Annotated in this window: 90 protein-coding genes, 15 tRNA genes, 12 rRNA genes, 1 other RNA gene and 1 other annotated feature (1 of these 119 running past the window's edge); of the genes, 113 read left to right on the plus strand and 5 right to left on the minus strand. The window is 42.6% G+C overall.

Going from position 1 to position 115,343, the window contains the following annotated elements; translation table 11 throughout:
- The 10 genes from dnaA (at position 1) to rrf (AC0VYH_RS00050) (ending at position 14,500) form a co-directional block, all read left to right on the plus strand.
- A complete protein-coding gene (gene dnaA / locus AC0VYH_RS00005; RefSeq protein WP_475373167.1) occupies positions 1-1,353 on the plus strand; it encodes a chromosomal replication initiator protein DnaA in 1,353 nt (450 codons plus the stop codon).
- A gap of 196 nt (positions 1,354-1,549) precedes the next feature.
- A complete protein-coding gene (gene dnaN, locus AC0VYH_RS00010) occupies positions 1,550-2,692 on the plus strand; it encodes a DNA polymerase III subunit beta (RefSeq protein ID WP_194218139.1) in 1,143 nt (380 codons plus the stop codon).
- A 196-nt stretch (positions 2,693-2,888) separates the two neighbouring features.
- The gene (yaaA, locus tag AC0VYH_RS00015; protein WP_194218138.1) at positions 2,889-3,101 is read left to right on the plus strand and encodes a S4 domain-containing protein YaaA; all 213 of its coding nucleotides are present in this window, start codon (positions 2,889-2,891) and stop codon (positions 3,099-3,101) included.
- 14 nt (positions 3,102-3,115) lie between these two features.
- Positions 3,116-4,234 (plus strand): DNA replication/repair protein RecF, encoded by a 1,119-nt coding sequence (gene recF / locus AC0VYH_RS00020; protein WP_194218137.1) that lies wholly within the window; start codon positions 3,116-3,118, stop codon positions 4,232-4,234.
- Positions 4,235-4,243: 9 nt separating this feature from the next.
- Entirely contained in the window at positions 4,244-4,522 is a 279-nt protein-coding gene (remB, locus tag AC0VYH_RS00025; RefSeq protein WP_194218136.1) for an extracellular matrix regulator RemB, read from the plus strand.
- 69 nt (positions 4,523-4,591) lie between these two features.
- The gene (gene gyrB, locus AC0VYH_RS00030; protein ID WP_194218135.1) at positions 4,592-6,520 is read left to right on the plus strand and encodes a DNA topoisomerase (ATP-hydrolyzing) subunit B; all 1,929 of its coding nucleotides are present in this window, start codon (positions 4,592-4,594) and stop codon (positions 6,518-6,520) included.
- Positions 6,521-6,628: 108 nt separating this feature from the next.
- Positions 6,629-9,190 carry a DNA gyrase subunit A gene (gene gyrA, locus AC0VYH_RS00035; protein ID WP_475366269.1) on the plus strand — a complete coding sequence of 854 codons (2,562 nt, stop codon included), beginning with the start codon at positions 6,629-6,631 and terminating at the stop codon, positions 9,188-9,190.
- 303 nt (positions 9,191-9,493) lie between these two features.
- Positions 9,494-11,045 (plus strand): 16S ribosomal RNA (locus AC0VYH_RS00040).
- A gap of 237 nt (positions 11,046-11,282) precedes the next feature.
- Positions 11,283-14,213: ribosomal RNA gene (locus tag AC0VYH_RS00045) — 23S ribosomal RNA — on the plus strand.
- Between the two features lie 170 nt (positions 14,214-14,383).
- Positions 14,384-14,500: ribosomal RNA gene (rrf, locus tag AC0VYH_RS00050) — 5S ribosomal RNA — on the plus strand.
- Together the 16S, 23S and 5S rRNA genes form the textbook arrangement of a ribosomal RNA operon.
- Before the next feature lie 476 nt (positions 14,501-14,976).
- Here rrf (AC0VYH_RS00050) and AC0VYH_RS00055 read toward each other — a convergent pair.
- Positions 14,977-15,942 carry a YaaC family protein gene (locus AC0VYH_RS00055; protein ID WP_475373168.1) on the minus strand — a complete coding sequence of 322 codons (966 nt, stop codon included), beginning with the start codon at positions 15,940-15,942 and terminating at the stop codon, positions 14,977-14,979.
- Between the two features lie 116 nt (positions 15,943-16,058).
- Between AC0VYH_RS00055 and guaB the strand changes: the two genes are divergently transcribed.
- The 6 genes from guaB to AC0VYH_RS00085 all read left to right on the plus strand — a co-directional run bounded on the left by guaB (position 16,059) and on the right by AC0VYH_RS00085 (position 22,698).
- On the plus strand, positions 16,059-17,516 hold the full coding sequence (gene guaB / locus AC0VYH_RS00060) for an IMP dehydrogenase (RefSeq protein ID WP_194222560.1): 1,458 nt from the start codon (positions 16,059-16,061) through the stop codon (positions 17,514-17,516).
- A 175-nt stretch (positions 17,517-17,691) separates the two neighbouring features.
- Positions 17,692-19,008, plus strand: coding sequence for a D-alanyl-D-alanine carboxypeptidase family protein (locus tag AC0VYH_RS00065; protein WP_475373769.1), 1,317 nt, complete (start codon positions 17,692-17,694; stop codon positions 19,006-19,008).
- A gap of 187 nt (positions 19,009-19,195) precedes the next feature.
- Positions 19,196-20,083: a pyridoxal 5'-phosphate synthase lyase subunit PdxS gene (gene pdxS, locus AC0VYH_RS00070; RefSeq protein ID WP_098445637.1), complete on the plus strand. Its 888-nt coding sequence runs from the start codon at positions 19,196-19,198 to the stop codon at positions 20,081-20,083.
- Between the two features lie 72 nt (positions 20,084-20,155).
- Entirely contained in the window at positions 20,156-20,749 is a 594-nt protein-coding gene (gene pdxT, locus AC0VYH_RS00075; RefSeq protein ID WP_283153224.1) for a pyridoxal 5'-phosphate synthase glutaminase subunit PdxT, read from the plus strand.
- 66 nt (positions 20,750-20,815) lie between these two features.
- Positions 20,816-21,020, plus strand: a binding site (T-box leader).
- 97 nt (positions 21,021-21,117) lie between these two features.
- Positions 21,118-22,392 (plus strand): serine--tRNA ligase, encoded by a 1,275-nt coding sequence (serS, locus tag AC0VYH_RS00080; RefSeq protein WP_194222562.1) that lies wholly within the window; start codon positions 21,118-21,120, stop codon positions 22,390-22,392.
- Between the two features lie 213 nt (positions 22,393-22,605).
- Positions 22,606-22,698, plus strand: a tRNA-Ser gene (locus AC0VYH_RS00085).
- Between the two features lie 135 nt (positions 22,699-22,833).
- Here AC0VYH_RS00085 and AC0VYH_RS00090 read toward each other — a convergent pair.
- Together AC0VYH_RS00090 and AC0VYH_RS00095 are read right to left on the minus strand one after the other, a co-directional pair.
- Positions 22,834-23,502 carry a deoxynucleoside kinase gene (locus AC0VYH_RS00090; RefSeq protein ID WP_194222563.1) on the minus strand — a complete coding sequence of 223 codons (669 nt, stop codon included), beginning with the start codon at positions 23,500-23,502 and terminating at the stop codon, positions 22,834-22,836.
- The gene (locus AC0VYH_RS00095) at positions 23,499-24,140 is read right to left on the minus strand and encodes a deoxynucleoside kinase (protein ID WP_194222564.1); all 642 of its coding nucleotides are present in this window, start codon (positions 24,138-24,140) and stop codon (positions 23,499-23,501) included. The genes AC0VYH_RS00090 and AC0VYH_RS00095 overlap by 4 nt, the downstream gene beginning before the upstream one ends.
- 182 nt (positions 24,141-24,322) lie before the next feature.
- Between AC0VYH_RS00095 and AC0VYH_RS00100 the strand changes: the two genes are divergently transcribed.
- From AC0VYH_RS00100 to AC0VYH_RS00135, 8 genes are all read left to right on the plus strand, one after another.
- The gene (locus tag AC0VYH_RS00100; protein ID WP_194222565.1) at positions 24,323-25,519 is read left to right on the plus strand and encodes a cation:proton antiporter; all 1,197 of its coding nucleotides are present in this window, start codon (positions 24,323-24,325) and stop codon (positions 25,517-25,519) included.
- A 215-nt stretch (positions 25,520-25,734) separates the two neighbouring features.
- Positions 25,735-26,841, plus strand: coding sequence for a 4-hydroxyphenylpyruvate dioxygenase (gene hppD, locus AC0VYH_RS00105; protein ID WP_242057460.1), 1,107 nt, complete (start codon positions 25,735-25,737; stop codon positions 26,839-26,841).
- A gap of 42 nt (positions 26,842-26,883) precedes the next feature.
- Positions 26,884-27,513, plus strand: a complete 630-nt coding sequence (locus tag AC0VYH_RS00110) for a flavin reductase family protein (protein ID WP_475373169.1) — start codon at positions 26,884-26,886, stop codon at positions 27,511-27,513.
- A 5-nt stretch (positions 27,514-27,518) separates the two neighbouring features.
- On the plus strand, positions 27,519-28,448 hold the full coding sequence (locus AC0VYH_RS00115) for a fumarylacetoacetate hydrolase family protein (protein WP_475373170.1): 930 nt from the start codon (positions 27,519-27,521) through the stop codon (positions 28,446-28,448).
- Positions 28,411-29,568 (plus strand): homogentisate 1,2-dioxygenase, encoded by a 1,158-nt coding sequence (locus tag AC0VYH_RS00120; RefSeq protein WP_475373171.1) that lies wholly within the window; start codon positions 28,411-28,413, stop codon positions 29,566-29,568. Before AC0VYH_RS00115 ends, AC0VYH_RS00120 begins: the two co-directional genes overlap by 38 nt.
- A 106-nt stretch (positions 29,569-29,674) precedes the next feature.
- Positions 29,675-29,750 (plus strand) — tRNA-Arg (locus tag AC0VYH_RS00125).
- 185 nt (positions 29,751-29,935) lie between these two features.
- Positions 29,936-31,198, plus strand: coding sequence for a hypothetical protein (locus AC0VYH_RS00130; protein ID WP_475373172.1), 1,263 nt, complete (start codon positions 29,936-29,938; stop codon positions 31,196-31,198).
- A gap of 82 nt (positions 31,199-31,280) precedes the next feature.
- Entirely contained in the window at positions 31,281-32,267 is a 987-nt protein-coding gene (locus AC0VYH_RS00135) for a hypothetical protein (protein ID WP_194222571.1), read from the plus strand.
- 35 nt (positions 32,268-32,302) lie between these two features.
- Here AC0VYH_RS00135 and AC0VYH_RS00140 read toward each other — a convergent pair whose 3' ends face one another.
- Positions 32,303-32,926: a cysteine hydrolase family protein gene (locus tag AC0VYH_RS00140; RefSeq protein WP_475368275.1), complete on the minus strand. Its 624-nt coding sequence runs from the start codon at positions 32,924-32,926 to the stop codon at positions 32,303-32,305.
- Between the two features lie 100 nt (positions 32,927-33,026).
- On the opposite strand from AC0VYH_RS00140, the gene tadA reads away from it, so the two are divergent.
- From tadA to rsmI, 21 genes are all read left to right on the plus strand, one after another.
- Positions 33,027-33,533, plus strand: a complete 507-nt coding sequence (gene tadA, locus AC0VYH_RS00145; RefSeq protein WP_194222625.1) for a tRNA adenosine(34) deaminase TadA — start codon at positions 33,027-33,029, stop codon at positions 33,531-33,533.
- Positions 33,534-33,566: 33 nt separating this feature from the next.
- A tRNA-Ser gene (locus tag AC0VYH_RS00150) sits at positions 33,567-33,659 on the plus strand.
- 99 nt (positions 33,660-33,758) lie between these two features.
- Positions 33,759-34,025, plus strand: an RNA gene (ffs, locus tag AC0VYH_RS00155) — signal recognition particle sRNA large type.
- Positions 34,026-34,165: 140 nt separating this feature from the next.
- Entirely contained in the window at positions 34,166-35,863 is a 1,698-nt protein-coding gene (dnaX, locus tag AC0VYH_RS00160; protein ID WP_194222573.1) for a DNA polymerase III subunit gamma/tau, read from the plus strand.
- A gap of 43 nt (positions 35,864-35,906) precedes the next feature.
- Positions 35,907-36,227 carry a YbaB/EbfC family nucleoid-associated protein gene (locus tag AC0VYH_RS00165; RefSeq protein WP_370314437.1) on the plus strand — a complete coding sequence of 107 codons (321 nt, stop codon included), beginning with the start codon at positions 35,907-35,909 and terminating at the stop codon, positions 36,225-36,227.
- Between the two features lie 11 nt (positions 36,228-36,238).
- Positions 36,239-36,835, plus strand: a complete 597-nt coding sequence (recR, locus tag AC0VYH_RS00170; protein WP_194222575.1) for a recombination mediator RecR — start codon at positions 36,239-36,241, stop codon at positions 36,833-36,835.
- 17 nt (positions 36,836-36,852) lie between these two features.
- Positions 36,853-37,068 carry a YaaL family protein gene (locus AC0VYH_RS00175; protein WP_194222576.1) on the plus strand — a complete coding sequence of 72 codons (216 nt, stop codon included), beginning with the start codon at positions 36,853-36,855 and terminating at the stop codon, positions 37,066-37,068.
- Between the two features lie 70 nt (positions 37,069-37,138).
- Entirely contained in the window at positions 37,139-37,405 is a 267-nt protein-coding gene (locus AC0VYH_RS00180) for a pro-sigmaK processing inhibitor BofA family protein (RefSeq protein ID WP_194222577.1), read from the plus strand.
- Between the two features lie 300 nt (positions 37,406-37,705).
- Positions 37,706-39,257: ribosomal RNA gene (locus tag AC0VYH_RS00185) — 16S ribosomal RNA — on the plus strand.
- Between the two features lie 237 nt (positions 39,258-39,494).
- Positions 39,495-42,424 (plus strand): 23S ribosomal RNA (locus AC0VYH_RS00190).
- Between the two features lie 51 nt (positions 42,425-42,475).
- Positions 42,476-42,592 (plus strand): 5S ribosomal RNA (rrf, locus tag AC0VYH_RS00195).
- 648 nt (positions 42,593-43,240) lie between these two features.
- A complete protein-coding gene (locus AC0VYH_RS00200; RefSeq protein ID WP_194222578.1) occupies positions 43,241-43,438 on the plus strand; it encodes a sigma factor G inhibitor Gin in 198 nt (65 codons plus the stop codon).
- Positions 43,439-43,606: 168 nt separating this feature from the next.
- The gene (locus tag AC0VYH_RS00205) at positions 43,607-45,046 is read left to right on the plus strand and encodes an aminotransferase class I/II-fold pyridoxal phosphate-dependent enzyme (protein WP_475373173.1); all 1,440 of its coding nucleotides are present in this window, start codon (positions 43,607-43,609) and stop codon (positions 45,044-45,046) included.
- Positions 45,047-45,050: 4 nt separating this feature from the next.
- Positions 45,051-45,689, plus strand: coding sequence for a dTMP kinase (gene tmk, locus AC0VYH_RS00210; RefSeq protein WP_226616834.1), 639 nt, complete (start codon positions 45,051-45,053; stop codon positions 45,687-45,689).
- Positions 45,690-45,727: 38 nt separating this feature from the next.
- The gene (locus AC0VYH_RS00215) at positions 45,728-46,057 is read left to right on the plus strand and encodes a cyclic-di-AMP receptor (RefSeq protein ID WP_048313368.1); all 330 of its coding nucleotides are present in this window, start codon (positions 45,728-45,730) and stop codon (positions 46,055-46,057) included.
- Between the two features lie 26 nt (positions 46,058-46,083).
- Entirely contained in the window at positions 46,084-47,070 is a 987-nt protein-coding gene (holB, locus tag AC0VYH_RS00220) for a DNA polymerase III subunit delta' (protein ID WP_194222581.1), read from the plus strand.
- Positions 47,071-47,074: 4 nt separating this feature from the next.
- Positions 47,075-47,902, plus strand: a complete 828-nt coding sequence (locus AC0VYH_RS00225; protein ID WP_194222582.1) for a PSP1 domain-containing protein — start codon at positions 47,075-47,077, stop codon at positions 47,900-47,902.
- 16 nt (positions 47,903-47,918) lie between these two features.
- A complete protein-coding gene (yabA, locus tag AC0VYH_RS00230; RefSeq protein ID WP_098445898.1) occupies positions 47,919-48,263 on the plus strand; it encodes a DNA replication initiation control protein YabA in 345 nt (114 codons plus the stop codon).
- Between the two features lie 89 nt (positions 48,264-48,352).
- Positions 48,353-49,090: a tRNA1(Val) (adenine(37)-N6)-methyltransferase gene (locus tag AC0VYH_RS00235; RefSeq protein ID WP_194222583.1), complete on the plus strand. Its 738-nt coding sequence runs from the start codon at positions 48,353-48,355 to the stop codon at positions 49,088-49,090.
- Positions 49,077-49,379: a GIY-YIG nuclease family protein gene (locus tag AC0VYH_RS00240; RefSeq protein ID WP_194222584.1), complete on the plus strand. Its 303-nt coding sequence runs from the start codon at positions 49,077-49,079 to the stop codon at positions 49,377-49,379. The genes AC0VYH_RS00235 and AC0VYH_RS00240 overlap by 14 nt, the downstream gene beginning before the upstream one ends.
- On the plus strand, positions 49,339-50,208 hold the full coding sequence (gene rsmI, locus AC0VYH_RS00245; RefSeq protein ID WP_194222585.1) for a 16S rRNA (cytidine(1402)-2'-O)-methyltransferase: 870 nt from the start codon (positions 49,339-49,341) through the stop codon (positions 50,206-50,208). Before AC0VYH_RS00240 ends, rsmI begins: the two co-directional genes overlap by 41 nt.
- Positions 50,209-50,259: 51 nt before the next feature.
- Here the strand turns inward: rsmI and AC0VYH_RS00250 are convergent, their stop codons facing one another.
- Entirely contained in the window at positions 50,260-50,538 is a 279-nt protein-coding gene (locus tag AC0VYH_RS00250; RefSeq protein ID WP_136948810.1) for an AbrB/MazE/SpoVT family DNA-binding domain-containing protein, read from the minus strand.
- Positions 50,539-51,074: 536 nt separating this feature from the next.
- Here AC0VYH_RS00250 and metG point away from each other — a divergent pair.
- From metG to AC0VYH_RS00590, 68 genes are all read left to right on the plus strand, one after another.
- Positions 51,075-53,015: a methionine--tRNA ligase gene (gene metG, locus AC0VYH_RS00255; RefSeq protein ID WP_194222586.1), complete on the plus strand. Its 1,941-nt coding sequence runs from the start codon at positions 51,075-51,077 to the stop codon at positions 53,013-53,015.
- 279 nt (positions 53,016-53,294) lie between these two features.
- On the plus strand, positions 53,295-54,065 hold the full coding sequence (locus AC0VYH_RS00260; RefSeq protein WP_303536035.1) for a TatD family hydrolase: 771 nt from the start codon (positions 53,295-53,297) through the stop codon (positions 54,063-54,065).
- 160 nt (positions 54,066-54,225) lie between these two features.
- The gene (locus AC0VYH_RS00265; protein WP_283153214.1) at positions 54,226-55,512 is read left to right on the plus strand and encodes a G5 and 3D domain-containing protein; all 1,287 of its coding nucleotides are present in this window, start codon (positions 54,226-54,228) and stop codon (positions 55,510-55,512) included.
- Between the two features lie 155 nt (positions 55,513-55,667).
- Entirely contained in the window at positions 55,668-56,225 is a 558-nt protein-coding gene (gene rnmV / locus AC0VYH_RS00270; protein WP_226616842.1) for a ribonuclease M5, read from the plus strand.
- The gene (gene rsmA, locus AC0VYH_RS00275) at positions 56,222-57,115 is read left to right on the plus strand and encodes a 16S rRNA (adenine(1518)-N(6)/adenine(1519)-N(6))-dimethyltransferase RsmA (RefSeq protein ID WP_283153212.1); all 894 of its coding nucleotides are present in this window, start codon (positions 56,222-56,224) and stop codon (positions 57,113-57,115) included. The genes rnmV and rsmA overlap by 4 nt, the downstream gene beginning before the upstream one ends.
- Before the next feature lie 203 nt (positions 57,116-57,318).
- Positions 57,319-58,197 (plus strand): sporulation peptidase YabG, encoded by an 879-nt coding sequence (gene yabG, locus AC0VYH_RS00280; protein ID WP_475373174.1) that lies wholly within the window; start codon positions 57,319-57,321, stop codon positions 58,195-58,197.
- A gap of 291 nt (positions 58,198-58,488) precedes the next feature.
- The gene (veg, locus tag AC0VYH_RS00285) at positions 58,489-58,746 is read left to right on the plus strand and encodes a biofilm formation stimulator Veg (protein ID WP_098445908.1); all 258 of its coding nucleotides are present in this window, start codon (positions 58,489-58,491) and stop codon (positions 58,744-58,746) included.
- Between the two features lie 140 nt (positions 58,747-58,886).
- Positions 58,887-59,069: a small, acid-soluble spore protein, alpha/beta type gene (locus AC0VYH_RS00290; RefSeq protein WP_194222591.1), complete on the plus strand. Its 183-nt coding sequence runs from the start codon at positions 58,887-58,889 to the stop codon at positions 59,067-59,069.
- Positions 59,070-59,243: 174 nt separating this feature from the next.
- On the plus strand, positions 59,244-60,113 hold the full coding sequence (gene ispE, locus AC0VYH_RS00295) for a 4-(cytidine 5'-diphospho)-2-C-methyl-D-erythritol kinase (RefSeq protein ID WP_194222592.1): 870 nt from the start codon (positions 59,244-59,246) through the stop codon (positions 60,111-60,113).
- Between the two features lie 61 nt (positions 60,114-60,174).
- Positions 60,175-61,029 carry a pur operon repressor gene (gene purR / locus AC0VYH_RS00300; RefSeq protein WP_194222593.1) on the plus strand — a complete coding sequence of 285 codons (855 nt, stop codon included), beginning with the start codon at positions 60,175-60,177 and terminating at the stop codon, positions 61,027-61,029.
- On the plus strand, positions 61,026-61,400 hold the full coding sequence (locus AC0VYH_RS00305) for a RidA family protein (protein ID WP_194222594.1): 375 nt from the start codon (positions 61,026-61,028) through the stop codon (positions 61,398-61,400). Before purR ends, AC0VYH_RS00305 begins: the two co-directional genes overlap by 4 nt.
- Positions 61,401-61,658: 258 nt before the next feature.
- Complete coding sequence (spoVG, locus tag AC0VYH_RS00310; protein ID WP_098445913.1) at positions 61,659-61,949, plus strand: septation regulator SpoVG; 291 nt, start codon at positions 61,659-61,661, stop codon at positions 61,947-61,949.
- A 190-nt stretch (positions 61,950-62,139) separates the two neighbouring features.
- The gene (gene glmU, locus AC0VYH_RS00315; RefSeq protein ID WP_475373175.1) at positions 62,140-63,507 is read left to right on the plus strand and encodes a bifunctional UDP-N-acetylglucosamine diphosphorylase/glucosamine-1-phosphate N-acetyltransferase GlmU; all 1,368 of its coding nucleotides are present in this window, start codon (positions 62,140-62,142) and stop codon (positions 63,505-63,507) included.
- A gap of 114 nt (positions 63,508-63,621) precedes the next feature.
- Entirely contained in the window at positions 63,622-64,572 is a 951-nt protein-coding gene (locus AC0VYH_RS00320; protein ID WP_194222596.1) for a ribose-phosphate diphosphokinase, read from the plus strand.
- A 76-nt stretch (positions 64,573-64,648) separates the two neighbouring features.
- Entirely contained in the window at positions 64,649-65,299 is a 651-nt protein-coding gene (locus AC0VYH_RS00325) for a 50S ribosomal protein L25/general stress protein Ctc (RefSeq protein WP_194222597.1), read from the plus strand.
- 121 nt (positions 65,300-65,420) lie between these two features.
- Positions 65,421-65,978, plus strand: a complete 558-nt coding sequence (gene pth, locus AC0VYH_RS00330) for an aminoacyl-tRNA hydrolase (RefSeq protein WP_430243493.1) — start codon at positions 65,421-65,423, stop codon at positions 65,976-65,978.
- Between the two features lie 57 nt (positions 65,979-66,035).
- Positions 66,036-66,266, plus strand: coding sequence for an anti-sigma-F factor Fin family protein (locus tag AC0VYH_RS00335; protein ID WP_283153210.1), 231 nt, complete (start codon positions 66,036-66,038; stop codon positions 66,264-66,266).
- Between the two features lie 232 nt (positions 66,267-66,498).
- Positions 66,499-70,032, plus strand: coding sequence for a transcription-repair coupling factor (mfd, locus tag AC0VYH_RS00340; protein WP_475373176.1), 3,534 nt, complete (start codon positions 66,499-66,501; stop codon positions 70,030-70,032).
- A gap of 151 nt (positions 70,033-70,183) precedes the next feature.
- On the plus strand, positions 70,184-70,714 hold the full coding sequence (spoVT, locus tag AC0VYH_RS00345; RefSeq protein ID WP_194222601.1) for a stage V sporulation protein T: 531 nt from the start codon (positions 70,184-70,186) through the stop codon (positions 70,712-70,714).
- Positions 70,715-70,838: 124 nt separating this feature from the next.
- Positions 70,839-72,431, plus strand: coding sequence for a putative polysaccharide biosynthesis protein (locus tag AC0VYH_RS00350; protein WP_475373177.1), 1,593 nt, complete (start codon positions 70,839-70,841; stop codon positions 72,429-72,431).
- Between the two features lie 3 nt (positions 72,432-72,434).
- Positions 72,435-73,889: a bifunctional methyltransferase/pyrophosphohydrolase YabN gene (gene yabN, locus AC0VYH_RS00355; RefSeq protein WP_475373178.1), complete on the plus strand. Its 1,455-nt coding sequence runs from the start codon at positions 72,435-72,437 to the stop codon at positions 73,887-73,889.
- Between the two features lie 18 nt (positions 73,890-73,907).
- A complete protein-coding gene (locus AC0VYH_RS00360) occupies positions 73,908-74,168 on the plus strand; it encodes an RNA-binding S4 domain-containing protein (RefSeq protein WP_194222604.1) in 261 nt (86 codons plus the stop codon).
- Positions 74,169-74,329: 161 nt separating this feature from the next.
- On the plus strand, positions 74,330-74,638 hold the full coding sequence (gene yabP, locus AC0VYH_RS00365; RefSeq protein ID WP_194222605.1) for a sporulation protein YabP: 309 nt from the start codon (positions 74,330-74,332) through the stop codon (positions 74,636-74,638).
- Positions 74,635-75,225, plus strand: coding sequence for a spore cortex biosynthesis protein YabQ (yabQ, locus tag AC0VYH_RS00370; protein ID WP_430243485.1), 591 nt, complete (start codon positions 74,635-74,637; stop codon positions 75,223-75,225). Before yabP ends, yabQ begins: the two co-directional genes overlap by 4 nt.
- A gap of 12 nt (positions 75,226-75,237) precedes the next feature.
- Positions 75,238-75,621 carry an FtsB family cell division protein gene (locus AC0VYH_RS00375; protein WP_226616861.1) on the plus strand — a complete coding sequence of 128 codons (384 nt, stop codon included), beginning with the start codon at positions 75,238-75,240 and terminating at the stop codon, positions 75,619-75,621.
- A 74-nt stretch (positions 75,622-75,695) separates the two neighbouring features.
- Complete coding sequence (locus AC0VYH_RS00380) at positions 75,696-76,181, plus strand: S1 domain-containing RNA-binding protein (protein WP_194222608.1); 486 nt, start codon at positions 75,696-75,698, stop codon at positions 76,179-76,181.
- Positions 76,182-76,453: 272 nt separating this feature from the next.
- Positions 76,454-76,530 (plus strand) — tRNA-Met (locus AC0VYH_RS00385).
- Positions 76,531-76,542: 12 nt separating this feature from the next.
- Positions 76,543-76,617: transfer RNA gene (locus tag AC0VYH_RS00390), tRNA-Glu, on the plus strand.
- 491 nt (positions 76,618-77,108) lie between these two features.
- Positions 77,109-79,568, plus strand: a complete 2,460-nt coding sequence (gene spoIIE / locus AC0VYH_RS00395; protein WP_430243483.1) for a stage II sporulation protein E — start codon at positions 77,109-77,111, stop codon at positions 79,566-79,568.
- 60 nt (positions 79,569-79,628) lie between these two features.
- Complete coding sequence (locus AC0VYH_RS00400) at positions 79,629-80,360, plus strand: vWA domain-containing protein (protein WP_404684336.1); 732 nt, start codon at positions 79,629-79,631, stop codon at positions 80,358-80,360.
- Entirely contained in the window at positions 80,329-81,306 is a 978-nt protein-coding gene (locus AC0VYH_RS00405; protein WP_430243479.1) for a serine/threonine protein kinase, read from the plus strand. The genes AC0VYH_RS00400 and AC0VYH_RS00405 overlap by 32 nt, the downstream gene beginning before the upstream one ends.
- Positions 81,307-81,408: 102 nt before the next feature.
- A complete protein-coding gene (tilS, locus tag AC0VYH_RS00410) occupies positions 81,409-82,794 on the plus strand; it encodes a tRNA lysidine(34) synthetase TilS (RefSeq protein WP_475366281.1) in 1,386 nt (461 codons plus the stop codon).
- 21 nt (positions 82,795-82,815) lie between these two features.
- Positions 82,816-83,355, plus strand: coding sequence for a hypoxanthine phosphoribosyltransferase (hpt, locus tag AC0VYH_RS00415; RefSeq protein WP_098445932.1), 540 nt, complete (start codon positions 82,816-82,818; stop codon positions 83,353-83,355).
- A gap of 70 nt (positions 83,356-83,425) precedes the next feature.
- Positions 83,426-85,360 carry an ATP-dependent zinc metalloprotease FtsH gene (gene ftsH / locus AC0VYH_RS00420; RefSeq protein WP_475373179.1) on the plus strand — a complete coding sequence of 645 codons (1,935 nt, stop codon included), beginning with the start codon at positions 83,426-83,428 and terminating at the stop codon, positions 85,358-85,360.
- 183 nt (positions 85,361-85,543) lie between these two features.
- On the plus strand, positions 85,544-86,329 hold the full coding sequence (locus tag AC0VYH_RS00425) for a type III pantothenate kinase (RefSeq protein WP_194222614.1): 786 nt from the start codon (positions 85,544-85,546) through the stop codon (positions 86,327-86,329).
- Between the two features lie 270 nt (positions 86,330-86,599).
- The gene (gene hslO, locus AC0VYH_RS00430; RefSeq protein WP_283153206.1) at positions 86,600-87,481 is read left to right on the plus strand and encodes an Hsp33 family molecular chaperone HslO; all 882 of its coding nucleotides are present in this window, start codon (positions 86,600-86,602) and stop codon (positions 87,479-87,481) included.
- 87 nt (positions 87,482-87,568) lie between these two features.
- Positions 87,569-88,495: a cysteine synthase A gene (cysK, locus tag AC0VYH_RS00435; RefSeq protein WP_475373180.1), complete on the plus strand. Its 927-nt coding sequence runs from the start codon at positions 87,569-87,571 to the stop codon at positions 88,493-88,495.
- 315 nt (positions 88,496-88,810) lie between these two features.
- The gene (gene pabB, locus AC0VYH_RS00440) at positions 88,811-90,205 is read left to right on the plus strand and encodes an aminodeoxychorismate synthase, component I (protein ID WP_475373770.1); all 1,395 of its coding nucleotides are present in this window, start codon (positions 88,811-88,813) and stop codon (positions 90,203-90,205) included.
- 18 nt (positions 90,206-90,223) lie between these two features.
- Positions 90,224-90,808 (plus strand): aminodeoxychorismate/anthranilate synthase component II, encoded by a 585-nt coding sequence (gene pabA / locus AC0VYH_RS00445; protein WP_194222618.1) that lies wholly within the window; start codon positions 90,224-90,226, stop codon positions 90,806-90,808.
- Positions 90,799-91,653, plus strand: a complete 855-nt coding sequence (gene pabC, locus AC0VYH_RS00450; RefSeq protein ID WP_194222619.1) for an aminodeoxychorismate lyase — start codon at positions 90,799-90,801, stop codon at positions 91,651-91,653. Before pabA ends, pabC begins: the two co-directional genes overlap by 10 nt.
- A gap of 69 nt (positions 91,654-91,722) precedes the next feature.
- The gene (gene folP / locus AC0VYH_RS00455) at positions 91,723-92,544 is read left to right on the plus strand and encodes a dihydropteroate synthase (RefSeq protein ID WP_475373771.1); all 822 of its coding nucleotides are present in this window, start codon (positions 91,723-91,725) and stop codon (positions 92,542-92,544) included.
- Between the two features lie 20 nt (positions 92,545-92,564).
- On the plus strand, positions 92,565-92,930 hold the full coding sequence (gene folB / locus AC0VYH_RS00460; protein WP_194222620.1) for a dihydroneopterin aldolase: 366 nt from the start codon (positions 92,565-92,567) through the stop codon (positions 92,928-92,930).
- Positions 92,923-93,447, plus strand: coding sequence for a 2-amino-4-hydroxy-6-hydroxymethyldihydropteridine diphosphokinase (folK, locus tag AC0VYH_RS00465; RefSeq protein ID WP_194222621.1), 525 nt, complete (start codon positions 92,923-92,925; stop codon positions 93,445-93,447). The genes folB and folK overlap by 8 nt, the downstream gene beginning before the upstream one ends.
- A complete protein-coding gene (locus AC0VYH_RS00470) occupies positions 93,399-93,611 on the plus strand; it encodes a helix-turn-helix domain-containing protein (protein ID WP_283153205.1) in 213 nt (70 codons plus the stop codon). The genes folK and AC0VYH_RS00470 overlap by 49 nt, the downstream gene beginning before the upstream one ends.
- 459 nt (positions 93,612-94,070) lie before the next feature.
- Positions 94,071-95,564 carry a lysine--tRNA ligase gene (lysS, locus tag AC0VYH_RS00475; RefSeq protein ID WP_475373181.1) on the plus strand — a complete coding sequence of 498 codons (1,494 nt, stop codon included), beginning with the start codon at positions 94,071-94,073 and terminating at the stop codon, positions 95,562-95,564.
- Positions 95,565-95,879: 315 nt separating this feature from the next.
- A 16S ribosomal RNA gene (locus AC0VYH_RS00480) occupies positions 95,880-97,431 on the plus strand.
- Between the two features lie 110 nt (positions 97,432-97,541).
- Positions 97,542-97,618, plus strand: a tRNA-Ile gene (locus AC0VYH_RS00485).
- A gap of 56 nt (positions 97,619-97,674) precedes the next feature.
- A tRNA-Ala gene (locus AC0VYH_RS00490) sits at positions 97,675-97,750 on the plus strand.
- A gap of 221 nt (positions 97,751-97,971) precedes the next feature.
- A 23S ribosomal RNA gene (locus AC0VYH_RS00495) occupies positions 97,972-100,901 on the plus strand.
- Between the two features lie 115 nt (positions 100,902-101,016).
- Positions 101,017-101,133, plus strand: a 5S ribosomal RNA gene (gene rrf, locus AC0VYH_RS00500).
- Positions 101,134-101,142: 9 nt separating this feature from the next.
- A tRNA-Val gene (locus AC0VYH_RS00505) sits at positions 101,143-101,218 on the plus strand.
- A gap of 33 nt (positions 101,219-101,251) precedes the next feature.
- Positions 101,252-101,327: transfer RNA gene (locus tag AC0VYH_RS00510), tRNA-Thr, on the plus strand.
- Between the two features lie 17 nt (positions 101,328-101,344).
- Positions 101,345-101,420 (plus strand) — tRNA-Lys (locus AC0VYH_RS00515).
- A gap of 7 nt (positions 101,421-101,427) precedes the next feature.
- A tRNA-Leu gene (locus AC0VYH_RS00520) sits at positions 101,428-101,512 on the plus strand.
- A gap of 5 nt (positions 101,513-101,517) precedes the next feature.
- Positions 101,518-101,592 (plus strand) — tRNA-Gly (locus tag AC0VYH_RS00525).
- Positions 101,593-101,610: 18 nt separating this feature from the next.
- A tRNA-Arg gene (locus AC0VYH_RS00530) sits at positions 101,611-101,687 on the plus strand.
- A gap of 26 nt (positions 101,688-101,713) precedes the next feature.
- A tRNA-Pro gene (locus AC0VYH_RS00535) sits at positions 101,714-101,790 on the plus strand.
- Positions 101,791-101,801: 11 nt separating this feature from the next.
- Positions 101,802-101,877: transfer RNA gene (locus tag AC0VYH_RS00540), tRNA-Ala, on the plus strand.
- Positions 101,878-102,045: 168 nt separating this feature from the next.
- Positions 102,046-103,597, plus strand: a 16S ribosomal RNA gene (locus AC0VYH_RS00545).
- A gap of 237 nt (positions 103,598-103,834) precedes the next feature.
- A 23S ribosomal RNA gene (locus AC0VYH_RS00550) occupies positions 103,835-106,764 on the plus strand.
- A gap of 115 nt (positions 106,765-106,879) precedes the next feature.
- Positions 106,880-106,996, plus strand: a 5S ribosomal RNA gene (rrf, locus tag AC0VYH_RS00555).
- A gap of 842 nt (positions 106,997-107,838) precedes the next feature.
- Entirely contained in the window at positions 107,839-108,300 is a 462-nt protein-coding gene (locus AC0VYH_RS00560; protein ID WP_194220266.1) for a CtsR family transcriptional regulator, read from the plus strand.
- 38 nt (positions 108,301-108,338) lie between these two features.
- A complete protein-coding gene (locus tag AC0VYH_RS00565; protein ID WP_194220267.1) occupies positions 108,339-108,875 on the plus strand; it encodes a UvrB/UvrC motif-containing protein in 537 nt (178 codons plus the stop codon).
- A gap of 41 nt (positions 108,876-108,916) precedes the next feature.
- Complete coding sequence (locus AC0VYH_RS00570) at positions 108,917-109,972, plus strand: protein arginine kinase (protein WP_404684313.1); 1,056 nt, start codon at positions 108,917-108,919, stop codon at positions 109,970-109,972.
- Positions 109,969-112,410 (plus strand): ATP-dependent protease ATP-binding subunit ClpC, encoded by a 2,442-nt coding sequence (clpC, locus tag AC0VYH_RS00575; protein WP_206759457.1) that lies wholly within the window; start codon positions 109,969-109,971, stop codon positions 112,408-112,410. The genes AC0VYH_RS00570 and clpC overlap by 4 nt, the downstream gene beginning before the upstream one ends.
- 277 nt (positions 112,411-112,687) lie before the next feature.
- Positions 112,688-114,061, plus strand: a complete 1,374-nt coding sequence (radA, locus tag AC0VYH_RS00580) for a DNA repair protein RadA (protein ID WP_194220270.1) — start codon at positions 112,688-112,690, stop codon at positions 114,059-114,061.
- A 3-nt stretch (positions 114,062-114,064) separates the two neighbouring features.
- Positions 114,065-115,126: a DNA integrity scanning diadenylate cyclase DisA gene (gene disA, locus AC0VYH_RS00585; RefSeq protein ID WP_194220271.1), complete on the plus strand. Its 1,062-nt coding sequence runs from the start codon at positions 114,065-114,067 to the stop codon at positions 115,124-115,126.
- A gap of 160 nt (positions 115,127-115,286) precedes the next feature.
- Positions 115,287-115,343: the 5' portion of a PIN/TRAM domain-containing protein gene (locus AC0VYH_RS00590; protein WP_194220272.1), read on the plus strand. It continues 1,041 nt past the right edge of the window; only the first 57 of its 1,098 coding nucleotides appear in the window; its start codon is at positions 115,287-115,289; the stop codon falls past the right edge of the window.

A 115,343-nucleotide genomic window follows, 5' to 3' on the forward strand; every position in this document is an offset into this window, starting at 1 on the left:
TTGGATAACATCACGGATCTCTGGCAACAGGCATTATCCGAAATCGAAAAAAAATTAAGTAAGCCGAGTTTCGAAACTTGGTTAAAGTCCACTTCTGCTAACAGAATGGACGGCGACACCATTATTATTACTGCCCCCAACGAGTTCGCTAGAGACTGGCTCGAATCTAGATACTCAAGTTTAATAACGGAAACGTTACTTGAGTTAACAGGCAGTGAACTCAAAGCAAAGTTCATTATTCCCCAGAATCAGTCCGATACTGATTTGGATCTTGAACAGTCTATGAAGAAAAAACCAAAAGCAAATCCCGCTCAGGAAGAACATCCGCAGAGCGTGCTTAATTCCAAATATACGTTTGATACTTTCGTTATTGGATCCGGGAACCGTTTTGCTCATGCAGCTTCCCTAGCAGTGGCTGAAGCGCCAGCCAAAGCTTATAATCCCTTATTTATTTACGGGGGGGTTGGCCTAGGAAAAACACACTTGATGCATGCAATTGGTCACTATGTCATTGAGCATAATCCGAATGCAAAAGTGGTGTATTTATCATCCGAGAAGTTTACTAATGAGTTTATTAACTCCATTCGCGATAATAAGACCGTTAATTTTCGCAATAAATATCGAAATGTAGACGTGCTATTGATTGATGATATTCAATTTCTAGCTGGTAAAGAACAAACCCAAGAGGAATTCTTCCACACATTTAATGCGCTTCATGAAGAAAGTAAGCAAATTGTGATTTCAAGTGATCGACCACCTAAGGAAATACCAACGCTAGAGGACAGGCTACGATCACGTTTCGAATGGGGATTAATTACTGATATTACGCCTCCTGATCTTGAAACAAGGATTGCGATTCTTAGAAAGAAAGCGAAAGCTGAAGGCCTAGATATCCCAAATGAAGTGATGCTCTATATCGCTAACCAGATTGATACGAACATACGTGAACTAGAAGGTGCTCTTATTCGAGTGGTGGCCTATTCTTCACTAATTAATCAAGACATGAATGCGGACTTAGCAGCTGAAGCTCTAAAAAATATTATTCCATCATCTAAACCTAGAGTCATCACCATCCATGATATTCAAAATGTTATAGGTGATCACTTCTCAGTAAAACTAGAAGACTTTGCGGCTAAAAAGAGAACGAAATCAGTCGCTTTCCCACGTCAAATTGCGATGTATCTATCAAGAGAACTGACCGATTTTTCTCTTCCGAAGATTGGGGAAGAATTTGGAGGCCGTGATCACACAACTGTGATCCACGCTCATGAGAAGATTTCAAAACTAGTGGATTCTGATCAAGCATTTCAGAAGAAACTGCAAGATATAGTAGAGCAGCTGAAAAATGGTTAGTCACCTTTTTTGTGGATATTAGTTGATAGAGTGTGTACAATTATCCAGAGTTACTAACACACTATCCACAGGTGGATAACTTACGTGATATAGGTTCACTAACACTTATCCACACATTCACAGCCCCTACTAGTAAGACTACGACTTTTTTAAGTAATAAATATATAATCAGGGTCATTTATTTAGGAGGTAAATTATGCGTTTCAAAATCGAGAGAGATTATCTAGTATCAAGCGTATCTGATGTCATGAAAGCAGTATCTTCAAGAACAACGATACCGATACTGACTGGTATTAAAATCGTGGCAAGTGATGAAGGTGTAACATTAACAGGCTCTGACTCAGATATTTCAATCGAGTGTTTCATTCCCGCAGAGGAAAATGATAAACAAATTGTTGAAATCTCTCAGATGGGAAGTATTGTTCTTCAAGCACGTTTCTTCTCTGATATCGTTAAAAAACTACCAGGTGATCAAGTAGAAATTGAAGTTCACGATAGCTTAACAACGAGAATCCGTTCTGGATCTTCAGAGTTTAACCTTAACGGTCTAGATCCTGAAGAATATCCACGTCTACCAGAAGTAGAATCCAAAGAAGGATTTCAAATTCAAGCAGATCTCCTAAAAAACATTATTAGACAGACGGTATTTGCTGTTTCTACTTCAGAAACTAGACCGGTGTTGACAGGTGTAAACTGGAAGCTTGAGAATAGCGAATTAAACTGTACTGCGACAGATAGTCACCGACTTGCTCTCAGGACAGTGCAGGTTGAACCTAATGGTAATGACCTTTCATTCTCAAATGTCGTTATCCCAGGAAAGAGTTTAAGTGAACTTTCTAAAATTATTGATGATAACGAAGAACTTGTAGATATTACGGTTACAGAGAATCAAATTCTATTTAAATCAAATCACATTCTCTTTTTCTCAAGACTTCTTGACGGAAACTATCCTGATACAAGTCGACTTATACCTAACGAAAGTAAAACAAACGTAACGGTATCAGCAAAAGAACTATTACAAGCAATTGATCGAGCTTCAGTTCTTGCACGAGAAGGAAGGAATAACGTAGTCAAGCTCGCAAGCATAGAGGAATCAACGTTAGAAATTTCCTCAAACTCTCCTGAAATCGGTAAAGTTATTGAACAGGTACAATCTCAATTCTTTGATGGAGAAGAGCTTAAGATTTCTTTTAGTGCTAAATACATGATGGATGCGTTGAGATCGATGGATTCCAATGAAGTGAATATTAGCTTTACTGGTGCGATGCGTCCATTCTTAATCAAGCCTATTGAAGGAGCTGCTATTATGCAGTTAATTCTACCGGTACGAACTTATTAATTTTAGTTAAAATTCATGCAAAAATATTGAGCTGCTGAGAAGAATTCTTCCAGCGGCTTTCTCTTTTTTCTTGCCATTGTGAAATTTCCACTCTATAAGTCATGCGTTTTAGTTAAAAAAGAGTTATAATAAACTATTGTCATCCTTCAAACTCGTCATCGTTGAATGGAGTAGAAGGAAAATGAGGTGAACGAAGATGAATGAAATCAAATTAATTAAAGAATACATCACTCTTGGCCAACTTCTTCAAGAAGCTGGAGTGATTAATACAGGCGGAATGGCAAAGTGGTTTCTGTCAGAGTACGAGGTCTATGTAAACGGAGAATTAGATGACCGACGTGGCAGAAAACTCTACAATCAGGATAAAGTGATGATTCCTGGAGTCGGGGAGTTTGTTGTATCTAGCTGAATGGGGGTTTCCCGTTGCATCTAAACACATTGAAAGTAACGAATTATCGAAATTACACGAAGCAAGAACTGCAGTTTGAAAATAACGTGAACGTTTTTCTCGGTGAAAATGCTCAGGGGAAAACAAACATCATGGAAGCTATCTATGTACTAGCTATGGCGAGATCCCATCGTACACCAAGAGATAAAGAATTAATCAATTGGGACGAGGAATATGCTAAAATAGAAGGTAGAATAGAAAAACGAAATGGTCCCCTCTCCCTCCAACTGGTTATTTCCCAAAAAGGTAAGAAAGCCAAACTAAATCAATTGGAACAGCAGAAACTGAGCAACTACATTGGTGCACTGAATGTTGTCATGTTTGCACCAGAGGATCTCAATCTGGTTAAAGGCAATCCTGGCGTTCGCAGAAGATTCATCGATATTGAAATTGGCCAGGTACAACCAGTCTATCTCTATTATCTTGGTCGATATCTGAAGCTTCTTCAGCAGCGTAACAGCTTGTTAAAGACCTTGCGATATCAAAAAAATCCCGATTATGTAATGTTGGATATCCTGACCGAACAATTAATTGAAGCTGCTGCGAATATTTATATACGTCGAGTTCGATTTGTTCAACTCCTTCAACAATGGGCTGAACCAATTCATTATGGAATTAGTAGAGGGCTAGAAAAACTTGAAATTCACTATAATCCAACTGTAGAGGTATCAGAACCAACCGATTTGTCGAAAATAGTAGATGGATATAAGCAAAAGTTTGATAAAATTAAAGAGAGAGAAGTTGAGCGTGGTGTTACGCTAGCGGGCCCCCATAGAGATGATTTGTCGTTTTTTGTAAATGGAAAAGACGTTCAAACTTATGGATCTCAAGGGCAACAGCGTACCACGGCTTTATCACTAAAACTTGCTGAAATTGAATTGATTCATAGTGAAGTAGGCGAATATCCTTTACTTCTGCTCGATGATGTTCTGTCGGAGTTAGATGATTACAGGCAGTCTCATCTTTTAAATACAATTCAGGGGAAGGTCCAGACGTTTGTCACAACGACTAGCGTCGAAGGCATCCATCATGAAACGCTTGAGAAAGCGACGACTTTTCAAGTCCAAGATGGACTAATCGAAAAGGTGAAATGAGGTGAAGTGGTGTTTATACACTTAGGAGAGGACGTAGTTGTTCAATCGAGAGATGTTGTTGGCATCTTTGATTGGCAAGTTATGGAGGAAGCGGAGATTACGAATGAATTCTTGCACCGCCATCAAAAAGATAAGCTAGTAGAAGATATTGGTGGTGATTTAACGAAATCAATCGTTATCACAACTGATACGGTCTATCTGTCCCCTTTATCTTCACTTACACTAAAAAGACGTGCTTACACAGTATCGGATAGTGTAGAAGTAACATCGAATGGAGAATCATCTTAAAACCAGGTTGGCTGTCAATCAGCAAGCTTAATTGAGTCTATCTTTGATAGAGAAATGTAGGTGAACAATATGACATTAGAGCAACAGTCTAATAAAGAAAGTTATGATGAAAGTCAGATTCAGGTCCTTGAGGGACTTGAGGCTGTTCGAAAACGCCCAGGGATGTACATTGGTTCCACAAGTAGCAGAGGACTCCACCATCTTGTTTGGGAAATTGTTGATAACAGTATCGATGAAGCTCTTGCAGGGTACTGTTCGCAAATTACAGTTAGTATTGAGAAAGACAATAGCATTAAAGTAGAGGATAACGGACGAGGCATTCCGGTCGGTATTCAAGAGAAAATGGGCCGCCCTGCAGTCGAAGTTATTATGACTGTGCTGCATGCCGGTGGTAAGTTTGGCGGCGGTGGATATAAAGTGTCCGGTGGACTGCACGGTGTAGGGGCATCAGTTGTAAATGCTTTGTCGTCTAAACTTGAAATTACGGTAGAACGTGAAGGCAAAGTTTATTACCAAAGCTATACACGCGGTGTACCTGATGAAGATCTTAAGGTTATTGGTGATAGTGATGTAACGGGGACAACTATTCACTTCATCCCTGATACCGAAATTTTTACGGAAACAATAGAATATGAATTTGATATTCTTGCTCACCGTCTAAGAGAACTTGCTTTTCTAAATCGCGGAATTAAAATTGTTGCGCAAGACAAGCGTCCTGAAGAAACAAAGCGTAATGAATATCATTACGAGGGTGGTATTAAATCATACGTTGAACATTTAAATCGTTCACGTGAAGCGCTCCACGAAGAACCAATCTTTGTAGAAGGTGAACGTGAAGGGATTTCTGTCGAGATCGCTGTTCAATACAATGATGGTTTTGCGAGTAATATCTACTCATTTGCCAATAACATCAATACGCATGAGGGTGGGAGTCATGAATACGGTTTTAAAACAGCCCTTACTCGCGTTATTAATGACTATGCACGAAAAAATAGTTTATTCCGTGAAACGGACCCTAACTTAACAGGGGATGATGTACGAGAAGGATTAACTGCAATCATTTCAATTAAACACCCTGATCCTCAATTCGAAGGTCAGACGAAAACAAAGCTTGGAAATGCAGAAGCTCGTACAATTACCGAGTCTATTTTTGGAGAAAAGTTCTCTACATTCCTTTTTGAAAATCCCCTCGTTGCTAAGCAAATAGTTGAGAAAGGTCTTATGGCCTCACGCGCTCGTGCTGCAGCAAAGAAAGCACGAGAGTTAACAAGAAGGAAAGGTGCTCTTGAAGTGAGCGCTCTCCCAGGTAAATTAGCTGATTGCTCATCTAAAGATGCTTCTATTTCTGAACTCTATATTGTTGAGGGTGACTCAGCGGGTGGATCAGCTAAACAGGGACGTGATCGTCATTTCCAAGCAATATTGCCTCTAAAAGGTAAAATTCTGAACGTCGAGAAAGCACGTTTAGATAAAATACTATCAAATAACGAAATTAGAGCGATTATCACAGCACTTGGAACAGGTATAGGTGAAGATTTTGATTTATCAAAAGCTCGCTACCACAAATTAATTATCATGACTGATGCGGATGTTGATGGAGCCCACATTCGAACGCTTCTATTAACATTTTTCTATCGCTATATGCGTCCGTTGATTGAAAATGGCTATGTTTACATTGCCCAGCCGCCACTTTATAAGATTACACAAGGAAAAAAAGTTACTTACGCTTATAATGACCGCGAGCATGATATTATTTTGAACGAGATTCCGAAAGCTCCTAAGCCCGGTATTCAGCGATACAAAGGTCTAGGTGAAATGAACCCAACTCAGCTTTGGGAAACAACGATGGATCCTGAGTCGCGTACAGTACTGCAAGTTGAACTACAAGATGCGATCGAAGCGGATGAAGTCTTTGATATGTTAATGGGAGATCGTGTTGAACCGAGACGGAACTTTATTCAAGACAACGCCCATTATGTAAAGAATCTAGATGTTTAAGAAATAAACTGAAGGGGGGAATCCCCCCTTTTCTGCTGTTCAAGGGTTAATAAGGCAATACAGCTAAATGTTATGAGATGAACAAGAGTATAATTGGAGGTTTTCCGTATGTCTGATATGGAAAGATCGAGAGTTAAGGAAATAAATATTAGTCAGGAAATGCGCACCTCCTTCATGGATTATGCGATGAGCGTTATTGTAAGTCGAGCTCTTCCTGATGTACGAGATGGTTTAAAACCAGTGCATCGCCGTATTTTGTATGCCATGAATGACCTGGGTATGACTTCTGATAAAGCTTACAAGAAGTCTGCGCGTATTGTTGGAGAAGTAATTGGTAAGTACCATCCACACGGTGATTCAGCTGTATATGACACAATGGTGCGCATGGCTCAGGACTTTAGCTATCGTAATATGTTAATAGATGGCCATGGTAACTTTGGTTCTATTGACGGAGATTCAGCAGCTGCAATGCGTTACACTGAGGCGAGAATGTCTAAAATCGCTATGGAAATGGTGCGAGACATTAACAAAGACACAATAGACTACCAGGACAACTATGATGGCTCTGAACAAGAACCAATTGTTCTCCCTGCAAGGTTTCCTAACTTACTAGTAAACGGAGCTTCAGGTATCGCTGTAGGAATGGCTACGAATATACCACCGCATAACCTTGGGGAAGTCATTGAAGGGATTTTGGAACTTAGTAAGAATCCAGAGATTTCGATACCTGAATTAATGGAGTTTATTCCAGGACCAGATTTCCCGACTGCAGCTGAGATTCTTGGACGTGAGGGTATTCGCAAAGCTTATATGACTGGTAGAGGATCAATTATCCAGCGGGCAAAAGCTGAAATCGAAGAATTTAGCAATGGTAAAAAGACGATCATTGTATCTGAACTTCCTTATCAGGTTAATAAAGCACGTCTTGTCGAAAAAATCGCAGAGCTTGTTCGCGATAAAAAGATAGAGGGTATCACAGATCTTCGCGATGAATCTGACCGCACGGGAATGCGTGTTGTCATTGAGGTACGTAAAGATGCAAATGCGAATGTTCTCCTAAATAACTTATATAAACAAACTGCACTTCAAACTAGCTTTGGGATTAACACGCTTGCTCTAGTAGATGGACAACCCAAAGTATTAACGCTAAAAGAATGTCTTGAGCATTATCTAGAGCATCAAAAGGTTGTTATTAGAAGAAGAACGCAGTTTGAGCTAAACAAAGCGGAAGCAAGAGCACATATATTAGAAGGTTTGCGAATTGCACTTGATCATTTAGATGAAGTGATTAAATTAATTCGAGCTTCTGAAACAACAGATATTGCTAGAGAAGGCCTTATGACAAAGTTCTCGCTTAGCTATGATCAGTCTCAGGCGATCCTTGATATGCGACTTCAGCGTTTAACTGGTCTAGAACGTGATAAAATTGAATCAGAATATCAAGAATTAATGAAGCGTATCGCTGAACTAAAAGCGATCCTTGCTGATGAAGAGAAAGTTCTTGAAATCATTCGCGAAGAGCTAGCAGAAGTAAAAGAAAGATTCGCGGACAAACGTCGTACCGAAATAACGGTTGGCTTTGATATGATCGAGGATGAAGATTTAATTCCTAAACAAAATATTGTTATTACCCTCACACATAAGGGGTATATCAAGCGTCTGCCAATCGATACGTATCGTAGTCAAAAGCGCGGTGGTCGTGGAATTCAGGGGATGGGTACAAATGATGGTGACTTTGTTGAACACCTATTCACTACTCTGACGCATAATACGATTCTTTTCTTTACGAATAAAGGGAAGGTCTACAGACTTAAAGGGTATGAAGTACCTGAGCTTAGTCGAACAGCGAAAGGGATTCCAATTATTAATCTCCTTCAAATAGAAAAAGATGAATATATCACTGCAATTATTCCTATAGAAGAGTTTGTTGATGATTGGTTCGTTTTCTTTGCGACGAAGCAGGGTGTTGTTAAACGCTCTCCATTATCTGCCTTTGCGAATATTCGAAAGGGTGGGCTCATTGCCATCAACTTTAAAGAAGACGATGAGCTAATGGGCGTTCGTCTAACGAATGGATCGAAAGAGCTTATTATGGGAACGAAACAAGGAATGGCGATTCGCTTTCATGAAGAAGACGTTAGATCTATGGGTCGAACAGCTACTGGTGTTAAGGGGATCACCCTTCAGGAGAACGATCAAGTTGTCGGTATAGGCATTCTAGATGAAAACCAGGATGTACTTATTGTGACTGATAAAGGATTCGGTAAACGAACACCTGTTGAAGAGTATCGCGTGCAAACAAGAGGCGGTAAAGGTATCAAGACGTGTAACCTTACTGAACGTAATGGTGTGTTAACAGCTCTCAAGACTGTCACGCTTGATGAAGAATGTATGATTATTACTGAGAGTGGCGTCATTATTCGTATTGATGTACAGGATATTTCTCAAACCGGAAGAAACACGCAAGGTGTGAGATTGATCCGTATCTCTGAAGGTGACTCTGTCGCAACGGTTGCGAAGGTAGAGATCAATGAAGAGGGTATCGAAGGTGAGGACATCGAAGATACAGAACCTACTATTGAAGTAAGTGCGGAAGAAATCATTGATGTTGATGCTGAAGAGATCATCGAGAATGATGATAACGACGATTCAAAGCCTGAAGAAGAGTAACAAGTTAGAAGAAGAGGAGAAATCCTCTTCTTTTTTTATTTTTCTATTGCAATACTGATAAGCAGATGATAAGATGTAATTCCGTCGCTTTGACGGGGTCTCCAAAACCTTCTAAAATTGGTTTTAAAAAACTTATAAAAAAGTGTTGACGAGATAACGCATTACATGATATATTATTTAAGTCGCCGATAAACAACGGCGAAAACGAAAGAAACAAATCGATCTTTGAAAACTGAACGAAACGCCATGTAAGTAGTTGTTTCTACGGAAACAAAACATTGTTTTAAAGCTAGATTAAGCTTTCTATCGGAGAGTTTGATCCTGGCTCAGGACGAACGCTGGCGGCGTGCCTAATACATGCAAGTCGAGCGAAGAGATGGGAGCTTGCTCCCTGATCTTAGCGGCGGACGGGTGAGTAACACGTGGGCAACCTGCCCTGCAGACTGGGATAACTCCGGGAAACCGGAGCTAATACCGGGTAATACATCGCACCGCATGGTGCAATGTTGAAAGTTGGCTTTCGAGCTAACACTGCAGGATGGGCCCGCGGCGCATTAGCTAGTTGGTAAGGTAATGGCTTACCAAGGCGACGATGCGTAGCCGACCTGAGAGGGTGATCGGCCACACTGGGACTGAGACACGGCCCAGACTCCTACGGGAGGCAGCAGTAGGGAATCTTCCGCAATGGACGAAAGTCTGACGGAGCAACGCCGCGTGAGTGACGAAGGCCTTCGGGTCGTAAAGCTCTGTTGTTAGGGAAGAACAAGTACCGTTCGAATAGGGCGGTACCTTGACGGTACCTAACCAGAAAGCCACGGCTAACTACGTGCCAGCAGCCGCGGTAATACGTAGGTGGCAAGCGTTGTCCGGAATTATTGGGCGTAAAGCGCGCGCAGGCGGTCTTTTAAGTCTGATGTGAAAGCCCACGGCTCAACCGTGGAGGGTCATTGGAAACTGGAGGACTTGAGTGCAGAAGAGGAGAGTGGAATTCCACGTGTAGCGGTGAAATGCGTAGATATGTGGAGGAACACCAGTGGCGAAGGCGGCTCTCTGGTCTGTAACTGACGCTGAGGCGCGAAAGCGTGGGGAGCAAACAGGATTAGATACCCTGGTAGTCCACGCCGTAAACGATGAGTGCTAGGTGTTGGGGGGTTCCACCCTCAGTGCTGAAGTTAACACATTAAGCACTCCGCCTGGGGAGTACGACCGCAAGGTTGAAACTCAAAGGAATTGACGGGGGCCCGCACAAGCAGTGGAGCATGTGGTTTAATTCGAAGCAACGCGAAGAACCTTACCAGGTCTTGACATCCTCTGACAATCCTGGAGACAGGACGTTCCCCTTCGGGGGACAGAGTGACAGGTGGTGCATGGTTGTCGTCAGCTCGTGTCGTGAGATGTTGGGTTAAGTCCCGCAACGAGCGCAACCCTTGATCTTAGTTGCCAGCATTTAGTTGGGCACTCTAAGGTGACTGCCGGTGACAAACCGGAGGAAGGTGGGGATGACGTCAAATCATCATGCCCCTTATGACCTGGGCTACACACGTGCTACAATGGACGGTACAAAGGGCAGCAACACCGCGAGGTGAAGCGAATCCCATAAAGCCGTTCTCAGTTCGGATTGCAGGCTGCAACTCGCCTGCATGAAGCCGGAATTGCTAGTAATCGCGGATCAGCATGCCGCGGTGAATACGTTCCCGGGCCTTGTACACACCGCCCGTCACACCACGAGAGTTTGTAACACCCGAAGTCGGTGGGGTAACCTTTATGGAGCCAGCCGCCGAAGGTGGGACAAATGATTGGGGTGAAGTCGTAACAAGGTAGCCGTATCGGAAGGTGCGGCTGGATCACCTCCTTTCTATGGAGAATTACGAAGGTAACTTACGTTACCAACCTTACATGAGCGTTTCGTTTAGTTTTGAAAGAATGATTTATTCTTTCAAACCAGGTGAAGTGATGAAGCTTAGGCGGATTTAAGTAGTAGCCTTGTTCCTTGAAAACTAGATAGCACAAACAACGACATCCAATAATTATTTTTTATGCAATAACTTAGTAATAACTGATGCGTTATGGCAGCAATGCCTAACAAATCGAAGGTTAAGCTACTAAGGGCGCACGGTGGATGCCTTGGCACTAGAAGCCTAAGAAGGACGGGACGAACACCGATATGCTTCGGGGAGCTGTAAGTACGCTTTGATCCGGAGATTTCCGAATGGGGGAACCCACCATCTTTAATAGGATGGTATCCATTTCTGAATACATAGGGAATGGAAGGCAGACCCGGGGAACTGAAACATCTCATTACCCGGAGGAAGAGAAAGCAAACGCGATTTCCTGAGTAGCGGCGAGCGAAACGGAATCAGCCCAAACCAGAGGGCTTGCCCTCTGGGGTTGTAGGACGTCTCTTTGGAGTTACAAAGGCACGGATAGACGAAGCGACCTGGAAAGGTCCATCAGAGAAGGTAACAATCCTGTAGTCAAAATCCGATGCCCTCCGAGACGGATCCTGAGTACGGCGGGACACGTGAAACCCCGTCGGAATCCGGGAGGACCATCTCCCAAGGCTAAATACTCTCTAGTGACCGATAGTGAACCAGTACCGTGAGGGAAAGGTGAAAAGCACCCCGGAAGGGGAGTGAAAAAGAACCTGAAACCGTGTGCCTACAACTAGTTGGAGCCCGTTAATGGGTGACAGCGTGCCTTTTGTAGAATGAACCGGCGAGTTACGATCCCGTGCAAGGTTAAGCTGAGAAGGCGGAGCCGCAGCGAAAGCGAGTCTGAATAGGGCGAAATAGTACGTGGTCGTAGACCCGAAACCAGGTGATCTACCCATGTCCAGGGTGAAGTTCAGGTAACACTGAATGGAGGCCCGAACCCACGCATGTTGAAAAATGCGGGGATGAGGTGTGGGTAGCGGTGAAATGCCAATCGAACCTGGAGATAGCTGGTTCTCTCCGAAATAGCTTTAGGGCTAGCCTCGCGGCAAGAATCTTGGAGGTAGAGCACTGATTGGACTAGGGGTCCTTACCGGATTACCGAATCCAGTCAAACTCCGAATGCCAACGATTTATCCGCGGGAGTCAGACTGCGAGTGATAAGATCCGTAGTCGAGAGGGAAACAGCCCAGACCACCAGCTAAGGTCCCAAAGTATACGTTAAGTGGAAAAGGATGTGGCGTTGCTTAGACAACCAGGATGTTGGCTTAGAAGCAGCCATCATTTAAAGAGTGCGTAATAGCTCACTGGTCGAGTGACGCTGCGCCGAAAATGTACCGGGGCTAAAACGTATCACCGAAGCTGTGGATTGTCTTACGACAATGGTAGGAGAGCGTTCTAAGGGCTGTGAAGTCAGACCGAAAGGACTGGTGGAGCGCTTAGAAGTGAGAATGCCGGTATGAGTAGCGAAAGACAAGTGAGAATCTTGTCCGTCGAAAGCCCAAGGTTTCCTGAGGAAGGCTCGTCCGCTCAGGGTTAGTCGGGACCTAAGCCGAGGCCGAAAGGCGTAGGCGATGGATAACAGGTTGATATTCCTGTACCACCTCCTTTCCGTTTGAACGACGGGGGGACGCAGAAAGATAGGGAGAGCGCGCTGCTGGAAATGCGCGTCCAAGCGATTAGGCTGGTGAATAGGCAAATCCGTTCACCATGAAGGCTGAGTCGTGATGGCGAGGGAAATTTAGTACCGAAGTCCTTGATTCTACGCTGCCAAGAAAAGCCTCTAGTGAGGAAAAAGGTGCCCGTACCGCAAACCGACACAGGTAGGCGAGGAGAGAATCCTAAGACGATCGGGAGAACTCTCGTTAAGGAACTCGGCAAAATGACCCCGTAACTTCGGGAGAAGGGGTGCTTCCTCGGGTTTATAGCCCAGGGGAGCCGCAGTGAAAAGATCCAAGCGACTGTTTAGCAAAAACACAGGTCTCTGCAAAGCCGTAAGGCGAAGTATAGGGGCTGACACCTGCCCGGTGCTGGAAGGTTAAGAGGAGGGGTTATCCCTTACGGGAGAAGCTCTGAATCGAAGCCCCAGTAAACGGCGGCCGTAACTATAACGGTCCTAAGGTAGCGAAATTCCTTGTCGGGTAAGTTCCGACCCGCACGAAAGGTGCAACGACTTGGATACTGTCTCAACGAGAGACCCGGTGAAATTATAGTACCTGTGAAGATGCAGGTTACCCGCGACAGGACGGAAAGACCCCATGGAGCTTTACTGTAGCCTGATATTGGATTTTGGTACAGCTTGTACAGGATAGGTAGGAGCCATAGAAGTCGGACCGCCAGGTTCGATGGAGGCGTCGGTGGGATACTACCCTGGCTGTACTGACATTCTAACCCAGCACCGTGATCCGGTGCGGAGACAGTGTCAGGTGGGCAGTTTGACTGGGGCGGTCGCCTCCTAAAGTGTAACGGAGGCGCCCAAAGGTTCCCTCAGAATGGTTGGAAATCATTCGCAGAGTGTAAAGGCACAAGGGAGCTTGACTGCGAGACCTACAAGTCGAGCAGGGACGAAAGTCGGGCTTAGTGATCCGGTGGTTCCGCATGGAAGGGCCATCGCTCAACGGATAAAAGCTACCCTGGGGATAACAGGCTTATCTCCCCCAAGAGTCCACATCGACGGGGAGGTTTGGCACCTCGATGTCGGCTCATCGCATCCTGGGGCTGAAGTAGGTCCCAAGGGTTGGGCTGTTCGCCCATTAAAGCGGTACGCGAGCTGGGTTCAGAACGTCGTGAGACAGTTCGGTCCCTATCCGTCGCGGGCGCAGGAAATTTGAGAGGAGCTGTCCTTAGTACGAGAGGACCGGGATGGACACACCGCTGGTGTACCAGTTGTTCCGCCAGGAGCATAGCTGGGTAGCTACGTGTGGAAGGGATAAGTGCTGAAAGCATCTAAGCATGAAGCCCACCTCGAGATGAGATTTCCCACAGCATGAAGCTGGTAAGATCCCTTAGAGATGATGAGGTAGATAGGTTCGGGGTGGAAGCGTGGCAACACGTGGAGCTGACGAATACTAATCGATCGAGGGCTTAACCTAAACGAAAAGCGAAGTAAGCCGTTTAAATCCGACAAGCGTTGGAGGCTTTTGAGTCAGACGCGCTTTATGCGTCAGAATCAAAAGGTGAAACGATCGAGGATTTGGCTTACGTAGCTGGACATATTGGAAAGTTGTGCGTGCTATCTAGTTTTCAGGGAACACCTGAATCGTCTAGTGATGATGGCGAAGAGGTCACACCCGTTCCCATGCCGAACACGGAAGTTAAGCTCTTCAGCGCCGATGGTAGTTGGAGGATCTCCTCCTGCAAGAGTAGGACGTCGCTGGGCACAAGATGAAAGGCGAGAGACCTGAGGGTTTCTCGCCTTTTTTTGTATCTATAAAGTGAAGAAAACTCGCAAGAGAAAAAAGCTTCATGTGAGACAATCAAAACTTCTTCGAAAGCTTCGTAGGGGTGGGAGAAGCAAGAAATTCGAGGAAGCAAGCTATGTCAGACCGGAGTGGATATTCGAGAGATCCATGAGGATCTGGCATCGCGCAGCTGACGAAGAAGTTCGCCGCTTATCGCGCCCCGTATGAGAACACGGAAGTTAAGCTCGAGCGCCGATGGTAGTTGGGGGATCTCCCCCTGCAAGAGTAGGACGTCGCTGGGCAACTAAGAGAAGCGAGAGACCTGAGGGTTTCTCGCTTTTTTGTATGGTTTTTTCGGTGTGTATTACCTAGCTGAATACCTAGGTCCACCACGTTCGTCGAATAAATACGAACTACCTGTTTCAACTCCCTTTACTTTACCAACGTACTGCGATCAACTTTTACTTCTCTTATTTAAAAACTCATATAGTAAATGCGGTATTTTTTCAGAAGTTACTTCAAGAAATTGTAGAATAAAAGGTAGATCTAATGACTCCTGAGTATGAAAAAGATCTCCCCACCATTCTGTCTCGTATCGGCAAATCATACTGAGGTTATATAAAATTAGATAGTGAGCCATTACCTCAGCAATAGGATTGTACTGACTACGTTCTGCCGGGAGGTAAAGAGTATTCCTATCATATAGGAAGGGGCGTCTCTGTAAACCTGCGACGGGGTCTTCCTTGAACTGCAAAGTAATGAAATCACGATTATGAGTAAGAACTTTTATTGAAGTATCCCCATGCTGCTGAAGGTAGGATTCAAAACGTTCTGCAGTCATATTTAACGTATCAAGAATACTTGCCTGAATAGTGAAAGAAGTGGAGGTAAGAGAAATCATTTTATAGCTCGTTACTTTACGAGTCAGCTTCTCAAATAATGGGCAAACTTCGGGTATAAGGGTAAGAAGATCTTCCATTTTATATTTCTCCCCTTCTACCTGTTTCACATGAAACATTTTCCTTGAAAAGTATTCAAAGAGTCCATTTTTTTGACCTTTTACTTCATCTTGCAAAAAAGCATAATGGCGTTTTTTTCTTTTTCGAGATGTAACGCCGTGTGCAAGAACATGTGTGTCACCTGGATAATTTGGATCAATTGTAATAAGACAAGCTTTTAATAGTTGAATCATCCCATAAAAAAGAAGGATTGGTTTTAGCTGTGCATCAGCAGTTGAAGCATGCCGATAATAGCGTTCGCTATATTCGATAAAATACATAAATCGATAACAGGAATCGTAGCTTTTACGTTCGGCATCCGGAAGTTCGATGTTAGAATAACATTCCTTTAAATATTGCTGAACATATGAGGCTGAGTGATATGCAAAGTTGTTTGAATGATAATGTCCAGAATATCCCATAGGAGCCCTCCATGTTTGATTATTCAAACTTATTCTATCTTTCTTGACAGTAGTTTAACCAATTGATAAGCTACTAATAAAATTTCGGACAATTCGATTAGAGGAGGATGAAAGGGATGTGGGAAACAAAATTCGCTAAAGAAGGGTTAACCTTCGATGATGTCTTATTAACACCAGCTTTTTCCGATGTACTACCAAGAGAAGTATCGGTGAAAACTCAATTAACGAAAGATCTTGAATTAAATGTACCGATTATTAGTGCTGGTATGGATACAGTAACTGAAGCGCCTATGGCTATTTCGATGGCAAGACAGGGTGGATTAGGTATTATTCATAAAAGCATGTCGATGGAGGAACAAGCTGAACACGTTGATCGTGTTAAACGATCTGAAAGTGGTGTTATTACTGATCCTTTCTTTCTCACACCAGAACATCAGGTATTCGATGCTGAACATCTGATGGGCAAGTATCGTATTTCCGGTGTTCCGATTGTTAATGAGGAACGCAAGCTCGTTGGTATCCTTACTAATCGTGACCTTCGTTTTATTGAAGACTACTCTATACAAATTAAAGACGTTATGACAAAAGAAAATCTTGTAACAGCTCCTGTAGGTACAACATTAAAAGAGGCTGAGCGAGTTCTTCAAAAGCATCGCATTGAAAAGCTTCCATTGGTTGATGATGATGGAACACTTAAAGGTCTTATAACAATTAAAGATATTGAGAAAGTTATTCAGTTTCCTCAGTCTGCTAAAGACAGCAGAGGCCGTCTTCTAGTTGGCGCTGCTGTAGGGAATACAACAGATGCTCTGAAGCGAGTTGAAAAACTAGTGGAGGCTGGTGTTGACGTTATTGTATTAGATTCTGCTCACGGCCATACAGAAGGCATTATGACAAAGGTGAGTGAAATCAAAAGCGCCTATCCTGATCTTCCAATTATCGCAGGTAATGTCGCAACTGCTGAGGGGACTAAAGCGTTAATTGAAGCCGGAGCCGACGTTGTGAAGGTAGGAATTGGGCCTGGTTCAATTTGTACGACTCGCGTTATTGCTGGTGTTGGTGTACCTCAAATCACAGCGGTGTATGAATGTGCAACAGAAGCACGCAAACATGGTATTAGTATTATTGCTGATGGTGGCATTAAGTTCTCTGGAGATATCGTAAAGGCTCTCGCTGCAGGTGGACACGCAGTGATGCTTGGTAGTATCCTTGCAGGTGTGGATGAAAGTCCAGGCGAACGTGAAATCTATCAGGGTCGTCAGTTTAAGGTATACCGTGGAATGGGCTCGATTGGAGCAATGGAAAAGGGAAGTAAAGATCGTTATTTCCAGGAAAATATGTCTAAACTCGTTCCTGAAGGAATTGAAGGACGTGTTCCTTACAAAGGACCACTAACTGATACAATTCATCAGTTAATCGGGGGCTTACGTTCTGGAATGGGTTACTGTGGGACAAGAACACTTAACTCACTTCGTGAAGATAGCCAGTTCGTTCGAATTACGGGTGCAGGCCTTCGCGAAAGTCATCCACACGATGTTCAGGTTACGAAAGAAGCACCAAATTACTCTGTTTAAATAGTGCTTTAGACTGAAGTTATAACAGGTGTGTGACAAAAATAGCTTAATACGTTCGAAAAGTAGATAGGGGGACTTTCCTCTATCTATTTTTTTAATTTTAGGTGTGATAGAATAGCGGTTATGTGAGACTTATTTGGAGGTGTAGGGGTTGAGAAACCTTGGTTTGAAAGCCATGATCGTAACCATGGCGATGGTATTATTACTAGCAGGAACATTTGGTGGAGGCAATACTGCAGAAGCTGCAGAGGCGCCCGACATCAAAGCAGAAGCATCAATCTTAATTGATGCAAATTCAGGAAAGATTTTATATCAGAAAAATCCTGAATTAACGCTCTCACCTGCAAGTATGACAAAGATGATGTCGGAATATTTAGTACTTGAAGCAATTAATAAAAACGAAATAAGTTGGGATGAAAAAGTTACAGTAAGTGATACGATCCAAAAGCTATCACAGAATCGTTCTCTTTCAAACGTACCACTTCGAGTGGGTGAACAGTATACAGTTAAGGAATTATATGAAGCAATGGCCATTTATTCTGCAAATGCTGCCACAATGGCGCTGGCTGAGCACGTTGCTGGAACAGAAGCGAAGTTTGTCGAAATGATGAATGCAAAAGCAAAAGAAATGGGTATGAAGGAATACAAGTTTGTTAATAGTTCAGGGCTGAACAACAAAGACCTACTTGGTAATCATCCTGCTGGAGACCCTGATGAAGAGAACATGATGTCCGCTCGTTCAACTGGACTTCTTGCTTATAACCTTCTTAAAGATTTTCCTGAAGTAATAGAAACCACTAGTACTCCAGAAAAGAAATTCCGCGAAGGTACAGATGATGAAATTACAATGAAGAACTGGAACTGGCTTCTTCCTTCACTTGTATATGCTAATAAATATAAAGTAGAAGGCATAGATGGTCTCAAGACCGGCTCTACAGACCTTGCTGGATTTGCTTTTACAGGAACAGCTAAACAAGGTGATATGCGATTAATTTCTGTTGTTATGAAAACTGATTCGTATGAAGCTCGTTTTGAAGAAACAGCTAAGCTTCTGAACTATGGATTTGATCAATTCCAGTCCCAAACAATCGTTACTAAAGGTGATAAAGCTGATGGTAATTCCATGGTTAAAGTTGTCAAAGGTAAGGAGAAAGAAGTTGGGGTCGCTGCAGGAGAATCTTTCAATGCAGTAACAGTGACGAATACGAAAGAACCATTTAAACTAAGCTATGAATACGATCAATCTCTTCTAACAGAAGATGGAGAACTAACTGCACCAATTAAAGAAGGCGATCAAGTTGGAAAAGTCGTCTTAAAATCAACCGGTGAAGACTTCGGTTACATAACAGGTGACAAGGGTTCTTCAGTACCTCTTGTAGCAACTGAATCTGTTGAAAAAGCAGGTTGGTTTACACTTACTATGCGAGCGATTGGTGGCTTCTTCTCTGGTGTATGGACTAGCGTAGCAGATGCTGTGAAAGGTCTGTTTTAATTAATAATATCAAGTATACTTGGAAAAAATACTCTTCGATGCGTTCATCGAGGAGTATTTTTCTAAATCTTTTATGAAATCACTGCACATGTGATAGGACAAGTCATGAAAAAATGTTACAATAAAAGCGTTTGATAGATGTCGTGTAACAAAGACGTTTCTAAGTATAGATATGGGAGGAATATAGATGAATCAACAAACAGGTACAGATCGTGTAAAACGTGGTATGGCTGAAATGCAAAAGGGCGGCGTGATTATGGACGTTGTCAATGCAGAGCAAGCTAAGATTGCAGAAGAAGCTGGTGCAGTAGCAGTAATGGCACTAGAACGAGTGCCATCTGATATTCGTGCAGCAGGCGGCGTAGCGCGTATGGCTGACCCTACAATCGTAGAGGACGTTGTGAATGCCGTATCGATTCCAGTAATGGCAAAATGCCGTATTGGTCATATTGTAGAAGCACGCGTTCTTGAATCAATGGGCGTTGACTACATTGATGAAAGTGAAGTTCTTACTCCAGTTGACGAAGAATTCCACCTTGATAAGCGCAAGTACACTGTTCCGTTTGTATGTGGAGCGCGTAACCTTGGTGAAGCACTGCGCCGCGTAGGTGAAGGTGCTGCAATGCTTCGTACGAAAGGTGAACCAGGAACAGGAAACGTTGTTGAAGCTGTACGTCATCAGCGTCTTATTCAATCCCAAATTCGTAAAATTTCAAGCATGTCTGAAGACGAACTGATGACTGAAGCGAAAAACCTTCAGGCGCCATTTGAGCTTCTTCTTCAAATTAAAGAGCTTGGACGTCTTCCGGTTGTTAACTTTGCTGCTGGTGGCATCGCAACTCCTGCAGATGCAGCACTAATGATGGAGCTTGGTTCTGACGGCGTCTTCGTTGGATCTGGAATTTTCAAATCGGATAATCCTGAGAAATTTGCTAAAGCTATTGTGGAAGCAACAACTCACTATCAGGATTATGAATTGATCGCGAATATTTCTAAGAACCTTGGTATCGCAATGCCAGGTATTGAAATTTCTTCACTTAAGCCATCAGACCGTATGCAAGAGCGCGGCTGGTAAAACATTGATCCCCCACCTGTGCAACATAAGGTGGGGTTCTTACTTAGATAAAGAGAAGGAGTCGAGAGAAGTATGGTGAGAGTTGGGGTCCTTGGACTGCAAGGTGCAATCCGAGAACACGTGAAAGCACTTGAAACAAAAGAAGCAGAAATCATTGTTGTGAAACGAGTAGAGCAACTCAAGGATTTAGATGGCCTTGTACTACCTGGTGGAGAGAGTACGACAATGCGTCGATTAATTGATCAATATGGATTTTTAGAGCCACTTAAAGCTTTTGCAGCTGAGAAGCCTATTTTCGGTACATGTGCTGGGCTAATTCTGCTTTCAAAGCATATTGAAGGAGTAGACGGATCGCATATTGGTGTTATGGATGTAAAAGCAAAAAGAAATGCATTCGGACGTCAGCGCGAAAGCTTTGAAGCGCCATTACCTGTTAAAGGATTAGAAGATGACTTTATCGGTGTCTTCATTCGAGCTCCGTATATCGAAGAAGTTGGAGAAGATGTTGAAGTGCTTGCTACGTTTAATGAAAAAATCGTAGCTGCACGTCATGGACGTTTTCTTGCGTGTGCCTTCCATCCAGAACTAACAGATGATGATCGCATGCATCAGATGTTTATTGATATGGTTTTGGAGTTTAAGAAAGAAGGACTTGCAACAGAGTAATTTTTCGTGTAAATTATTACGTACCAAGAAGAAGAGAATTCTTTTTCTGCATAAGACGAATGATAAACGAAAACGTTGACGGGAATTAGTAATAGATGTTCAATGCCAAGAGAGTCGATGTGTGGTGCGAATCGATCATTGAACCCTGTGAATCCATCCCTGAGTAGAATGCTGAATGAAGTAGGCTTTCTCGGAGCAGACCGTTATTCTGTTAAGAGGCAGACAATCGTCTGCAATCAGGGTGGCAACGCGGGTAGCTCTCGTCCCTTTATAGGGGACGGGGGCTTTTTTGTATTTAAATACACGTCTCTACACCACTATCCCTTCCGTTAACTCGTTTATTGTTCATTAAAAAAGGAGGAAAAAGCATGATCGATTTAAAGTATTTGCGTAAGAATTTTGAAGAAGTAAAAGTAAAGCTATCTAAGCGTGGGGAAGATCTAGTAGGTCTTGATCGTTTTGAAGAGCTTGACCAGCGAAGAAGAGACCTTATCGCTGAAACAGAACAGTTAAAAGGACAGCGGAATGAAGCTTCTAAAAACGTGGCAGCATTTAAACGTGAGAAGAAAGATGCTGATCACCTTATTAAAGAAATGCGTGAAGTTGGCGATAAGATTAAAACAATGGATGAAGAGCTTCGCAATGTTGAGACCGAGCTTGAGCAAATTCTTCTTCAAATTCCAAACATTCCGCATGACAGTGTACCTGTTGGTGAGACGGAAGACGATAATATCGAAATCCGTACGTGGGGAGAGAAAAATGATTTTGCTTTTGAAGCGAAGCCACACTGGGATATCGCAACTGATCTAAATATTATTAACTTTGAACGTGCTGCAAAAGTAACGGGTAGTCGCTTCGCATTCTATAAAGGTGTTGGAGCTCGTCTTGAACGTTCATTGATTAACTTTATGATGGACTTACATGAATCAGAGCATGGCTATGAAGAGATTCTGCCTCCTTACCTTGTGAACCGTGAGAGCATGACTGGGACTGGTCAGTTACCTAAATTTGAAGAAGATGCGTTCAAAATTAGGGAAGAAGACTATTTCTTAATTCCGACAGCGGAAGTTCCTGTTACAAATTTTCATCGTGATGAAATTATGGACGGAGAAGATCTTCCACTTGCTTACACCGCATATAGTGCTTGCTTCCGTTCTGAAGCTGGTTCTGCTGGTCGTGATACACGTGGGCTGATTCGTCAGCATCAGTTTAACAAAGTAGAGCTTGTTCGCTTCGTTAAGCCTGAAGATTCTTATGATGAACTTGAAAAGCTGACTGGCCACGCAGAGAAAGTCCTACAGCTGTTGAACCTGCCTTACCGCGTGATGAGCATGTGTACAGGTGATCTTGGATTTACAGCAGCAAAGAAATACGATATTGAAGTTTGGATTCCAAGCTATGGCACATATCGTGAAATTTCTTCTTGCAGTAACTTTGAAGACTTCCAGGCACGTCGCGCAGGTATTCGCTTCCGTCGAGAAAAGAATGGTAAGCCAGAATTCCTTCATACGTTAAACGGATCTGGTCTTGCAATCGGAAGAACAGTTGCTGCAATCTTAGAGAACTATCAACAAGAAGATGGCTCTGTAATTGTTCCTGAAGTTCTGCGTCCATACATGGGTGGTCGTGAAATCATTAAATAGAAAATGATAAAGAGCAGAGGCATCTCTGCTCTTTATTTTTAGGATATAATCGTGTATAGTAAGGGGTGTTGATTTTCGGCGCGGTTTAACTGAAATGATCAACATAAGTAAGTAATTCAAATTCTTTTAAAAAAGTTTTGAGATATCGTTGACATTATTATAAGACGATGATATTATATTACTTGTCGCAGTTAGTTAATAACTTCTTCACACGGAGGAATACCCAAGTCTGGCTGAAGGGATCGGTCTTGAAAACCGACAGGGGCTTAGTCGCCCGCGGGGGTTCGAATCCCTCTTCCTCCTCCATTTACTAATTAATAACCAACGCGCATATAATTTGGAGATTATATTTCGACCGCTGTCATCGCCGACAGCGGTTTTTTCTATGTACTCATATTTTACGATAAGAAAAAAGCTATCCAACGGATAGCTTTTTTTAGATTATCTACTTAAAGAAGGGATTTGTTGAAATTTCTGTTCAATACGCTTTAAGATAAGTTCAACAGAGGATGGGTCGTTAACTAGATCATACTCATTGATATTTAAGCGGAGAATTGGACAGGCATTGAAACTGTCAATCCAATTTGTATAGCGCTCATACATTTCTTCCCAATAAGCAGTTGGCGTTTGCTGCTCCATCGGACGGCCACGCTCTTTAATGCGATCAACGACATCATCAAATGATCCTTCAAGATAGATCATTAAATCAGGATGGGGGAAGAAAGGCGTCATCACCATAGACTGAAACAGATTCGTGTAAGTATCATAGTCAACAGCTGACATTGTTCCTTTTTCATAATGCATTTTTGCAAAGATGCCTGTATCTTCATAAATGGAACGATCCTGAACAAATCCTCCACCATATTCAAACATTCTCTTCTGTTCTTTAAAGCGCTCAGCAAGGAAATAAATTTGCAAGTGAAAGCTCCAACGTGAGAAGTCATTATAGAATTTCTCTAAATATGGATTGTTATCTACTTTTTCAAGAGAAGTCCTAAATTGTAAGGCGTTAGCAAGTGAGCTCGTAATGGTAGACTTCCCGACGCCTACCGTACCAGCGATTGTAATGACGGCATCCTGTGGGATGTTGTATTTTTCTCTGAGATTCATTTAACAGGGTCTCCTTCTTTCAATGTTTTTTCGAGGGATTGGAAGATGGTGTGTAAATCATCTTGATTGGACACAAAATCCATCTCATCACCATTGAAACGGAGCACGGGAATATCAGGATGATGTGCTTCAAATTCTTGCATAAACCGTTCATAGTCAGATGAAAGACGCTCAAGGTAAGCGGGATCGATGCTTTTTTCAATCTGTCTTCCACGTTGTGAAATACGGTTAAGCAGCGTTTCAAGGCTAGCATTTAAATAGATAATGACGTTCGGTTCGGGCATTCCTTCGGTTAGAATGTCATAAATCTTCATATATTTAGAAAAGTGCTTGTCACTAAGTGTCTGTTGGGCAAATATCTTATTCTTAAAGATGTGGTAATCGGAAATAACGGGAAGCTGTTTTGATAAATGATGCTTCTCCATTTCCTCTAACTGTTTGTATCGATGGCTGAGAAAAAACATCTCGGTTTGGAAGCTCCACTCTTCAATGTTGTCGTAAAACTTACCGAGAAAGGGATTCTCTTCTACGATTTCTTGAAAAAGTTCAAATTGATAATGAGCAGCAATTGCTCGAGATAGGGAGGTCTTTCCAACTCCGATGGGGCCTTCGACGGCAATAAATGGGGTCTGGTTCATACGTATCCTCCTCCGTCGTTTCCTATAGCAGACCTTGCTTATCTTTGAATAGACAAAGATTATTGTAGCATACACCACGAACTGTTGACAGGGTTAAAGGAAGCAAGTTAGAGGTAAATAAAGCCTGCCTGTTTGAAGCCTAAATGGAGTAGGGAATGACACTAATACAAAGGAGTGAAATCATGGATTCTAATCAGATCTTAATTTTACTGTTCATCGGTTATTTAGTTTATACGATTGATAAAAAGCAAAAAAACTTCCCCGCACCACTGGTCTTATTAGGTTTAGGAATAGGACTTTCTTTTCTTCCGTTCTTCAGCTCCGTACATATAACGAAAGACATTATCTTTGAATGGTTTCTACCTGCTCTTCTTTTTATTTCTGCGTATCAGTTTCCGTTTGCTCATCTAAAAAAGCACGCGGGTATTATTGCCGCATTAAGCACGCTGGGATTACTATTGAGTGCTCTCCTCCTCGGTAGTTTATTATTTATTATGAGCGGGCCGTTCCTTTCATTATCATTTGTTGGGGCTTTATTAATTGCTTCTATTCTTACACCTACTGATCCCGTCTCAGTGGTCTCGATTTTAAAGCAGGCTTCAAAAGATCCAAAGATAGCAGATGTGGTCGAAGGTGAATCGATGGTGAACGATGGAACGAGTATCGTTCTTTTTACAGTGTTCGCTGGCATGTATCTTGGTGATGAGAGCTTTTCTATTAGCTCGTTTATTTATGACTTTGCTCTTGTGTCAATTGGAGGAATTGCAATCGGAGCGATATTTAGTTGGATTGTCTGTCGAGCCATTTCTTTTACACACCAGCGACAATATCAGGTGATGCTAAGTATCGTGCTCGCTTATGGAAGTTTTTATGTAGCAGAAAATCTTGGTGTGTCAGGAGTTCTCTCCGTAGTTGCAGCTGGAATCATGCTTTCATATGAACTTGATGGCTTTATTAAAGAATCACACTATAGAGAATACCTTAACAGCTTCTGGGAAGTTGTTGAGCCAAGTATTCTCGCATTGATTTTTTTATTAATAGGGATTGAATCAACAAACTATCTTGATTTTAACTACTGGGTATTTGCAGGATTGATCTTTCTCGCATCTGTAGTTGTTCGTTTCCTTGTGCTTGCAGGTATTATTAAATCATTTACAGCCTGGCGTAATGAATTTAATTGGAAAGACATTTCGCTTGTTACCTGGTCCGGCATACGGGGAACGATGTCGGTTGCACTTCTTCTAAGTTTGGAATCTGAGTATGGTTCAGGAGATAGTACGCTTATCTCTCTCACGTTTGGGGCTGTGTTGCTATCTCTTGTTTTTCAAAGCGTGACGATCTATCCGATGTCTAGTTATTTTGAGAAAAAAGCGAAATGAGCTGTGGTGTAAGCGAATTCTGCGATATTTTAGTTTTCCCGCGAAAACTGCATTTATTTCCACGATATAGAGAAGGCGCCGTTTCTAAACGCTCGTCTTCGCTTTTCATTTACTGCGTTATGGCTTTAGCATATGTTCTTGAAATGTCTGGAAAAAAACTATACGTTTAAGCTGAGTGACAAACTATATTTGGAGGGATGATTGTGCAGGAGCAAATGATGAATCAAAATCAACAGGAAACGGCTGATTTTTTCCCGGTGCGTGATGTGGATTATTTGGAGATTTATGTTGGAAATGCGAAACAGGCTAGTCACTATTTTTGTAAGGCGTTTGGATTTACGCCGGTAGCTTATTCAGGGCTTGAAACAGGGGATCGTGAAAAAGTATCTTATGTGCTGCAGCAAAATAACATTCGTCTTGTTTTATCAGGTGCACTGTCGAATGATCATCCAATTGCGGAGTTTGTCAAATTGCACGGAGATGGCGTGAAGGATATCGCTCTTACTGTAGAGAATATTGATAACGCTTACAAAGAAGCTGCTGAGCGAGGAGCGATTGAATTAAGTCCACCGAAAGAATATAAAGATGAGCATGGCGTAGTGAAGATGGCGGTTATTGGTACTTATGGTGATACCATTCATACATTAGTTGAACGAAAAAACTACTCCGGGCTTTTTCTTCCTGGGTTTAAGAAGTTTGAAGGGAAAATCCCTTCAAAGGAAACGGGGTTACTTGGTATCGACCACTGCGTTGGGAACGTGGAATCAATGGAAGAGTGGGTTTCTTACTATGAGAATGTGATGGGCTTTAAGCAAATGATTCATTTCGATGATGAAGACATTAGCACAGAGTACTCTGCGTTAATGTCGAAAGTGATGCACAATGGGGGACGCATTAAATTCCCGATCAATGAGCCTGCAAATGGGAAACGTAAATCACAAATTCAAGAATACCTGGATTATTACAATGGTCCTGGTGTGCAGCATATTGCTGTTCTAACGAATGATATTGTTGATACAGTTGCAAAACTTCGTGAGGGTGGAGTTGAGTTTCTTGAAACACCAGATGATTATTATGATGCGCTTACTGAGCGAGTAGGTGAGATTGATGAAGAGATAAGCAAACTACGCGAGTTAAAAATTTTAGTGGACCGTGATGACGAAGGGTACTTACTTCAAATTTTCACAAAACCTGTTGTCGATCGACCAACGTTATTTATTGAAGTTATTCAGCGTAAGGGTGCGAAAGGATTTGGAGAAGGAAACTTTAAAGCGTTGTTCCAAGCGATTGAACGAGAGCAGGAACGAAGAGGCAACTTATAGAAGATTATCTTCAATCTGCTTTAAGAAGGAGTTGCCTTTTTCATGAAAGTTCAACCGAATACTTTGGGATGGAAAGATGCCTATAAATTATTGATTGGATCTATTCTACCTCGGCCGATCGCATTTGTATCCAGTATAGATGAGAGCGGTGAGACGAATCTTGCTCCTTTTAGCTTTTTTACAGGGATATGTGCGGATCCTATGATGGTTTGCTTTTCTCCGATGCGAAAGGCTGGTGCAGGGGATAAGAAGGATACACTCTTAAACATTGAAGAATCAAAGGAATTTGTAATCAATATCGTTGGTGAGAAAATTGCTGAACAAATGAATGAGTGTGCTACGCCTTTTCCAAAAGGGACGGATGAATTTCTTGAGACGGGACTTACGAAAGTGGAGAGTGAGCTAATTCGTCCTCCTAGAGTGAAGGAGAGTGACGTTCAGCTCGAATGTGTTCTTGATCAAATCGTTGAGTTTGGTGATCATGAAGGCTCAGGTAGTCTCGTTATCGGAAAAGTTGTGTTGGTTCACGTGCGTGATGAGTTATATAAAGATGGCAAGATAGATACGGAGATGCTCCAACCAGTTGGGCGTTTAGCGGGTCAGGAGTATACGAGATCTATAACAGATACATTTACATTGAGACGAAAAACATCTCCTGATGGAAAGAGCTGAGGCCGTTGAAGTTCGTTACTTTCGAATTAGAGGGTAGAAGACAAGCTGGTATTTATAAAGATTCGCGTATTATCGGATTACATGAGGCTTCTAATGGTGTTATTCCAGAAGATCTCATGAGTATCATTGTCGACTACCCGCGTTATCAACCGCTTATTGAAGCATGTATAAATGGTGATTATGAACTCGAAAACGTTACTCTATATGCACCTCTTCCGCGTCCACTTAGCATCCGAGATTTTTATGCCTTTGAAGAACACGTGGTCACTGCACGAGGGAAAAGAGGGCTTGGTGTTGTGCCAGAATGGTATGAGCTTCCGGTCTTCTATTTTTCAAATCATCTTGCGGTCAAAGGACCAGGGGATGTGATTCTACGACCTCAAGCATGTGAAAAGCTAGACTATGAATTAGAAATTGCATGCGTCATTGGAAAAGAAGGGCGCAACATAAAAGCAAATCAGGCGAAAGACTACATTTTCGGTTTTATGATTATGAATGACTGGAGTGCGCGTGATCTTCAAGCACAAGAAATGAAAGTCGGCCTAGGTCCAGCGAAAGGAAAGGATTTTGCTACTTCCTTCGGTCCCTTTCTAGTAACGATTGATGAGCTTCCTATGGAACATGGGAAGCTTGATTTACAAATGGAGGCATTCGTAAATGGCGAGCGTTATTCCTTGGGAAATGCGAAAGATATGTACTATTCCTTTGGTGAGATCATTGAACAGGCCTCCCGCAATGTTACCTTATATCCTGGAGAAGTACTCGGTTCAGGCACGGTGGGAAGCGGGTGTATTCTTGAACAGACAGATCGTATCTTTCTACAGTCCGGCGATAAAGTTGATTTAGCTATTACGAACCTTGGCACGCTTTCAAATGTCGTGGGGGAGGAGGAAGAGTATGGTTTACTATCGAAAAATGGGAGAGGTTCCTTCTAAACGACATACAACGTTTAAAAAAGAAGATGGTTCCTTATACAGGGAACAAGTGATGGGAACGAAAGGATTTTCGGGTGTTCAATCGATCTTGTATCATCACCATTTTCCAACAGCGGTGACAGATGCGACCTTTCTAAAGAATATAGCACCAGAGTATGAGACAGAAAGCGCCCTTCGCCATCGTCATTTCCGAACAGCACAGTGCGACAAAAAAGGTGATGCGGTTGTCGATCGATGTTATTTCCTAGGGAATGAAGATGTGATTCTCGGGATCGTGAATCCTACGAAGACAATGGATTACTTTTATCGTAATGGGGATGGCGATGAACTTTTCTTTATTCATCACGGTTCAGGGAAAATCGAGACGATGTTTGGGGAAGTCTCTTATAGAGCTGGCGACTATATTGTCATGCCAATTGGAACCATTTACCGCGTTATTCCAAAAGGGGAGGATAATCGCTGGTTGGTTTTAGAAGCAAACAGTGCCATTACGACTCCGAGGAGATATCGAAACGAATATGGGCAGCTGATGGAACACAGTCCATTCTGTGAACGAGATTTCAACGGGCCAGATCGTCTTCTATCTTTTGATAAAAAAGGATCGTTTGAAGTAGTAACGAAAACACGTGGGGGGTTGCACCGCCATATGTTCGATCATCATCCGCTTGATGTTGTCGGCTGGGATGGCTACCTTTATCCATGGAAGTTTAATATCAACGATTTTGAGCCGATTACAGGGCGAGTGCATCAGCCGCCACCAGTGCATCAAACCTTTGAAGGTCATAATTTTGTCGTCTGCTCATTTGTGCCAAGGCTCTATGACTATCATCCAGACGCCATTCCAGCACCTTATTTTCATAGCAACGTTGATAGTGATGAAGTGCTTTACTACGTTGAGGGGAATTTCATGAGCCGGAAAGGTATTGAGGAAGCGTCGATTACCCTTCATCCTTCAGGTATCCCACACGGTCCGCATCCAGGAAAAATTGAGGCAAGCATCGGCAAAAAAGAAACGCTTGAGCTTGCTGTAATGATCGATACATTCCGACCACTTAAGGTCATTGAACACGTTCAGCAATATGAAGATGAGAATTATATGAAAAGCTGGGTCACAGAATAACGAATTGGGGAAATGAACGGCAGTCGCGTGATCACTTGATCACGCGATGATTATGTTGCACGATGCTTTTGCTTTTATGTATTTTCATGTATAATGTTATTCATTCGGCCCCGTAGCTCAGGGGATAGAGCAACGGTTTCCTAAACCGCAGGTCGGAGGTTCGATTCCTCTCGGGGCCACCATTTAAATCCTTATGAGATAAGGGTTTTTTATTTTGTCCTTTTCACCCTCAGTTTTCTACGATTATCCATCTCACCCTTTTTTTTACTTTAACACTATCATTTATAAAGCCAACTTCATAAAAGGAAACACCAATCCATTTAGCTAAAGAGTAACGAACGATTCACTGGAAATGAGTGAGCTGATGATGGGGAAGCGTAAATGGTTTATGCTCATTGTTCTTTTAGGAGCAGCTTTTATCACGTTTACATTTATCGGAAAGGAAAAGAAGATTTCCGATGACGTTTTAACTGTGGAAAAGGCTGATGATATCGTCCCTTACTTTAAAAGCATCACTCCTGGACTTGAACTAGCAATAAAGTCAGGAGATTATCAAGCATATGAAGGTCCTTCACTACCAAAAGATTTTAAAATAAACGTGGATAGCTTCTGGTACTCTCGACACAATGTCTTTGTTTTCTATCATGTTGATGTGTCGGATAGTAAGTTTGTCATAACAAGAGATAGAGAAGATCTCCCTAAAATTGATCAACTTGTGATGGAAGATGGTTCGGGTAAAGCATCTGTATTGGAACTCGTTGAAACAGGTGAAGGTGTACTGTTTGAAGATGACTATTATATGAAGGGAACGTTTCAAGCTGTTACTCATTCTGAGACAAACGAGCCTCTTCAAAAATGGAATGGAGCACTAAAAGCAATTGTAAGTGGAAAGCGATCTGCTACCGTTGAAGTGCCTGTGTCTTATGAGTACGAAAAGGAAGAAAAGATCACAAGACAAATAAATGAAACAAAGAAATTTGTAGAAACAATTGTAACTGTTTCTCAATGGGAGAAGACGCCCTCTGATAGTCGTCTCATACTAAATATCAATTCTCCTCTTTCAAAAATCGTTGAAATGGATTTGAAGATCTCAACCAATGAAAAAGAGATAGCGCCGCTAATAGTAGAAGAGATCAGCGGTCAATACTCAGTATCTTTTCCAAGTGGAACCGAGCTACCCGAAGCCATCCAATTCTATGGGCTGATTGGCGCATCTTTAAAGGAAATCATTTTCGAAGTTGATCCGAATCAATATGAAATTTATAAGCAGATTAAAGAATCGACTTACACGCATCGAGTAGATGAACCTATCACTACGATGTATGGTGCTGAAATTGTTAAGGAGACTCTCTATTATGATGATCATGGAGTTACATTTCACTTACTATTGAATCAAATTGCTACGGAAGGTCTTTCCTTAAATTTGTTGTATAAAGATCAGATCTTGATAGAAGCCGTCAATGAGAGGAATGAGAAACGTCACTTGAGATTACTTGGGGATGAAGAAGATCGATTGACGTTTAAGATTAACCGTGGGTTTTATGAGCGGTCTGAAATAATTCAGGTTAAATTAACGAATCTCCCCGTGTATGTGCCAACAAACTGGTTAATCAAACCTCGGAATGAGTAATGCTCATTGTTAAAAAATGCAAGCTAAAGCAACGTAAAGGTGATATGATAGAAATAGTATGGAGAGTTGGGAGGCTTTCAAGTTGGACGATTGGAAAGGGACTTTGGCAGAACTATTTCGTGCTGTTGGCATCAATCTTAAATCAGAGCTTTCTCCCGTGGTTGATGGTATACAATCTGTTTTCTCAGATAATCCGTGGGGACAGCTTTTCTTATTATTGCTTATCCTTCTCATCATTGCTCAAGGTATGAGCGCGATTGCTCGGCAATATGATCGTGCCTTCAGGCAAACGATTGAGCGGAAGATGGAGACGAATTCACATCTACATAATTTTTTTAAAGGTTTTTTGCATCATAAGCGTTCAGAAGGATGGATGAGAGACGCAGCCTGGCAACAAAAAGAGCTTCAGCGCTTTGATTTATATGAATTGGAATGGCTGAAAGCGGAACTTGCTACAGCAGAAAAAGACTTTCGCGATTATCGACCACAGACTTTTTTAGCTGGCATCCTTTTTTCGGTAAGCATTCTTTTTCTAATCTGGTATTATGATTGGACGATTTTCGAAAAAGAAGTTCTGACCATTTTGTTACCAGTTCTCCTTGTTATATGGTGTATGGGTCTCGTGTTTTATAAGGTTGGTATTAAGAAACGCTTCTATCAGTCTTTGAATACTAGCGTCCAACTGGCGATTTCGACAAAAAAGGTCCAGGATGTGATGATGTACATCGATTCTGATTTAAAGCGATATAAAACAGAGCGTGTGACAACTGACGGGGGATATTATGAAGTTGTTCGCTGCATGACCTGTCTTTACCATTCAAAATATCTTGAAGAAGTTCGCTTCCAGATCAATGATACGACCCTTGCCTTTGCGGCTAAAGAACGTGTGATTGAAGTTACAGTAAATAGCGGATTCGGCAATTCGTTTTTAATCGATCGTCTTGAGTTTAGAGACGGCTACTGTCAGAGTCTTCGTAAAGGTAGCAAGCTTTTCGATGATAAATTAATGGTTACGTATTTAAATGCTGCTTTCGAACAAAGACCGGCTTATTTCCAAACAAGCTCATAACAAATGACCCCTCTTCTATGGAAGAGGGGATTTTGTTATCCTTCATAAGCTGTTGTTGTATTTCGCTGATTCGCTTTTTCAATAAGGTCGTCTATATCCAATTCAGTTGAAGCTTGTGTACTGGCTTTTAAGTTTCCTTCCATTAAGCGGAGGGCATAGTCATTATCCTCCTTAACGTTAGAGGCACAGCAATCAGATGGTATATAAAGATCGTATTCCCTCATATAAGCATCATTCGCAGTAAAGAGTACACAAATGTTTCCTGCAAAACCAGTTAGAATAAGTGTATTGACGTTCAAGAATTTGAGTAACGTTGAGAGTGGGGTTGAGAAAAAGCCAGAATGCTTCGGTTTCACAACAGTATAATCATCGTCTTCTGGCTCAAGGCGATCCACAAGATGTTGACCATTTGCTTCGGCTGCATAGTTGATGACCTTTTTGAAGTCAGATTGCCATAAGCCGTAATTATCATTAACATAGATAACAGGCATCCCTTTTGCTTTCGCTTCTTTTTTTAAAGATTGTATATTGTCTGCTGTTTTCTCTGTGTATCTAGCAAGAAGTTCAGCATCTTCGAAATCCATTGTATTGATCACATCAATTAATAAAAGAGCGGCAGAAGTAGTTTGATGGCTATGTTCAATGTGTTTCTTACTCATATGAACTCCTCTCCTTTAAATGAATTGGAATAATGTGTAGTTTACCCAAACGATTAATAGATAAAACGACTGTAAAGGATGGAAATGAATGCAGGACCAAATTGAAAAAGATGAGCAGTTTATGCGACTTGCTATGACGGAAGCACAGAAAGCTTCAATCATAGGTGAAGTACCCATAGGCGCAGTCATTGTAAAAGATAATGAAGTGATTGCCTCTGCATATAACCTTAGAGAAACGGAACAACGATCTGTAGCACATGCAGAGTTGCTTGCGATTGATGAAGCATGTCGTAAAGTGGGGTCTTGGCGCTTAACTGACTGCACGTTATACGTAACCCTTGAGCCTTGCGCTATGTGTAGTGGAGCGATTGTTCTTTCTAGAGTAGAGCGTGTGGTCTTTGGTGCCTACGATCCAAAGGGTGGATGTGCTGGGACATTAATGAATTTATTGGAGGATCCACGTTTTAATCATCAAGCAGCTGTAACGCCAGGTGTTTGTGAAGAGGAATGTGGAACCATGTTATCAGCTTTTTTTCGTGACTTAAGACGAAAACGAAAAGAAGAAAAGCAGCGATCGTCAATCATTGAAAATCAGAAAGAGACGTGATATAGTTTTTTTGTCAAAGAGACAACGTTAGATGGAGGCGTACCCAAGTCTGGCTGAAGGGGGCTGACTCGAAATCAGTTAGGACGTTCACGCGTCGCGGGGGTTCAAATCCTCTCGCCTCCGCCAGTTACATTTATCGGTGTAGTAGACCTGTTGCTAAATTGGTCGAAATACGATATACTTTATCTTGCACCATTCGAGTGCACAACAATGTTATCAAATTTGCCGTGCTAGGTGGGGAATTAGCGGTGCCCTGTACTCGCAATCCGCTACAGCGAGACTGAATCCCTTCCCGAGGTTTAGCTACTGCGGGGTCTGCCCTGAATAAGTGGTGTTGACATTCGGGTCCTGCGCAACAGAGTCCTATGAACCCTGTCAGGTCCGGAAGGAAGCAGCAGTAAGTAGGTACCCTCTGTGTGCCGCGGGAGTGCCCGGATCGAGCTAACTGTTCAGGTAACGCCTGTGGTTGCTTTATCAAAGGAAGGTGCACGGTTTACTTAATTTAAATGCTCAAACTCACTCTTTTAATAGGGTGAGTTTTTTAGTATCGTTTTATCTGATTGTCTTTTGAATTAGAAGCGGTGAAACGGTATAATAGAAATGTATGAAGAGGTTAGGAGGAGAGTAGGCGAATGAGTTATCAAGCGCTATACCGCGTTTGGCGACCGCAAACGTTTGAAGATGTGGTTGGTCAAGGGCATGTAACAAGAACAATTCAAAACGCACTCATGCAGCAAAAAATCTCTCACGCCTATTTGTTTACAGGACCTCGAGGAACGGGAAAAACGAGTGCTGCGAAAATTATTGCGAAGGCCATTAACTGCGAGAAGGCACCTGTTGCTGAACCATGTAATGAATGTTCAGCATGTCTCGGGATTACGGATGGTTCGATTTCAGATGTTATCGAAATTGATGCTGCCTCTAACACAGGTGTTGATGACATCCGTGATATTCGCGATAAAGTAAAGTATGCGCCGAGTTCTGTTTCTTATAAGGTGTATATCATAGATGAGGTTCACATGCTTTCAACTGGAGCGTTCAATGCCCTTCTGAAAACGTTAGAAGAGCCACCAAAGCATGTAGTATTTATTCTTGCGACCACTGAGCCGCATAAAATCCCATTAACCATCATTTCCAGGTGTCAGCGTTTTGATATGAGAAGAATTACGGCGCAGGACATCGTTGGACGGTTACAAACAATTATTAAAGCGCAGGATATAGAGGTTGAAGAAGATGCGCTTTATCAAGTTGCTCGAGCAGCAGATGGTGGGATGCGAGATGCGTTAAGTATTCTTGATCAGGCAATCTCATATAGTGAGGCTGAAGTTGTATTAGATGATGTGCTTGCAGTAACAGGAAGCGTGTCCCAAAAAATGATCTCGAAAATTGCGATGGCTTTCTACAATAAAGATGTGGCAGAAGCTTTGAACGCAGTAGAAGAATTAATGGATCACGGGAAGGATGCTGCTCGTTTTCTAGAAGACTTAATTTATTACTACCGAGATTTACTGCTATATCAAACCGCGCCTCAGCTTGAAGAAGTAGTTGAACGGGTAAAAATCGACGAAACGTTTCAGCACTTGGGAGATCGTTCTCGGAAAGAATGGATTTATACTGTTATTGAGACATTGAATCGATCGCAGCAAGAAATGAAGTGGACGAACCATCCACGAATCTTTCTGGAATTAGCGCTTGTTCAAATCTGCCAGGAAGAGACGAGTAGTCAGCCTATACAAGGTGGAGAAGACCAAAATGAACTACTTGATCGTATTCAAAAGCTAGAAAATGAGTTGAAAACGCTCAAGGAACAAGGCGTTACGGTTAAGCAACAAGAAGAAGGTTCTGAACCAAAACAGAAGAAACAATTTAAACCTTCCAGACAGAAATCCGGCGTATCTCATGGTAGAATAAAAGAGATGCTGAAGAAAGCTACTAAGCAAGATTTAATGAAAGTAAAAAGCGTGTGGGGAGAAGTGATGGAGAACGTTCGTCAGGAAAAAGTCTCAGCACATGCCTGGTTGAAAGATAGTGAGCCGGTGGCCGCTACAGACAACACCTTTCTTTTATCTTTTCAGTATGACATGCATTGCCAGATGGCAATGAAGGACAACATTCGTGGAACGCTTGAACAAGTATTAGCACGAACGCTTGGTAAACAGTTAGAAATGGTTGCAATTGTGGAACAAGAATGGAAGGAAATTCGCACAGAATTCTTGAAAACAAGAGATGAACCAGAACCTGATCAAAAAGGGGCTGAACCGGCGGAAGATCCATTGATCGCTGAAGCAAGACGTCTTGTCGGCGATGATTTATTAGATATTCAAACATAAAAATGAACAATAACTAAGGAGGAATTTTTTTATGAAACGTGGCATGGGTGGCGGAGGAAACATGAATAACATGATGAAACAAATGCAAAAAATGCAAAAGGATATGGCGAAAGCTCAAGAAGAACTAAAGGATAAAATCGTTGAAGGTACAGCTGGCGGCGGTATGGTTCTAGTTAAAGCGAATGGTCATAAAGAAATCCTTGAAGTAATTGTAAAAGAAGAGGTCGTAGATCCAGATGATATCGACATGCTACAAGACCTTGTGCTTGCTGCAACGAATGATGCACTACGTAATGTAGATGAATTGGTAAACAAAGACATGGGCAAATTTACACAGGGTCTTAATATGCCAGGAATGTTTTAGGGGGTACGCAGGTGCATTATCCTGAACCAATATCAAAACTGATCGACAGTTTTATGAAATTGCCGGGAATCGGACCAAAAACGGCGGTCCGCCTGGCTTTTTTCGTTCTTGAAATGAATGATGATGATGTCCTTGATTTCGGAAAAGCGTTAGTTAATGCAAAGCGTCAGTTAACTTATTGTTCTGTGTGTAATCACATTACAGACACCGATCCTTGTCGTATTTGTTCAGATAGCCATCGCGATGAGACGATTATCTGTGTCGTTCAAGATGCTAAAGATGTTATTGCTATCGAAAAAATGAAAGACTACACAGGTTTATACCATGTTCTTCATGGTGCTATTTCTCCTGTTGAAGGTATTGGGCCTGAAGATATCAAGGTACCAGAGTTATTGAAACGTCTGCAGGATGATAAGGTAACAGAAATTATACTAGCGACGGACCCGACGATTGAAGGAGAAGCAACAGCGATGTATATTGCTCGCCTGGTTAAGCCTACAGGTATTCGTATTACTCGTATTGCTCATGGTCTCCCTGTTGGGGGCGATCTTGAGTATGCTGATGAAGTCACCCTTTCGAAAGCAATGGAAGGACGTCGTGAATTGTAGCATCAGGAGGGAAGCAAATGTTCTTCAAACGTAAAGGCTATTTGCGGAAAGACGCTGATGAGCGTTTGATTCAGACGCTATACGAATTAAAAGATGTATGGAACAATCAAAAAGAAATCGTAGAGCGCAGTGTTGAGCCTTCTGGAGCCGTTCTTGCGAAGCTTAAAGTGGATGAAGCAAAATACTTCTTTCTATTAAAAGAAGCAAAACGAAGAAAGATAAGAATGGGATAAACCTCCCGTTCTTTTTTATTTGGACAGACATATGCTTTAGTAATTCTGAAAAAAAGAGCGGAGGCCTACTATGGATCCTAAACTTATTATTGGCTTATTTGTCTTCAGTATTGTTTTGCTTCTTTTTGTGGGGGCACCACTGAAGCCGATGCGTTGGATTGGGCAGGGGTTAATCAAGTTAGCAATCGGTGCATTACTTCTATTCTTTCTCAATACATTCGGCACTCCATTTGACCTCCATGTTCCTATTAATCCCGGGACAGCAGTGATCACCGGTTTTCTAGGCGTTCCTGGCCTTATAGCTTTGGCTGCAATTGAACTGATTTTGATAGGTTGAATGAAAAGGACTCATGTAACTAAAAGAGTCCTTTTTTGTTTTTCTGAAATAACTTTTGAAAAAGGGGTTGCGTAACAGAGTTAACCCTGATATAGTTATATAAGTCGCCGCAACAACGCGGTTGACGCCAAAAAGAATTTCAAAAAAGTTATTGACGCTGACGGAGTTAATATGGTATATTAATAAAGTCGCTGAAAACGACATTGAAAGAAACAAATTGATCTTTGAAAACTGAACGAAACGCCATGTAAGTAGTTGTTTCTACGGAAACAAAATGTTTTAAAAGCTAGATTAAGCTTTCTATCGGAGAGTTTGATCCTGGCTCAGGACGAACGCTGGCGGCGTGCCTAATACATGCAAGTCGAGCGAAGAGATGGGAGCTTGCTCCCTGATCTTAGCGGCGGACGGGTGAGTAACACGTGGGCAACCTGCCCTGCAGACTGGGATAACTCCGGGAAACCGGAGCTAATACCGGGTAATACATCGCGCCGCATGGTGCAATGTTGAAAGTTGGCTTTCGAGCTAACACTGCAGGATGGGCCCGCGGCGCATTAGCTAGTTGGTAAGGTAATGGCTTACCAAGGCGACGATGCGTAGCCGACCTGAGAGGGTGATCGGCCACACTGGGACTGAGACACGGCCCAGACTCCTACGGGAGGCAGCAGTAGGGAATCTTCCGCAATGGACGAAAGTCTGACGGAGCAACGCCGCGTGAGTGACGAAGGCCTTCGGGTCGTAAAGCTCTGTTGTTAGGGAAGAACAAGTACCGTTCGAATAGGGCGGTACCTTGACGGTACCTAACCAGAAAGCCACGGCTAACTACGTGCCAGCAGCCGCGGTAATACGTAGGTGGCAAGCGTTGTCCGGAATTATTGGGCGTAAAGCGCGCGCAGGCGGTCTTTTAAGTCTGATGTGAAAGCCCACGGCTCAACCGTGGAGGGTCATTGGAAACTGGAGGACTTGAGTGCAGAAGAGGAGAGTGGAATTCCACGTGTAGCGGTGAAATGCGTAGATATGTGGAGGAACACCAGTGGCGAAGGCGGCTCTCTGGTCTGTAACTGACGCTGAGGCGCGAAAGCGTGGGGAGCAAACAGGATTAGATACCCTGGTAGTCCACGCCGTAAACGATGAGTGCTAGGTGTTGGGGGGTTCCACCCTCAGTGCTGAAGTTAACACATTAAGCACTCCGCCTGGGGAGTACGACCGCAAGGTTGAAACTCAAAGGAATTGACGGGGGCCCGCACAAGCAGTGGAGCATGTGGTTTAATTCGAAGCAACGCGAAGAACCTTACCAGGTCTTGACATCCTCTGACAATCCTGGAGACAGGACGTTCCCCTTCGGGGGACAGAGTGACAGGTGGTGCATGGTTGTCGTCAGCTCGTGTCGTGAGATGTTGGGTTAAGTCCCGCAACGAGCGCAACCCTTGATCTTAGTTGCCAGCATTTAGTTGGGCACTCTAAGGTGACTGCCGGTGACAAACCGGAGGAAGGTGGGGATGACGTCAAATCATCATGCCCCTTATGACCTGGGCTACACACGTGCTACAATGGACGGTACAAAGGGCAGCAACACCGCGAGGTGAAGCGAATCCCATAAAGCCGTTCTCAGTTCGGATTGCAGGCTGCAACTCGCCTGCATGAAGCCGGAATTGCTAGTAATCGCGGATCAGCATGCCGCGGTGAATACGTTCCCGGGCCTTGTACACACCGCCCGTCACACCACGAGAGTTTGTAACACCCGAAGTCGGTGGGGTAACCTTTATGGAGCCAGCCGCCGAAGGTGGGACAAATGATTGGGGTGAAGTCGTAACAAGGTAGCCGTATCGGAAGGTGCGGCTGGATCACCTCCTTTCTATGGAGAATTACGAAGGTAACTTACGTTACCAACCTTACATGAGCGTTTCGTTTAGTTTTGAAAGAATGATTTATTCTTTCAAAACAGGTGAAGTGATGAAGCTTAGGCGGATTCAAGTAGTAGCCTTGTTCCTTGAAAACTAGATAGCACAAACAACGACATCCAATAATTATTTTTTATGCAATAACTTAGTAATAACTGATGCGTTATGGCAGTAATGCCTAACAAATCGAAGGTTAAGCTACTAAGGGCGCACGGTGGATGCCTTGGCACTAGAAGCCTAAGAAGGACGGGACGAACACCGATATGCTTCGGGGAGCTGTAAGTACGCTTTGATCCGGAGATTTCCGAATGGGGGAACCCACCATCTTTAATAGGATGGTATCCATTTCTGAATACATAGGGAATGGAAGGCAGACCCGGGGAACTGAAACATCTCATTACCCGGAGGAAGAGAAAGCAAACGCGATTTCCTGAGTAGCGGCGAGCGAAACGGAATCAGCCCAAACCAGAGGGCTTGCCCTCTGGGGTTGTAGGACGTCTCTTTGGAGTTACAAAGGCACGGATAGACGAAGCGACCTGGAAAGGTCCATCAGAGAAGGTAACAATCCTGTAGTCAAAATCCGATGCCCTCCGAGACGGATCCTGAGTACGGCGGGACACGTGAAACCCCGTCGGAATCCGGGAGGACCATCTCCCAAGGCTAAATACTCTCTAGTGACCGATAGTGAACCAGTACCGTGAGGGAAAGGTGAAAAGCACCCCGGAAGGGGAGTGAAAAAGAACCTGAAACCGTGTGCCTACAACTAGTTGGAGCCCGTTAATGGGTGACAGCGTGCCTTTTGTAGAATGAACCGGCGAGTTACGATCCCGTGCAAGGTTAAGCTGAGAAGGCGGAGCCGCAGCGAAAGCGAGTCTGAATAGGGCGAAATAGTACGTGGTCGTAGACCCGAAACCAGGTGATCTACCCATGTCCAGGGTGAAGTTCAGGTAACACTGAATGGAGGCCCGAACCCACGCATGTTGAAAAATGCGGGGATGAGGTGTGGGTAGCGGTGAAATGCCAATCGAACCTGGAGATAGCTGGTTCTCTCCGAAATAGCTTTAGGGCTAGCCTCGCGGCAAGAATCTTGGAGGTAGAGCACTGATTGGACTAGGGGTCCTTACCGGATTACCGAATCCAGTCAAACTCCGAATGCCAACGATTTATCCGCGGGAGTCAGACTGCGAGTGATAAGATCCGTAGTCGAGAGGGAAACAGCCCAGACCACCAGCTAAGGTCCCAAAGTATACGTTAAGTGGAAAAGGATGTGGCGTTGCTTAGACAACCAGGATGTTGGCTTAGAAGCAGCCATCATTTAAAGAGTGCGTAATAGCTCACTGGTCGAGTGACGCTGCGCCGAAAATGTACCGGGGCTAAACGTATCACCGAAGCTGTGGATTGTCTTACGACAATGGTAGGAGAGCGTTCTAAGGGCTGTGAAGTCAGACCGAAAGGACTGGTGGAGCGCTTAGAAGTGAGAATGCCGGTATGAGTAGCGAAAGACAAGTGAGAATCTTGTCCGTCGAAAGCCCAAGGTTTCCTGAGGAAGGCTCGTCCGCTCAGGGTTAGTCGGGACCTAAGCCGAGGCCGAAAGGCGTAGGCGATGGATAACAGGTTGATATTCCTGTACCACCTCCTTTCCGTTTGAACGACGGGGGGACGCAGAAAGATAGGGAGAGCGCGCTGCTGGAAATGCGCGTCCAAGCGATTAGGCTGGTGAATAGGCAAATCCGTTCACCGTGAAGGCTGAGTCGTGATGGCGAGGGAAATTTAGTACCGAAGTCCTTGATTCTACGCTGCCAAGAAAAGCCTCTAGTGAGGAAAAAGGTGCCCGTACCGCAAACCGACACAGGTAGGCGAGGAGAGAATCCTAAGACGATCGGGAGAACTCTCGTTAAGGAACTCGGCAAAATGACCCCGTAACTTCGGGAGAAGGGGTGCTTCCTCGGGTTTATAGCCCAGGGGAGCCGCAGTGAAAAGATCCAAGCGACTGTTTAGCAAAAACACAGGTCTCTGCAAAGCCGTAAGGCGAAGTATAGGGGCTGACACCTGCCCGGTGCTGGAAGGTTAAGAGGAGGGGTTATCCCTTACGGGAGAAGCTCTGAATCGAAGCCCCAGTAAACGGCGGCCGTAACTATAACGGTCCTAAGGTAGCGAAATTCCTTGTCGGGTAAGTTCCGACCCGCACGAAAGGTGCAACGACTTGGATACTGTCTCAACGAGAGACCCGGTGAAATTATAGTACCTGTGAAGATGCAGGTTACCCGCGACAGGACGGAAAGACCCCATGGAGCTTTACTGTAGCCTGATATTGGATTTTGGTACAGCTTGTACAGGATAGGTAGGAGCCATAGAAGTCGGACCGCCAGGTTCGATGGAGGCGTCGGTGGGATACTACCCTGGCTGTACTGACATTCTAACCCAGCACCGTGATCCGGTGCGGAGACAGTGTCAGGTGGGCAGTTTGACTGGGGCGGTCGCCTCCTAAAGTGTAACGGAGGCGCCCAAAGGTTCCCTCAGAATGGTTGGAAATCATTCGCAGAGTGTAAAGGCACAAGGGAGCTTGACTGCGAGACCTACAAGTCGAGCAGGGACGAAAGTCGGGCTTAGTGATCCGGTGGTTCCGCATGGAAGGGCCATCGCTCAACGGATAAAAGCTACCCTGGGGATAACAGGCTTATCTCCCCCAAGAGTCCACATCGACGGGGAGGTTTGGCACCTCGATGTCGGCTCATCGCATCCTGGGGCTGAAGTAGGTCCCAAGGGTTGGGCTGTTCGCCCATTAAAGCGGTACGCGAGCTGGGTTCAGAACGTCGTGAGACAGTTCGGTCCCTATCCGTCGCGGGCGCAGGAAATTTGAGAGGAGCTGTCCTTAGTACGAGAGGACCGGGATGGACACACCGCTGGTGTACCAGTTGTTCCGCCAGGAGCATAGCTGGGTAGCTACGTGTGGAAGGGATAAGTGCTGAAAGCATCTAAGCATGAAGCCCCCCTCGAGATGAGATTTCCCACAGCATTAAGCTGGTAAGATCCCTTAGAGATGATGAGGTAGATAGGTTCGGGGTGGAAGCGTGGCAACACGTGGAGCTGACGAATACTAATCGATCGAGGGCTTAACCGAAAATATTGGAAGTTGTGCGTGCTATCTAGTTTTCAGGGAACACCTGAATCGTCTAGTGATGATGGCGAAGAGGTCACACCCGTTCCCATGCCGAACACGGAAGTTAAGCTCTTCAGCGCCGATGGTAGTTGGGGGATCTCCCCCTGCAAGAGTAGGACGTCGCTGGGCAACTAGGAGAAGCGAGAGACCTGAGGGTTTCTCGCTTTTTTGTATTCAAAAAATGTTGAAAGCTCGTAAGAGAAAAAAGCTGCAGGAAAGACAATCAAAAACTTCTTCGAAAGCTTCGTAGGGGTGGGAGAAGCAAGAAATTCGAGGAAGCAAGTGATGTCAGACCGGAGTGGATATTCGAGAGATCCATGAGGATCTGGCATCGCGCAGCTGGCGAAGTTCGCCGCTTATCGCGCCCCGTATGAGAACACGGAAGTTAAGCTCGAGCGCCGATGGTAGTTGGGGGATCTCCCCCTGCAAGAGTAGGACGTCGCTGGGCAACTAAGAGAAGCGAGAGACCTGAGGGTTTCTCGCTTTTTTGTATGGTTTTTTACGTTTGCGGAATTATCATGGGAGGGAAAGCGCGGAAAAAAATCCGATTTTCGCGGAAACATCTGAAATATAGCGGAATTAAATTCGTATCTTCTTATATCTTCTTATTCTACAAGGATAATATACCAATGAAATTTTCTTTCTTTTTTAAAATCACTGACACGGGATAAGTTACAGCCACATATCCATAGAAAGAAGAAAAAAATAGGCTGAAATGAAGTGAATCGGTATAGATCCACTATAATTGGGCAAAGCTTTTACCATGGAGGTGGGAAGATGGAGAAGACAATCAGGCATAGCTTAAGTGAGTGCTGTCTTGTTTGCGAAGAACACAGTTTAAAAGGTATTCATATTTGCGACCGATTTATTTGTTATGAGTGTGAGCGAAAGGTAATTCAAACAGATACCAGTCATGAAAACTATCAATTTTATCTTGAAAAACTACGAAAACTACGACTTAGTCGATTAGCATAAGCAGATAGCTGTTTTATAGGCTATCTGCTTTTTTACGTACGAATGTGAAGCGGCAGTAAGTAGGAAGAGACGATACAGATTTGCTTGCGCCTTTACTTCTCCGAAAGTCTAGATAATGATAGAATACTAGTATAAGCAATGAATCTTCGATAGATAGAAGTTGGTTTTATGAATAAAGCAGATCAAGCACCTTTATATGAAGCATTAACTATGTGGAAGGATCAGAATCCCCTCTCATTTCATGTACCAGGTCATAAAAACGGTACGGTTTTTTCAACTTATAGAAGTGCAGATAACTCATTTAAAGAAATATTGAATATAGATGCCACAGAACTTTCTGGACTAGATGATCTTCATCATGCAGACGGTCCAATTAAGAAGGCAGAGCAGCTTACTGCTGATCTTTATGGAAGTATTGAAAGCCGCTTTTTGGTAGGGGGATCTTCAGCTGGTAACCTTGCGATGATCATGGCATTATGTTCTGAAGGGGACATTGTTCTTGTTCAGAAGAACTGTCACAAATCAGTACTAAATGGACTTCGCTTATCGAAAGCACATCCTATTTTTCTTAATCCATCCATTGATGAGGAAAGTCAGGTTTCAACAGGTGTGTCAGTCGATCTCATCCATCGAGCGATCACAAAATATAAGAATATTAAAGCAATCGTACTGACAAACCCAAATTATTACGGAATGACGAAAGATCTAAAACCGATCATTTCTTATGCTCATCAGAAAGGAATTCCGGTTCTTGTTGATGAAGCACATGGTGCACATTTTGTAAAAGAAAGGTTTTTTCCTGAAAGTGCTTTGAAACAAGGAGCAGATGTTGTTGTTCAATCAGCACATAAAACACTCCCTGCCATGACGATGGGCTCATACTTACATATAGGTGATCCGAAATATAGGAATGCAATAAACGATTATTTACAAGTCTTTCAATCAAGCAGCCCTTCATACCCGATCATGGCTTCGCTCGATTTAGCAAGACACTATATTTCTTCACTTCCTGATAAACAACTTGGTCAAATTTTAGAAGAGATTCTTCAGTTTAAGCACCGGCTGAATAAGATTCCTGGTATAAACGTTATTGGAGATGTAAGTCATGCTTATAAGCAGATTGATCCAATAAAAATAACGGTCCAGTTATCTGGCACCTCAGGATATGATTTGGCAAAAAAGCTTGAGAATGAAGGTATATTTGTTGAGCTTAGTGACCCATTAAACATTTTGCTCATTTGTCCCATAGCATTTAATGGTGAGGCTTATGAGCGAACGTTACAGGCATTTGAAAGGATTGCAGTTCATAGGGATGAAGCCACATTTAGAATATCTATGAATCAGTTGAATCATGAAGAGATAACATTTCCTGCTTATTCTTTTGCGAAGTTGGAAACGATGAATACCAATACAGTTAGTATTAGAAACGCTGTTGGTTTAATTGCAGCGAAAGCCATTATCCCCTATCCCCCAGGAATTCCTATCGTTCTGCCAGGGGAGCGCATAACTTTAGGTAAGATCCAACTAGTAGAAACAGTGTTGAATGGCGGAGGACACATACAGGGGATGAATGGTGATATGATTGAGATTGCAATAGAAGAGGAGTAGGGCATTGAAAGGATTATTTATAACATTTGAAGGACCGGATGGCGCAGGTAAGTCAACACAGGTTCAAAAACTAGCCGATTATTTAAACGAAGAAGGCATTCGTTTTATTCATACAAGAGAGCCAGGTGGTACAGCTATAAGCGATCAAATTAGATCTTTGATCCTTAATCCAGAACATGAAGAGATGGTGGATGAGACGGAAGTACTTCTTTATGCTTCATCCCGAGCTCAGCATGTGAGAGAAAAGATTCTTCCAGCATTAAATGAAGGATATCTTGTACTATGTGATCGCTTTGTTGATGCATCAGTTGCTTATCAGGGGGTTGGCCTTGGACTAGATGTAGAAACGATAAAGGTCATCAATGAATTTGCAACAGGAGGGCTAACACCTGATCGAAGCTATATGATTGATCTTCCTGTTTCTGTTGGTAAAGAAAGAATGGCAGCAAGAAATCAACTTGATCGTATTGAACAAAAAGGAACAGCTTATCATGAAAAGGTGAGAGAAGCTTTTCTGGAATTATATAAAAATAATAATGAACGGATTCATTTGATCGATGGTGAAAATGCTGTCGATGAGATTTTTTCGTCAATAAAAAAGGATTTTACAGTGTTGTGGGATAACTATTGTAGTAATAACTAATTGACGGGTGCATGCTTGCCGCCCGGGGAGGGATACACATGAAACTAGTAATGGCTGTCGTTCAGGATAAGGATAGCAATCGGTTATCCAATGCCCTGGTCGATCATAATTTCCAGGCGACAAAGCTTGCGACTACAGGTGGATTTTTACGTGCAGGAAATACGACATTTCTAGTAGGTACGGAAGATCATCGTGTACAAAAGCTTCTTGATATTATTAAAGACAATTGTCAGAGTAGAGAACAGATGGTGGCACCGGTCTCTCCGATGGGAGGAAATGCAGATTCTTATGTACCGTATCCTGTTGAAGTGTCAGTTGGAGGAGCAACGGTATTTGTTCTTCCAGTAGAGGCCTTCCATCATTTTTAATATGCACGGTAGGATGAGTGATAGCAATGACAGATTGGAATGAATTAAAAGACCGGCAACCCACGGTTGTTAGAATGGTCATAAATAGTTTCAAGAAAGAACGTCTTTCTCATGCGTATTTATTTGACGGTGGGGCAGGAACAGGCAAAAAAGATATTGCGGTTCATATGGCGAAAACGTATTTTTGTCAGGAAAGAACAGGAATCGATCCGTGTCAAAACTGCAGAGACTGTAAAAGGATTGATTCTGGAAATCATCCCGATCTTCATCTCCTAGAACCTGATGGACAATCGATTAAAATCGATCAAATTCGTAAGCTTCAGAAGGAATTCTCTTATCTTGGGGTAGAATCTCGAAAGAAAGTTTATATATTGAATCATTCAGATCGAATGACAACTCAAGCTGCTAATAGTTTACTTAAATTTCTTGAAGAGCCAGGACAAATGACGATGGCTATTCTCTTAACAGAGCAAAAGCAGCATATTCTATCCACGATTTATTCGAGGTGCCAGGTTATTACATTTCAACCCCTTTCAACAAATGGGGTGGAACAAGCCTTAGTGAATGACGGAGTAACACCACACCTTGCTAAATTAGCTGCTCAATTAACGAATGATCAGCGTGCAGCAAAGGAGTTGGCGCTTGATGAGTGGTTTGCACAGGCTAGAGCGATAGTGATACAATTGACTGAAGAGTTGAAGGAAAGACCTCATCAGGTTTTCCTAACGATCCATGACAAATGGCTAGCTCATTTTAAGGATAAAACGCAGCAGGATATGGGACTTAATCTTATGCTTTTTTGGTATAAGGATATAATGAAAATACAACTGCAGGATAATCGGATTGTCTATGCAGATCAGAAGGATAAGCTCGAACGTTATGCCCTTCAATTCGGAAGAAAGAAGATAAGTCAGCATATGATGGCGATACTTGATGCCAAAAGACGTCTGAGTGCAAACACAAACCCGCAGTTTGTGATGGAACAGCTAGTACTCAGGTTACGGGAGGGATAAGTTTGTGTATGAAGTAGTTGGCGTTCGCTTTAAGAAAGCGGGGAAGATCTATTACTTTGATCCGAGTAGCCTCCAGGTGTCCAACAAAGAATTTGTTATCGTGGAGACTGCAAGAGGGGTTGAATTTGGCAAAGTCGTATTAGCAAACAAGCAAGTTGATGAAGAGGATGTTGTACTTCCTCTTAAGAAAGTAATTCGCATAGCTGATGAAAAAGATCGCCTTGCGGTAGAAGATAATAAACACGCAGCTGAAGAAGCTTTTGAAGTGTGTGTTTCTAAAATTGAAGAGTACAAGCTTGATATGAAGCTTGTTGATGTTGAATATACATTTGATCGGAATAAGATCATCTTTTACTTTACAGCAGATGGAAGAGTAGATTTCCGCGAACTTGTGAAAGGGCTCGCATCCATCTTTAGAACAAGAATTGAACTTCGTCAGATTGGTGTAAGAGATGAAGCGAAGATGCTTGGTGGAATTGGACCATGTGGCCGAATGCTTTGTTGCTCAACATGGCTTGGCGATTTTGAACCTGTTTCGATTAAGATGGCTAAAGATCAAAATCTATCTTTAAATCCTGCTAAAATTTCTGGACTTTGCGGCAGGTTAATGTGCTGCTTGAAATATGAGAACGATGCATACGAATCCGGCAAAAAAGAGCTTCCAGACGTTGGGAAGACGATTCAAACCGGACAAGGTAAAGGAAAAGTTGTTGGGTTGAATATATTGGAACGTCTTGTTCAGGTCGAATTATTTGAACTCAACCGCGTGACAGAATATACGCTTGATGAATTGATACAAGACGGCGCAGTATCTACGCAAGCCACAGATTGATTGAGGTGGAACGGAAGTGGAGAAAAAAGAAGTTTTTTCACGTGTAAGCTCAATGGAAGAACAGATTGGTGACTTATACAAACAATTAGGCGAACTAAAAGAACATCTTGCAGGACTGCTGGAAGAAAATCACCATCTCGAAATTGAGAATCACCACTTGCGAGAGCGGTTAGAACAAACTTCCGAGCCGAAGAGTCATTCATCTGGCAAAAAGAAGCGCGGTAAACCAGAAGTTGGAGAAGGATATGATAATCTTGCGAGATTATATCAAGAAGGTTTTCATATTTGTAATCTCCATTACGGTAGCATCCGGACAGAGGGAGATTGTCTTTTTTGCTTGTCGTTCTTAAATAAAAAGTAGTGATTTGGTCTTTCCACATCTGGAAAGACCTTTTTTACAATTATATAACTTGTTCACTAAAGAATTAAAATAGATAGGAGAAAAGCATCATGCATTTATATGATGATGAACGGATTGACTACATCATTGAAAATGAATTAAGAATTATTCAAAGCCCAACGGTATTTTCTTTTTCTCTAGATGCCGTTCTACTTGCGCGATTTGCCTGGGTGCCGATAAAACGTGGTAAAATAATTGATCTTTGTACAGGTAATGGCATTATTCCACTTCTATTATCGAGAAGAAGTCAGGTTCCGATTGATGCGGTCGAAATTCAAGATCGGCTATATGACATGGGGACGAGAAGTGTGGATTTAAATGACCTTAATGATCAGCTTACCCTACATCATGGGGATATTCGGGACCTACCTGCTGGGTTATTAAAGGAATCTTATGATGCAGTAACATGCAACCCACCCTATTTTCAAAGTAAGCGAAATGAACAGCGTAATCTAAATGAACACCTTACCATCGCCCGACATGAAGTTATGTGTACTCTCGAAGATGTTATTCAATCTTGCAGTCGTTTAGCGAAACAGGGTGGGAAGGTATCACTGGTTCATCGTCCTGAGAGGTTACTTGATATTGTGACGCTAATGAGAAAATACCGTGTTGAACCTAAGAGAATGCAGCTCGTTTATCCGAAAGCTGGTAAAGAAGCAAATACGCTATTAATAGAAGGAATTAAAGATGGGAAGCCTGATTTAAAAGTGTTGCCGCCGTTCATCGTTTATCAGAAAGATAATACGTATAGTGACGAGATGAGAAATGTTTATGAAGAACTATAGTCATTTTGTCTATATGCTCGAATGTCGAGATGGTAGTTATTATACAGGCTATACGACGGACTTATCTCATCGATTAGCTCAACATGAATGTGGAAAAGGTGCAAAATATACGAGGGGGAGAGGTCCACTACGCCTCGTTTATCAAGCGGAATATGAGACAAAAAGTGAAGCAATGCAAGAAGAATATCGGATCAAACAACTATCTCGTATTCAAAAAGAAAAGATAATAAAAGAAAAGAGGCAAGTTCATGTGGAGTCAGAAGAGTTACAAAGAGAGCGAGACAGGTAAACTTTATCTCGTACCTACCCCTATCGGAAACCTGAATGATATGACTTTCCGCGCTATTCAGACGTTAAAAGACGTAGATCTTATTGCTGCAGAAGATACAAGACAATCAAAAAAGCTAACGAATCATTTTGAGATTGAGACACGGTTGATTAGCTATCATGAACATAACAAGGAATCGAGTGGATATAAACTTCTGGAGCGATTAAGGGAAGGACAAAGTATTGCCCTTATTAGCGATGCTGGAATGCCCGCTATTTCAGATCCTGGTTATGAAATTGTGTCAGCATGTGTGGCAGAGGAAATCCCTGTTATTCCCTTACCAGGTGCGAATGCAGCAATTACTGCTCTTGTGGCATCAGGTTTGCCAACACAGCATTTCTATTATTATGGTTTTTTATCTAGACAAAAGAAAGAGCGGAAAATTGAATTACAACAGCTAAAAACAATTCCTTCACCAGTTCTATTCTATGAGGCTCCTCATCGCTTAAAAGAAATGATGAAAGCGGTTCTTGAAGTTCTGGGAAACAGAGAAATTATTATAGCAAGAGAATTAACAAAGAAATATGAAGAGTTTATTAGGGGATCAGTTGAAGAGGTGCTTCGCTGGTTTGAAGAAAATGAAATCCGTGGTGAATTTTGTGTGATCGTCGAAGGTGGCATAGCCGAAGAAGTGAATGAAGAGCTTTGGTGGGAAGATTTCACCTTACGAGATCATGTAGAACACTATATTAATGACGGAATGAAAAGTAAGGATGCGATCAAACAAGTGTCGATTGATCGCGAGCTACCAAAAAGAGAAGTGTATCAGGCCTATCATGTAGAATCTTAGAGTACAAAAAAAGCTCCTGCCTTTATTGGCAGGAGCTTTTCTATACGTTCATTATTTAGCAAGAGCTTTTTGGATTTCTTCCAATACTTGCTCCGCACCTTCGCGACTAAGGATTAGTTTGCCGTTACCGATGGCAAGATTGTCATCGGATACTTCACCAGTTACCTGGCAAGTCATGTTAGGCTTATACTTTTTTAGGATGATGCGCTCATCGTCAACGTAGATTTCAAGAGCGTCCTTTTCTGCAATACCAAGTGTACGGCGTAGTTCGATCGGAATAACAACACGGCCAAGCTCGTCAACTTTACGTACAATACCAGTAGATTTCATGTTTTATACTCCCCTATTCCCAATTTTTTATTAATTACGTCAGGATTCGACAAATTTCTCTATTTATGTTCTATATAATACCAGTGTTTCCCATAAGCGTCAATCCTTTTAATCGGGTAAATATTTCCTATAATAGGTTTGTTACGGGATTCGAAGTACTATATTATTACCAAAACCTGACTTCCTTAAATAAATGATTCGACAATTTTCTTGTAAATCCTTCGACATTAATTGTAAATTTGTGTAGGTTACGCGATTTAAGCTCCGCTTCCTTGCATTTCTTCCTTAAATTAGTTATATTTTGATGAAGAAGAATTGTACTTGAATGAACAAAATGACGTTACACAGCGATACGCAAACGCGGGCTGTAGTTGAGAGTTGCTAACGTTCTCGTCCTACATGGGGCGGGAGCTTTTTATCCAGTAGCCCCCACCTCTAAACGTGAGTCAATTTTGCGTTAAGGTGGGGGATTCACTGTTCTAAAGAACGAATTAAGCTTTTCACTTTATCACTGTTTTAATCAAGGAGGAAGCAACATGGGTGACAAGACGTTTTATATTACGACACCGATCTATTATCCTAGTGGAAAGCTCCACATAGGTCATGCCTACACAACTGTAGCAGGAGATGCTATGGCACGTTACAAGCGTTTAAGAGGTTTTGATGTTCAGTATTTAACAGGAACGGATGAACATGGGCAAAAGATCCAAAAGAAAGCACACGAGCAGGGGGTTACTCCTCAGAAGTATGTTGATGACATCGTTGCTGGCATTAAAGATTTGTGGGATAAGTTAGACATTAGTTACGATGATTTTATCCGTACAACCGAAAAGCGTCACGAGGAAATTGTCGAAACGATTTTTCAAAAGATGTATGAGAAGGGTGATATCTACCTTGACCAATATGAAGGTTGGTATTGCACACAATGTGAGTCCTTCTTTACTGAACGCCAGTTAGTCGATGGGAAATGTCCCGACTGTGGACGTGAGGTGGAGAAAGTAAAGGAAGAGTCCTACTTCTTTAAAATGGGCAAGTATTCCGATCGTCTATTGAAATTTTATGAAGACAATCCTGAGTTTATCCAGCCGGAATCTCGAAAAAATGAAATGATCAATAACTTTATCAAGCCTGGTCTTGAGGATCTTGCGGTATCAAGAACTTCTTTTGACTGGGGTGTTAAAGTTCCAGGAGATCCGAAACATGTCATTTATGTTTGGATCGATGCATTGTCCAATTACATCACCTCCCTTGGGTATGGCACTGAAAATGATGAGCTTTATAATAAGTTCTGGCCAGCGGATGTGCATCTTGTTGGGAAAGAAATCGTTCGTTTCCATACGATTTACTGGCCAATTATGCTGATGTCACTAGACCTGCCGTTACCAAAGAAAGTTTTTGCTCATGGTTGGTTGTTAATGAAAGATGGAAAAATGTCTAAATCCAAAGGTAATGTGGTTGACCCAGTTACCTTAATTGATCGCTATGGACTTGATGCTTTACGTTATTATTTATTGCGTGAAGTACCGTTCGGTTCAGATGGCGTCTTTACACCTGAGAGCTTTGTGGAGCGAATCAATCATGATTTGGCGAACGATCTCGGCAACCTGTTAAATCGAACAGTAGCGATGATCGCTAAGTACTTCGACGGTGAAGTACCTCTGTATGAAGGATCGGTCACAGATTTTGATGATACTCTTGTAGAGATGGTAGATTCAACAATTTCCAAAGTAGAGACCTCTCTTGAAAACATGGAGTTTTCAGTTGCCCTTGCTTCGATTTGGCAGCTCATTAGTCGAACGAACAAGTACATTGATGAAACAGAACCATGGATTCTTGCTAAAGAAGAAACTCATAAAGACAAGCTTGGTGCTGTAATGGTTCACCTCGCTGAATCATTGAGACAAGTGGGTATTCTATTGCAGCCTTTCCTTACGCAAACGCCTAAAAAGATCTGGTCACAGCTAGGTATTGAAGAAGGCGAGAAAACAAGCTGGGAATCATTAGGATTCAAAAAAGGATTCGGTGGTACAACGGTTCAAAAAGATGCTCCGCTTTTCCCAAGACTTGACCGTGAAGAAGAGGTTGCATATATAGTTGAACAAATGGGTGGCAATGTCGTTAAGGAAGCACCGCCAATTGAAAAACCAGATTTAGATGAAATTTCAATTGATGACTTTACAAAAGTTGATTTAAGAGTCGCCCAAGTACTTGAAGTAGAGCCGGTGAAAAAAGCCAATAAGTTATTGAAATTAAAATTAGATCTTGGTTATGAAACGAGACAAGTTGTTTCAGGAATTGCAAAACATTATAAACCAGAGGAACTCATCGGCAAAAAAGTTGTTTGTGTTTCCAATCTTAAGCCAGTAAAGCTTAGAGGAGAATTATCTGAAGGTATGATTCTAGCAGGTGAGCATGACGGCGAGCTGAAATTGTCGACTATTGCTGAAAGCTTGCCAAATGGAACACAAATCAAATAATGACTCATGACTCGGTCTTAAAATAGACCGGGTCTTTTTTACTTTCTAATTCACAATAAATCCCTGCCATTTACTTTGCTATTTGTGACTAAACTTCCATTTTGAGTTGCAAGATAAGTATATAAAAAAGAACCAAAACACCTTAATATACAGAATATTCTAACTTATTTTGTGAGCATTGTAAACAAAATGTAATTAAAATGAAACTGTTTAGACTTAGAAAATAACTAGGACATTTGGTACACTAGCATCGTACTAGAGCGGAGAAGGAGTTTTGACATGTTATTCGACACACACACGCATTTGAATGTTGAACAATTTTCCGAAGATCAAAAAGAAGTAATTGAGCGTGCCCAGGCAGCGGGAGTAAGCAAGATGGTTGTTGTTGGTTTTGATCGTGAAACGATAACACATGCTATGGAACTTGTTGAACAGTATGATTTTCTTTATGCAGCCGTAGGTTGGCATCCTGTTGATGCGATTGATATGAAAGAAGAGGACCTTGAGTGGATTGAAGAACTTGCTGGTCATCCAAAAGTAGTAGCAATCGGTGAAATGGGACTTGATTATCATTGGGACAAATCACCTCATGACATACAAAAAGATGTTTTTCGTAAGCAAATTCAACTTGCGAAAAAAGTGAAATTACCGATCATCATACATAATCGTGAAGCGACGCGAGATGTCATTGATGTATTGAAAGAAGAAAATGCAGCTGAGGTAGGTGGCATCATGCACTGTTTCGCTGGAACTGTAGAAGAGGCTAATGAGTGCCTTGATATGAATTTCTACATTTCTCTAGGTGGACCAGTAACGTTTAAGAACGCTAAACTACCAAAAGAAGTAGCGAAAGAAATACCAATTGATCGTTTGCTAATTGAAACGGACTGTCCTTTTCTAGCACCACACCCAAACCGCGGGAAGCGAAATGAACCTTCATATGTGAAGCTCATCGCTGAACAAATTGCGGATTTGAAAGAAATGGATTATGAAGAATTAGCAAGAAGAACATCCGAAAATGCTATGACATTATTCGGTATTAGTCGCTAATAAAAAAGACCGTTGTCGTTGAAAAGAAATGATAGGATGCTTTTAAAAATAACTTCTCCCATCATACAAGATCAAAGTAGATGCCTTTTCTACTAAACTAGCAATTGGGGATAAGTAAGAAGCTTTTCTTTTTGAAACACAGTCGGTTCAGGGGGTAACTATGACAATGAAATCGAACATGGAAAACTTTTTTGCTCGCGTTAAGGGTGGAAAGAACGTATTCATGATTTGTTTAAGTGTAATTGTACTAGGTTTAGTCTCCGGCTTTATCGTGTTTGAAACTACAAAAGCTTCGGTCACGCTTGTCCTTGATGGGGAAGAGAAGCCGGTAGATACACATGCAGATACAGTTGCGGAGTTATTAAAGGATGAAGAATTGAATCCTGGTTCTCATGATTATTTAAGTCACGATTTATCAGCCAAGGTTGAGGCTGGAGATGTGATTGAATGGAAACCGGCTTTTCAAGTAACGCTATCGATTAATGGGGATAACCAACAAGTTTGGTCCACCAAAGATACAGTGAAAGGGTTTCTTGAAGATCAAAACATGGAGCTCGGTAAGCATGATCAAATGTCTGTATCACTCGATGATGAATTGAAAGAAAATATGACGATTGCCGTTGATGAAGCTTTCAAAGTTGCGGTAAACGACGGTGGGAAACAAAAAGAGATTTGGACAACTTCGACTACGGTCGCTGGCTTTTTAGAACAGCAGAATATACAACTTGGAGAACTTGATCGCGTAGAACCCAAAAAAGATGAGGACGTTACAGCGAACTCGGAAATCAACGTGATTCGAGTGGAAAAGGTCACCGATGTAGTGGAAGAGACGATTGACTATGCAACGATTAAGAAGAATGATAGTTCAATTCAAAAAGGTAAAGAAACAGTCCTAGAAGACGGACAAGAAGGCAAGCGGGAGAAACATTACGAAGTTGTTTTAGAAAATGGTAAAGAGGTTTCCCGTGAGCTTAAGAAAACCGATGTAGTGAAGGAAAGCAGTGACAAAATCGTTGCTGTTGGTACCCAGGTTATTACACAAACAGCTGTGAAAACTAGCAGTGCCCCTTCAACTCAATCTAAATCAACAAAGACAGCTAGTAAGCCTGCTACAAAAACTTCAAAATCACCATCTAAACCTGAAAGTAAGTCGTCAGGGAAGGTAATGAACGTATCGACGACAGCTTATACGGCAAATTGTGCTGGCTGTTCAGGTATCACATCTACGGGCTTTAACTTAAAATCTAATCCTGATGCGAAAATCATTGCGGTTGATCCTAGTGTGATTCCCCTCGGCTCAAAAGTTCACGTAGAAGGATATGGAACGGCTATTGCGGCTGATACGGGTGGTGCGATTAAAGGTAACAAGATTGATGTGTTTTTCTCTTCGAAGTCTGCAGCTTACGCATGGGGAAACAAGACTGTTCAAATTACAATTCTCGATTAGTGATCGAGATATGGTATGCTAATAACACAGAGTGGGGAAAGTCTCTCTCTGTGTTTTTTGTATGATAAAGAAAAGATTTATGAGAGAAACTATAAAAATTCACGTGTAGTTATAATAACAGGGTAGAATCGGTTATGTATTATGGAGGAAACAGAGTGAAAGTAAAAGAAATCATTATCGTAGAAGGCAAAAACGATACATTGGCTGTGAAACGAGCGCTTGATGCGGATACGCTAGAAACGAATGGATCTGAGATTAGCGAAGAGACGCTTAGACGTATTGAGCTTGCTTGGAAGAGACGAGGCGTAATTGTTTTTACAGATCCAGATTATCCTGGTACAAGAATTCGTCAAATCATTAGTGACCGACTGCCTTCTTGTAAACACGCCTTTCTAAATAAAAAACGTGCCATCTCATCTAATGGAAAGAAAGTTGGAATTGAACATGCCTCTATTCAGGATATTCAAGAAGCCATTCTTTCAGTAAGAGAAGAGATAGAAGCTCCAGATGTTTTGATTGAATGGGAGGATCTTATCGCTGCTGGTCTGGTTGTAGGCGATCGTTCTAAGGAGAGAAGAAAAGCTTTAGGAGATCGGTTGCAAATGGGCTATATGAATGGAAAGCAGCTTTTCAAACGGCTACAAATGTTTCAAATTTCAAGAGAAGAGTTTAGTCAGGCTTTGGAAGAAGTGTTACAGGAGGAAGAGAAATGAATAAAGAAATATCAACCCCTTTTAGAACAAAAGAAATTTTATCTAAACATGGTTTTACTTTTAAGAAAAGTCTTGGACAGAACTTTTTAATTGATTCGAATGTCCTAACAAAAATTGTAGACCAGGCTAAGTTATCACCGAATTCTGGCGCTATCGAGATTGGGCCTGGTATTGGAGCCTTAACAGAGAAACTAGCAAAACAAGCTAAAAAGGTCGTGGCATTTGAGATTGATCAGCGTCTACTCCCTATTCTAGAAGACACTCTTTCTCCTTATCCACACGTTCATATACGTCATAGTGATGTGTTAGAAGCGGATGTTCGTCAAGTGATTGAAGAAGAGTTTGAAGAGGGTCAGGATTTGATGGTAGTAGCGAATCTTCCTTACTATGTGACGACGCCTATTCTCATGAAGTTATTGGAAGAAAAATTACCAGTACGTGGGATCGTTGTCATGATTCAAAAAGAAGTAGCAGAGCGTATTGCTGCAAAGCCTGGTTCTAAGGAATACGGCTCATTATCACTTGCAGTGCAATACCATGCAGTGGCTAAAACGGCTCTCACAGTACCAAAAACCGTTTTTGTACCAAAGCCCAATGTAGATTCATCCGTTCTTCACTTGGAGCTGCGTCAGGAGCCTCCTGTCGATCTTTTGAATGAAGCCTATTTCTTTGAAGTGATTCGAGCAAGCTTCGGTCAACGTAGAAAGACCTTATTGAACAATTTGCAAAATAATCTTTTAAGTAAAGAGCAAAAGCCAATGATTGAGGAAGTATTACAAGAGACAGGGATTGATGGAACACGTCGGGGCGAAACGCTCTCAATGGAAGAATTCGCGGCGTTGAGTAATGCTTTTTATAGCAGAAAAAATGAAACTAAAAAAACACCTTGATGGTGGTGCACCCCGAGAGTTAGAGTTAAAAACTAACTTCCGGGGTGTTTTTTAGTTTTCATGATTCGAACATCTTCCTAATAATCAGTGAAGGTAAACCAAGTTCTCATTTCTATATAAATCATCTTTTCTTAAAGTTCTCATATAGTAGGTAAAGGAGATGCTGTTTAGTCTTTCAGGTCAAGCGGTGTGGAGGGAAGATAATGACGATGAAAGAAGGAGATATCGTTGCCAGGCGTTCATATGGCTGTGACTTAATCTTTCGAGTAACAAGGATGAATGAGTCAAGTAGGTCAGCGGAGCTCGTGGGCGAGGATATGAGGCTAATCGCAGATGCCCCGTTTGACGACCTGGTGGTAATTGACTCCAATGAACACAAAATGAGACGGGAGCAGTCCAAAGAGAAAGAAGACTATTCCTTTCGTTTGTTTCGACAAGACTATCAACTGTTGCGAATGAAGCGAGAATATTCGGCAACTAGTCATTTTAAGAAAGAAACAAGTTTTTTTGAACTCCCGGGGAAAATTCTTCATATTGACGGGGATCCACTATACCTTAGTAAATGCTTGGAAATGTATAAGCGTCTTGGCGTCCCGGTTTATGGGCTATATATGAAGGAAAGCGAAATACCGGAGAATATTATCAAATTAGTTAACAATGTTAGACCAGATATTTTGGTTATCACAGGGCATGATGCGTATACAAAACATAAAGGCGAGAAAAAGGATCTTCAATCGTACCGAAATTCACGGTACTTTGTTCGAGCTGTAAAAGAAGTGAGAAGTGTTTTCCCGAATCTTGATCACCTTGTTATTTTTGCTGGAGCGTGTCAGTCTCATTTTGAGTCACTCATTCGTGCAGGGGCTAATTTTGCAAGCTCTCCAGCTCGAATTAACATTCACATGCTTGATCCAGTTTTTATCGTATCCAAAATTGCACTCACATCTTTTACTGATCACGTTAATGTTTGGGACGCTCTTAGAAACACGTTGACTGGTGAAGATGGACTTGGTGGAGTAGAAACAAGAGGAATTCTACGCACAGGTATGCCTATGAAGGACCAGGAGGATTATTCAGAGTGAGCGAACGGGTGGAATACATATCCATCCGTTCGCTTTTTTATGTCAGTTTTAATAAAAAAATATCCTCGTTGAAAGGGGCTAGAATAGAGAAATGTTCTTTTGCGAAACCTGAGATAACCAGCATATTTCAATGAGTATACATATTTTTCGACAAATTAAGAAACAATAAAAATACACATCATCAGTAAATAACAATTGACATTGTTTTTGCTTCGTTGTTATAATTTAAGTTTTATTTGACAAGATGATGCAAAAGATGTTATAATTTGTCTAAGTGAGGTGGAGGTTCCGATGGCAAAAACGATTATTGAGATCAAACAAACGTTACAATCTCAGGTTGGCAAACGGTTGACCTTAAAGGCAAACGGAGGTCGCAGAAAGACAATTCAACGTTCAGGCATCCTTGAAGAAACCTACCCGGCAGTGTTCATTGTTAAGCTGGATCAGGACACGAACGCATTTGAGCGTGTGTCATACAGCTACACAGATATTCTAACAGATACAGTACAAATTACATTTAATGAAGAACAAGCGGCAGTAAGCGGTTAAGGCAAATGGTCTAACTGCTTTTTTGCTTTATTTGGGAATAAATATTTTTTCTCCTTCTTTTGGTTACATATTGGCAGTATAGCGATGGCTTTCGATCCTCACACTAAGAGTGTTACAGGATAGAAAGGAGCTTGATTCGCATGGCAAGACGTAAAGGGATTATGTCTGATCAATTGAAAGAAGAAATTGCGAAAGAGCTTGGTTTTTATGATACGGTTCAGAAAGAAGGTTGGGGAGGAATAAAAGCTCGCGATGCAGGTAACATCGTGAAGCGTGCTATTCAACTAGCTGAGGAGCAACTTGCAAACCAACCTAAACACTGAACCCTGTGACGATTGAACTCTGACTAATAGTCAGGGTTCTTTTTTTGTTGCAGAGAAGTTAAACTCTTCCGTGGTTGCATCCTATTCCGTTTCTTTCTTTTAGGCTTGTTGTGTTACAATAATTCACAGTAAGTTAAAATGTCGAACGGTAGGACGAAAATGTAGGTGAACGAGATGAAAAGAAAACTGAGTGTGAAAGCACCGGCGAAAATAAATTTAGCACTCGATGTGCTTCATAAACGACCTGATGGCTTTCATGAAGTAGAAATGGTTATGACGAATGTCGATCTTGCAGATCGACTTGAGTTAACGGAATTGAGACGAAATGAAATCGTTATTGAATCAACAAGCGGTTTTGTTCCAGACGATCAAAGGAATTTAGCTTTTCAAGCTGCAGCATTATTAAAGAAAAAGTTCAACATTCGGCAGGGTTTATCGATCAAGATTGATAAGCAAATTCCAGTTGCTGCTGGTCTTGCTGGAGGAAGCAGTGATGCTGCCGCGGCATTACGAGGACTTAATGAGCTTTGGCAATTAGGTTTAACTTATGATGAGCTTGCTAATATTGGTTCTGAGATAGGGTCAGACGTTGCGTTTTGTGTATATGGTGGCACTGCCCTTGCAAAAGGACGTGGAGAAATTATTCAGCCAATGGATGCACCACCTCCTTGTTGGGTGATTCTTGCTAAGCCTTCTATTGGGGTATCGACAGCAGATGTATATCGACGCCTTAGAACAGCAGAGATGAACCATCCAGACGTAAGAGGAATGATGCAAGCAATAGAGGAAAAAAATTATGAAGCGATATGTCAGCGCCTTGGTAATGTTCTCGAGGATGTTACATTGAAACTTCATCCTGAAGTACGTCAAATTAAAGAAAAGATGGAAAGCCTCGGAGCAGACGGTGTGCTAATGAGTGGCAGTGGGCCAACCGTCTTTGGTCTTACGCGACATGAATCGCGCATGCAACGAATTTATAACGGTTTAAGAGGTTTCTGTGGTCAAGTTTATGCGGTACGTCTATTAGGTGAGAAGAACCCTTGAATAAATCCGTACATTAGTGATATATTATGATTAATTATTCGGATTTTTTGGAGGTTCTTCTATGAAGATGAAACGAAGTTCTCGGCTAGTGGATATGACAAGGTATTTATTAGAGCATCCACACCGGTTAGTTTCACTAACTTATTTCTCAGAGCGATACGGGGCGGCTAAATCATCTATAAGTGAGGATTTGGTCATCATTAAAGAGAATTTTGAACAACAGGGTGTTGGATCGTTATTAACCGTTCCAGGTGCAGCTGGAGGCGTAAGATACATGCCCCTTATTAGTGAAGAAGAAGCAGATCGTGTGGTTGGCGAACTATGCGATTTTCTAGAAAGTCCTGATCGTCTTCTTCCGGGTGGTTATTTGTATTTAACAGATATCCTCGGTAATCCGGAAATTATGAATCAGGTTGGCCGCTTATTTGCGTCTGTTTTCGCTGATCGTAAAATTGATTGTGTGATGACTGTTGCTACGAAAGGAATCCCCCTTGCGTATGCTGCTGCAAGTCATCTTAACGTTCCGGTTGTCATTGTTAGACGCGATAGCAAGGTCACTGAAGGCTCAACAGTAAGTATTAACTATGTATCAGGATCGTCAAAACGAATTCAAACAATGGCGCTTGCTCGTCGAAGTTTGAAACCAGGAGCGAACGTTTTGATTGTAGATGATTTCATGAAGGCTGGTGGAACAATTCAAGGAATGGTTAATTTGCTTGAAGAATTTCAAGCAGACGTTGCTGGAATTGGAGTGCTTGTTGAGGCTGAGGGTGAAGGCGAAGAACGACTAGTTGAAGAGTACGTATCTATGATGAACCTTGGTGGAGTCGATATGAAAGAGCGATCGATTCAGGTTGCGCCAGGGAATTACAAGAAATTTCTTACGCCATTAACAGAAGGAGTGGAGAACGAATGAAGACAGTCTATACGAAATCAGCACCAGAAGCGATTGGCCCCTATTCACAAGGAATGATCGTGAACAACATCTTTTATAGCTCTGGCCAAATTCCGCTTAAAGCAGATGGAACGCTCATTGATGGAGCGATAGAAGACCAGACTCATCAAGTATTTCAAAATGTGAAAGCTGTTCTAGAAGCTGCCGGATCTTCACTCGAGAATGTCGTAAAAACTACAGTTTATATTAAAGACATGAACCAGTTTAGCGCGATCAATGAAATCTATGGTGAATATTTCAATGCACATAAACCCGCAAGATCTTGTGTTGAAGTTGCGCGTCTTCCAAAAGATGCCCTTATCGAAATAGAAGTAATTGCCCTAGTAGGCTAATCAATTGAACCCACTCATCCGCTGAGTGGTTTTTTTATTTATGAAACTTTTTTCTGACTTATTTAAGTTTTTGGAGTGAATGTCACTAGGGTGATTAATTTAGCTTGTTTCAGTCGATTTTTTATTCTGGAATAGAATCTTAGGATGAAAGCAACTAAATTTTTATAACATTTTTTATATTTAGAAGAAGGAATTAATAACTAGAAGTTGAATAGTGCATATATGCTCTAATTAATGGAAAAAGGTGGTGCACTCAAGTTGGAAATTACAGATGTTCGCCTACGTCGTGTGAATACGGAAGGACGCATGCGCGCAATCGCTTCCATCACAATGGATCATGAATTCGTCGTTCATGATATTCGCGTCATTGATGGGAATAACGGCATGTTTGTAGCGATGCCAAGCAAAAGAACTCCAGATGGAGAGTTTCGCGATATCGCTCATCCAATTTCCTCGAATACAAGGGAAAAGATTCAAACAGCTGTGTTAGCTGAATATCACCGTGTTGGTGAAATGGAAGCTGCTTATGAGGAAGCTGGAGCTTCCTAATCGTAAAAGTCTGGTCAACTGACCGGGCTTTTTTATTTGACCAGAAATTTCGCTTCATTTAGAAAAAAGTCATAGACCTTTCTTTTCCAACTTTTTATATGCTGAGGATTTAGGGAACTTCCTTGAAAATGAGGGGTTTTTGAGATATAGTCAAAGTGGAAAAATAGGATACAATGGAGGAACCATATACATGAATAGATTTGCAGTTGTGCTAGCAGCAGGTCAGGGAACACGGATGAAATCAAAGCTTTATAAAGTGCTTCACCCCGTTTGTGGGAAGCCTATGGTAGAGCATGTTGTTGATCAACTTGATGAACTTAAGCTCCAAAACATTGTAACTGTCGTCGGTCACGGCGCTGAAAAGGTTCGTGACCAGCTTGGTAGTCGAGTGAATTATGTCCTCCAGGAAGAACAGCTTGGTACAGCGCATGCTGTGATGAAGACTCAAGACACCCTATCCGATAAGGATGGCGTCACCCTTGTCGTATGTGGAGATACCCCTTTAATTACGAAAGAAACAATGGATGCACTATTGACTTATCATGAAGATCAGGGTGCAAAAGCCACGATTCTAACAGCAGATGCGGATAATCCATTTGGATACGGTCGAATTATCCGTGATGAGAATGGAAGTGTTCAACGAATTGTAGAACAGAAAGACGCAAGTGAAGCTGAGCAGAAAGTAACGGAAATTAACACAGGTACATACTGTTTTGATAACAAAACCCTTTTTGAGACGCTTCAGCTCGTTAAGAATGAAAATGCTCAGGGAGAGTATTATCTTCCAGATGTTGTTGAAATTCTTCAAAAGCAAGGTGAGATCGTAAGCGCCTATCAAACAGCAGATTTTGATGAAACAATGGGCGTAAATGATCGAGTCGCGCTTTCAAAAGCTGAAATTGCGATGAAAAAACGAATTAATGAGAAACATATGCGTAATGGCGTTACGTTAATTGATCCCAATCAAACATATATTTCTTCAGAAGCAGTGATTGGTCAAGATACTGTTATCTATCCAGGAACCACTATAACTGGCAAAACCACTATTGGTAATGAAGCTAAGATCGGCCCTAACTCTGAAATTAAGGATAGTAAAGTTGGAGATAAGAGCGTTGTGAAACAATCGGTTATTCATGATAGTGAAGTGGGAAATGCTGTCAATATTGGTCCTTTCGCACACGTTCGTCCAGCTTCACAAATTGGGAACGAAGTGAAGATTGGAAACTTCGTTGAAGTAAAGAAGTCTGTTATGGGTGATGGTAGCAAAGCTTCCCATTTAAGTTATGTTGGCGACGCTGAAATTGGTAAAGATGTGAATCTTGGGTGTGGTTCAATTACAGTAAATTATGATGGTAAGAAAAAGTACCTAACAAAAGTTGAAGATGGCGCGTTCATTGGATGTAATGTGAATTTGATTGCCCCTGTAACGGTAGGTAAAGGTGCAACTGTTGCTGCTGGATCGACGATCACAGATGATGTTCCTGAACAGGCGCTATCAATTGCTCGTTCTCGTCAGACGAATAAAGAAGACTACGCAACGAAAAAGAAGGATAGTTAATTTTAAGAAGATAAGAAAGCTTGAACTCTTGGTGTCTTACTACAATGCATAATCGTTTTGAAGTGATTAAGACGCTCGCGCTTTTCTTACTAATTAATGGAGGGGTACCGGCCAATGGCTAATTATTTAGATCCAAACTTGAAAGTGTTTAGTTTAAACTCGAATCCTGATCTTGCAGAAGAGATCGTAGAACATATTGGTGTTCCGATGGGGAAATGTTCTGTTGTTCGCTTTAGCGATGGGGAAATCCAGATTAACATTGAAGAGAGTATTCGTGGGTGTGACGTTTACGTTATCCAATCAACTTGTGCTCCAGTAAACGAAAACATTATGGAGCTTCTTATCATGATTGATGCGCTAAAGAGAGCCTCAGCTAAAACAATTAATATTGTACTCCCTTATTATGGATATGCACGTCAGGATCGTAAAGCAAGGTCTCGTGAACCCATTACGGCGAAGTTAGTTGCAAACTTACTTGAAGTTGCTGGAGTAACTCGACTCATTACACTCGATCTTCATGCTTCTCAGATTCAAGGATTCTTTGACATTCCTGTTGATCAATTAATGGGGGTTCCGACTCTCGCTAAACACTTTGAAGAAAAGAACCTTGAAGATATTGTTGTCGTATCTCCAGACCATGGCGGTGTAACTCGTGCTCGCAAGCTTGCTGAGCGACTGAAGGCACCAATTGCTATTATTGATAAGCGTCGTCCACGTCCAAACGTAGCAGAGGTCATGAATATTGTAGGTAATATTGAAGGGAAAACGGCAATCATTATTGACGACATTATTGATACGGCCGGTACAATTACCTTAGCAGCCAATGCATTGATCGAAAATGGAGCGACTGAAGTCTTTGCATGCTGTACGCACCCTGTTTTATCAGGACCAGCTATTGAACGCATCGATCAATCTAAAATTAAGGAACTTGCTATCACAAATACGATTCCGCTTCCGCATGATAAGCAAATCGATAAAATCACACAACTATCTGTTGCACCTCTTCTTGGTGAAGCAATCATCCGTGTTCATGAGCAACTTTCTGTAAGTAAATTATTTGATTAAATAATTTATGTTTATTGCCTCGTGATTATGGGTATCCATATAGAAGAGTAAAACCTAATCAGGAAGGTGATTTCAAATGGCAGCAACATTAAAAGCATTAGATCGTAATACGAAAAAAAGAAGTGAACTTAGAACATTACGCGAAACAGAAGAAGGACTTCCGGCTGTTCTTTACGGTAAAGACCGCAAAAGCGCACCGGTACAGGTTGACGCTTTAGAGTTCATTAAAGTATATCGTCAGGTCGGAAAAAACGGCGTTATTGAATTGAACTTTGAAGGACAGGGCACTTACCCAGTCATGGTTTACGACATGCAAGTTGACCCAATCAAGAATCAAGTTCTTCACGTAGACTTCTATTCAGTTGACCTTAACAAGGAAGTTGAAGCGGAGGTTCCAGTTCATTTGACTGGCGAAGCTGCAGGTAGCAAAGAGGGTGGCGTTGTTCAGCAAATGCTTCACGAGATTCTCGTAAAAGCGAAGCCGAACGATTTCCCTGATAGCATCGACGTTAGTATTGCTGAACTTAACATTGGAGACGCTATTCAAGCGGGAGATCTTCCAAAAGGAGATAAATACGAAATTCTTCTAGACGCTGAAGAGCCAATCGCTTCGATTGTTCCTCCGACGGAAGAACCTGCTGAAGACGAAGAAGAAGCTGATGAAGTGGCTGAAGAGCCACCAGCAGATCAAGAAAAAACTGATGATGAAACAACGAAAACCGAATAAACTTCGAAGACGTAACCGAACGGGTTACGTCTTTTTTTCAAGATAATGAGCTAACAGGTGAATAAGTGCTCGCATTTTTGATAGGATAGAATAAAAGTAATGAAAGGTAGGGCGTCAGCTGTTGAAATTAATTGTAGGCCTCGGTAATCCGGGGAAGAAATTTGATAATACAAGACATAATGTAGGATTCATGGCTATTGATCAGCTATCGAAAGACTTAGGCATATCTTTAGATCAAAAGAAGTTTCAAGGGATCTATGGGAAAGGTATAGTAAACGGAGAAGTAGTGTACCTCTTAAAACCGCAAACATATATGAACTTGTCAGGTGAATCGGTACGTCCTTTGATGGAATACTTTAATATTGAAGTGAATGATATGCTAGTCATTTACGATGATTTGGACCTTCCTACTGGTAAAGTGAGAATTCGTCAAAAAGGTAGCGCCGGTGGTCACAATGGGATGAAGTCGATTATCACGCACATTCATACTCAAGATTTTAAGAGAGTGCGGATAGGAATAGATCGATCTGCCAGACAGTCCGTTATTGACTACGTTTTAAAGCCATTCTCTAAAGAAGAGGCAGAGCCAATTCAGCTTGCCATTGAACAGACGGTCAAAGCTTGTGAAGCATGGACAACGACGTCGTTCCCAGAAGTAATGAATCAATATAACACATGAATATCCTTCTATTCTCCCGTCCATACTAGTAAAAGTTAGGAACAGGGAGGATCTGTTATGGATATTCATTACGTATGTCGTCACTGTAGAGCTGAGATTGGAAGATTGTCACAGATGAATCACACAGCTGATGAACTCGGATTTCAGCAGCTCACTGAAGAGGAGCGGCAAGCAATGGTTCATTACCACCACGATGGTACAATTGAAGTGAAAGCCATTTGTGAAGATTGTCATGAAGCTATGGAGCGTACGCCTTCTTTTCATGAGCTTGATACATTTATTCAGTAAGAAGCTTTGGGAGTTCGTCCAAAGCATTTTTGCGTTAACAGAATGATTATAAAGAATAGTCTGTGTTATAGAATATAAATTTAAGAGAAGTCTAGCTTCAGTGACAGGTCCCTTGGGCTGCTTCGCCTTTTTCAAAACAATCAAGATTTGTTTTGGCTAATTGGTGGAAGCGTTTCTTGGGACTACATGTGCGCTTGCGCTTTTCAGAGTGAGAGGGGAGAATAACCTACCGATGTTAGGCTTAAGAGAATATTTTAGTAAGGGCGATGAATTCCAGTCCGTTTTTACCGGGGTGAAAGAGGGTCTTAAAGAACAACTTGTTGCAGGGCTAGCTGGTTCTGCTCGGATGTTCCTAATGGCTTCTCTCTATCATGAAACAAAGCGCCCCCAGCTGATTATTACCCATAATTTATATCAAGCACAAAAGCTGTATGAAGACATGTGTGAGCTTGTTTCACCAGACGAAGTGTACTTATACCCAGTTAATGAACTCATTTCTTCGGAAATCGCGATTGCTAGCCCGGAATTAAGAGGGCAGCGAATGGAAGCTTTAAATTATTGGATGAAAAATAACAATGGTATTGTGATTGCCCCGATCTCGGGAGTAAGAAGATATTTACCACCGAAGAGTATCTGGGAAAGAAGCCAGATTTCGTTTACATTAGGCGACGATATTCCTTTGGATGAAACACTCGCTACTTTTGTAGCGATGGGTTATGAACGAGTACCAATGGTATCTTCACCGGGGGAGTTCAGTGTGCGTGGTGGTATCATAGATATTTATCCATTGACTGAAAATAGCCCAATACGAATTGAGTTATTTGATACTGAAGTTGATTCGATTCGATTTTTTGACATCGAGTCTCAGCGCTCTGCTAATAAAACAGAACGAATTACGATAGGACCAGCAGACGAAGTTGTTTTATTCCCTGAGCACTATGAAAAAGGGGCAGAACGTCTTCAACAAGAACTTCAGACTTCTTTAAAGAAAGTGAAGGATCAGAAAGTAAAAGAAGCAATGCATGAAAACATTACTTACGAAATTGATCAATTAAAAAGCCAGCAAAATTTTCAGGGTGTTATCAAATACATGGACTTCTATTACGATCAGCCTGCGAGTTTGCTAGACTATTTACCCGATGATGGTCTGGTCGTTTTTGATGAAGTGAGTCGCATTCAGGAAATGTCATCTGATCTGGATAAGGAAGAAGCAGAATGGCAAACAGCTCTTCTCAATCAAGGAGAGATTGTCTCGTCTGTTTCCCTATCGAGATCTTATGATACGTTATTCGCTAAGCCTGTACACTCAACTATCTATTTATCGATTTTCTTACGACATGTTCCCTATACAAATCCTGAGAATATCATTAATGCTTCAAGTAAAGCGATGCAAAATTTCCATGGTCAGATGAAAGTATTAAGTACTGAGATTGAACGATGGAAGAAAAGCGGTATGGCGATTGTCTTTCTTGCAGCAACGGAAGAAAGACGTAAACGACTTGAACGTGTACTAGAGGATTATGAAATTAATGCGATGATGGTCGAACAAGATACGCCGATCTCTCATCAGCAGCCACAGATATTAATCGGAAGTCTTAATGGTGGATTTGAACTGCCGATGCAAAAGCTAGCCGTTCTAACAGAGGCGGAAGTGTTTACGAAACAGTCGAAAAAACCGCGTCGCTCTCAAAAGATGTCTAATGCCGAGCGAATCAAGAGTTATTCAGAACTAAAAGTAGGCGATTATATCGTTCACGTGAATCATGGGATAGGAAAGTATCTCGGTATCCGAACCCTTGAAGTGAGTGGTATTCATAAGGATTACCTGTATGTGAGCTATGCTGGTAATGACAACTTGTATGTACCAGTTGAACAAATTGATCAGGTGATGAAGTACGTTGGATCTGAAGGAAAAGAACCAAAACTATATAAGCTCGGTGGAACAGAATGGAAGAAAGTTAAACGTAAAGTACAATCTTCCGTTGAAGATATTGCAGACGATTTAATTAAATTGTATGCAGAACGTGAAGCAAGCGTTGGCCACAGCTTTGAGAAAGATACGGAAGAGCAAAGAGAATTTGAAGCTGCCTTCCCTTATCAAGAAACAGACGACCAGCTTAGAGCCATTCAAGAAATTAAAGAGGATATGGAAAAAACACGTCCGATGGATCGATTGCTTTGTGGAGATGTTGGTTACGGTAAGACAGAAGTCAGTATCCGTGCCGCTTTTAAAGCTATAATGGACGGAAAGCAAGTAGCCTTGCTTGTTCCAACTACAATTCTAGCTCAGCAGCATTTTGCAACGATTCAAGAGCGTTTTGCAGATCATCCGATTAACATTGGCTTATTAAGTCGTTTTCGCTCACGTAAAGAGCAAAATGAGACGTTAAAAGGATTAAAAAATGGGACCGTGGATATTGTTATTGGTACGCACCGTCTTTTATCAAAGGACGTCACCTATAACGAGCTTGGGTTACTTATTGTAGATGAAGAACAGCGTTTTGGAGTAACACATAAAGAGAAAATTAAGAAGTTAAAAGCGAATGTCGATGTGCTTACTCTTACTGCAACGCCAATTCCACGAACGCTTCATATGTCGATGTTAGGTGTGAGGGACCTATCTGTGATTGAGACCCCGCCTGAGAATCGCTTCCCAGTTCAAACGTATGTGGTTGAATATAGCGGCACGCTTGTACGAGAGGCAATTGAAAGAGAGCTTGCTCGAGGGGGACAGGTCTATTTCCTATATAATCGAGTGGAATCAATTGAATACATGACAGACCAAATTCGTACACTAGTGCCTGAAGCAAGAGTTAGCTTTGCACACGGTCAAATGACTGAGACGGAGCTTGAATCTGTGATGATTGATTTTCTTGATGGCAATTACGATGTTCTTGTAAGTACAACGATTATTGAAACAGGCGTTGATATTCCTAATGTCAATACACTGCTCGTGTATGATGGGGATAAAATGGGACTTTCTCAGCTCTATCAACTACGTGGTCGCGTTGGGCGTTCCAACCGAGTAGCTTATGCTTATATCACTTATCAACGGGATAAGGTTTTAACCGAAGTAGCGGAAAAACGTCTTCAAGCGATTAAGGAATTTACTGAGCTAGGTTCTGGATTTAAAATTGCGATGCGAGATCTTTCGATTCGAGGTGCTGGTAACCTTTTGGGTGCAGAACAGCATGGGTTTATTGATTCAGTTGGTTTTGATTTATATTCTCAAATGTTAAAAGATGCCATCGAAGAAAGAAAAGGTGATGCACCGAAAGAGAAAGCATTTAGCGTTGAAATTGACCTTGAAGTGGATGCCTATATTCCTGGTACGTATATTAACGATGAGAAACAGAAAATCGATATGTATAAACGTTTCCGATCAATTGAATCGTTGAAAGATATTATGGACTTACAAGATGAAATGATGGATCGCTTCGGTGATTTTCCTGAAGAAGTGGACTATCTTTTCCAGGTCTCCCGCATGAAAGAGATTGCCAAAGAAGTTAAGGTTGAGAAAGTTGGCCGAAGTAAAAAAGATATACAACTTCTATTCCACGAATCGGCTCGAGAGGCGATTGGTGGGGAAACAATTTTTGAAGTAGCGAATGAATTTGGAAATAAGTTAGCTTTAGGAGCAGATGGAAATAAAGTGAAGGTAACGGTGAAAGGGAGAGGTCTTGATACAAAAGCTCACCTACAGCTTGTTGAGAAAGTCTTAAAGAAAGTGAAGCAAGCAGTAAAACAGCCAATGAATGCGAATTAAAGTCGATTTTGGATGAATCTCATAATTTTGACAGGTTTGTGAATAGAACTGATACCTCGAAAGGATACTAATGGAAACATATTGTAGAACAAACAATAGTAAAAGTGATTGGAGCAATCACCTACAACTTCCAGAAAGTGAGGCAACTTAGATGAAAGCAACAGGTATCGTTCGTCGTATTGATGATTTGGGTCGTGTTGTCATTCCGAAAGAAATTCGCAGAACCCTCAGGATTAGAGAAGGAGATCCATTAGAAATTTTTGTTGATCGCGAAGGGGAAGTTATTCTTAAGAAGTATTCTCCCATTAGTGAATTAGGTGACTTTGCCAAAGAGTATGCCGAGTCTCTTGCAGAACATTCGGGACACATTGCTCTCATATCTGACCGAGATGTCTATATTACAGCTGCGGGGGGACCAAAGAAAGAGTATTTGAACAAAAGCATTGGCGATTCTGTAGAAAAAGCAATGAATGAGCGAAGAAGTTTACTGAACGAAAGTAAGTCAGAGCTCATTGAAGGTGTTCCTGTTGATACAGGTCACGTGATAGCTCCAATTATAGCGAATGGCGATCCAATTGGTACGGTGATTCTACTTGCAAAAGAAGATGAAAAAGTGACTGAATTGGAACAAAAGCTGTCTGAAACGGCAGCTGGTTTCCTAGCAAGACAAATGGAACAATAAGTATAGAAGAAAATGGAGGCCAATGCCTCCATTTTCTTCGTTTTATGAAGCTTGAAAAGTTTCCCACTTTTATTCATGTGATATAATTCGTACATAAACTGGTACTTTCATTTGGCAGGTGTATATGACAAAAGAAGAAAATCAAAAAGGATTTTGGCAAGGCGCACTTCTGCTAACTGCAGTAGCCCTTTTTATGAAAGTCCTCAGCGTCGGCTATCGAATTCCTTATCAAAATATAACTGGTGACATCGGTTTTTATGTGTATCAACAAATTTATCCATTTTACTCAATCGCGATAATACTTGCTACATATGGGTTTCCTGTCGTGATCTCCCGACTTATTTCAGAAGAAATTGCAAAAAGTGAGTATGAGAAGGCTGAGGAGCTTTCACGGTATAGCTTTTGCGTGCTTGTGATTCTAGGCATTACAGGCTTTATTTTGCTTTATACAGGTGCGCCAGCGGTGGCGGCTTTAATGGCGGATCGAAATTTAGTTGGTCCTCTGCGAATGACGGCATTTTCATTTCTTATTATGCCTGGCATTGCTTCAATCAGAGGTTTTTTTCAGGGGCAGGAAAATGTGGTACCTACTGCATGGTCTCAAGTGACAGAACAATCGATTCGTGTTATCGCTATTCTTGCTATTTCAATTGGTCTTGTAGCGGGCGGAGCGGATGCATATGCGACTGGTACAGGTGCAGCGCTAGGGTCAATATTAGGAGGAGTCGCTGCGCTATTGCTTCTTGTAGTGCTTCGATTTAAAAAACGAGTAGCTAAAATAACGAAAATCAAATTTGAGCCTTTTCGGTTCATTGGCATTGCGCGTAGGCTCCTAACAGAAGGGACGTTAATTTGTGTAAGTGCGCTTGTATTGGTGCTATTTCAGTTAATGGATGCTTTAACGATTGTGCCGGGATTAACTGAGCATGGTCTTTCTTCTTTAGAAGCTCGTGAAATGAAAGGGGTATTTGATCGAGGACAGCCATTAATGCAGGTTGGTACCGTTCTGGCCACATCTCTCTCATTATCGATTGTCCCAGTCATTTCTAAAGCGGCTGCAGAGAATAATGAGATATTGATTCGCGAAAAAGCAGCTCTTGCTCTTAAAGTGAGCTTTGTAATAGGGCTTGCTGCTGCAGCGGGATTGGCCATTATTATGAGTGAGACAAACATGATGTTATTTAAAGATCAATCCCTTTCTGTTACGCTCAGTATCCTTGCCATTGCAATCTTTTTTAGTTCGCTTAGCATGACGGCAGCAGGTGTTTTGCAAGGAGTAGGCTTAGCGAGAAACGCTGCTCGGTATGCTGGAATTGGAATACTAGTTAAGGGATTGTTAAACCTTGTTCTAATCCCGCTTATCGGTATTAATGGGGCGGCAGTGGCCACGGTTTTTGGCTTTGTCGTTGTCGCTACGCTCGCCATTCTTGCCGTATATTACAAAGTAGGGCTTCTCCAGTACCAATTTCATTTAAGGCGTGCAGTAACAGCCGTTATGTTCATGAGTGCAGCAGTAATCATTCTGCAACTATTTATCCCCTCCTTCCTTTCTAGGGGGCTTTCAAGCGTTTCAGCACTTGGAGGCGCATTACTCGGAGGCATCGTTTTTGGGTTTGCAACATTAGCGCTGCGGGTGTTTACAGAGAAAGAATTAATGCAATTGCCAAAAGGAGAAATTATTACGATCTATCAAAATAAATTACGGAGAGGGGCATAAGCGATGCCACGTATAACAATTGTAGGAACTGGAGCGGGAGATCTCAGTCAGCTTTCACTAGGAAGTTACCGCACGCTTCAGTCAGCTGAACGGATATTTGCTAGGACGCTTGATCATCCCGTTCTTAGGGAATTGATGGATGATGGGCTATCGATGACAGGGTTTGATGAGGTATATGAAGCGAATGAATCTTTCGAGGAGACTTATCGAACCATTGTTAATCAGCTGTTTCATGAAGCACAAAAAGGATCGCTTGTTTACGCAGTACCTGGTCATCCAATGATGGCTGAAGCAACCGTACAGCTCCTGTTGGAAGAACAATCTCAACATGGTGTTGAAGTGACTGTTGCTGGAGGTCAAAGCTTTCTTGATGCGCTTTTTACTGCAGTTCGAATCGATCCTATTGAAGGTTGTCAAATTCTAGATGCCACGCGTTTTACAAAGTCTGAGGTTCAGGTACGTAATCACTTAATCTTTGTCCAAGTTTATGATCAATTTACAGCATCGAGTGTAAAACTCACATTAATGGAGCTCTTACCTGACGATTATGAAATTACTGTACTGCAAGCAGCGGGAAGTCGGGATGAGAAAATCGTCTCTGTTCCCCTATTTGAATTAGATCGTTCGATGGAAGTAAATAATTTAACCGCTGTCTACGTTCCTCCAGTAAAAGAAGAAAATCTTCTCTACCAGGATTTCGGATGGTTACGAAATGTGGTTGCAACACTGCGAGGACCTGGGGGGTGTCCGTGGGATAGAAAGCAGACGCATGAGTCTCTCAAAAAATATTTGATTGAAGAAGCCTATGAAGTATTAGAAGCTATTGATGATCAAGATGAAGAGCATCTCGCAGAAGAGCTTGGTGATGTGCTGCTTCAAGTTATGCTTCATGCTCAGATAGGTGAAGATGAAGGTATGTTTTCTGTGGATGATGTGATTCATAAGCTAAACGACAAATTAATACGGAGGCATCCACACGTATTCGGCGACGAAAATGTGCAAACAGCCGAGGAAGTAGCTGGTGTTTGGAAGCGAGTGAAAGAAGAAGAAAAGAAAATTGCACCATCACAGTTTGATCAGGTACCAAAAGGGCTTCCAGGTCTCATGCGCGCCAATGAAATCCAGAAGGCTGCTGCGAAAGTCGGGTTTGACTGGGACGAAGTTGAACCGATTTGGGCAAAGATTTATGAGGAACTAGCCGAATTTAAAGAAGCTGTAAATGAAAAATCTTTTGATGATCGAGAAGACGAATTAGGCGATTTAGTGTTCGCTGTCGTCAATTTAGCTCGGTACTATAAAGTTGATCCGGAAGTGGCGATCCATCGCACGAATCATAAATTCTTCTCGCGTTTTCAATATATTGAGAATCGGGTAAAGGAAAAGGGACTTGAGATCGAGAATTTATCACTTGAGGAACTTGATCACTTCTGGGATAAGGCAAAAGAAAAAGGAATTTAATAGGGAGCGTTGAAACAAATGAGATTAGATAAATTTCTGAAAGTATCGCGTTTAATTAAACGTCGTTCAATCGCAAAAGAAATTTGTGATAAAGGACGAATTGAAGTGAATGGAAATAAAGCTAAAGCTGGAACAAATGTGAAGGCCGGCGACGAACTGGTGATTTCCTTTGGTCATAAGAAAGTGACGGCCCGAGTTGATGAAATTAAAGAAACAACGAAGAAAGAAGAAGCTAGCAATATGTTTACCATTTTAAAAGAAGAAGCTGCAGGTGAATAAAAAAGATCCGAGAGGGTCTTTTTTTTATTGATGTTCATTTTGAAATTCTCTTTTAATGAGAAGGGAATGGGCTACTTTTTGAATCGTTTTAGCCATCAGAACAGCTTGTTCTAAATGATCTCTTCTTCTCATAGACATGTATCGAGAAGAGGAGGAGAGCGATGGATAATTATTATGAATATGGCACATACGATAAGGCTTCTAACACCCCAGAGCATGATTTAGTTATGAAGTCGCGAAAGTCGCTTGAAATTACAGGTGTGAAGCACGTCGATAGCTTCGATAATGAAGAATTTCTTCTAGAAACAGCAATGGGATTTCTTGCGATCAGAGGGCAGCATTTGAAAATGAAAAATTTAAATGTCGAGCAAGGTCGTGTTTCGATCGAAGGGAAAATCTTTGATCTTAGTTATCTCGATCATCACGAAGGGGAAAAAGCTAAAGGTTTCTTTAGCAAGCTGTTCAAATGACGCTAACGGTGCAATTTTATACGATGGTAGCCATGGTGGCTATGGGGGTGTGGCTTGGTATAGCCATGGATACCTATAGCCGTTTTCTTCATCCAGATAGAAGTAAAAGTTTGTGGCTCTATGCGAACGATATCGTTTTCTGGTTGCTACAAGGGCTGATTATCTTTTATGTTCTCTATCTTGTTAACGAGGGTGAATTACGATTTTATGTCTTTTTGGCCATATTATGTGGTTATGCAGCATATCGGTCCCTTTTTCAACCGTTATATCGCCGTTTACTTGAACGAATCATTTTAATAACTATTGCTATTATTCGTTTTGTGAAGTCTTTATTTATTTATCTTATTTATCAGCCGATAAGGTTCATATTGAAAGTTGTATTTAGCTTATGTATGATGATAGTGAGTATCATGACAACCATTTTTTGGTTTATCTTTAAGTTTTTTTGGGTACCGTTAAAGTGGGGATTCTCGTTGATCTGGCGATTAATACCACAATCGGTACAAATGCCACTAATAAAATTAGCAGGAGTTGCCGATAAAATAAAGAACTACATATACCATTGGTTAACTAAAATACGAAAGTGAGGAGGGAAAAGCTTGGTTACTGCGAATAAGCGTAAGCCTAAAGTTACGGAAGTGCATTCGGAATATCATCAAGAGAAACAGCTACAGGACAAAGTGAAAGAACGAAGAAAGAGAGGTCTTGTACGGCGTCTGACAGCCTTCGCGGTAGCTGCTTTAGCCATAGCTATTCTATTCATCTCCGTATTCACTTCACAGGCAGCAACGATCGAAGAAAAAAACTTACAGCAAAAGCAGGCTGAAGAAGAATTAACGAAACTGAAAGACCAGGAAAAATATTTAACGGAAGAAATTGAGAAACTTAATGACCTTGATTATATCGGTGAATTGGCAAGAAGAGACTACTTTATGTCAAAACCCGGAGAGACAATCTTTAAGCTTCCTTCTTCCTCAAATTGACACGTTGTTTTTTGAAGGGGTATAATTAGCGTACGACTGATCTTTTAAAGATTCTAAGGAGGAGCTTTTTTTACATGGCAATCGAAGTAGGCAGCAAGTTACAGGGAAAGGTAACAGGTATTACAAATTTTGGCGCGTTTGTTGAACTACCAGACGGCAAAACAGGTCTCGTTCACATTAGTGAAGTTGCAGACAATTATGTTAAGGACATTAATGATTTTCTTTCAGTTGGCGATCAGGTTGAGGTAAAAGTCATCCAGGTTGAAAACGACGGTAAAATTGGTTTATCGATTAAGAAAGCAAAAGATCGACCTGCTCCTGAGCGTCCTCAGGGCCGTCCACAAGGTCGCCCTCAAGGTGGAGGAGGCCGTCCACAAGGCGGTGGAAGACCTGGAGGTGGTGGTTTTAAAGGTAAGCCACGCGGTGGTGGCGGACGTCCACCGGTAGAGTCATTTGAGGATAAAATGAGCAAGTTCCTTAAAGACAGTGAAGACCGCCTTTCAACTTTGAAGAAACAAACAGAGTCAAAACGCGGTGGTCGCGGCGCTCGTCGCGGCTAGGGCTTGTTGTCTACTATTTATATTCTATAACAAACCAGGCATGCATTCGCATGCCTGGTTTGTTATATGTGAAGATGTATTCCCTGTCATCTCAGTAAATGTTTTTGGTTAATTTTCTTAAGTAAGTTGCAGTATAGGATTATACGAAATGAATCTTTTATAGTTTCTGAAGAAGATTATAAGATTTTTATGCAAAAATATTAAAAAGAAGTTGACACAAACTTTCTCGCAATGTATTATATATCTTGTGCTTAAGAAAGCAACAGTCTTATGGCGGTGTAGCTCAGCTGGCTAGAGCGTACGGTTCATACCCGTGAGGTCGGGGGTTCGATCCCCTCCGCCGCTACCATTTTTATTAATTGGCCCGTTGGTCAAGTGGTTAAGACACCGCCCTTTCACGGCGGTATCACGGGTTCGAATCCCGTACGGGTCACCACTTATTAGTAATAACTATTCATTTGAATGTTTGTTATATACATAGTCTGCTAAAAAACACCCTGCATTTTATTAATGCAGGGTGTTTTTTTTGTCTTGTCTTTCATGATTTCACTATGAGTCCTAGGATTCATAGTGAAAATAAACGTTATTAATATTCTTTTATTGGTTTTATGAGAGTTTCTTTTCTTTTTTATCTTTAACATTTCGACCTTTTATTTCTAGTTGCTTTTTTAGATAGAAAAGCATGAAAAAGCTTTATCTTTCTAATGAAAATTCATACTCTCCTATAATATGGATCGTTCCAGTTGTTTACAGGTTTCTTGTTCTGTCTACAAGTGATTGACAAGCTTCACTGAAAGAAGTCGAGAAGTTTATATCATACCTGTTCTTTTTTTGACAAAAAGCGAATTTCTATTGTGTTTTAATGATTAACACAAACTGCTTCAAGCAGATCGGTGAAAAAAAGAATGAAAGAAAGCAGGTGGGGGAATGCAAAGCGAACTAGTGATGGAAAGGTCAAAATCGAAGGTGGGCAAATGGATTCACGGAACAAAGAGTCGATTAGAAACGATTCTATTCCAGCGAGGTCTTCTGCTTTTTGTGATTGGGTTCCTACTTGGACGAGCTGTTATCCTTACTCAGGTTACTCCTTTCGCTATTCCTTTTTTTGGCGCAGTATTCTTCCTGAGACGAGAACGTGCACCTATGATTATCGTTGCTTTATTAGCTGGAGCGGTATCAACGGCTAATTTGCAGAATACAGCATTTATAATGTGTGGCATTCTTGTTTTTCTATTCATTAATCGTTTTGTGAAGTTATCTTCCCTTTCTCTTGTTAAGACGTTACCCATACTTGTGTTCTCAACGAGTATGTTGGGACGTCTGATCCTAAGTTTACTTACTGAACGTTCATTAGCTAACACAAATTGGATCCTAGCAGCTGTTGAAGGTGCTCTTGGAATGATACTAACCATTATTTTTATTCAGAGTATACCGGTATTATCTATTAAGAAAAGAACTCAGGCTCTAAAAAATGAAGAGATCATTAGTTTTATCATTTTATTAGCAACGATGTTAACAGGAACAATAGGTTGGGTTGTATATGGTTTCTCAATTGAAAATATCCTTTCTCGGTATCTCGTATTAATTTTCGCATATGTAGGTGGAGCAGCGATTGGCTCAACAGTTGGCGTGGTTACTGGCTTGATACTGGCCCTCGCTAATGTAGCTAGTCTCTATCAGATGAGTATGCTTGCGTTCTCGGGATTACTTGGTGGGTTATTGAAAGATGGTAGAAAAGTTGGAGTTGGTATGGGTTTACTGATCGGTACGTTATTAATCGCTTTATATGGGAGTGGTCCTGAGTTTCTATATCCTAATCTGATGGAGTCTGTGATTGCCGTATTACTCTTTTTCTTCACACCATCTAAAGTTACTTCACAGCTTTCTAAATATATCCCGGGAACGGTGGAACATGCGAATGAGCAGCAACAATACTTAAGAAAAGTACGCGACGTTACAGCTAATCGTGTCGAACAATTTTCAAGCTTATTTCAGGCTCTTTCTAGTAGCTTTACAGATGCCGATCTTCAAGGTGAAGAACAGTCAGAACGCGAAGTTGATTATTTTCTAAGTCACGTTACAGAAAAGACTTGTCAAAATTGTTTTAAGAAAGAAACTTGCTGGGCGAAAAACTTCGATGCCACCTATGGGTATATGACAGGGATAATGGAGGAACTGGAACAAACGGCGGAATTGACTAACTATAGTCTGAAGAGAGATTTCGATAAGCACTGCATTAAGGCAAATAAGGTGATTGATCTTATTGGAAAGGAGATGAGTCACTATCACGCCAATCGAATGTTAAAAAAACAAGTTCGTGAAAGCCGGAAGATCGTTGCCGATCAATTGCGTGGAGTGTCGCATGTTATGGGGGATTTCGCGAAAGAAATACAAAAAGAGCGTGATAACCTCCACCAACAAGAAGAGCAAATCATGGATGCCATTCAAAGTATGGGTCTGGAAGTAGGACAGGTGGAAATCTACAGCTTAGAAGAGGGAAACGTCGACATTGAGATGAAGATACCTGCCTGCGGAGGGAGAGGAGAAGGAGAAAAGGTCATCGCTCCAATGCTGTCAGATATTCTAAAGGAAAACATCGTCGTGAAAAGAGAAGTGTGTGCAGAACATGAGCACGACACATGTCACCTTTACTTTGGTTCAGCTAAAGATTTTGTGATCGAAACAGGCGTAGCAAATGCAGCGAAAGGAGGAGCTTGGATATCTGGAGACAGTCATTCTACGATTGAGCTAGGTGCAGGCAAATATGCTATTGCGATAAGTGACGGAATGGGCAATGGAGAGAGAGCGCATCAGGAAAGCACGGAAACCATTCAACTCCTTCAAAAAATTCTACATTCAGGAATTGATGAGACGGTGGCGATTAAATCGGTTAACTCTGTTCTATCTTTACGAAATACCGACGAAATATTCTCAACGCTTGATTTAGCCATGATTGACTTACAGGATGCTTCAGCCAAGTTTCTTAAAATTGGATCAATTCCAAGCTTTATAAAAAGAGGCGATCGAGTCATGATGGTGGAATCTGGTAATCTACCGATGGGGATTATTCCAGAATTTGATGTAGAGGTCGTAAGTGAACAATTAAAAGCTGGGGATCTCTTGATCATGATGAGCGACGGTATTTATGAAGGGGTTAAAAATATAGAGAATCCGGAGTTCTGGATGAAGCGGAAAATTAGAGAGCTTTCAACAGATAAGCCACAAGAAATTGCAGACCTCATCATGGAAGAAGTAATTAGGACGGAGTATGGCAGAATTGATGATGACATGACGATTGTAGTGGCAAGAATAAAACGTAATGTGCCTAAATGGTCAACTATTCCAATCTATTCAGCTCCTTCATTCAGGAAGAAAAAAGCGCAGTAGGTAAGTATAAACTCTCCTCCTAAAGGCGATGCTTGTAACAGCAAAAAAGGAGGAGTCGAGATGAAGAAAGGAACGCTAAGACAGATTCTATTAATCACAGACGGATGTTCAAATCAGGGGGAAGATCCGGTTGCAATGGCGGCTCTTGCACGGGAGCATGGAATGACAGTGAATGTAATTGGAGTGCTAGACGAAAACGAGCGGACAGATCATGGACTAAAAGAAATTGAGAATATTGCATTATCTGGCGGGGGCATCCACCAGCTTGTTTATGCTAAGCAGCTATCGCATACGGTACAAATGGTTACACGTAAAGCGATGACCCAGACGATTCAAGGATTCATTCATAAAGAATTGCAATCGATCTTGGGTAGCGAAAAAGAAATAGAAGATTTACCACCTGACAAACGGGGGCAGGTCGTGGAAGTGGTCGATGAACTGGGGGAAACGATGGATCTCGAAGTGTTGATTATGATCGATACAAGTGCGAGTATGCAGCATAAACTTCCTACGGTAGAAGATGCCCTTCTTGATCTTTCAATTAGCCTTCATTCAAGAATCGGTGAAAACGAATATTCTCTATATGCATTTCCCGGGAAACGAAAGCAAGTAGAACGTCTAATGGATTGGACGCCAATGTTGAAAGATATTCATACCATTTTTCCAAAGCTGACATCTGGAGGCATTACGCCAACAGGTCCGGCATTAAAAGAAGCGATTGAAGCTTATCAGAAAAAACGCTCAAAGAGAGGGCTATTAGATGACGGGTACTTCGAAGAATCAGGCAGCTGATGTTTCTCGTGGAACAAGACTAAGTGGGAAATGGAATCAGCAAAGCTACCAAATTATGAGGAAATTAGGTAGCGGGGCACTTGGTACAGTATACTTAGCTGACTCTGCAAGGGGGCGAGTCGCATTAAAATTAGGTACTGATAGTATGTCCATTACGTCAGAAGTGAATGTTCTAAAACAGCTTTCGGTGGTCCAGGGAACAGTTCTTGGGCCGTTTTTCTATGAGGTGGATGACTGGGAGATAAATGGGAAGCGTTATCCGTTTTATGTGATGGAATATATTGATGGTGAACCTCTTTTTACTTTCATTGAACGTAGAGGAAAAGAATGGATTGGGATTTTAATGCTTCAATTGCTCCGTGATCTTTCAGCCCTTCATAAAGAAGGCTGGGTTTTTGGTGATCTAAAACCAGACAATCTTCTAGTAGAAGGATCGCCTCCAACTATGAGATGGCTTGATGTGGGAGGGACGACTTCAATGGGAAGGTCAGTGAAGGAGTTTACGGAGTTTTTCGATCGAGGATACTGGGGGCTTGGCAACCGAGTAGCAGAGCCGTCGTATGATTTATTTTCTGTAGCTATGATCGTAATAAATGCCGCTTACCCTAAGCGATTTGACCGTCCTAAAAAAGACTCAGAAACCTATTTGCTCAATAAAATGGAACAAAGTCATCTGCTAAGGGAGTATAAGCCAATTCTTCGAAAGGCTCTACTAGGGAAGTATATACATGCTCAAGATATGCGACAGGAGCTTTTTTCCCTACTGCAAGGAGATAAGTCAAAGGTCCGTAAACGACCAGAAGCACCTTCTAACTCAAGGGTAGCCTCAAGGCAGAAGCCTCCAAAACGTGTGAAACAAAAGAGCTCAAAATGGATTGAAACCGTACTAATAGTTGCTTTTCTTCTATTCTTCTATACTTTATACTTAGTTGGTCATGTTTTTTAACAGAGCCTATATAAAAGAAAGGTTTGAAAAAGACGTAGTTGGGTTATTAGTACTAAAATGAAATGCTGTTTATCGAGACAGTGAGTGAGAGGAAGACAGAGTTTGTTGCAAGATGTCGAACGTTTTATCCACAAGCATGATTTAATCAAACATGGGGATACGCTAGTTATTGGAGTTTCTGGAGGACCAGACTCTGTTGCGCTACTTCACTACTTAGTAAGTTTAGCTCCCCGATTAAAATTATCAATTGTTGCCACGCATGTGGACCATAGTTTACGGGGAAAGGAATCTGCTGAGGATTTAGCGTTTGTGGAGAGCTATTGTGAACAAGAAGGGATCATCTTTGAAGCTTCTACGGTAGATGTGAATGCTTACAAAAAGGAGCGAAACCTCTCTACACAAGTTGCAGCACGAGATTGCCGCTATGATTTTTTTCGAAAAGTAATGGAAAAACATCATGCTAGCGCTCTGGCCCTTGCTCACCATGGAGACGATCAGATTGAAACAATGCTTATGAGACAGGTTCACGGTAGCTCAGGTTCTGGACTTTCTGGGATGCCGGTCCAACGTCCCTTCTCAACTGGAAAAATCATTCGTCCGTTTCTATGCGTTACAAAGGAGCATCTCGTGAACTATTGTAAGGAGCATTTACTTGGGTATAGGCTCGATCCATCTAATGAGAGCAATCAATATATGAGGAATCGTTTTCGGAATCATGTGTTACCTTTTCTTAAAGAAGAAAATCCCAATGTCCATACAAGATACCAATTATATAGCGAGCGAGCTCAAAGTGACGAAGCATTTTTAATGAATTTAGCTAAGGGATATCTCGATGATGTGATCATCGATCAATATGACAAATTTGTGAAGTTGGATAACAAGGCGTATGATTGCCTTCCTATTCCTTTACAAAGAAGAGTGATTCATCTAATATTAAATTATCTTTATACAGGCAATGCTCCTTTTTCTTCTATACATATTGAGGATTTGCGGTTAATGCTCGATTCTGAGCACCCTTCTGCTTCCCTTAATCTACCCCTGGAACTGAGGGCGGTAAAATCTTATACCACCTGTTATTTTTCTTTTGAAACCTTTTTGCAACCAGAACCGTATAAGTATCATCTCCCTTTATGGGGTACTGTCGAAACGCCACTTGGAACGATTACGGCCATTCCAGTTAACGACGTTCCGCAACACCTGACAAGTGATGATCTTATTATTGAGGAGCAATTGCTTCCTGCGGTTGTGCGCTCCAGGCGTCCTGGTGATCGAATTCAGCCAAAAGGCATGATAGGGACGAAAAAGGTAAAAGATATTTTTATCGACCGTAAAATAGACCGTTCAGAACGCGATGTATGGCCAATCGTTGAGGATGTGATGGGCCACACAATCTGGGTCGCTGGAGTAACTCGTTCTGAAAAGGCAACACTGTCTGCAAAAAAGAATCAGCTCGTGCACGTGCACTATGAGAAAAAAACACTTACATAGGTTGGGAGGGCAATACCACTGATGTTAAATGAAATTCAAGAAACACTAATTAGTGAAGAACAGATTCAAGAGAAATGCCGCGAGTTAGGGAAACGGCTTTCAGATGAATACGAGGATCGCTTTCCGCTTGTAATTGGCGTCCTTAAAGGTGCAATGCCTTTCATGGGTGATTTAACAAAGCGGATGACTTGTCATCTTGAGATGGACTTTATGGACGTATCAAGTTATGGCAATTCAACCGTTTCTTCTGGTGAAGTAAAGATAATTAAAGATCTTGATACTTCCGTAGAAGGACGAGACGTTCTTATTCTCGAAGATATTATAGATAGTGGGTTAACGCTTAGCTATTTGATCGACCTTCTAAAATACCGTAAAGCAAAGTCGATTAAGATTGTAACGCTTCTAGATAAGCCTACTGGAAGAAAAGTTGATTTAAAGCCGGATGTGGCAGGATTTATCGTACCTGATGAGTTTGTAGTCGGATACGGTCTTGACTTTGCTGAAAGGTATCGTAATCTTCCGTTTATCGGGATTCTTAAACCCGAGATTTATCAAGGTTAATTTGTTGTAGTCAGTTGTGCCAGTATGGTAAGATAATCTATGGTTTCCTGTTCGTGGGAGGAGGTAAGGAATGAATCGTATCTTCCGAAATACAATATTTTATTTGTTAATATTCCTCGTCGTAGTAGGTGTAGTCAGTTTCTTTAACGGAACAAATAATGACACGAATGTCCTCGATTACGGCGAATTTCAGTCCAAATTGAATAATGGTGAGATTCAAGAGTTAACGTTACAACCTGAGCGTGGGGTTTACACTGTCACTGGTCAATTAGCTGGTGGCGATGAAGACAGCGAAGATGCTAATGCATTCGTAACGAATGTACCTGACTCAGAGAAAGCTGTAGAGAATATCTTAACTGCAGCTGACGAAGGGATTGTAGAATTAACGACAGAACCAGCCCCTGAACAAAGTGGGTGGGTTACATTTCTAACAAGCATCATTCCTTTCGTTATTATCTTCATTCTGTTCTTCTTCCTACTTAACCAGGCTCAAGGCGGCGGTGGCCGTGTCATGAACTTTGGTAAGAGTAAGGCGAAGTTATACAGCGAAGAGAAAAAGAAAGTTACATTTAAAGACGTAGCTGGTGCAGATGAAGAGAAGCAAGAGCTTGTTGAGGTCGTTGAGTTTTTGAAGGATCCTCGTAAGTTTGCTGCAGTTGGGGCCCGTATTCCAAAGGGTGTTCTATTAGTAGGACCTCCAGGTACAGGTAAAACGTTGATCGCACGAGCGGTTGCTGGTGAAGCAGGCGTTCCGTTCTTCTCAATTTCTGGTTCTGACTTCGTAGAAATGTTCGTAGGTGTCGGTGCATCTCGTGTACGTGACCTATTCGAAAATGCGAAGAAGAACGCACCTTGTATAATCTTTATTGATGAGATTGATGCAGTTGGTCGTCAGCGTGGTGCAGGTCTTGGCGGCGGTCACGATGAGCGTGAGCAGACGCTTAACCAACTTCTCGTTGAAATGGATGGCTTTAGTGCAAACGAAGGTATCATTATCGTTGCGGCAACAAACCGTCCTGATATTCTTGACCCGGCACTTCTTCGTCCTGGACGTTTTGACCGTCAAATCCCGGTAAATCGCCCTGATGTGAATGGTCGTGAAGCGGTACTTCGAGTACACGCACGTAACAAACCTCTTAGTGATGAAGTCGATTTGAAAACAGTCGCAATGCGTACACCAGGGTTCTCTGGTGCAGATCTTGAAAACTTGTTGAATGAAGCTGCTCTTGTTGCTGCTCGTCATAACAAGAAGAAGGTTGATATGAACGATATCGATGAAGCGACAGACCGTGTTATTGCTGGGCCCGCTAAGAAGAGTCGCGTGATCTCTGTAAAAGAGAAAAATATCGTTGCTTATCACGAAGCTGGTCATACAATCATCGGTACACAGCTTGATAATGCAGATGTTGTTCATAAGGTTACGATTGTTCCGCGCGGACAAGCTGGCGGTTATGCTGTAACACTTCCTAAAGAAGACCGTTACTTAATGACAAAGCCTGAATTGGTCGATAAAATCATAGGCTTACTCGGTGGGCGTGTTGCCGAAGAAATTACATTCGGTGAAGCAAGTACCGGAGCAAGTAATGACTTCCAACGTGCGACAGCCATTGCCCGTAGTATGGTTACAGAATATGGTATGAGTGAAAAGCTAGGTCCGATGCAGTTTGGATCAGGTTCGGGAGGAAATGTCTTCCTTGGACGTGATATCCAAAATGAACAGAACTATAGTGATTCATTCGCCAATGAAATTGATCTTGAAGTTCAAAAGATCATCAAATCAGCTTATGAGCGTTGTCGTGAAATACTCCTTGAAAATCAGGATAAGTTAAATCTTGTTGCTGAAACGCTTAAGGAAATTGAAACGCTTGATGCTGAACAAATTCGTTCTCTTGTTGAAGAAGGAAAACTTCCTGAAGGTCACCATGCAACTGGTACCTCTGAAGATGTGAAAGTTAACATCTCTAAAAAGGAAGATAAGCCTGAAACAGATGAAGAACAAGAATAAATAAGATTGAAAGCAGGATGTCTTAAGGACGTCCTGCTTTTTTATTTAGAATAAATGCGTGTTTTCTGTGAAATCCATATGGATGGTAATCGTTTTCAAAAAAGAACTTCGTTTTTAATTCCATTGTGTGGTATAACTATAGAGAGCATGATGAAAGTTAAATTTTTTTAATAAGGTGATAATATGATACTTGTGCTTGATGTAGGAAATACAAATATTGTTCTTGGTGTATATGAAGGCGAAGAGTTAACGCATCACTGGCGAATGGGGACAAGCAGAAAACAGACAGAAGATGAATACGCAATGGTTATTAAAGGACTCTTCTCTCATGAGGAACTTTCTTTTGACGATGTGGAAGGCATCATTATTTCGTCTGTAGTGCCACCTATTATGTTCGCTCTTGAGCGTATGTGCCAGAAATATTTTCATCATAAACCGTTAGTGATTGGTCCAGGAATTAAGACAGGCCTCAATATAAAATATGATAATCCGAAAGAAGTAGGAGCGGATCGTATTGTGAATGCCGTGGCGGGGATTCAATTATATGGAGCACCGCTAATTATTGTGGATTTTGGAACAGCTACAACTTACTGCTACATTGATGAGCAAAAACAGTATGTTGGGGGCGCCATCGCACCAGGCATTAACATTTCGACAGAAGCTCTATACATGCATGCAGCAAAGCTTCCACGAATTGAAATTGCGAAGCCAAATCATATCGTTGGAAAGAATACGGTTAGCGCCATGCAAAGCGGCACGCTATATGGATACGTAGGACAAGTGGAAGGGATTGTTTCTAGGATGAAGAAACATTCTCCGAAGGAACCTACTGTAATAGCGACTGGTGGACTTGCCTCACTTATAGCAGAAGAATGCGATCTTATCGATGTGGTTGACCCGTTTCTAACATTAAAGGGATTACACTTAATTTATAATAAGAACAAAGAAGAATTAAACGCATACCGATAAAACGGGGTGCGTTTTTCATTTTGCGTTTTGGGGGAAAATAAAAATAGATACTCTTTTTATCTCTTGTTTTATTGATGAATGAGCCGTTTTCCATAATGATATCTAAATTTAGTTAAAAAAAGCATTTAAAAGGTAAGTCGCAGACCACAGATTTATTTAACGAAAGATACGGAAGCGAGTGCATGTCAGTTTCTCTTAATGGAAGTTCTTGAAAAAATATTGTATCGTGTAATTGGGCAATGGCCCATTAGTGAAAGGAGCTACAAACAAATGAATGATTATTTAATAAAAGCACTTGCGTTCGATGGCAATGTAAGGGCTTATGCGATATCTAGTACTGAAATGGTTGCGGAAGCACAGCGACGTCACACTACTTGGCCAACTGCATCTGCTGCAATTGGTCGTGCTATGACTGCTTCGACAATGATAGCAACAGGACTAAAAGGTGAAGAGAAAATCACTGTGAAGATTGAGGGCGGTGGTCCTATCGGAGCCGTTGTGGTAGACGCTAACGCGAAAGGTGAAACGCGCGGGTACGTAAGCAATCCACATGTGCACTTTGATCTTAATGATAATGGGAAATTGGACGTTGCGCGTGCCGTTGGACAAGATGGTTTCCTATCCGTTGTAAAAGATATTGGTATGCGTGAAAAATTCACAGGGCAAGTTCCGATTGTCTCAGGTGAATTAGGAGAAGACTTTACGTACTATCTTGTGACTTCAGAACAAGTTCCTTCAGCAGTTGGAGTGGGCGTCCTTGTTAATCCAGATAATACGATTCTTGCAGCTGGTGGTTTTATGATTCAATTACTTCCTGGTGCAGGTGAAGAAACGATCCGTTTTATTGAAAAGCGTATTGAAGCGATTCCTCCAATCTCTAAATTGATTGAAGCAGGGAAAACACCTGAAGAAATTTTGAATGATCTTCTCGGAGAAGAAAACATTAAAATTATTGACAATATGCCTGTTCATTTTGAATGTAGTTGTTCCAAAGAGCGTTTTTCGAATGGCATTATGGGACTTGGCAAAGAAGAGATCAGCAGTATGATTGAAGAAGACGGTGAAGCGGAAACAACTTGTCACTTCTGCAATGCACATTATCACTTCTCGAAAGAAGAGCTTGAAGAATTACACGCTGAGAGCAAAGTTTAAAAAGGTTCAAATTGACACTTTTGACCTACGGTGATATTCTTTTAGAAAGAGAATTCCTATAAAAACACTCGGGTTTGAGGAGGCGTGATGATGAGGGTAGCAAATTCTATTACTGACTTAATCGGTCAAACACCTATTGTGAAACTAAATCGCATCACTAACGAGGAACATGCAGAGGTATATTTAAAGCTTGAATTCATGAACCCTGGAAGCAGCGTTAAAGATCGTATTGCACTTGCAATGATCGAAGCAGCTGAAGAAAAAGGCGAATTGAAACCTGGTGATACATTCGTAGAACCAACAAGTGGTAATACAGGTATTGGTCTTGCTATGGTTGCGGCTGCAAAAGGTTACCAGGCTGTTCTTGTTATGCCAGATACTATGAGCATGGAACGTCGTAACCTGCTGAAGGCGTATGGAGCAAAGCTTGTCCTTACTCCTGGTTCTGAAGGTATGGGCGGAGCGATTCGTAAATCAGAAGAACTAGCGAAGGAACATGGTTATTTCATGCCTCAGCAATTTAATAACGAAGCAAATCCGGAAGTGCACCGTCGTACGACTGGTCAAGAAATTGTTGATCAGATGGACCAGCTTGATGGATTTGTGGCAGGTATTGGCACTGGTGGGACAATTACTGGAGCAGGCGAAGTGTTAAAAAAGCATTTCCCTTCAATCAAGCTATACGCGGTTGAACCAACAGATTCACCTATTCTATCCGGAGGCAAGCCTGGCCCACATAAAATTCAGGGGATTGGTGCAGGTTTTGTACCGTCAGTTTTGAATACGGATGTATATGATGAAGTCGTTCAGGTTCAAAATGAACAGGCTTTTGAATGGGCTAGAAAAGCTGCACGAGAAGAAGGTATTCTTGGAGGCATTTCTTCAGGCGCGGCGATTTATGCAGCGCTTGAGGTAGCAAAGAAACTGGGTAAAGGAAAGAAAGTGCTTGCTGTGATTCCAAGTAATGGGGAACGTTACCTCAGCACACCTCTTTTTCAATTTGATGAAGATTAAGCAACTCTAAAAACAGTCCTTAACGGGCTGTTTTTCTTTTTAGTTTTTTGAAGTATTGATTCTTTACTATCCTAAATAACAGCTAATTAAATTAGACAGTTTATCAAATTTTTTATTAGAGACAACGAAAAGCTAAACGAAAAGAAAAAAGGTAAGTTTTTCTAAATGGGTGTTCGGAAGAGTTTGGGGAATATAAAAAGGATGAAGCAACGAAAGACTTCATGTAGAATAGAGGCATAAACAGGGCGTACGCTTAGCTTTTGATGGGGTGTGAAAAATTTGCCGGAACAACTAGAGAAAACAACACGGTTTTCAATTTTTGAAACTCTCGAATTAAGTGCGGATGAGTGGTTTTCAGGGTATAAATCTTTTATTGAAGGCCGCGATGAACATATTTTATTGGATAGTACACGTGGTGGTCGGTATAGCATGTTTGGTATTAAGCTTATTGCGAGCCTGTATGGACACGCCACTTTTCTTACGATTGATGAAGTAGGAAAAGAACCGAAAACGTTAGAGGGTAATTTACTTGAGTTGATGCAACACTGGATGGAACGGAATGTGTCGATCATGGATGAACGCTTACCTGACTTTCAGGGTGGGGCAATGGGGTTTCTGAGCTATGATATTGCGCGTCAAATTGAAAAACTTCCTGATATAGCATCAGATGACCTGGAGCTTCCTGAACTTTTCTTTGTTGTGTATGAAGATGTTGGCGTATATGATCACACTACGCAAACACTATGGTTTATTGCACAAGTTGAAGAGGGAAATAAAGAAGAAGGTAAGCGGCGTCTCGACGCGTATAAGGAGAAGTGGGTACAACAAAGTGAAGCAAGTTCTTCAGTGGCTGATTCTTATTCAAAAGCAACAAAACAGACCTTTTCAATGAGTCAAGAGTCATTCTCGATGGCCGTTCGAAAAGTACAGGAGTATATTTCAGCTGGAGACGTTTTTCAGGTCAATCTTTCCTTAAGAGAGTCAAGAAGTCTCCACACAGCCCCTATTTCTATTTACGAGACGCTTAGAACGATTAATCCATCTCCGTATATGTCCTTTATTCATACTCACTCATTTGATCTTGTGAGTGCTTCACCAGAATTACTTATTAAGAAAAAGGGACAAGAATTAACTACAAGACCAATTGCGGGGACGAGATCACGGGGAAAGAATGACGATGAGGATGAAGAACTTGCACGGACCCTTATTGAGAATGAGAAAGAACGCGCCGAGCATGTGATGCTTGTCGATCTTGAGCGAAATGATCTGGGGCGCGTTTGTACCTATGGAACGGTAGAAGTAGATGAGTTTATGGTGATCGAAAAATATTCTCATGTGCAGCACATTGTTTCAAACGTTCGTGGTATTTCATCGCCTGAGGCGACAGCATTTGATGCTATTAAAGCCACTTTTCCAGGGGGGACAATTACGGGAGCTCCTAAGGTACGAACAATGGAAATTATTGAAGAACTTGAGCCTGTTCGCCGAGGGGTTTACACTGGATCTATCGGATGGATTGGATTCAATGATGATATGGAATTAAATATTGCTATTCGAACTATGGTCATTAAAGATAATATTGCTCACGTACAAGCCGGTGCTGGAATTGTAATTGACTCTAATCCCGAAGCGGAGTACAAAGAGTCACTAAAGAAAGCAAGAGCATTATGGAAAGCGAAAGAGTTAAGTGAAGAGATTAGCAGAGATTAGCTTAGAGGAGGAAACAAAATGATTTTAATGATTGATAACTACGATTCATTTACGTATAACCTTGTGCAATACCTTGGAGAAATGGGAGAAGAGCTAGTAGTAAAAAGAAATGACGAAATAACCATCAAAGAAATTGAACAGCTTCGTCCCTCATTTATTATGGTTTCTCCAGGGCCGTGTAGTCCTGATGAAGCGGGGATTAGTATGTCTGTTATTCAGCACTTTGCTGGTAGCATACCGATATTCGGTGTCTGTCTTGGTCACCAGTCGATTGCGCAGGTATTTGGTGGAGATGTTATTAAAGCCGATCGACTTATGCATGGGAAAACATCACCGATGCATCATGATGGACGATCAATCTTTAAGGGGCTCGAGAATCCGTTTACTGCAACGAGGTATCATTCATTAATTGTAAAAAAAGAGACATTACCGGAATGCTTTGAGATCAGCGCATGGACACAAGAAGGCGAAATCATGGCAATTCGACATAAAGAGCTTGCGATTGAAGGGGTTCAGTTCCATCCTGAATCGATTATGACTGGCACAGGGAAAGCTTTGCTTAAGAACTTTATAGATGAGCATCGAAAAGAGCCATGTTTATAAACGTTAATGGAGAACTGATCGATGAAAAATCAGCTGTAATACCGGCTTATGATCACGGTTATCTCTATGGTGTAGGAGTTTTTGAGACGTTTCGAACGTACAATGGACATCCCTTTTTATTTGAGGATCACTATAATCGCCTTTTTGATTCCTTAAATGAACTTCAAATCGCACTACCCTATACAAAAGATGGCCTTCTCCTTGAGATAAGGCGAACGATTAATGTGAATGGCATTACAGATGCATATGTTCGCTTAAATGTTTCAGCAGGAGAAGGAGAGATTGGTCTTAGGACGGAACCCTACATTAGTCCAACGGTGATTATTTATGTGAAAGAAATAGGCGAACCGGTGCGAAAAGAAAAACGTGGTGTGGTTCTTTCACTTAGGCGAAATACGCCTGAAGGCCCTGTAAGACTTAAATCACATCACTATTTAAATAATATTCTTGCGAAAAGAGAAGTTGGAAATGATCCTTCAGTGGAAGGGATTTTTCTTTCACAAAGAGGAAAGCTTGCTGAAGGAATTGTTTCAAATTTATTCTGGTTTAAAAACGGCATTCTTTACACCCCGGACCTTACTACAGGAATCTTAAATGGCATTACCAGACAATACGTGATGGATGTGGCAAGAAAAAAAGGGATTTTAGTTAGGGAAGGTAACTTCGAGAAAAAGGAAATTCTCGAAGCAGATGAAGTGTTTGTTACAAATTCTATCCAAGAGATCGTGCCATTATCTAAGATTGAGCACAAATCTTTACCGGGACTTGAGGGTCATGCGACAAATGAGCTCATCCTTCAATATGAACAACACCGCACTTCGTTAATGAGTCGAAATGAATGCTAACTAAGAACATATGTACGAAAAGGAGTGAGCCGTTTGGCGACGGTAATAGATAATTATAAAAAACATCCAATGATGATGAAATGGCAGGATAGATTGATTGACTGGAATAAAAAAACTTGGGTTATGGGTATTCTGAATGCAACCCCTGATTCCTTTTCTGATGGTGGAGAATATAACACTACAGCACAAGCAGTAGCGCATGCTCTCCAACTTGTTGAGGATGGAGCGGACCTAATTGACATTGGCGGGGAATCTACCCGTCCTGGGGCTACAATAGTTCCGATGGATGAGGAGTTGAACCGTGTAATTCCAATTATCAAAGCTGTGCGTCATACTGTTGACGTTCCTATTTCTATTGATACTTATAAAGCGGAAGTGGCTAATCAAGCAATATTAGCAGGAGCGGATATTATTAACGATGTGTGGGGAGCTAAGGCTGATCCTGATATGGCCAGGGTGGCAGCGGAACATAATGTACCAATTATTCTTATGCATAATCGGTACGACACGAATTATGCTGATATCATGCTTGATATCAAGTCTGACATTGAAGAAAGTATTGAGATTGCTCGTTCTGCAGGTGTAAGGACTGAAAATATCATTCTCGATCCTGGAATTGGTTTTGCGAAAACTCATGAGCAAAATCTTGAAGTTATGAGGAGACTCGATGAATTTTCTTCTCTTGGATATCCTGTTTTGCTTGGTACATCAAGAAAATCGATTGTTGCTAGAACATTGAATACGCCGCCGAATGATCGGGTAGAAGGTACTGGAGCGACAGTTTGTCTCGGGATTGAAAGAGGCGCTCAAATTATCAGAGTTCATGATGTAAAACCAATGGTACGTATGGCTCTTATGATGGATGCTATGCTTAAACCACAGCTTAATTAAACAACAGGAGAGTGAATGATATGGATAAGATCTATCTAAACGGAATGAAATTTTACGGTTATCACGGCGTTTTTCCTGAAGAAAATAAGCTTGGTCAGCGTTTCTATGTTGATTTGGCCCTCGAAACAGATCTATCCAAGGCTAGTAACTCTGATGATTTAAATTACACTGTGAATTATGCAGACGCGTATAATTCAATCAAATCAATTGTTGAAGGCACGCCAAGAAAGCTAGTTGAAACTGTTGCTGAGGAAATAACAAAAAAGATGTTTCAAGAATTTGAGATTGTCGATGCTTGTACGGTGAAAGTGACTAAACCGGATCCTCCAATCGATGGTCAATATGATTCTGTTGCAATCGAGATGAAGAGGGAACGTAATGAATAGTGTATATGTTGGTATTGGATCCAATGTAGGGGATCGAGAAAACTACATCAAAACATCTTTATTAAGACTTCAAGAGTACCCAGGTGTAGAGATCACATCTACATCCTCGTTATATGAAACCGCTCCTGTAGGTGTAACAGAGCAGGGTGCTTTTCTTAACATGGTGGCTTTGCTAGAAACAGAATTGAATGCATTTCAGCTGCTCGAAATTCTTCAAGGGATTGAGCAGTCTCTAGGTAGAGAGCGCGACATTCGATGGGGCCCAAGAACAATAGACCTTGACATTTTGCTCTATAATCATGAGAATATTGTAGCAGAAGGTCTGGTCATTCCTCATCCTCGTCTCATTCAAAGAGGATTTGTGGTTATACCTCTTCACGAATTGAGTCCTGATATTATTATTCCAACTACCAATAAGAGAATTGATTCCTATTTTAATCATATAGAAGATAAAGAAGGTGTACGTCTATGGAAGCGGAGATCTACGGAAGACGTATTCGCGCTTTTCGAAAGTTGAAAGGTTATACTCAGGAACAGCTTGCGAAGGAACTCGGTGTTTCGGTATCTGTACTAGGAGAGATCGAGCGAGGGAACCGAAGACCTACAAATGATTTTATGCAGCTAGTAGCTAAGCAGCTCAGAGTTCCGCTTGAGGAACTTTTTCCTTTAGAACACAACTGAAAAATGAAGTGAAGCGTGTTAACGATTGGTGATGTTGCTTTATCGCACGGTTCAATACCTTGAAACCGGAAAGATTCTGGGTATCCTATGGCTAAAGAGAAGATTGATGAAGCAATGCTTCATCTTGATCGTCTTATAGAGCTTAAAGGAGAAAAAGTCGCCGTTCACGAAATAGGTAAACATGTTGAATAATACTCAATAGGACTTCGCGGTAACGGTAAGGGTCTTTATCAAATCAATGTAACGACTACGAGAGATGGTCTTGCTGAATTACTATGCGGGTTTATTGCAGAGCTTGAATCTAGACAGGCAGTTTGACTTTCTAACTAGCTCTTCATCTTTGCCATGATACACCCGGCGCGTTTGTCATAAGTTTTATATAAGTGAATGCTTGCTATTCATGATGCTTTCCGATAAAGTTATAGCGGGATAAACATAGATTTGACAGGAGTGATAGAGATGAGTCAGGAGCTTGAACTGAATGACCTTCTTAAAGTAAGAAGAGAAAAGCTTGACGTTCTGAAAGAGAATAATATTGATCCATTCGGACATCGGTTTGATCGTTCTCACTCAGCTAGCAAAATGCTAGAAGAGTTCGATTCTTTTTCAAAGGAAGAATTAGCTGAACAAAGCAAGGCAGTTTCCTTAGCTGGAAGAATTATGACTAAACGCGGAAAAGGAAAAGCAGGATTCGCGCATATTCAAGATTTAACTGGTCAAATTCAGCTTTATGTTCGTAAAGACACTGTTGGAGATGAGCAGTATGATCTTTTTGATTCAATGGATATTGGAGATATCATTGGTGTAAGTGGTGAAGCGTTCAAAACAAAAGTCGGAGAACTCTCTGTTAAAGTGAGTGACCTTCATTTGCTTTCAAAATCACTACGTCCATTGCCAGACAAATTCCATGGTTTGAAAGATGTAGAACAACGCTACCGTCAGCGTTATCTTGATTTAATAATGAGTCCTGACTCTAAAGAAACGTTCATCGCAAGAAGTCGCATCATCCAATCGATGAGACGTTATCTTGATGACCAGGGTTTCCTAGAAGTTGAAACACCAATGATGCACTCTATTCCTGGCGGCGCATCAGCACGTCCTTTCGTTACACACCACAACGCTCTTGATATGGAGCTTTATATGCGTATTGCCATTGAACTACATCTAAAGCGATTGATTGTAGGTGGCATGGAGCGTGTATATGAAATCGGAAGAGTTTTCCGAAATGAAGGTGTTTCTACACGACACAATCCTGAATTCACAATGCTTGAGTTATACGAAGCCTATGCGGATTATAAAGACGTCATGTCCTTAACAGAGCAAATGGTTGCTCACATCGCAAAAGAGGTAACAGGCTCTACAATGATTCAGTACGGTGATTATGAGATTAACCTCGAACCAGAGTGGAAAAGAGTGCATATGGTTGATGCTGTTAAAGAAGCAACAGGTGTCGACTTCTGGAAAGAGATGACGGATGAAGAAGCGCGCAGTATCGCTAAGGAACATGGCGTCGAAATCAAAGAGACAATGGAATTCGGACATGTCGTAAATGAATTCTTTGAACAGAAAGTTGAAGAAACGCTCATTCAACCTACTTTTGTATATGGACATCCGGTGGCTATTTCGCCTCTAGCTAAGAAAAATCCTGAAGATGGCCGTTTCACAGATCGTTTTGAGTTGTTTATCGTAGCTCGTGAACACGCCAACGCATTTACTGAGCTTAATGATCCAATTGATCAAAGAGAACGGTTTGAAGCGCAGCTTGTGGAGAGAGAGCAAGGTAATGACGAGGCCCACATGATGGACCATGACTTTATCGAAGCTCTTGAGTACGGTTTACCACCAACCGGTGGTTTAGGTATTGGAATTGATCGTCTTGTAATGCTTCTAACAAATTCTCCTTCTATTAGAGATGTTCTTCTATTCCCTCAAATGAGAAATACGGAACGATAGAAGTTAAAAGCCTTTAGAATGAAGTTCGTTTATCGAACTTCATTCTTTTTAGTTTTTCTAAAAAGAATTCAAAAAAGGGGTTGCGTATCTAAAGTAACCCTGATATAGTTATATAGGTCGCCGCAACAACGCGGTTGACGCCGAAAAGAATTTCAATAAAGTTGTTGACATTGATTTAGTTAATATGGTATATTAATAAAGTCGCTGAAAACGACATTGAAAGAAACAAATTGATCTTTGAAAACTGAACGAAACGCCATGTAAGTAGTTGTTTCTACGGAAGCAAAACATTGTTTTAAAGCTAGATTAAGCTTTCTATCGGAGAGTTTGATCCTGGCTCAGGACGAACGCTGGCGGCGTGCCTAATACATGCAAGTCGAGCGAAGAGATGGGAGCTTGCTCCCTGATCTTAGCGGCGGACGGGTGAGTAACACGTGGGCAACCTGCCCTGCAGACTGGGATAACTCCGGGAAACCGGAGCTAATACCGGGTAATACATCGCACCGCATGGTGCAATGTTGAAAGTTGGCTTTCGAGCTAACACTGCAGGATGGGCCCGCGGCGCATTAGCTAGTTGGTAAGGTAATGGCTTACCAAGGCGACGATGCGTAGCCGACCTGAGAGGGTGATCGGCCACACTGGGACTGAGACACGGCCCAGACTCCTACGGGAGGCAGCAGTAGGGAATCTTCCGCAATGGACGAAAGTCTGACGGAGCAACGCCGCGTGAGTGACGAAGGCCTTCGGGTCGTAAAGCTCTGTTGTTAGGGAAGAACAAGTACCGTTCGAATAGGGCGGTACCTTGACGGTACCTAACCAGAAAGCCACGGCTAACTACGTGCCAGCAGCCGCGGTAATACGTAGGTGGCAAGCGTTGTCCGGAATTATTGGGCGTAAAGCGCGCGCAGGCGGTCTTTTAAGTCTGATGTGAAAGCCCACGGCTCAACCGTGGAGGGTCATTGGAAACTGGAGGACTTGAGTGCAGAAGAGGAGAGTGGAATTCCACGTGTAGCGGTGAAATGCGTAGATATGTGGAGGAACACCAGTGGCGAAGGCGGCTCTCTGGTCTGTAACTGACGCTGAGGCGCGAAAGCGTGGGGAGCAAACAGGATTAGATACCCTGGTAGTCCACGCCGTAAACGATGAGTGCTAGGTGTTGGGGGGTTCCACCCTCAGTGCTGAAGTTAACACATTAAGCACTCCGCCTGGGGAGTACGACCGCAAGGTTGAAACTCAAAGGAATTGACGGGGGCCCGCACAAGCAGTGGAGCATGTGGTTTAATTCGAAGCAACGCGAAGAACCTTACCAGGTCTTGACATCCTCTGACAATCCTGGAGACAGGACGTTCCCCTTCGGGGGACAGAGTGACAGGTGGTGCATGGTTGTCGTCAGCTCGTGTCGTGAGATGTTGGGTTAAGTCCCGCAACGAGCGCAACCCTTGATCTTAGTTGCCAGCATTTAGTTGGGCACTCTAAGGTGACTGCCGGTGACAAACCGGAGGAAGGTGGGGATGACGTCAAATCATCATGCCCCTTATGACCTGGGCTACACACGTGCTACAATGGACGGTACAAAGGGCAGCAACACCGCGAGGTGAAGCGAATCCCATAAAGCCGTTCTCAGTTCGGATTGCAGGCTGCAACTCGCCTGCATGAAGCCGGAATTGCTAGTAATCGCGGATCAGCATGCCGCGGTGAATACGTTCCCGGGCCTTGTACACACCGCCCGTCACACCACGAGAGTTTGTAACACCCGAAGTCGGTGGGGTAACCTTTATGGAGCCAGCCGCCGAAGGTGGGACAAATGATTGGGGTGAAGTCGTAACAAGGTAGCCGTATCGGAAGGTGCGGCTGGATCACCTCCTTTCTATGGAGAATTACGAAGGTAACTTACGTTACCAACCTTACATGAGCGTTTCGTTTAGTTTTGAAAGAATGATTTATTCTTTCAATTAAATATAGTTAACAAGCCTTTATGGGCCTGTAGCTCAGCTGGTTAGAGCGCACGCCTGATAAGCGTGAGGTCGGTGGTTCGAGTCCACTCAGGCCCACCATAAAAGTTTTGTTGATTCGATTTATTCCTCTTGGTTGAATGCCATTTGGATCATTTGGGGCCTTAGCTCAGCTGGGAGAGCGCCTGCCTTGCACGCAGGAGGTCAGCGGTTCGATCCCGCTAGGCTCCACCAACACATCTACTATAATGAAATGAAACAAATATGCACCTGCGTCTTCGAGTAACGCTAACGATGTTGGCTTCCTCGGTGCAAGGCAGCATAAAAGTGGATTCAAGTAGTAGCCTTGTTCCTTGAAAACTAGATAGCACAAACAACGACATCCAATAATTATTTTTTATGCAATAACTTAGTAATAACTGATGCGTTATGGCAGCAATGCCTAACAAATCGAAGGTTAAGCTACTAAGGGCGCACGGTGGATGCCTTGGCACTAGAAGCCTAAGAAGGACGGGACGAACACCGATATGCTTCGGGGAGCTGTAAGTACGCTTTGATCCGGAGATTTCCGAATGGGGGAACCCACCATCTTTAATAGGATGGTATCCATTTCTGAATACATAGGGAATGGAAGGCAGACCCGGGGAACTGAAACATCTCATTACCCGGAGGAAGAGAAAGCAAACGCGATTTCCTGAGTAGCGGCGAGCGAAACGGAATCAGCCCAAACCAGAGGGCTTGCCCTCTGGGGTTGTAGGACGTCTCTTTGGAGTTACAAAGGCACGGATAGACGAAGCGACCTGGAAAGGTCCATCAGAGAAGGTAACAATCCTGTAGTCAAAATCCGATGCCCTCCGAGACGGATCCTGAGTACGGCGGGACACGTGAAACCCCGTCGGAATCCGGGAGGACCATCTCCCAAGGCTAAATACTCTCTAGTGACCGATAGTGAACCAGTACCGTGAGGGAAAGGTGAAAAGCACCCCGGAAGGGGAGTGAAAAAGAACCTGAAACCGTGTGCCTACAACTAGTTGGAGCCCGTTAATGGGTGACAGCGTGCCTTTTGTAGAATGAACCGGCGAGTTACGATCCCGTGCAAGGTTAAGCTGAGAAGGCGGAGCCGCAGCGAAAGCGAGTCTGAATAGGGCGAAATAGTACGTGGTCGTAGACCCGAAACCAGGTGATCTACCCATGTCCAGGGTGAAGTTCAGGTAACACTGAATGGAGGCCCGAACCCACGCATGTTGAAAAATGCGGGGATGAGGTGTGGGTAGCGGTGAAATGCCAATCGAACCTGGAGATAGCTGGTTCTCTCCGAAATAGCTTTAGGGCTAGCCTCGCGGCAAGAATCTTGGAGGTAGAGCACTGATTGGACTAGGGGTCCTTACCGGATTACCGAATCCAGTCAAACTCCGAATGCCAACGATTTATCCGCGGGAGTCAGACTGCGAGTGATAAGATCCGTAGTCGAGAGGGAAACAGCCCAGACCACCAGCTAAGGTCCCAAAGTATACGTTAAGTGGAAAAGGATGTGGCGTTGCTTAGACAACCAGGATGTTGGCTTAGAAGCAGCCATCATTTAAAGAGTGCGTAATAGCTCACTGGTCGAGTGACGCTGCGCCGAAAATGTACCGGGGCTAAACGTATCACCGAAGCTGTGGATTGTCTTACGACAATGGTAGGAGAGCGTTCTAAGGGCTGTGAAGTCAGACCGAAAGGACTGGTGGAGCGCTTAGAAGTGAGAATGCCGGTATGAGTAGCGAAAGACAAGTGAGAATCTTGTCCGTCGAAAGCCCAAGGTTTCCTGAGGAAGGCTCGTCCGCTCAGGGTTAGTCGGGACCTAAGCCGAGGCCGAAAGGCGTAGGCGATGGATAACAGGTTGATATTCCTGTACCACCTCCTTTCCGTTTGAACGACGGGGGGACGCAGAAAGATAGGGAGAGCGCGCTGCTGGAAATGCGCGTCCAAGCGATTAGGCTGGTGAATAGGCAAATCCGTTCACCGTGAAGGCTGAGTCGTGATGGCGAGGGAAATTTAGTACCGAAGTCCTTGATTCTACGCTGCCAAGAAAAGCCTCTAGTGAGGAAAAAGGTGCCCGTACCGCAAACCGACACAGGTAGGCGAGGAGAGAATCCTAAGACGATCGGGAGAACTCTCGTTAAGGAACTCGGCAAAATGACCCCGTAACTTCGGGAGAAGGGGTGCTTCCTCGGGTTTATAGCCCAGGGGAGCCGCAGTGAAAAGATCCAAGCGACTGTTTAGCAAAAACACAGGTCTCTGCAAAGCCGTAAGGCGAAGTATAGGGGCTGACACCTGCCCGGTGCTGGAAGGTTAAGAGGAGGGGTTATCCCTTACGGGAGAAGCTCTGAATCGAAGCCCCAGTAAACGGCGGCCGTAACTATAACGGTCCTAAGGTAGCGAAATTCCTTGTCGGGTAAGTTCCGACCCGCACGAAAGGTGCAACGACTTGGATACTGTCTCAACGAGAGACCCGGTGAAATTATAGTACCTGTGAAGATGCAGGTTACCCGCGACAGGACGGAAAGACCCCATGGAGCTTTACTGTAGCCTGATATTGGATTTTGGTACAGCTTGTACAGGATAGGTAGGAGCCATAGAAGTCGGACCGCCAGGTTCGATGGAGGCGTCGGTGGGATACTACCCTGGCTGTACTGACATTCTAACCCAGCACCGTGATCCGGTGCGGAGACAGTGTCAGGTGGGCAGTTTGACTGGGGCGGTCGCCTCCTAAAGTGTAACGGAGGCGCCCAAAGGTTCCCTCAGAATGGTTGGAAATCATTCGCAGAGTGTAAAGGCACAAGGGAGCTTGACTGCGAGACCTACAAGTCGAGCAGGGACGAAAGTCGGGCTTAGTGATCCGGTGGTTCCGCATGGAAGGGCCATCGCTCAACGGATAAAAGCTACCCTGGGGATAACAGGCTTATCTCCCCCAAGAGTCCACATCGACGGGGAGGTTTGGCACCTCGATGTCGGCTCATCGCATCCTGGGGCTGAAGTAGGTCCCAAGGGTTGGGCTGTTCGCCCATTAAAGCGGTACGCGAGCTGGGTTCAGAACGTCGTGAGACAGTTCGGTCCCTATCCGTCGCGGGCGCAGGAAATTTGAGAGGAGCTGTCCTTAGTACGAGAGGACCGGGATGGACACACCGCTGGTGTACCAGTTGTTCCGCCAGGAGCATAGCTGGGTAGCTACGTGTGGAAGGGATAAGTGCTGAAAGCATCTAAGCATGAAGCCCCCCTCGAGATGAGATTTCCCACAGCATGAAGCTGGTAAGATCCCTTAGAGATGATGAGGTAGATAGGTTCGGGGTGGAAGCGTGGCAACACGTGGAGCTGACGAATACTAATCGATCGAGGGCTTAACCTAAAATATTGGAAAGTTGTGCGTGCTATCTAGTTTTCAGGGAACACCTGAAATAAGGAAGTTCGATTAAGTGCCACCACGTCCTGTGGTGAACACCGAACGGCTAACATCCTGTTAGTCTAGTGATGATGGCGAAGAGGTCACACCCGTTCCCATGCCGAACACGGAAGTTAAGCTCTTCAGCGCCGATGGTAGTTGGGGGATCTCCCCCTGCAAGAGTAGGACGTCGCTAGGCTTATATAGTGGAGGATTAGCTCAGCTGGGAGAGCATCTGCCTTACAAGCAGAGGGTCGGCGGTTCGAGCCCGTCATCCTCCACCATATTTTCTTATAACCCGAAAGGGTACATATATCGCCGGTCTAGCTCAATTGGTAGAGCAACTGACTTGTAATCAGTAGGTTGGGGGTTCAAGTCCTCTGGCCGGCACCAGCTTTTCTTATCGAAAAGAGCCATTAGCTCAGTTGGTAGAGCATCTGACTTTTAATCAGAGGGTCGAAGGTTCGAGTCCTTCATGGCTCACCATGCATTTGCGGGTGTGGCGGAATTGGCAGACGCGCTAGACTTAGGATCTAGTGTCTTACGACGTGGGGGTTCAAGTCCCTTCACCCGCACCAATTGCGCGGAAGTAGTTCAGTGGTAGAACATCACCTTGCCAAGGTGGGGGTCGCGGGTTCGAATCCCGTCTTCCGCTCCATTAACTAAATTAGATTTTGCGCCCGTAGCTCAATTGGATAGAGCGTCTGACTACGGATCAGAAGGTTAGGGATTCGACTTCTCTCGGGCGCACCATTATTTTGTTGGTTTTCTTCTTTTTACGGGAAGTAGCTCAGCTTGGTAGAGCACTTGGTTTGGGACCAAGGGGTCGCAGGTTCAAATCCTGTCTTCCCGACCATTCATACCAACGGGGCCTTAGCTCAGCTGGGAGAGCGCCTGCCTTGCACGCAGGAGGTCAGCGGTTCGATCCCGCTAGGCTCCACCAATTAATTTTAAAAAAGTTGTTGACACTGACAAATGAATCATGATATGATGGTTTGGTCGCTGAAAACGACATTGAAAGAAAAATTGATCTTTGAAAACTGAACGAAACGCCATGTAAGTAGTTGTTTCTACGGAAACAAAACATTGTTTTAAAGCTAGATTAAGCTTTCTATCGGAGAGTTTGATCCTGGCTCAGGACGAACGCTGGCGGCGTGCCTAATACATGCAAGTCGAGCGAAGAGATGGGAGCTTGCTCCCTGATCTTAGCGGCGGACGGGTGAGTAACACGTGGGCAACCTGCCCTGCAGACTGGGATAACTCCGGGAAACCGGAGCTAATACCGGGTAATACATCGCACCGCATGGTGCAATGTTGAAAGTTGGCTTTCGAGCTAACACTGCAGGATGGGCCCGCGGCGCATTAGCTAGTTGGTAAGGTAATGGCTTACCAAGGCGACGATGCGTAGCCGACCTGAGAGGGTGATCGGCCACACTGGGACTGAGACACGGCCCAGACTCCTACGGGAGGCAGCAGTAGGGAATCTTCCGCAATGGACGAAAGTCTGACGGAGCAACGCCGCGTGAGTGACGAAGGCCTTCGGGTCGTAAAGCTCTGTTGTTAGGGAAGAACAAGTACCGTTCGAATAGGGCGGTACCTTGACGGTACCTAACCAGAAAGCCACGGCTAACTACGTGCCAGCAGCCGCGGTAATACGTAGGTGGCAAGCGTTGTCCGGAATTATTGGGCGTAAAGCGCGCGCAGGCGGTCTTTTAAGTCTGATGTGAAAGCCCACGGCTCAACCGTGGAGGGTCATTGGAAACTGGAGGACTTGAGTGCAGAAGAGGAGAGTGGAATTCCACGTGTAGCGGTGAAATGCGTAGATATGTGGAGGAACACCAGTGGCGAAGGCGGCTCTCTGGTCTGTAACTGACGCTGAGGCGCGAAAGCGTGGGGAGCAAACAGGATTAGATACCCTGGTAGTCCACGCCGTAAACGATGAGTGCTAGGTGTTGGGGGGTTCCACCCTCAGTGCTGAAGTTAACACATTAAGCACTCCGCCTGGGGAGTACGACCGCAAGGTTGAAACTCAAAGGAATTGACGGGGGCCCGCACAAGCAGTGGAGCATGTGGTTTAATTCGAAGCAACGCGAAGAACCTTACCAGGTCTTGACATCCTCTGACAATCCTGGAGACAGGACGTTCCCCTTCGGGGGACAGAGTGACAGGTGGTGCATGGTTGTCGTCAGCTCGTGTCGTGAGATGTTGGGTTAAGTCCCGCAACGAGCGCAACCCTTGATCTTAGTTGCCAGCATTTAGTTGGGCACTCTAAGGTGACTGCCGGTGACAAACCGGAGGAAGGTGGGGATGACGTCAAATCATCATGCCCCTTATGACCTGGGCTACACACGTGCTACAATGGACGGTACAAAGGGCAGCAACACCGCGAGGTGAAGCGAATCCCATAAAGCCGTTCTCAGTTCGGATTGCAGGCTGCAACTCGCCTGCATGAAGCCGGAATTGCTAGTAATCGCGGATCAGCATGCCGCGGTGAATACGTTCCCGGGCCTTGTACACACCGCCCGTCACACCACGAGAGTTTGTAACACCCGAAGTCGGTGGGGTAACCTTTATGGAGCCAGCCGCCGAAGGTGGGACAAATGATTGGGGTGAAGTCGTAACAAGGTAGCCGTATCGGAAGGTGCGGCTGGATCACCTCCTTTCTATGGAGAATTACGAAGGTAACTTACGTTACCAACCTTGCATGAGCGTTTCGTTTAGTTTTGAAAGAATGATTTATTCTTTCAAACCAGGTGAAGTGATGAAGCTTAGGCGGATTCAAACAGTAGCCTTGTTCCTTGAAAACTAGATAGCACAAACAACGACATCCAATAATTATTTTTTATGCAATAACTTAGTAATAACTGATGCGTTATGGCAGCAATGCCTAACAAATCGAAGGTTAAGCTACTAAGGGCGCACGGTGGATGCCTTGGCACTAGAAGCCTAAGAAGGACGGGACGAACACCGATATGCTTCGGGGAGCTGTAAGTACGCTTTGATCCGGAGATTTCCGAATGGGGGAACCCACCATCTTTAATAGGATGGTATCCATTTCTGAATACATAGGGAATGGAAGGCAGACCCGGGGAACTGAAACATCTCATTACCCGGAGGAAGAGAAAGCAAACGCGATTTCCTGAGTAGCGGCGAGCGAAACGGAATCAGCCCAAACCAGAGGGCTTGCCCTCTGGGGTTGTAGGACGTCTCTTTGGAGTTACAAAGGCACGGATAGACGAAGCGACCTGGAAAGGTCCATCAGAGAAGGTAACAATCCTGTAGTCAAAATCCGATGCCCTCCGAGACGGATCCTGAGTACGGCGGGACACGTGAAACCCCGTCGGAATCCGGGAGGACCATCTCCCAAGGCTAAATACTCTCTAGTGACCGATAGTGAACCAGTACCGTGAGGGAAAGGTGAAAAGCACCCCGGAAGGGGAGTGAAAAAGAACCTGAAACCGTGTGCCTACAACTAGTTGGAGCCCGTTAATGGGTGACAGCGTGCCTTTTGTAGAATGAACCGGCGAGTTACGATCCCGTGCAAGGTTAAGCTGAGAAGGCGGAGCCGCAGCGAAAGCGAGTCTGAATAGGGCGAAATAGTACGTGGTCGTAGACCCGAAACCAGGTGATCTACCCATGTCCAGGGTGAAGTTCAGGTAACACTGAATGGAGGCCCGAACCCACGCATGTTGAAAAATGCGGGGATGAGGTGTGGGTAGCGGTGAAATGCCAATCGAACCTGGAGATAGCTGGTTCTCTCCGAAATAGCTTTAGGGCTAGCCTCGCGGCAAGAATCTTGGAGGTAGAGCACTGATTGGACTAGGGGTCCTTACCGGATTACCGAATCCAGTCAAACTCCGAATGCCAACGATTTATCCGCGGGAGTCAGACTGCGAGTGATAAGATCCGTAGTCGAGAGGGAAACAGCCCAGACCACCAGCTAAGGTCCCAAAGTATACGTTAAGTGGAAAAGGATGTGGCGTTGCTTAGACAACCAGGATGTTGGCTTAGAAGCAGCCATCATTTAAAGAGTGCGTAATAGCTCACTGGTCGAGTGACGCTGCGCCGAAAATGTACCGGGGCTAAACGTATCACCGAAGCTGTGGATTGTCTTACGACAATGGTAGGAGAGCGTTCTAAGGGCTGTGAAGTCAGACCGAAAGGACTGGTGGAGCGCTTAGAAGTGAGAATGCCGGTATGAGTAGCGAAAGACAAGTGAGAATCTTGTCCGTCGAAAGCCCAAGGTTTCCTGAGGAAGGCTCGTCCGCTCAGGGTTAGTCGGGACCTAAGCCGAGGCCGAAAGGCGTAGGCGATGGATAACAGGTTGATATTCCTGTACCACCTCCTTTCCGTTTGAACGACGGGGGGACGCAGAAAGATAGGGAGAGCGCGCTGCTGGAAATGCGCGTCCAAGCGATTAGGCTGGTGAATAGGCAAATCCGTTCACCGTGAAGGCTGAGTCGTGATGGCGAGGGAAATTTAGTACCGAAGTCCTTGATTCTACGCTGCCAAGAAAAGCCTCTAGTGAGGAAAAAGGTGCCCGTACCGCAAACCGACACAGGTAGGCGAGGAGAGAATCCTAAGACGATCGGGAGAACTCTCGTTAAGGAACTCGGCAAAATGACCCCGTAACTTCGGGAGAAGGGGTGCTTCCTCGGGTTTATAGCCCAGGGGAGCCGCAGTGAAAAGATCCAAGCGACTGTTTAGCAAAAACACAGGTCTCTGCAAAGCCGTAAGGCGAAGTATAGGGGCTGACACCTGCCCGGTGCTGGAAGGTTAAGAGGAGGGGTTATCCCTTACGGGAGAAGCTCTGAATCGAAGCCCCAGTAAACGGCGGCCGTAACTATAACGGTCCTAAGGTAGCGAAATTCCTTGTCGGGTAAGTTCCGACCCGCACGAAAGGTGCAACGACTTGGATACTGTCTCAACGAGAGACCCGGTGAAATTATAGTACCTGTGAAGATGCAGGTTACCCGCGACAGGACGGAAAGACCCCATGGAGCTTTACTGTAGCCTGATATTGGATTTTGGTACAGCTTGTACAGGATAGGTAGGAGCCATAGAAGTCGGACCGCCAGGTTCGATGGAGGCGTCGGTGGGATACTACCCTGGCTGTACTGACATTCTAACCCAGCACCGTGATCCGGTGCGGAGACAGTGTCAGGTGGGCAGTTTGACTGGGGCGGTCGCCTCCTAAAGTGTAACGGAGGCGCCCAAAGGTTCCCTCAGAATGGTTGGAAATCATTCGCAGAGTGTAAAGGCACAAGGGAGCTTGACTGCGAGACCTACAAGTCGAGCAGGGACGAAAGTCGGGCTTAGTGATCCGGTGGTTCCGCATGGAAGGGCCATCGCTCAACGGATAAAAGCTACCCTGGGGATAACAGGCTTATCTCCCCCAAGAGTCCACATCGACGGGGAGGTTTGGCACCTCGATGTCGGCTCATCGCATCCTGGGGCTGAAGTAGGTCCCAAGGGTTGGGCTGTTCGCCCATTAAAGCGGTACGCGAGCTGGGTTCAGAACGTCGTGAGACAGTTCGGTCCCTATCCGTCGCGGGCGCAGGAAATTTGAGAGGAGCTGTCCTTAGTACGAGAGGACCGGGATGGACACACCGCTGGTGTACCAGTTGTTCCGCCAGGAGCATAGCTGGGTAGCTACGTGTGGAAGGGATAAGTGCTGAAAGCATCTAAGCATGAAGCCCCCCTCGAGATGAGATTTCCCACAGCATTAAGCTGGTAAGATCCCTTAGAGATGATGAGGTAGATAGGTTCGGGGTGGAAGCGTGGCAACACGTGGAGCTGACGAATACTAATCGATCGAGGGCTTAACCTAAAATATTGGAAAGTTGTGCGTGCTATCTAGTTTTCAGGGAACACCTGAAATAAGGAAGTTCGATTAAGTGCCACCACGTCCTGTGGTGAACACCGAACGGCTAACATCCTGTTAGTCTAGTGATGATGGCGAAGAGGTCACACCCGTTCCCATGCCGAACACGGAAGTTAAGCTCTTCAGCGCCGATGGTAGTTGGGGGATCTCCCCCTGCAAGAGTAGGACGTCGCTGGGCAACATAAGAGAAGCGAGAGACCTGAGGGTTTCTCGCTTTTTTGTATTCAAAAAATGTTGAAAGCTCGTAAGAGAAAAAGCTGCAGGAAAGACAATCAAAAACTTCTTCGTAAGCTTCGTAGGGGTGGGAGAAGCAAGAAATTCGAGGAAGCAAGTGATGTCAGACCGGAGTGGATATTCGAGAGATCCATGAGGATCTGGCATCGCGCAGCTGACGAAGAAGTTCGCCGCTTATCGCGCCCCGTATGAGAACACGGAAGTTAAGCTCGAGCGCCGATGGTAGTTGGGGGATCTCCCCCTGCAAGAGTAGGACGTCGCTGGGCAACATAAGAGAAGTGAGAGACCTGAGGGTTTCTCGCTTTTTTTGTATTTCTTTCTCAACAATTTTAGATAGCTAGTTCTGTTTTAAAAGATCGCGGAATTAATTTTTCTGTTTGCATAATTGTTTTGCCTTACTATCGCAGAGTAATTCCTCAAGCATCTAAATACCTGATCGGATATATTCTCTATCTAAGCACTCTATATAATAGAGAAATATAAGCAATTTATATAGCAGGGTTAAGAAACTTTTAATGAAAAATTTTGCTACCCTTATGTAGCAAATGAATTATTCGAGTCTAATCGTATTTTTTTGTTTAATAGTTTTCTGAAGAAAATTTTAGTTGCTCTATTAAAAGGTGAAAACTAGAGAAAAAAGAGTCTTGGATTTATCTTAAATGGTAATGCTTTATACAGAAGAACTACGATAGGCTTGTTGCTTTGCAATCCTTGATAAAAACGTTATAATATATTTAACGTCAAATATAGTCAAAGTCAGTATGGGGACGGAGAGGAGGGAACTACGTGAGGAATGTTTCCGATATTATTGAAGCATATTTAAAGAAAATTTTAATGGTGGATGGAAGGGATGCTGTTGAAATAAAGCGAAGTGAAATAGCAGATAAATTTCAATGTGTTCCCTCGCAAATTAATTATGTAATAAATACCCGCTTTACGATTGAAAAAGGCTATATTGTGGAAAGTAAGAGAGGTGGAGGGGGTTATATACGGATCGTTAAAGTTAAACCCGAAACCCACGCTGATTTAATAGACGAAATGATACAGATCGTCAAAAATCAAGTGCCACAAGTAGTTTCAGAAAATATTATTCTTCGTTTACATGAAGAAGAGGTAATTTCGGAGCGAGAAGCGAAGTTAATGTTAAGCGTACTAGATCGTACTGTGATTACTATAGAATTACCAGTTAGAGATCATCTGCGTGCGAATATGTTGCGTGCCATGCTAACTGCTTTAAAATATAAATAAATTTTATACTTTTTAGGGTAGAGAAGGAGGGTTGCCCTATGACTTGTCAGGAATGTGGTGAGCGCCCTGCTACGCTTCATTTCACTAAGATTATTAATGGTGAAAAAACAGAGTTTCACATTTGTGAGAAGTGTGCTAAGGAAAAAGGTGAGGTTGAGCCAGGCACTAACCATTTTTCTATCCATAACTTATTATCGGGATTACTAAATTTCGATACCCCTATTGAGGAGAATCCAGCTCAGTCTTTTTATAAAAAAGAGCCAATACACTGTCCAAAGTGTGGGTTGACCTATCAACAATTCACTAAGATTGGAAGATTTGGGTGTTCTGAGTGCTACAAAACCTTTTCGGATAACTTGGATCCTATACTTAAAAAAGTTCATGGGGGCAATACTGTTCACGCTGGAAAAGTTCCGAAGAGGGCTGGAGCAGCGATAGAAATTGAACGCAAAGTTCAGAACTTAAGAAGCAAAATGAAAGAGTATATCCAGCATGAAGAATTTGAAAAAGCTGCAGAAACTAGAGATTTGATTCGTTCCCTTGAAGAAAAGAGCAAATGGGAAGGGGGAGCATAATGTCACTTCAGCATTTTATCAGTGAAGCCGTAAGCCCATGGATGAAAGATGAGGGTCCAGATTCTGATATTGTCATGAGCAGTCGGGTCCGATTTGCACGTAACTTAAAGAATTATGTTTTTCCGATCGTTTCAAACAGTGAGGATAATTTACAAGTTATAAAAGAAGTTCGACAACAGTTTACAGATATTCCAGACGACCAGATTGGTGAACTTGAATTAATTGAAATGGATGAGTTAAAACCTATCGAGAAGAGAGTTCTTGTGGAGAAGCACTTGATTAGTCCTAACCTTATCGAACACTCAAATAACGGCGGTGTGCTTCTGAGCGAGAATGAAACGGTTAGTATAATGATTAATGAAGAAGATCATTTTCGTATTCAATGTCTAGTTGCAGGGTTCGAACTGAAGAAGGCGCTAACCATTGCAAATTCATTAGATAACTGGATTGAAGGAAAAGTTGACTACGCATTTGATGAAAGAAAAGGATATTTAACAAGTTGTCCTACTAATGTGGGAACCGGCATGCGAGCTTCTGTTATGCTACACCTCCCTGCGCTTGTATTAACACAGCAATTAAACCATATTATTCCGGCTATCAACCAGCTCGGTCTTGTCGTAAGAGGTAGCTATGGGGAAGGTAGCGAAGCGCTAGGTAATATTTTTCAGATATCAAATCAGATCACTCTTGGAAAGACAGAAGATGACATCATCGAAGATTTACAAGGTGTGGTTATGCAAGTTATCGAAAAAGAACGTGCTGCTAGAAGGGCACTTCTAGATAACTCCCGAATTGAGTTAGAGGATCGTATTTATCGTGCCCTTGGTGTTCTGCAGAACAGCAGAATTATTCAATCAAAAGAAGCAGCTAAGTGTTTGTCAGATGTAAGACTTGGTATTGATTTAGGTCTTGTAAAAGGCTTATCTAAATCGATATTGAATGAATTGCTTATCCTAACTCAACCAGGTTTCTTACAGCAGTATGCTGGGGCAAGTCTTACCCCTACGGAACGAGATATCAAACGTGCTACTTTAATTAGAGAAAGACTTGAACTTGAAGATCAACTAACGAAGAATTTGGAGGGTGATGAACAATGATGTTTGGACGATTTACAGAACGTGCCCAGAAAGTACTTGCTTTAGCACAAGAAGAGGCGATCCGACTTGGCCATAACAACGTTGGTACTGAACATATCTTACTTGGGTTAGTCCGTGAAGGTGAAGGTATTGCAGCCAAAGCGTTAACAGCACTTGGACTTGGTTCAGACAAGATTCAAAAAGAAGTAGAGAAGTTAATTGGACGCGGACAGGATTCTGTTCAATCCATTCACTATACACCACGAGCTAAAAAAGTGATTGAATTATCGATGGATGAAGCACGTAAGTTGAGCCATTCCTATGTAGGTACTGAACATATTCTACTTGGCTTAATTCGCGAGGGTGAAGGTGTTGCTGCACGCGTACTTAATAACTTAGGGGTAAGCTTAAATAAAGCTCGTCAGCAGGTTCTACAATTGTTAGGTAGTAATGAAAGCTCTTCTTCTAGTCATCAAGCTGGAGGAGCGAGCGCAAATACTCCTACACTAGATAGTCTTGCAAGAGATCTTACTGTGATCGCTCGAGACAACGGACTGGATCCTGTTATTGGTCGAAGCAAAGAAATTGAGCGAGTGATTGAAGTGCTTAGCCGACGTACAAAGAATAACCCTGTCCTAATCGGAGAGCCAGGAGTTGGTAAAACTGCAATTGCAGAAGGCCTTGCTCAGCAAATTATTAACAATGAAGTACCTGAAACGCTTCGTGATAAGCGCGTTATGACGCTAGATATGGGTACTGTCGTTGCAGGTACGAAATACCGCGGTGAATTTGAAGACCGTTTGAAGAAAGTAATGGATGAAATTCGTCAGGCAGGTAACATTATTCTGTTTATTGATGAACTTCATACACTAATTGGCGCTGGTGGTGCAGAAGGAGCAATTGATGCTTCAAATATTCTTAAACCTGCACTAGCAAGAGGAGAACTTCAATGTATTGGTGCTACTACTCTTGATGAGTATCGTAAATACATTGAGAAGGATGCTGCCCTTGAACGTCGCTTCCAACCAATTCAAGTTAACGAACCGACAAGTGATGAGTCCGCTCTTATTTTAAAGGGACTTAGAGATCGTTATGAAGCTCATCACCGCGTTACGATTACTGACGATGCGATCGAAGCCGCGGTTAAACTTTCAGATCGTTACATTTCGGATCGTTTCTTACCGGATAAAGCAATTGATTTAATTGACGAAGCCGCTTCGAAAGTTCGCCTTCGTTCTTATACTGCACCACCAAATTTAAAGGAACTTGATAAGAAGCTTGAAGAGGTTCGAAAAGAAAAGGATGCTTCTGTTCAAAGCCAGGAGTTTGAGAAAGCCGCTTCTCTTCGTGATTCTGAACAACGCTTACGCGAGCAGCTAGAGCAGACGAAGAAAGAATGGAAAGAAAAGCAAGGAAAAGAGAATCAAGAGGTTACACCGGAGGATATTGCGATTGTCGTTGCCAATTGGACCGGTATCCCGGTTTCCAAGCTAGAAGAGCAGGAAACAGAACGTCTATTGAAAATGGAAGAGATTCTTCATAATCGCCTGATCGGTCAAGAAGAAGCCGTAAAATCTATTTCAAAAGCAGTACGACGTGCTCGTGCTGGATTGAAGGATCCTAAGCGCCCAATTGGTTCATTTATTTTCCTTGGGCCAACAGGGGTAGGTAAAACTGAACTAGCTCGTGCTGTTGCTGAAACACTATTCGGTGAAGAAGATTCTGTTATTCGAATTGATATGTCTGAGTACATGGAGAAACACTCAACGTCACGTCTTGTTGGTTCACCTCCAGGCTACGTTGGATATGAAGAAGGCGGCCAGTTAACTGAGAAGGTAAGACGCAAACCTTATTCTGTTATCTTGCTAGATGAAATTGAGAAAGCACATCCAGATGTCTTTAATATTCTTCTTCAAGTACTAGAAGATGGACGATTGACTGATTCTAAAGGTCGCGTAGTCGATTTCCGTAATACTGTCGTTATTATGACTTCAAACGTTGGAGCTAGCACGCTTAAACGTAATAAATACGTTGGCTTTTCGACAGGCTCTGAAGGTCAGGAATATAGCGATATGAAAGGTAAAGTGATGGATGATCTTAAGAAGACTTTCCGTCCAGAGTTCCTAAACCGAATTGATGAGACGATTGTATTCCATTCGCTTGAAAAGAAACACTTGAAGGAAATCATTGTTCTGATGGCCAACCAGCTTAAAGCTCGTCTATCAGATCATGGTATTGATTTTGAATTAACGGATACGGCTCTCGATAAGATCTCTGAAGAAGGTTATGATCCAGAGTATGGTGCTCGACCGCTTAGAAGAGCTCTACAGCGCCATATTGAAGATCGCCTTTCTGAAGAGTTGCTTAGAGGTAACATCGAAAAAGGCCAACGAGTGAAAATCGATTATAAAGAAAATGATTTTGTTGTCGAGACCCTTTCTGAAGCAACTTCATCTTAAGAATAACAACCGGAAGGCAAATGTCTTCCGGTTTTTTTTATATTTGAGGAGTGGTTTGAGATACTTAAGGGAAAGGTATTGAGATAATGACTATGTCTTATTTCGGAATGCTAGTGTAAAAGAGTTGAAAAGCAGGTTATTTCAATAACCAGGACGGTTTATTTGTCCTAGAAAACTTTTTGAATCTGCCAATCATTATGAGTTCATAGGAACTTATAAGTTGTGATAAAATAAAGACAGTAATTTGTTCGGTTGATCGTGAAGGTGAGGATGTTAAATGGCAAAGAAAAAAACGAAATTTATGTGTCAGGATTGTGGCTATGAATCTGCAAAATGGATGGGGAAATGTCCGGGGTGCCATCAATGGAATACTATGGTGGAAGAGGTTGTACCAGGTGACAATGACCGAAGACGCTTTGTTACTTCAAGTAATGAAACTGCAAGTAAACCGACGTCCATACGACGTATTCAAAAAGAAATGGAGCCTAGGATTTTAACTCATATTACAGAGCTTGATCGCGTGTTAGGCGGCGGAGTAGTACCAGGCTCCCTCGTGCTTGTTGGAGGGGACCCAGGCATTGGTAAGTCAACTCTTTTGCTCCAAACGTCATCAAAGCTTGCTGACCAAGATCATCCGGTTCTTTATATCTCTGGTGAAGAGTCGGTCAAGCAGACGAAGCTTCGTGCAGATCGTCTAGGGGTCGATGCAGAAAAATTATATGTATTAGCAGAGACTGATCTTGAGTATATTAGTAAAGCAATTGAAGAAATAAACCCCCAGCTTGTGATCATCGATTCGATTCAAACCATTTTCAGGTCAGAAGTTACGTCTGCACCAGGTAGTGTTTCACAAGTGCGGGAATGTACTTCTCAACTTATGCGTATAGCTAAAACAAGAGGAATAGCTATTTTCATTGTTGGACATGTGACAAAAGAGGGATCAATTGCTGGTCCGAGACTTTTAGAACATATGGTTGACGCTGTGCTTTATTTTGAAGGGGAACGTCATCATACGTTTCGAATTCTACGCGGAGTAAAGAACCGTTTTGGGTCAACAAATGAAATAGGTGTTTTTGAGATGAAGGAAGAGGGGCTTGAAGAAGTACTTAACCCTTCAGAAATCTTTCTAGAAGAACGATCATCTGGATCAGCTGGTTCAACAGTTGTTGCATCTATGGAGGGAACGAGAACTGTTCTAGTTGAGATCCAGGCATTAATATCACCAACAAGCTTTGGGAATCCACGAAGAACTGCGACAGGAATTGATCATAACCGCGTTTCTCTATTGATGGCAGTTCTTGAGAAAAGAGTAGGACTTCTCCTGCAAAATCAGGATGCCTATTTAAATGTTGCAGGTGGTGTGCGACTTGATGAGCCGGCAATTGATCTTGCTATTGCAGTATCAATCGCGTCCAGTTTTAGAGATCAACCAACACGTCCATCAGATATTGTGGTAGGAGAAATTGGACTAACAGGAGAAATCAGAAGGGTATCACGGATCGAACAACGAGTGATTGAAGCTGCCAAACTTGGTTTTGAGCGGGCTATTATTCCAAAGAAAAATATAGGTGGTTGGACTTTCCCTGAAGGTATTCAGGTTATTGGCGTTCAAACCGTAGATGAAGCATTAAATGAAGCGCTAGGAGGGTAGAAGATGGAGATCGATAAGCAGCAGGAAATCATAAATGAAATTCTAAAAATCGTTGCACCCGGTACGCAGTTAAGGCATGGAATCGATAATATACTACGAGCCAATACTGGCGGTTTAATCGTTGTGGGGTATGATGGGAAATTGCAGGATATTGTTGATGGTGGATTTTCAATAGAGTGTCGGTTTACCCCTGCTTACCTGTATGAGCTTGCGAAAATGGATGGAGCCATTATTTTGAACAAAGAAGCTTCTAAAATCCTTTATGCTAATACACAGTTAATACCTGAGACTTCGATCCCGTCTACAGAGACGGGTATCCGACATCGAACAGCGGAACGCGTCGCCAAGCAAACAGGTAATCTAGTGATCTCGATCTCACAACGTCGCAACGTTATTACACTTTATCAAGGAAGTATTCGTTATTCATTAAAGGAAATCGGCGTTATACTGACAAAAGCGAATCAGGCGATGCAAACACTTGAAAAATACAAATCAGTTCTTGATCAAGGGATTACCGATCTCGGAGCTCTTGAGTTTGAAGAACTCGTAACCCTTCAGGAAGTTGCTCAAGTTATCCATCGTATTGAGATGGTTTTGCGCATCAAAAAAGAGATCCTTAACTACATTAATGAGCTTGGTACGGAAGGTCGACTGATTAGTATGCAGATGGAAGAGCTTGTTTCGAATCTTGAATCGGAAGCAAAGTGGCTGATTGGAGATTACGTAAAAGATGTGGATGAATCTCCAGCTGATGTTATGAAACGTTTAAAGAAGCTTTCAAGTGATGATTTACTAGAAGACAATGCCATTATGAGAATTCTGGGTTATCATGATCAAAATGAGAATGTAGCACCGAGAGGGTATCGGATCTTGCATAAAATTCCGAGACTGCCATCAAATATAATTGAGAACTTGGTAGATAGTTTTGAAAACCTTAACGCTATTTCTAAAGCCTCTATTGAAGAACTCGATCATGTAGATGGAATTGGGGCCATTCGAGCTAAGAAAATTAAAGATGGATTGAAACGAATTCAGGAGCAACTCTTTGTAGATCGCCACATATAGGGCTGTGAAATAGACATTCCATAGGGGGTGTGCTAATCTATAATTAATTTATAGTCATGCAAGCTAACCTATAATCATACTATAAAATTCACAAACTTCAAGGATTTATGTTTCAATTCTGAGAATTTGTTTATAATGTTAAAAGGAGGTGAAAACGTCAATGATAAAGTGGATTGTACAGTTATTTTTTATCATTTTAGGCGGAGCACTGGGATTA

It is taken from the genome of Anaerobacillus sp. QJM3NY_32 (genome assembly GCF_056173645.1).

Coding starts and splice junctions, on each gene's coding strand:
- folP (WP_475373771.1), top strand. CDS start 91,723: ATGATGATGAAATGGCAGGATAGATTGATTGACTGGAATAAAAAAACT.
- AC0VYH_RS00320 (WP_194222596.1), top strand. CDS start 63,622: ATGGCTAATTATTTAGATCCAAACTTGAAAGTGTTTAGTTTAAACTCG.
- gyrB (WP_194218135.1), top strand. CDS start 4,592: ATGACATTAGAGCAACAGTCTAATAAAGAAAGTTATGATGAAAGTCAG.
- glmU (WP_475373175.1), top strand. CDS start 62,140: ATGAATAGATTTGCAGTTGTGCTAGCAGCAGGTCAGGGAACACGGATG.
- AC0VYH_RS00290 (WP_194222591.1), top strand. CDS start 58,887: ATGGCAAGACGTAAAGGGATTATGTCTGATCAATTGAAAGAAGAAATT.
- AC0VYH_RS00235 (WP_194222583.1), top strand. CDS start 48,353: ATGCATTTATATGATGATGAACGGATTGACTACATCATTGAAAATGAA.
- cysK (WP_475373180.1), top strand. CDS start 87,569: ATGATGAGGGTAGCAAATTCTATTACTGACTTAATCGGTCAAACACCT.
- AC0VYH_RS00095 (WP_194222564.1), bottom strand. CDS start 24,140: ATGAACCAGACCCCATTTATTGCCGTCGAAGGCCCCATCGGAGTTGGA.
- mfd (WP_475373176.1), top strand. CDS start 66,499: ATGTTAGGCTTAAGAGAATATTTTAGTAAGGGCGATGAATTCCAGTCC.
- AC0VYH_RS00175 (WP_194222576.1), top strand. CDS start 36,853: ATGTTCTTCAAACGTAAAGGCTATTTGCGGAAAGACGCTGATGAGCGT.
- AC0VYH_RS00065 (WP_475373769.1), top strand. CDS start 17,692: ATGATCGTAACCATGGCGATGGTATTATTACTAGCAGGAACATTTGGT.
- AC0VYH_RS00140 (WP_475368275.1), bottom strand. CDS start 32,926: ATGAGTAAGAAACACATTGAACATAGCCATCAAACTACTTCTGCCGCT.
- radA (WP_194220270.1), top strand. CDS start 112,688: ATGGCAAAGAAAAAAACGAAATTTATGTGTCAGGATTGTGGCTATGAA.
- AC0VYH_RS00350 (WP_475373177.1), top strand. CDS start 70,839: ATGACAAAAGAAGAAAATCAAAAAGGATTTTGGCAAGGCGCACTTCTG.
- AC0VYH_RS00250 (WP_136948810.1), bottom strand. CDS start 50,538: ATGAAATCTACTGGTATTGTACGTAAAGTTGACGAGCTTGGCCGTGTT.
- pabC (WP_194222619.1), top strand. CDS start 90,799: ATGTTTATAAACGTTAATGGAGAACTGATCGATGAAAAATCAGCTGTA.
- gyrA (WP_475366269.1), top strand. CDS start 6,629: ATGTCTGATATGGAAAGATCGAGAGTTAAGGAAATAAATATTAGTCAG.
- AC0VYH_RS00120 (WP_475373171.1), top strand. CDS start 28,411: ATGGTTTACTATCGAAAAATGGGAGAGGTTCCTTCTAAACGACATACA.
- AC0VYH_RS00110 (WP_475373169.1), top strand. CDS start 26,884: ATGAAAGTTCAACCGAATACTTTGGGATGGAAAGATGCCTATAAATTA.
- disA (WP_194220271.1), top strand. CDS start 114,065: ATGGAGATCGATAAGCAGCAGGAAATCATAAATGAAATTCTAAAAATC.
- yabQ (WP_430243485.1), top strand. CDS start 74,635: ATGACGCTAACGGTGCAATTTTATACGATGGTAGCCATGGTGGCTATG.
- AC0VYH_RS00090 (WP_194222563.1), bottom strand. CDS start 23,502: ATGAATCTCAGAGAAAAATACAACATCCCACAGGATGCCGTCATTACA.
- AC0VYH_RS00180 (WP_194222577.1), top strand. CDS start 37,139: ATGGATCCTAAACTTATTATTGGCTTATTTGTCTTCAGTATTGTTTTG.
- yabG (WP_475373174.1), top strand. CDS start 57,319: ATGACGATGAAAGAAGGAGATATCGTTGCCAGGCGTTCATATGGCTGT.
- AC0VYH_RS00100 (WP_194222565.1), top strand. CDS start 24,323: ATGGATTCTAATCAGATCTTAATTTTACTGTTCATCGGTTATTTAGTT.
- AC0VYH_RS00325 (WP_194222597.1), top strand. CDS start 64,649: ATGGCAGCAACATTAAAAGCATTAGATCGTAATACGAAAAAAAGAAGT.
- AC0VYH_RS00380 (WP_194222608.1), top strand. CDS start 75,696: ATGGCAATCGAAGTAGGCAGCAAGTTACAGGGAAAGGTAACAGGTATT.
- AC0VYH_RS00565 (WP_194220267.1), top strand. CDS start 108,339: ATGACTTGTCAGGAATGTGGTGAGCGCCCTGCTACGCTTCATTTCACT.
- AC0VYH_RS00360 (WP_194222604.1), top strand. CDS start 73,908: ATGAGATTAGATAAATTTCTGAAAGTATCGCGTTTAATTAAACGTCGT.
- hslO (WP_283153206.1), top strand. CDS start 86,600: ATGAATGATTATTTAATAAAAGCACTTGCGTTCGATGGCAATGTAAGG.
- yabN (WP_475373178.1), top strand. CDS start 72,435: ATGCCACGTATAACAATTGTAGGAACTGGAGCGGGAGATCTCAGTCAG.
- pdxT (WP_283153224.1), top strand. CDS start 20,156: ATGGTGAGAGTTGGGGTCCTTGGACTGCAAGGTGCAATCCGAGAACAC.
- pdxS (WP_098445637.1), top strand. CDS start 19,196: ATGAATCAACAAACAGGTACAGATCGTGTAAAACGTGGTATGGCTGAA.
- AC0VYH_RS00570 (WP_404684313.1), top strand. CDS start 108,917: ATGAAAGATGAGGGTCCAGATTCTGATATTGTCATGAGCAGTCGGGTC.
- ftsH (WP_475373179.1), top strand. CDS start 83,426: ATGAATCGTATCTTCCGAAATACAATATTTTATTTGTTAATATTCCTC.
- spoIIE (WP_430243483.1), top strand. CDS start 77,109: ATGCAAAGCGAACTAGTGATGGAAAGGTCAAAATCGAAGGTGGGCAAA.
- AC0VYH_RS00055 (WP_475373168.1), bottom strand. CDS start 15,942: ATGGGATATTCTGGACATTATCATTCAAACAACTTTGCATATCACTCA.
- AC0VYH_RS00205 (WP_475373173.1), top strand. CDS start 43,607: ATGAATAAAGCAGATCAAGCACCTTTATATGAAGCATTAACTATGTGG.
- AC0VYH_RS00470 (WP_283153205.1), top strand. CDS start 93,399: ATGGAAGCGGAGATCTACGGAAGACGTATTCGCGCTTTTCGAAAGTTG.
- lysS (WP_475373181.1), top strand. CDS start 94,071: ATGAGTCAGGAGCTTGAACTGAATGACCTTCTTAAAGTAAGAAGAGAA.
- pabA (WP_194222618.1), top strand. CDS start 90,224: ATGATTTTAATGATTGATAACTACGATTCATTTACGTATAACCTTGTG.
- AC0VYH_RS00335 (WP_283153210.1), top strand. CDS start 66,036: ATGGATATTCATTACGTATGTCGTCACTGTAGAGCTGAGATTGGAAGA.
- ispE (WP_194222592.1), top strand. CDS start 59,244: ATGAAAAGAAAACTGAGTGTGAAAGCACCGGCGAAAATAAATTTAGCA.
- AC0VYH_RS00130 (WP_475373172.1), top strand. CDS start 29,936: ATGGGGAAGCGTAAATGGTTTATGCTCATTGTTCTTTTAGGAGCAGCT.
- AC0VYH_RS00165 (WP_370314437.1), top strand. CDS start 35,907: ATGGGTGGCGGAGGAAACATGAATAACATGATGAAACAAATGCAAAAA.
- metG (WP_194222586.1), top strand. CDS start 51,075: ATGGGTGACAAGACGTTTTATATTACGACACCGATCTATTATCCTAGT.
- folB (WP_194222620.1), top strand. CDS start 92,565: ATGGATAAGATCTATCTAAACGGAATGAAATTTTACGGTTATCACGGC.
- rsmI (WP_194222585.1), top strand. CDS start 49,339: ATGTGGAGTCAGAAGAGTTACAAAGAGAGCGAGACAGGTAAACTTTAT.
- hppD (WP_242057460.1), top strand. CDS start 25,735: ATGATGAATCAAAATCAACAGGAAACGGCTGATTTTTTCCCGGTGCGT.
- AC0VYH_RS00265 (WP_283153214.1), top strand. CDS start 54,226: ATGACAATGAAATCGAACATGGAAAACTTTTTTGCTCGCGTTAAGGGT.
- serS (WP_194222562.1), top strand. CDS start 21,118: ATGATCGATTTAAAGTATTTGCGTAAGAATTTTGAAGAAGTAAAAGTA.
- dnaX (WP_194222573.1), top strand. CDS start 34,166: ATGAGTTATCAAGCGCTATACCGCGTTTGGCGACCGCAAACGTTTGAA.
- veg (WP_098445908.1), top strand. CDS start 58,489: ATGGCAAAAACGATTATTGAGATCAAACAAACGTTACAATCTCAGGTT.
- yabP (WP_194222605.1), top strand. CDS start 74,330: ATGGATAATTATTATGAATATGGCACATACGATAAGGCTTCTAACACC.
- AC0VYH_RS00200 (WP_194222578.1), top strand. CDS start 43,241: ATGGAGAAGACAATCAGGCATAGCTTAAGTGAGTGCTGTCTTGTTTGC.
- clpC (WP_206759457.1), top strand. CDS start 109,969: ATGATGTTTGGACGATTTACAGAACGTGCCCAGAAAGTACTTGCTTTA.
- AC0VYH_RS00240 (WP_194222584.1), top strand. CDS start 49,077: ATGAAGAACTATAGTCATTTTGTCTATATGCTCGAATGTCGAGATGGT.
- AC0VYH_RS00400 (WP_404684336.1), top strand. CDS start 79,629: ATGAAGAAAGGAACGCTAAGACAGATTCTATTAATCACAGACGGATGT.
- spoVT (WP_194222601.1), top strand. CDS start 70,184: ATGAAAGCAACAGGTATCGTTCGTCGTATTGATGATTTGGGTCGTGTT.
- AC0VYH_RS00260 (WP_303536035.1), top strand. CDS start 53,295: ATGTTATTCGACACACACACGCATTTGAATGTTGAACAATTTTCCGAA.
- purR (WP_194222593.1), top strand. CDS start 60,175: ATGAAGATGAAACGAAGTTCTCGGCTAGTGGATATGACAAGGTATTTA.
- hpt (WP_098445932.1), top strand. CDS start 82,816: ATGTTAAATGAAATTCAAGAAACACTAATTAGTGAAGAACAGATTCAA.
- guaB (WP_194222560.1), top strand. CDS start 16,059: ATGTGGGAAACAAAATTCGCTAAAGAAGGGTTAACCTTCGATGATGTC.
- folK (WP_194222621.1), top strand. CDS start 92,923: ATGAATAGTGTATATGTTGGTATTGGATCCAATGTAGGGGATCGAGAA.
- AC0VYH_RS00405 (WP_430243479.1), top strand. CDS start 80,329: ATGACGGGTACTTCGAAGAATCAGGCAGCTGATGTTTCTCGTGGAACA.
- AC0VYH_RS00425 (WP_194222614.1), top strand. CDS start 85,544: ATGATACTTGTGCTTGATGTAGGAAATACAAATATTGTTCTTGGTGTA.
- rsmA (WP_283153212.1), top strand. CDS start 56,222: ATGAATAAAGAAATATCAACCCCTTTTAGAACAAAAGAAATTTTATCT.
- holB (WP_194222581.1), top strand. CDS start 46,084: ATGACAGATTGGAATGAATTAAAAGACCGGCAACCCACGGTTGTTAGA.
- yaaA (WP_194218138.1), top strand. CDS start 2,889: ATGAATGAAATCAAATTAATTAAAGAATACATCACTCTTGGCCAACTT.
- AC0VYH_RS00215 (WP_048313368.1), top strand. CDS start 45,728: ATGAAACTAGTAATGGCTGTCGTTCAGGATAAGGATAGCAATCGGTTA.
- dnaN (WP_194218139.1), top strand. CDS start 1,550: ATGCGTTTCAAAATCGAGAGAGATTATCTAGTATCAAGCGTATCTGAT.
- AC0VYH_RS00305 (WP_194222594.1), top strand. CDS start 61,026: ATGAAGACAGTCTATACGAAATCAGCACCAGAAGCGATTGGCCCCTAT.